Origin of the sequence: Streptomyces sp. NPDC001851 (genome assembly GCF_040297165.1) — a bacterium.
Classification (GTDB): Bacteria; Actinomycetota; Actinomycetes; order Streptomycetales; family Streptomycetaceae; genus Streptomyces.
This window is the reverse complement of record NZ_JBEOYR010000010.1, coordinates 57,018-172,360: the sequence shown is the minus strand read 5'-3', so window position 1 is coordinate 172,360 and position 115,343 is coordinate 57,018. Positions and strand designations below refer to the sequence as shown.

Sequence of the window (115,343 nt, the reverse complement as noted above, 5' to 3'; positions counted from 1 at the left end):
GGCGACCCCGCGGCTCAGGCACGCCAGGTGTTCGAGAACCTGAAGCGCTGTCTCGCCGCCGCCGGGGCCGGCTTCGAACACGTCGTCAAACTGACGTACTTCGTCACCGACACGGCCCACCTCCCCGCCATCCGAGCGGCCCGCGCCGCCCACATACCCGACGACCGCCTCCCGGCATCGTCCGCGGTGCGGGTGGCCGGGCTGGTGGCCCCGGAGTTCCTGATGGAGATCGAGGCGCTTGCGGTGGTGGGCGACTAGCCGGGGACGGGGGCGGCGTGCCCGGTCAGCTCGTCTCCTCCTCCTTCGGGATCCGTGCCAGCGCGTGCACCGCCGCCTCGGCCAGGGCCGGGTGGGCCAGGGCCTCGGTCAGGACCCGGCGGGCGCGGGGGTCGCCCAGCGAGCCGAGGCCCTCCACGCAGGCGAGGGCGACCCGGCGGTAGGGGTCGTGCGGGCGCAGGCGGCGTTGCAGGGTGGTGATCAGGGCAGGCACGGACTCGGGCGCGGCGAGTGCGGCCAGCAGCCGTACCGGGTGCAGGGCGTAGGCCACGCGGAGTTCGTTCGTCGCGAGGGCCGCCGCCGCGCGGGCCGTGCGGGGGTCGCCGAGGCGGGCGAGGGCGTGGGCGGCCGAGGCGCAGCGCGGCGGGTCGCGGTGGTTGAGCAGGAGCACCAGGGACTCGAAGGCACGCCGGTCGCCCGCGAGGCCGAGGCGGAACGCGGCCAGTTCCCTGGCCCACAGCGGCTGTCCGGGCGCGGTGAGCACCTCCGCGAGTTCGTCGTGGTCCTCGGTCGCGAGCAGCCGGTCGTACGCCGCCGAGCCGTGCGACTCCTGCCGTAAGCGCTCCGTGAGTGATCGCAACTCTTCGTCCACGAAGGCCAGCGTAGGGGGGTGGCGAGGTCTGAGGGAGCTACATCACAAAGTCCGGTGCGAACCGAGGGCTGGCGCGCTCGTTACTCGCCGGTTAAGCTCAGACGAGCGGGTTACCCACTCGCGCTTCCGCTGACGACGGTCTGGTGACGCGGCCGTCGTGAGCATTGGTCGGTTCGGTACGACGTGTACCGCAGTACGACCCGGCTCCGGGACAGGGCCGGTCGGATTCCCTGCCGAGTGCCGTTCGCGGGCGTGTGCATCGCCCGTGGCACCGGCGGCACCGGGCGTGTGCGCTCAGCAGCCCGGCAACACCCGCATTCCTTTCCGCCCCGGGTGCGCCCCTCGGCGCACCCGGCGCGTTCCTCGTCGTCACCCTCATTCCTGGAGTCCCGCGATGGCCACTCCCCTTTCCGACTCAGCCCTGTCCCCGCTCAAGACGATCGCCGTCGTCGGCCTCGGCACCATGGGCACCGGCATCACCGAGGTCCTCGCGAAGGCGGGCCGCGAGGTGATCGGCATCGACATCAGCGAGGCCCAGGCCGCGAAGTCGCTCGCCGCCCTGGAGGCCTCCACCGCCCGCTGTGTCGAGCGCGGCCGGCTCACCGAGCAGGAGCGCACCGCGGCCCTGGCCCGGGTCCGCACCGCCACCGGCCTCGCCGCCGCGGCCGACGCCGACCTCGTCATCGAGGTGGCCCCGGAGTCGTACGAGATCAAGCAGCAGATCTTCCGTGAGCTGGACGGCATCGTCCGCCCGGAGACGATCCTGGCGACCGGCACCAACGCGCTGTCCGTCACCCGGCTCGCGGCCGACTCGGCCCGCCCCGAGCGGGTGCTCGGCCTGCACTTCTTCAACCCGGCACCGGCGATGAAGCTGGTCGAGGTCGTCTCCTCGGTGCTGACCGCGCCCGGCGCCGTCGCCGCGGTCACGGACCTCGCGATCGAGCTGGGCAAGGAGCCGGTCGCGGTCGGCGACCGCCCCGGTTTCGTCGCGGACGGCCTGCTGTTCGGCTACCTCAACCAGGCCGCCGCGATGTACGAGGCCCGGTACGCCTCCCGCGAGGACATCGACGCGGCGATGCGGCTCGGCTGCGGCCTGCCGATGGGCCCGCTCGCACTGCTCGACCTGATCGGCGTCGACACCGCGCGTACGGTCCTTGAGGCCATGTACGCCGAGTCCCGCGACCGGCTGCACGCCCCGGCGCCGATCCTGAAGCAGCTCAGCGAGGCGGGCCTGACCGGCCGCAAGTCCGGGCGGGGCTTCTACACCTACGCGGCGCCGGGCAGCGCCACGGTCGTGCCGGACGCGCTGACCCCGGCCGAGGGCGGCTCGGCGGTCCAGGGGCGCGAGGTCCGTTCGGTGGGCGTCGCCGGCTCCGGCACCATGGCGTCCGGCATCGCCGAGGTGTTCGCCAAGGCGGGCTACGACGTCGTCCTGGCCGCCCGCAGCGCGGAGAAGGCCCAGGCCGCCAAGGCCCGGATCGGCACGTCGCTTTCCCGCTCTGTCGACAAGGGCCGGCTGACCGCCGAGGCCGCCGCGCAGATCCTGGACCGGATCGCCCCGGCGGGCTCGTACGACGCCTTCGCCGAGGTCGACCTGGCCGTCGAGGCGATCGCCGAGGACCTGGAGATCAAGCGGCAGCTGTTCGCCACGCTGGACAAGATCTGCAAGCCGGGCGCGGTCCTCGCCACCACCACCTCCTCGCTGCCCGTCGTCGCCTGCGCCCGCGCCACCTCGCGCCCGCAGGACGTCATCGGCATGCACTTCTTCAACCCGGCGCCGGCGATGAAGCTGGTCGAGGTCGTGCGGACCGTGCTGACCGCCGACGACGTGCACGCGACCGTCCGCGAGGTCTGCGCGAAGATCAGGAAGCATGCGGTGGACTGCGGCGACCGGGCCGGCTTCATCGTGAACGCGCTGCTGTTCCCGTACCTCAACAACGCGATCAAGATGGTCCAGGAGCACTACGCGTCCCTGGACGACATCGACGCGGCGATGAAGCTCGGCGGCGGCTACCCGATGGGCCCCTTCGAGCTGCTGGACGTGGTCGGTCTGGACGTCTCGCTGGCCATCGAGAAGGTCCTGCACCGCGAGTTCCGCGACCCCGGCCTGGCCCCGGCCCCGCTGCTGGAGCACCTGGTGGCCGCGGGCTGCCTCGGCCGCAAGACCGGCCGCGGCTTCCGCGAGTATGCCCGCCGCTGACGGCGGCGGCGACTGGTCCCCCGCGGAGACGGACTGGGGCGGACTGCTCGGCCCCGCGGACCTGCCCCCGCCCTCCTGGGGCGGGGGCGGCGTCCGGGGCGGGAGAAACCCCGCACCCGCGCACCGAACTGCGCACATGCAGTACGTTCGGGTCATGTCCCAGCCCGCCAAGTCCTCCCGTACACCAGCTACGCCCGACGCGCCGGAAAGTGCCGCAGGCAGTCGCGCCGCCGCCCAGCGGCTCAAGATGCGCCGAGAACTGGCGGCCGCAGCCATGGAGCTGTTCGCGACCAAGGGGTACGAGGCGACCACCGTCGACGAGATCGCGGCCGCCGCCGGGGTCGCCCGCCGCACCTTCTTCCGCCACTTCCGTTCCAAGGAAGAGGCGATCTTCCCGGACCACGACGACACGCTGATCCGCGCCGAGGCGGTCCTCAACGCCGCCCCCGCGCACGAGCATCCGCTCGACACCGTGTGCCGCGGCATCAAGGAAGTCATGAAGATGTACGCGGCCCGGCCGGAGATCTCGGTCGCCCGCTACAAGCTCACCCGCGAGGTGCCCACCCTGCGCGAGGCCGAGATCGCCTCGGTCGCCCGCTACGAGCGCCTCTTCACCCGCTATCTCCTCGGCCACTTCGACGAGCACGCGCACGCCGACGACGCCAACGACGACCCGCTGCTGGCCGAGGTGGCCGCCTCCGCGGTCGTCACCGCCCACAACCACGTCCTCAGGCGCTGGCTCCGGGCGGGTGGCCAGGGGGACGTGGAGGCGCAGCTCGACCACGCCTTCGCGATCGTGCGCAAGACGTTCGGCACGGGCATCGGCGCCGGCCGCGGCACGGCACCCAGGCCGGCGGCCACGGCCCCCGCGACGGTGTCCGCGCACGGCGAGGTCCTCGTCACGGTCGCCCGCACCGACGCCCCGCTGGACGAGGTCATGCGGACCATCGAGGAGGCGCTCAAGGAGCGCTGACCCCGCTCCCCCGCTGTGACGACGGCCACCCCACCGGGTGGCCGTTTTGCCATGTCAGGGCCTGTTTTCGAGCAGATTTCAGGGCCCGTTCGATCGATCATCGCTCATTTGTTACGTAAAGATTTCATCTGAGGGGAACTTCTGGCACTCAGTGCCTTGTCACCTGACACGCGGTGTCATACGTTGAAGGTGTCCGGGCTGTCCCGGCAGGCCCACCGCCTGTGTGTCCGGACGCCTGCGTCACAGGCAACCTCCCGCGCCACAAAGCGCTGCCGAAGCACCACCGAGCCGAACCGACGGCACCTCCCGAAACCCTCAGCAGCACTCAACGCAGCACCGACGATCCCCCAGCGCCCCTTCCCTCAGGGGCGCTCACCGCCGGAGGCAACACCGTGACCGTGAAGGACATCCTGGACGCGATCCAGTCGAAGGACGCCACGTCCGCCGACTTCGCCGCCCTGCCGCTTCCCGACTCGTACCGCGCGATCACCGTGCACAAGGACGAGACGGAGATGTTCGCGGGCCTCGCGACCCGCGACAAGGACCCGCGCAAGTCGATCCACCTCGACGAGGTGCCCGTGCCCGAACTCGGCCCGGGCGAGGCCCTGGTCGCCGTCATGGCCTCCTCGGTCAACTACAACTCGGTGTGGACCTCGATCTTCGAGCCGGTGCCGACCTTCGCCTTCCTGGAGCGCTACGGCAAGCTCTCGCCGCTGACCAAGCGGCACGACCTGCCGTACCACATCATCGGCTCCGACCTGGCCGGCGTCGTCCTGCGCACCGGCCCCGGCGTCAACGCCTGGCAGCCCGGCGACGAGGTCGTCGCGCACTGCCTGAGCGTCGAGCTGGAGTCCCCCGACGGCCACGACGACACCATGCTCGACCCCGAGCAGCGCATCTGGGGCTTCGAGACCAACTTCGGCGGCCTGGCCGAGATCGCGCTGGTGAAGACCAACCAGCTGATGCCCAAGCCCAAGCACCTGAGCTGGGAGGAGGCCGCCGCCCCGGGCCTGGTCAACTCCACCGCCTACCGGCAGCTGGTCTCCCGCAACGGCGCGGCGATGAAGCAGGGCGACAACGTCCTGATCTGGGGCGCCAGCGGCGGCCTCGGCTCCTACGCCACCCAGTTCGCCCTGGCCGGCGGCGCCAACCCGGTCTGTGTCGTCTCCTCCCCGGAGAAGGCCGAGATCTGCCGGAAGATGGGCGCCGAGTCGATCATCGACCGCAACGCCGAGGGGTACAGGTTCTGGAAGGACGAGCACACCCAGGACCCCAAGGAGTGGAAGCGCTTCGGCAAGCGCATCCGCGAACTGACCGGCGGCGAGGACATCGACATCGTCTTCGAGCACCCCGGCCGCGAGACCTTCGGCGCCTCGGTCTACGTCACCCGCAAGGGCGGCACCATCACCACCTGCGCCTCCACCTCGGGCTACATGCACGAGTACGACAACCGCTACCTGTGGATGTCGCTGAAGCGCATCATCGGCTCGCACTTCGCCAACTACCGCGAGGCCTACGAGGCCAACCGCCTCATCGCCAAGGGCAAGATCCACCCGACCCTGTCGAAGACGTACCGCCTGGAGGAGACCGGCCAGGCCGCCTACGACGTCCACCGCAACCTGCACCAGGGCAAGGTCGGCGTGCTGTGCCTGGCGCCCGAGGAAGGCCTCGGTGTGCGCGACGAGGAGATGCGGGCCCAGCACATCGACGCCATCAACCGCTTCCGGAACGTCTGAGAGCCGCAGATGACAGAGCGTCAGCCTTCGGACTCCCGGAGGGAAAAGGACCGTCCGTGGCTCATGCGGACGTACGCCGGCCACTCGACGGCGGAGGCGTCCAACGAGCTGTACCGGCGCAACCTCGCCAAGGGCCAGACCGGTCTGTCGGTGGCGTTCGACCTGCCGACGCAGACCGGCTACGACCCCGACCACATCCTCGCCCGCGGCGAGGTCGGCCGGGTCGGCGTGCCCGTCGCGCACCTCGGTGACATGCGCCGGCTGTTCCAGGACATCCCCCTGGAGCAGATGAACACCTCGATGACGATCAACGCCACCGCCATGTGGCTGCTGGCGCTCTACCAGGTCGTCGCCGAGGAGCAGGGCGCGGACATCACCAAGCTCCAGGGCACGACCCAGAACGACATCGTCAAGGAGTACCTGTCCCGGGGGACGCACGTCTTCCCGCCGGGGCCGTCGCTCCGCCTGACGACGGACATGATCGCGTACACGGTCTCCCACATCCCGAAGTGGAACCCGATCAACATCTGCAGCTACCACCTGCAGGAGGCCGGGGCCACACCGGTGCAGGAGATCGCGTACGCGATGTCCACCGCGATCGCCGTACTCGACGCCGTGCGCGACTCCGGCCAGGTGCCGCAGGAGCGCATGGGTGACGTGGTCGCCCGCATCTCCTTCTTCGTGAACGCGGGCGTCCGCTTCATCGAGGAGATGTGCAAGATGCGGGCCTTCGGCCGCATCTGGGACAAGGTCACGCGGGAGCGGTACGGCATCGAGGACCCCAAGCAGCGCCGCTTCCGCTACGGCGTCCAGGTCAACTCCCTCGGCCTGACCGAGGCGCAGCCGGAGAACAACGTCCAGCGGATCGTGCTGGAGATGCTGGCGGTCACCCTCTCCAAGGACGCACGCGCGCGTGCCGTGCAGCTGCCCGCCTGGAACGAGGCGCTGGGCCTGCCCCGGCCGTGGGACCAGCAGTGGAGCCTGCGCATCCAGCAGGTGCTGGCGTACGAGAGCGACCTGCTGGAGTACGACGACATCTTCGAGGGCTCGAAGGTCATCGAGGCGAAGGTGGAGCAGCTGGTCGCCGACTCCCTCGCGGAGATCGACCGCATCCAGGAGATGGGCGGCGCGATGGCCGCCGTGGAGTCCGGCTATCTGAAGTCCCAGCTGGTCGCCTCGCACGCCGAGCGCCGGGCGCGGATCGAGTCCGGCGAGGAGAAGATCATCGGTGTCAACGCCTTCGAGGGCACCGAGCCGAACCCGCTGACGGCCGACCTGGACACCGCCATCATGACGGTCGACCCGGCGGTCGAGGCCCGTGTCATCGCCGGGCTGCGGAACTGGCGCGACACGCGCTACCAGCCGCCCTTCAACCACCCGCGCCCCTGCAAGGCGCTGGAGCGGCTGAAGGAGGCCGCCAAGGGCACCGACAACCTGATGGAGGCCACGCTGGAGTGCGCCCGCGCCGGGGTCACCACCGGCGAGTGGGCCGGCGCCCTGCGCGAGGTGTTCGGCGAGTTCCGGGCGCCCACCGGGGTGTCCTCCGCGCCGGTCGCGGTCGCCGCCGAGCCGGGCTCCGCGCTCGCCGAGGTCCGGGCCAAGGTGGACGCCACCGCCCGCGACCTGGGCGTCGGCAAGCTGCGTTTCCTGGTCGGCAAGCCGGGCCTGGACGGGCACTCCAACGGCGCCGAGCAGATCGCCGTCCGCGCGCGTGACGCCGGCTTCGAGGTGGTCTACCAGGGCATCCGGCTCACCCCGGAGCAGATCGTGGACGCGGCCCTCGCCGAGGACGTGCACGCGGTGGGCCTGTCGATCCTGTCCGGCTCGCACGCCCAGCTGGTGCCGGACGTGCTCCAGCGGCTGCGTGTGGCCGGTGCCACAGATATACCCGTGATCGCTGGTGGCATCATCCCGAATGGTGACGCCGAGCAGCTCAGGGCCGCCGGAGTGGCCGCCGTCTTCACCCCGAAGGACTTCGACATCACCGGAATCATCGGCCGCATCGTCGACGAGATCCGGAAAGCGAACAAGCTCGACCCTCTGGAGGTCCCCGCATGACCACGCCTGTCAACCGCCTTCGCCCGCGGCGCTCCTGCCTGGCGGTGCCGGGCAGCAACCCGCGCTTCCTGGAGAAGGCGCAGGGCCTCCCGGCGGACCAGGTCTTCCTGGACCTGGAGGACGCGTGCGCGCCGCTCGCCAAGCCGGAGGCGCGGCACACCATCGTCAAGTTCCTCAACGAGGGTGACTGGACGGGCAAGACGCGGGTCGTGCGCGTCAACGACTGGACGACCGAGTGGACGTACCGCGACGTCGTCACGGTGGTCGAGGGTGCCGGCCAGAACCTGGACTGCATCATGCTGCCGAAGGTGCAGAACGCCGAGCAGGTCGTCGCGCTGGACCTGCTGCTCACGCAGATCGAGAAGACCATGGGCTTCGAGGTCGGCAAGATCGGCATCGAGGCGCAGATCGAGAACGCGCAGGGGCTGAACAACGTCAACGCGATCGCCGAGGCCTCCCCGCGCCTGGAGACGATCATCTTCGGCCCGGCCGACTTCATGGCCTCCATCAACATGAAGTCGCTGGTCGTGGGCGAGCAGCCGCCCGGCTACCCGGCGGACGCCTACCACTACATCCTGATGAAGATCCTGATGGCCGCCCGCGCCAACAACCTCCAGGCGATCGACGGCCCCTACCTGCAGATCCGCAACGTGGACGGCTACCGCGAGGTCGCCCGGCGCGCCGCCGCGCTCGGCTTCGACGGCAAGTGGGTGCTGCACCCGGGCCAGGTCGAGGCGTCCAACGAGATCTTCTCGCCGTCCCAGGAGGACTACGACCACGCCGAGCTGATCCTGGACGCGTACGAGTACTACACCTCCGAGGCGGGCGGCAAGAAGGGCTCCGCGATGCTCGGCGACGAGATGATCGACGAGGCCAGCCGCAAGATGGCCCTGGTCGTCGCGGGCAAGGGCCGGGCCGCCGGCATGCGGCGCACCAGCACGTTCGAGATCCCGGAGGCCTGAGCGCGATGCAGTTCGGACGCACCTACGAGGAGTTCGAGGTCGGGGCGACGTACAAGCACTGGCCGGGCAAGACGGTCACGGAGTACGACGACCACCTGTTCTGTCTCCTCACCATGAACCACCACCCGCTCCACATGGACACGAACTATGCGGAGAAGACGACGGACTTCGGCAAGAACGTCGTCGTCGGCAACTACATCTACTCCCTCCTGCTCGGCATGTCGGTGCCGGACGTCTCCGGCAAGGCGATCGCCAACCTGGAGATCGAGTCGCTCAGGCACGTGGCGCCGACCTTCCACGGCGACACGATCTACGGCGAGACGACCGTGCTGGACAAGTGGCCGTCGAAGTCGAAGAACGACCGCGGGATCGTCCATGTCGAGACCAAGGGCTACAAGCAGGACGGCACGCTGGTGTGCGTCTTCCGCCGCAAGGTCATGGTGCCGACCGAGACGTACATCAAGGAGCGCGGCGGCGAGCAGCCCGGCCGCCCGGAGCTGAAGCAGCAGGAGAAGTAATGGCGCGCCTCGCCCAGACCGCCGGTCTGACCGACGTCCAGCAGGAGATCCTCTCGACGGTCCGTGACTTTGTCGACAAGGAGATCATTCCGGTCGCGACCGGGCTGGAGCACCGCGACGAGTACCCGCAGCAGATCGTCGACGGCCTGAAGGAACTCGGCCTCTTCGGCCTGATGATCCCCGAGGAGTACGGGGGCCTGGGCGAGTCGCTCCTCACCTACGCGCTGTGCGTGGAGGAGATCGCCCGGGGCTGGATGTCGGTGTCCGGCATCATCAACACGCACTTCATCGTCGCGTACATGCTCAAGCAGCACGGCACGCAGGAGCAGAAGGACCACTTCCTGCCGCGCATGGCGGCCGGCGACATCCGGGGTGCCTTCTCGATGTCGGAGCCGGGCCTGGGCTCCGATGTGTCGGCGATCACCTCGAAGGCGGTCAAGGACGGCGACGAGTACGTCCTGAACGGCCAGAAGATGTGGCTGACCAACGGCGGCACGTCGTCGCTCGTGGCCGTGCTCGTCCGGAGTGACGAAGGACACGCCGAGGGCACCGCGCCCCACAAGTCCATGACGACCTTCCTGATCGAGAAGGAGCCGGGCTTCGGCGAGGTCCGCCCGGGCCTGACCATTCCCGGCAAGATCGAGAAGATGGGCTACAAGGGCGTCGACACGACCGAGCTCATCATGGACGGCCTGCGGGTTCCGGCCGACCGGGTGCTCGGCGGGGTCACCGGCCGGGGTTTCTACCAGATGATGGACGGTGTCGAGGTCGGCCGGGTGAACGTGGCGGCGCGCGGCTGCGGCGTCGCGCAGCGGGCCTTCGAGCTGGGCGTGCAGTACGCCCAGCAGCGGCACACCTTCGGCAAGCCGATCGCCCAGCACCAGGCCATCCAGTTCAAGCTGGCGGAGATGGCGACCAAGGTCGAGGCCGCGCATGCGATGATGGTCAACGCGGCGCGCAAGAAGGACTCCGGCGAGCGAAACGATCTCGAAGCCGGAATGGCGAAATACCTCGCCTCCGAGTACTGCAAGGAGGTCGTGGAGGACGCCTTCCGGATCCACGGCGGCTACGGCTTCTCCAAGGAGTACGAGATCGAGCGCCTCTACCGCGAGGCCCCGATGCTGCTCATCGGTGAAGGTACCGCCGAGATCCAGAAAATGATCATCGGCCGCCGCCTGCTCGAAGAGTATCGGTTCCAGGGCTGAATGCCCGGGTACGGGGTGTTTTCTTCGAGAAGAAGATCACACCCCGTCGACGGTCTTCGGCGGCCGACTCGGCTGCCCGGCTTGCCCAGTTGCAGCCCGCGACCGGTACGATCCCCGGAAAGCCGCCGTCCCCCGTCATTGCGCGGCATCATCCGCTACGAAGGTCATCCATGCCCCACAGCCAAATCTCTGCACCTCGCGACAGCCGGGCCGGCGTACGCCTCGCGCGCGGAGCATCGCCGTGGCTTCTCCCGACCGTCGCCACCGCAGCCCTCAGCCTGGCCCGCGCCCGACGCTCCGGCGCGGCCCGGGCCGTGGCCGTGCCCGCCACCGCGCTGGCGGCGGGCATGCTGTGGTTCTTCCGCGACCCTGAGCGCGAGATCGCCCCGGGCCGGGTCATCTCGCCCGCCGACGGTGTGGTGCAGAGCATCATGCCGTGGAAGGACGGGCGTACCCGCGTCGCGATCTTCATGAGCCCGCTGAACGTCCACGTCAACCGCGCGCCCCTGGCGGGCACGGTGACGTCCGTCGAGCACATCCCCGGCGGCTTTGTTCCGGCTTTCAACAAGGAGAGCGAGAACAACGAGCGCGTAGTCTGGCATTTCGACACCGAACTCGGCGACATCGAGATGATCCAGATCGCCGGCGCGGTCGCCCGCCGTATCGTGCCCTACATCCCTCAGGGCACGAAGGTCGAGCAGGGCGACCGTATCGGTCTGATCCGCTTCGGCTCGCGTGTCGACCTCTACCTGCCCGAGGGCGTGGAGGTCGCGGTCGAGGTCGGACAGAAGACCGTGGCTGGGGTGACTCGCATTGACCGTGATTGATCCGGAGACCCAGGCGGGCTGGGTGCCCGAGGCCGACGAGGTGGACGACGAGGAGGAGATGCCCCTCTCGCTCCGCCTGTCGATAGCGGACACCCTCACCCTGGGGAACGCCACGTGCGGCTTCATGGCGGTGTACTTCACCACCACCGGCATCCTGATCCCGCACCTCACCGGTGACGATTCGGGCATGGCCCGCAACAGCGCCGCCACGGCTGTGATCCTGATGCTGTGCGCGGCTGTCTTCGACCTGTTCGACGGCCTCGTCGCCCGCAAGCTGCGCTCGTCGCCGATGGGTGCGGAGCTGGACAACCTCTCCGATCTGATCAGCTTCGGTCTGGCGCCCGCGTACTTCGTGCTCGTGTACGGCATGGTCGCGAGGGACGCGCATGAGCGGGTCGCGGCGGCGGGCGCGATCGTCGTACTGCTGGCGGTGGTGCTGCGGCTTGCCCGCTTCTCGTGCGTCACCGTGAAGGACGGCACCTTCCAGGGCATGCCCTCGCCCTTCGGCGCGCTCACGGTCGTCTCGATCGTGCTGCTGGAGCTGCCGTTCGAGGCAACCCTGCTGGCGGTCCTCGGTACCGCCTGGCTGATGGTGAGCCGGGTCGAGTACCCGAAGCCGCGGGGCATCCTCGCGGTGGCGGTGCTGTGCTGGATCGTGTCGGCCATGGGCATGCTGGCCGCGTGGGCGTTCGACGCGCCGGGCGGACAGGTGCTGCTGCAGACGGGCTGCGCGCTGCAGATCGTGATGGCGGCGACGATCCCGCTGTTCGCCACGGCGCGCCGGGTGAACACCTTCCGGGGCAACCGGCGTGAGAGCCGCGAGGCGCGGGCGGCGCAGATCCCGTAGCTTCGCTTGTACGTCGCCCGAGGGGCCCGGACCGAATCACGATTGGGTCCGGGCCCCTCGGGTTTTCCCGCAGTGGCTGGCCGCCGAGCACGGTGTGTCGCGGCATGCGCTCTGGAAGTCGTGCTTCGGGAGGATCTCGGCGTAGGCGAGGCGGGAGTGGTCGTCGACGGCGGCGGGGATGTAGTCGTAACTCAGGCCCCGCAGCGATCCGGGCCGTTCGCCGCGGCCTTGGGCGCGATGGCCGCCGCCGGCAGGGATCTTGCCGGGCTTCTTGACGTCGACATGGATCATGTCGCCGGGCCGGGAGTGTTCGTAGCGGCTGCTGCTGGCCCTGGTGGCGCGGATGACCTGGCCGGTCAGCGGGTCGCAGGCGGACAGAGGCGGCACCTGGTGGCGGCTGAGGATCCGGCTGACGGTACGGGCGGGAACGCCGGTGCGCTCGGCAGGTTGTCGGGCCCCTTGCGCAGAGTGCGGCGGGCTTTGAGTACGCGCTGTTCGACGGCTGCGGGTGGGCGGCGGTGCGGACTGCTGCTGCGGTCCTGCAGCCCGCTCCAGCCCTCGGCGCGGTAGCGGTGCACCCAGCGACGGGCGCACCGGCGGGAGACGCCGAGCTCCTTTGCCACGTGAGCCACCGGACGCCGGTTCACCCATGTGATGGCCGAGTACAACCAGTGCCCCGGCAGGCAACGCTTGCCCGTCGAGCAGCGGCGTCCGGTGAGTGCTCTGGGGTCCCCCCGGCCGAAGGCTGGGGGGAGTGCCGGCCGGAAGTCCTCGTACTGGACGTACTGGGGCTTTCGGCCGGTGCGGCGAGAGTGCCTGCCGGGCGTCGCGACGGGGCGAACGCTGCCTGTGGGGGCACTAGGCCCGCCAGTCGCGTGCCTGCCGCCCGGCGATCCGAGCGGCCCACAGCCCCATCACGACGGACACGGCGAGCACCATGGTGATGGCGGCCGCCATGAGGCCCCCGGGGACGAAGTAGGCCAGTCCCGGCCTGGCGACCGGTCGTGCGGTCCAGGCGGCGATGGCGCACCCCGCCAGCGCGGCGAGCGCGAGGGGGGCGACGATCGCCCAGGCCGCGCTGCTGCGAAAGACGCGGTATCCGCCGGTCAGCACGGTCAGCGGTGCCAGCGCCCGGCCCTGGCGCAGGAACTCGGCTTTGCCGCTGAGGCCGATGGCGAGCACGAGGATTCCCGTCCCCAGCACACCCAGGAGCCGAATCCAGCGGCCCTGCTCCCGGTCCGGAATGCTGTCCGCCAGCCACTCCTCCCCGGGGTAACGGACCTGGGCCCCGCGGGGGTAGGCCCGGTAGGAGGCTTCCTTGAGGGCCGCGACGGCGGGGGCGCCGCCATCGGCTCGCACCACCGCCAGGGTGTTGGCGCTCGGCACGGCCTGCTCGGCCAGCTCGGCCTGGCCGGCCCGGACCACCTTCAGATAGGTGCCGCCCTCCGTGTCCCAGTGGAGCAGCTGCTGCAAGCGCCGGTCGAGAGCGACATCGACGCGGGCCGGGGTGGGCGAACACGGCAGCCGAAGGCTTTCCAGGGCTACGCATCCTCCGCTGATCGTGATGGGGCCGTCGCCGGGGGTGCGGGGAGGCGCGATGACGACAGCCGCATGGCCCTCTGGGACGGACCTGAGATAGGCGGCGGCCTCCCGGCTGGAGACCGCCCCCCTGGGCCCGATCTCGGCCACGTTCCTGTCGACGGCGCTGAGGAGCTCCTCCATCTTGGCGTGGTAGGTCCCGATCACGGCCTGCCAGGCGAGGGCCTGCATGAAGACGATCAGCGCAACCGTCACAGCGGTCACCAGCCGGGCCGTAGCCGCCGGGTGGTGGCACATGCGGCGGCCGGCGATCAGCGCACCGGCCCACCCGCGCCGGCGCCCGGTCCGTTCCAGGCTTCCCCCGAGCTTTGCCACGACGACTGCCGCTCCGGCCGGCAGGGTGAGGACGACGAGGGCAAGGCCGATCCAGCTGATCCATGTCCGGTACTGCGTATTGTCGCCGGCGAGTTCCGGGCCCCGGCTGGCGAGCAGGATCGCCGGCACGCAGAGAACCGCGAGGTACCGGTGTCGGCGTGACCTGCTCGCGCCAGCGGGCCGGGTCCCCTCGGCCCGGCTGGACATCTGATCGCTGACGACGGCAAGAGCCAGCGCCGTCACCATGACGGCCGCCGGAGTCAGCAGGACCGGCCAGCCGTGCTGGCGCACATCGGCGGATGACATGACGTAGCCGACGAACGGGACCCGGATGTCGACGAACGCGGCCACGGCGAAGAACGGAGCCGCCGCGAAGGCTCCCCACGTCACCGGTCGTATCGCCTCGCCCACGGCGATCAGGGCGCGGTCGCGCCTCAGTCCTCCCAACGCGTCGACCAGGGCGCCTCTGCGGTCACGGCCATGCGCCCCCACACGGAGTGCGGTGAACAGGAGCACGAGACCCGGAACGAGCAGCAGGCCGATGACCAGGCCCTGGAACATCCACTCGGGCTTGTCGTTGTCACGCCCCATTCCCGGCTGCAGGCCTTCGGCCGGGATGCCTGCCTTCGGCCCGAAACCGACCACGGCCTCGATCGGCGCCTCGGCCTTCATGCCCTTGGCGGGACGGACGTAGGCGAGCCACTCTCCAGGGTCGTCCAACCCCTCCTGCCCGATCGTGCCCGCGAGCTTTCCGTAACGGTCGGCGATCCCCTCCGCGGCGCCGGCTTTCAGCAGAGCGGGCGACAGAACGGCCTCGCCCGGCCCCGGCCAGCGATCCACCCCTGGAGGAAGCGGGGCATGCGTGGTCGACGTCTGCGGCGCGATGAAGACGACGCTGAAGAGCCGCTTCCCCTTCAGCGCGTCCGAGCCGGCCAGCCACAGCGTGGCCCGGGTTGCCTGTGACGGCTCGGTCAGCCCGACCGGCGTCCTGGCTTCGCGCCGCAGCTCCTTGCCGGCATAGGTGGCGTGCACCATCGCCAGCAGGCCCAGGCACAGTGCGACCGCGAAGGCCGAGAGCGCCAGCGCCGCGGCCCTGGTTCCGGCCGCCTCCGAGCGTCGGCCCGCGTCACGCCCGATGCGCAGCAGCTGAAGTGACAGGCCGCTGTGTCTGCCCCCGCTCACGCCCGCACCGCCTCCGGCAGCCGGGCGGGAACCAGCTGACCGGCCTCGAGACGCAGCACCCGGTCAGCTCGTGCGGCGACCTCGACGTCGTGCGTCACCACCACCAACCCGCACCTGTGCCGACGAGGGAGATCGAAGAGCAGTTCCGCGATGCGAGCCGTGGCGTCAAGGTCGAGGGAGCCGGTGGGCTCATCGGCCAGGATCAGCTCGGGCGAGTTGATCAGCGCACGAGCCACGGCCGTTCGCTGATGCTCGCCTCCGGAGAGTTCCTCGGTCGTCTCGGCCGCCGGAACACCCAGTTCGTCCAGCAGTTCCTGTGCCTGGTGGTACCCGCCTGCGCGGTCGGAACGCGACAACAGCGCCGCCAGCGCCACATTGTCCAGCGGGCTGAGTTCGGGCAGCAGCTCCCCGAACTGGAAGACCGTGCCGATTGTTTCGCTGCGCAGCTTGGCGATCTGTCTGCCCCGCAGCTTCGTCACGTCCGCTCCGGTTACGCTGATGCTTCCGCCGTGCGGCTTGGTCAGACCGAGGATCGACGAGAGCAGTGTGCTCTTTCCCGAGCCGCTCGGACCCGTGATGGCCACTGACTCGCCGAGACCGACACTGAGCTGCAGGCCCTTGAACAGCGTCCGGTTCCGGACCGAGTAGTCCAGGTCCTGGATGTGGAGTACGGGGTCAAGTCCGGACCCGGTGTCGGAATTGCTCACGCGATGTGCCCTCGGGTAGTTGTTGCGGGCTCTTCCCGTGAGCATGCGACAGCGCCCCCGTGAATCGTCCCCCGTTGCACGAGAGAGGTCAGCCCCTCGCGACAGGTGCCGATATTAGGCCACGGTGCTCACCAGGCAAAGAAGGAGCCGGCACGCCCTCTCGGCTTTCACGCCGCACCGTAGAGACAAATCGGACCTAAAGAGCCCGATGGACTCGTGAGTGGCACATTTCTCTTTGCACTTGCCTTCCTTCGGCTTTGCCATATGATCTTGCACTGGTTCGCGAGGAAGGCCTTCCTCTCACTTCCATGGGGGATTCCACAACACAAGCCGCTGGGCGTGACCTGCCTTGCGTTGCTCCGCCATGGGCGCGTCATATCTGAAGGCCGTCATCGCATTAACCGCCAATCGCAGCCGTTGAGTTGCTGCGTCAAAGGGGAGAATCATGCAGATATCCAGGAACGCCAAGAGGGCGGCCGTGGCAGTTGTCCTGCTCGGTGCCGTCGCGGGGGTGTCGCCGGCCTTCGCCGACGCCGGCGAGGACGTGACGTCCAGGCTCAACAACCAGACGAACCCGAACGACCACATCTCTTACGCCTTCAGCTGGCAGTCGTCCGGCAACAAGAATGTCGGCGTGAAGGACGAGAAGGCGGACGGCAACGACGTCTACTCGGAGTTCGACCGCAAGAACACCAAGGGCCTGCGCCTCTGGAACAAGCAGGGTGCGGGTACGACCACGTGGAGCGACTCCTCCACGAGCAACTACGTTGTGAAGGTCACCGCCTGCGTGCACTTCGACTGGACCTTTGACAAGTGCGGCCCGGACGACCGGCCTGGCGACGGACGCTGATCACTGACGATCGTCCAGATCGTGCCGGGGCCCGGATGCTTCTCGCATCCGGGCCCCGCTCGCTGCGCTCAGGCGACGGTCAGGCCAGGAAGTCCCGGGCGATCCGCTCCGCGACCCGCTCCAGGATCGGCCCGGCATCCGCGATGCACTGGGCGACGTCGGGCTCGACGGACGTCAGCGGGTAAGCACGACCGATCCCGGCCCGCAGCAACGCCTCCTCCGGCAGAGCGAGCCGACCGCACACCGCGACGACGTCCTTCCCGGCGGCCCGAGCCGCCGCAGCGACCCCCGCCGGAGCCTTGCCGTGCAGCGTCTGCTCGTCCAGCGAGCCCTCACCGGTGACCACCAGAGAGGCCCGCTCCAGCGCGGGTGCGAAGCCGAGGACGTCCAGCATGACCTCGATGCCGGGCCGGAACCGGGCCCCCAGCAGCAGCGCGCCGTAGCCGATGCCGCCCGCCGCGCCCGCACCCGGCGCCGCCGCGTGCTCGGCGGCACGCGGACCCACGGCCGCCTCCAGCACCTTGGCGAAGTGGGCCAGCGCCGCGTCCAGGGTCTCCACGTCGTCCGGGGAGGCGCCCTTCTGCGGCCCGTACACCGCCGGCGCGCCCTTCGGCCCGGTCAGCGGATTGTCGACGTCGCTGGCGAGGACCAGCTCCACGGTCGACAGCCGCGCGTCCAGGCCGGACAGGTCCGCCCGCGCCAGACCGGCGAGCCCGCCGCCGCCCGGCGGGACCGGTTCCCCGTCCTCGTCCAGGAACCGCGCGCCCAGCGCCGCCAGCATGCCCGCGCCGCCGTCCGTCGTGGCGCTGCCGCCGACGCCGAACACGATCGTCCGCGCGCCCGCGTCCAGCGCGGCCCGCAGCAGCTCGCCGGAGCCGTACGTCGAGGCCGTCAGGGGCGCGAAGACGCCGACTGGCAGCCGCTGGAGGCCGCTCGCCTCGGCCATCTCCACGACCGCGGTGCCGCCGCGCAGCGCGAACGCGGCCGGCACCTCCTGGCCCAGCGGCCCGGCGACCCGGACCTCCCGCCGCTCGAAACCGGCCGCGACCGCCGCGTCCACGGTCCCGTCACCGCCGTCGGCCACGGGCAGCGCCTCGACCGCGAGGTCCGGCACGACCCGGCGCAGCCCGGCCGTCACCCGCTCGGCGACCTGCACGGCCGTCAGCGAGCCCTTGAACTTGTCCGCGGCGATGAGCACCCGACGGGTCTCGTTCACTGCAGCGTCCGCCACCTTGCTTTCCCCTTGCTCTCCGGGCCCCGCGCACGTCAGGGCCAGTCGCGCCGCTGCGACCTTAACCGGAGGAGACCCCGGTCGTCATGCCCCGACCGAAGGCTGGGAAGCGGCCGGGAGGAGCCCGGGGAAAACGGGTACACCCCAGCCATGACCAGCCGGCCCCCGCCGCCCGCCGCCCTCGCCGACCGCATCCACGGCGGCTGGCTCGGCCGGATCGCGGGCAACATGCTCGGCAAACCGGTCGAGCAGGGCGAGGTGTGGACCCGCGAGCGCATCGACCGCTATCTGCGCACGGCCGGGGCGCTGCCGCTCACCGACTACCTGCCCGAGCCCGCCGACGCGGCCGACGGCGCCGTACTGCGCCCGGAGTGGCGGGACTGCGTGCGCGGCCGGATCCACGGCAGCGTGCGCGACGACGACATCGACTACGCGATCCTCGGCCTGCACCTGCTGGAGACGTACGGCTTCGGCTTCAGCACCGAGCAGGTCGGCGACCTGTGGCTGCTGCGGCTGCCGTACCTGCAGACCTTCACGGCGGAACGGGCGGCGTACCGGAACCTCGCGAACGGTCTGAAGCCGCCGCTGACGGCGACGTACGACAACCCGTACCAGGAGTGGATCGGCGCGCTGATCCGCGCCGACGTCCACGGCTGGACCCGCCCCGGCGACCCCGCGGCCGCCGCCGGGCTCGCCCGGCGGGACGCGGTGCTGTCGCACACCGGGAACGGTGTGTACGGCGCCATGTGGGCGGCCGCGCTGATCGCCGCGGCGTTCACCGCCCCCACCGTGCGGGACGCCCTCGACGCGGCTCTCGGCGTGATCCCGGCGAGCAGCAGGCTCGCCCGTACCGTACGGCGGGTCATGACCCTCCACGAGACGCGGCTGCCCTGGGAGGAGACCCTGGCCACACTGTCCGCGGAGACCGCCGGACTCGGCTGGATCCATGTCGTGCCGAACGCCGCCGTCCTCACCGCCGGGCTGCTCTACGGTGACGGCGACTTCACCCGGACCATCGCGCTGACCGTGCGCGGCGGCCTGGACACGGACTCCAACGGGGCGACGGCCGGCTCGGTGGCCGGGGTCCGCACCGGCGCGGACGCGATCCCCGCCCAGTGGAAGGACCCGCTCCGGGACACGGTGCGGAGCGCGGTGTTCGGCTTCGACGGCGTACGGATCAGTGCGCTGGCGGAACGCACCGTGCGCCTGGCGACGGCCGCCCCGCAGCCGTACGGCGGCTGGTTACCCTTCCCCAATGACCACGACTGGTGACTTCGCCACGTACATCGCGAGCCTGCCCCGTGTCCTCGCCGGGGCCGCCGCGCTCTTCCGGGACGCCGGGGGCCGCGTGCTGCTGGTCGAACCGAACTACCGCGAGGGCTGGGCGCTTCCGGGCGGCACGATCGAGTCGGACGACGGGGAGACCCCACGCGCGGGCGCCCGCCGCGAGACGCTGGAGGAGATCGGGCTCGACCGGCCGCTCGGCCGGCTGCTGGCCGTGGACTGGGTGCACGGCGAGAGCCGGCCGCCCCTGGTGGCGTACCTCTACGACGGCGGTGTCCTCGCCGACACCGACCTCCATGCCATCCGCCTGCAGGAGGCGGAGCTGCTCTCCTGGCGCCTGGTCCCGCGCGAGGACATCCCCGCCCATCTGCCCGGCGCCGTCGGCCGCCGCGTCCTGACCGCCCTGGACGTCCTGGCGTCCGGCTCGGGCACGGCGGAGCTGGAGAACGGCCACCGGGTGGCATGACCGCCCCCTGCCGGGCCGACGACGACCGCGGCTGCCCGCGCCTGGTCCTCGCCGCGCCGCCGGCCCGGCTCACCCTCCTCGCCGGTCTCCTCTGCCGGGCGGCCCTGGCGACCCGCCCGTCGGGCACCTGGGACCACGACGCGGACGCCGCCGCCGCCATCCGCTCGCGGCTCCGCACCCGCCCGGCCTACCCTCGACGGCATGACCAAGCCTCTCGTGGCCGTGCTCAGCGGGGCCGGTATCTCCACGGATTCCGGTATACCGGACTACCGGGGGCCCAACGGGCTGTGGCGGAAGGACCCGGAGGCCGAGAAGCTCGTCACGTACGCGTACTACATGGCGGACCCGGACATCCGGCGCCGCTCCTGGCAGATGCGGCGGCAGAACCGCACCCTGCGGGCCGAGCCGAACGCCGCGCACCGGGCCGTCGCCGAACTGGAGAGGTCCGGCATCCCGGTGCGGGTGATCACACAGAACGTGGACGGACTGCACCAGCTGGCCGGGATGCCCGCCCGCAAGGTCCTCGAACTGCACGGCAGCGCGCGCAGTGTCGTCTGCACCGGGTGCGGGGACCGGGGGCCGATGGAGGACGCGCTCGCCCGTGTCGAGGCGGGCGAGGAGGATCCGGCGTGCCGTGCGTGCGGGGGCATCCTCAAGTCCGCCACCGTGATGTTCGGCGAGCGGCTCGACCCCGCGGTGCTGGGTGAGGCCGTCGCCATCGCCAAGGCCTGCACCGTCTTCGTCGCCGTCGGCAGCAGCCTCCAGGTCCAGCCCGCCGCCGGCCTCGTCGGCGTCGCCGCCGACCACGGCGCCCACCTGATCATCGTCAACGCCGAGCCGACCCCGTACGACGAACTGGCCCACGAGGTCGTACGCGAGCCGATCGGCACGGCGCTGCCCGGACTGCTGCGCCGCATCCGGTCCGAGAACAGCGCCCAGGACTCCCTCAGGAGGCGTCGCGGCTGAGGTGAGCCTCGTAGAAGTACTCGGACTCGGACACGATGACGAGTGCGTCCAGCGTCTGCGACAGGAACATCCACGGCTCCTCGATCGCCTCGCGGACCCGCGCCATCCACCCGCGTGCCGGAAGACGGCATTCCAGCCAGGGCAGGATCCCGAGATGACTGGCCACGAGGACGCGGCCGGTGACCCCCTGGGCGATCAGCAGCTCCTCGATCCACGTGTCGAGCTGCGCCGGCGGCGTGTCGTCGGGAAGCCGGTCGTACGGCTCCGTGCAGATGCTCCGGGACCGGCCGACCGACCTGCCCACCCATGCGGGCACCGCGTCGGCGAGCAGGGCACCTCCGCCGCGCAGCTCACCCAGGCGGTCCTCGGTCTCCGCCAGTGCGGCGGTCTCCCGGCGCTCCCTGAGCATCTGCTGCACCCTGCTTTCCACTGGCACCCTCCTGCGAGGCAAGATCTTCCCGGGGTGGCTGCGCCGGGCCGGGCGGCCGCCCATGACCGTGCTTCGCCAGCGCGATTCTCCGGGAGGAATGACATGCGATTCCGCTGCGCCCTGCTCGACGACTTCCAGAACGTGGCGGTCACCTCCGCCGACTGGTCGGTGCTGGGTGACCGCGTGGAGGTCGTCTCCTTCACCGAGCACCTCGCGGACGAGGACGAACTCGCCGCCGCGCTCGCCGACTTCGACTGCGTGGTGACCCTGCGCGAGCGGGTGCCGTTCCCGGCCGGCCTGCTGAACCGGCTGCCCCGGCTGAGGCTTCTGGTCGCCTCCGGAATGCGCAACTCGGTGATCGACTACGCGGCGGCGAAGGCGGGGGGCGTCACCGTGTGCGGGACGGAGAGCTCCGGCACACCTCCGGTCGAGCTGACCTGGGCCCTGTTGCTCGGGCTCGCCCGCGGCATCGTCGAGGAGAACAACTCCCTGCGCGCGGGCGGCCCCTGGCAGTCCACCGTCGGTGCCGACCTGCACGGCCGTACGCTCGGGCTGCTCGGTCTGGGCCGGATCGGCAGCCGGGTGGCGCGGGTCGGACTCGCCTTCGGGATGGAGGTCGTCGCCTGGAGCCAGAACCTCACCAAGGAGCGCGCCGACGAGGCCGGCGTACGCCTCGCCCCCTCCAAGGAGGACCTGCTCGCGGGCAGCGACTTCGTGTCCGTACACCTCGCGCTGAGCGACCGGACCCGCGGGCTGGTCGGCGCCGCCGAACTCGCCCTGCTCAAGCCGACCGCGTACCTGGTCAACACCTCGCGGGCCGCGATCGTCGACCAGGACGCGCTGCTCGCCGCGCTGCACGAGGGCCGTATCGCCGGCGCCGGCACAGACGTCTTCGACGTCGAACCACTGCCCGCCGGCCACCCGATGCGCAGCGCGCCGCGCCTGCTCGCCACCCCGCACCTGGGCTATGTGTCCCGCGCCAACTACGCGCGCTACTACGGCCAGGCCGTGGAGAACATCCAGGCCTATCTCGACGGCGCCCCGGTCCGGGTCCTCGGCTGACGTGCCGTCACGCCCTCCGGCGGGCCGCACCACCGCACCCCCGCCGGAGCCGTCCCCGCGTCGGCGGTCCGTCAGAAGAGGGCCGTTCCTCGTTCGAAGTCCAGCAGCCGGCGCTTGCGGTCCAGGCCGCCGCCGTAGCCGGTGAGGCTGCCGTCGGAGCCGATGACGCGGTGGCAGGGGACGATGATCCCGACGGGATTGCGCCCGTTGGCCAGGCCGACGGCGCGGGAGGCGCCGGGGCTGCCGAGCGCGTCGGCGAGTTCGCCGTAGGTGCGGGTCTCGCCGTAGGGGATGCGGCTGAGCTGAGCCCAGACGCTGCGCTGGAACGGCGTTCCCCGCAGGGCGAGTTCGACGGTGAACTCCGTCAGCTCCCCCGCGAAGTAGGCCGTCAGCTGCTCCTCGGTCGCGGCGAAGACGGCCGGCGTGTCGTCGCGCGGGCCGAATTCCTCCTCGGCCGGGCGGTGCCGCTGGCCGGCCATGTACAGCCCGCACAGGGCGCCGTCGGAGTCGGCGACCAGGGTGAGCGGGCCGTAGGGACTGTCGGTCACGGTGTGGCAGGCCACGGATGTCGCGGCTGTCATGGCAGCCACGGGTGTCATGGGAGTCACGGGTACAACCTTCTTATACCGGGAGGAAGTTGATCGGGTGGCTGTCGGTCGCCCACAGGTACTGCACCGCGTACGCCCGCCACGGCCGCCATGCCCCGGCGCGGGCGGTGAGCGCGGCCGGGGTGGAGGGCAGGCCCAGCTCCCCCGCCGCACGCCGGATACCGAGGTCGGTGGGGAGGAAGGCGTCGGGGTCACCGAGGGCGCGCATGGCGATGACGTCGACGGTCCAGGGGCCGAGGCCGGGGAGGGCGAGCATCCTGGCACGGGCCTCGGACCAGTCGCTCTCGACGCCCAGGTGCAGGGTGCCGCCGGCGAGTTCGCGGACGAGGGTGGTGAAGGTGGTGCGCCGGGTGCGGGGCATCGCCAGCGTCCCGGGGTCGACGGAGGCCAGGGCCTCGGGGGACGGGAAGAGGTGGGTGAGGCCGCCCTCGGGGTCGTCCAGGGGCTTGCCGTGCGCGGCGACCAGGCGGGCCGCGTGGGTGCGGGCGGCGGCCGTGGAGACCTGCTGTCCGAGTACGGCGCGGACGGCGAACTCGGCCTCGTCGACCGTACGCGGCACGCGGCGGCCCGGGGCCTTGTCGACCAGGGGCGCGAGGAACGGGTCCGTGCGCAGGTGGTCGTCGACGGCGACGGGGTCGGCGTCCAGGTCGAGCAGACGACGGCAGCGGCTGATCGCCACGGTCAGGTCGCGCAGGTCGCTCAGGGTGAGGCGGCAGGCGATGTGGTCGGGGCGGGGGGTGAGGGAGACGATCCCGTGGCCGTACGGCAGGCGCAGCGTGCGCCGGTAGGCGCCGTCGCACCACTCCTCGACACCGGGTACGGCCGTGGCGGCGAGGTGGCCGAAGAGGTTGGAGGGGTTGAGCGGGGTGCGGAACGGCAGCCGCAGGCTGATTCCGCCCGGTGTGCCGGTCCCGTGCTCGGGCGCCCGGGTGCGCAGTTCGCTCGGGGACAGGGCGAAGACCTCGCGAACGGTGTCGTTGAAGGTGCGGATGGAGGAGAATCCGGCCGCGAAGGCGATCTCCGCCATGGGCAGCGGGGTGGTCTCGATGAGCAGCCGCGCGGTCTGGGCGCGCTGGGCGCGGGCGAGCGCGAGCGGTCCCGCGCCCAGTTCGGCGAGCAGCTGCCGCTCCACCTGGCGGGTGCTGTAGCCGAGCCGGGCGGCGAGCCCGGGCACGCCCTCGCGGTCCACGACGCCGTCGGCGATGAGCCGCATGGCGCGGGCGACCAGGTCGGCGCGCTGGTTCCACTCGGGGGAACCCGGGCTGGTGTCCGGACGGCAGCGCTTGCAGGCCCGGAACCCGGCCTGCTGGCAGGCGGCCGCGCTCGGGTAGAACGTCATGTTCTCCGGCTTGGGCGGGACGACGGGGCAGCTGGGCCGGCAGTAGATCCGGGTGGTCAGCACGGCCGTGAAGAACCACCCGTCGAACCGAGCGTCCTTGGACCGCACGGCGCGTACGCAGTGCTCCCGGTCGAGGTGGGTCGCTGTCTGCATGCCTCCAGCATCGGTCAGCCGGCGCACCGTCCGCTGGCGGAAATCCGACACCAGCGTCCGCCGGCCTGGGCCTCCCTAGGCCTGGCCTGCCTGGCCTGCCTGGCCTGCCTGGCCTGCCTGGCCTGCCTGGCCTGCCTGTGGGGCTTACCCGGTCTGCCGGAACCCGGCGACCCACTCGGCGGTGGTGCCCAGTCCCCCGAACGTGTAGAAGTGCACCTTCACCGCGCCGTGCCGCTCGGGGTCGTAGCGGCGGGCGAGCGCGTGCAGGAAGCGGTCCGGGCCGGTCGTGCCCATGAGGTTGGTCAGCGAGAAACCGTACTTGCGGGCGACGGAGGCGCTGGTCGCGACGCCGAAGCGGGTGGCGTAGCCGAGCAGCCGGCGCACGCCCGCCGGCCCGGGCACGCCGATGCGGACGGGCAGGTGCACGCCACGGGCACGGGCGGCCTCCAGCCAGGTGAGGACCGGGTCGGCGTCGAAGCCGAACTGGGTGATGACGTCGCCGCCGAACCGGTGCGCCCCGATGGCCGCCGCCTTGTCGGTGAGCGCCGACCACAGGGTGCGGTCGGCTATCGCGGGGTGGCCCTCCGGGTAGCCGCTGATGCCGACGTGGCGGACGCCGTGGCGCTGGAGCAGACCGGTGCGCAGGACGGCGAGGGCGTCCTCGTAGGGGCCCTCGGGGCGGGCGGGGTCGCCGCCGACGACGAAGACGTTCTCCGCGGTTCCGTCCGCGGACAGCCCGGCCAGGAACTCCTCCAGGGCGGCGCGGGAGGGCAGGCGGCGCGCGGAGATGTGCGGTACGGGGACGAAACCGAGCCGCTTGACCGCGCGGGCGGCCGCCAGCCGCATGCCGAGGTCCTCGCCGGCGAGGAAGGTGATGTTGATCCGGGTGCCCCGCGGGATGCTGCCCTGCGCCTCCTCCAGCCGCGACACGTCCTTGCCGGTCATCTCCAGGGAGAAGTCGTCCAGCAGAGCGGCACCGACGGCCGGGGGTGCGGTGAGAGCGGGTTTCATCGTGCTCCTCGTACGACGGCGTTCCTGACCTCGGCCGATGATGTCACGCGGGGGCGGAGCCGAGGCGGGGGGGAGGCAGCCGGGGCGGGGGGAGGCAGCGGAGCGGGAGGGGGAGGCAGCGGGGCGGGGCGCGGACGAGGGAGGCCGGTCGGCGGGTGCCGGGCCCCGCTCCGGCCCTCGTGGCAGCATCGGCAGGGTGAACGAGGGGACATCCACGCCCGTCACGGGCGAACTCCCGGGCCGCGGCTCGGACTTCCTGCAGCTGGCGGCCGGTGATGTGCCCGCCGGCCGGAAGGCGGAGTGGCTGGCGGGCCGGCTGCGGCAGGCGATAGCGGACGGCCGGCTCGCGGTGGGCAGCAGACTGCCGCCCACCCGGGTACTGGCCGCCGAACTCCGCGTCTCCCGAGGCGTGGTCACCGAGGCGTACCGGCGCCTCGCCGAGGACGGCCACCTGGAGGGCCGCCGCCGCGGGGGCACGGTGGTGGTCGCGGCCCCGATCCCTGCGGCGCCGTTCCCCCGGGCGCGGCGCGTCCCGGCGGGCGGGGCTCCGGAGTCCGGTGAGCCACCGGAGGGCCCAGCGCACCGGGGCGCGCCGCGCAGGCCCCTCCCCGGCACGTCCGCTGCACCGCCCGACCACCCGTCCGGACCGCCGGACACCGACGCACCCGGCACCGCGCCCACCGACCCGGCCGGCACCGCGTCACCCCCTCCTGCCCGGCCCCTCCCCGCCTCCGGGACACCGTCCCCTCACACCCCCGGGACGGCACCCCTCGCCCCGACCGACCCCGCACCCCACCCCACGTCCGGGACACCACTCCCTCACACCCCCGGCACCGCACCCCTCCACCCGGCCGACCCCGCACCCCACCCCACGTCGGGGGCGCCGGCGCCGCCGTCCCCTCGCGGTCCCGGTGCCCCGCCCTCCCGTGCGGCCAGCGTCCCGGCCCCTCGGGCACTCCGCGCCCCGCGCCCCGGCGTGGGCCACCGCTGTCCCGCCCCGCCGGCCCCGTTCGCCGGCGCCCCGGAGGGCGATGTCTTCGACGCGCTGCGGGACGCCCCGGCCCGCGTGGACTTCACCCCGGGGCGGCCCGACCTGGCGGCCTTCCCGCGTACCGCCTGGCTGCGTGCCGAGCGCGCGGTCCTGGCGGACCTGTCCGCAGAGCACCTCGGCTACGGCGACCCCCGCGGCGCCCCCGCGCTGCGGCGGGCCGTCGCCGAATGGCTCGCGCGGATGCGGGGCGTGCGGGTGGAGCCGGACGAGGTCCTGATCGTCGCGGGCACCGCCCAGGCGCTCACGCTGCTGCACCAGGTACTGCGGGCGGACGGCATCGGCACGGTCGCCGTGGAGGACCCCGGCTCGCTCGGGGCCCGCCGGCATCTGCGCAGCGGAGGCCTCGGCACCCCGCCGGTGCCGGTGGACGAGAACGGGGTGCGGGTGGACGCGCTGCGGGCGACCGGCGCCCCGGCGGTGCTGCTCACGCCGGCCCACCAGTTCCCGACCGGCGTGGTGACCAGCGGCGAGCGCCGGCGTGAGCTGCTGGGCTGGGCACGGGACGGCGGGCTGATCCTGGAGGACGACTACGACGCGGAGCACCGCTACGACCGCCCGCCGGTCCCCGCGCTGCGGGCCCTGCTGGCCGACCGGGTGTGCTACATGGGCAGTGTGTCCAAGCTGCTCGCCCCGGCGCTGCGCATCGGCTGGCTGGTCGCCCCGCCCCGCCATCGCGCGGCGCTGGTCGACGCCAAGCGGTTCAACGACCTGGGCAACCCGGTGCTGCCGCAACTGGTGCTCGCCCGGCTGATGGACTCCGGTGACATGGAGCGGCGGCTGCGGCTGGCGCGGCGCCGGCACCGCGAGCGCCGCGACGCGATGATCGCCGCCCTCGCCGAGCACCTGCCCGGCGGGACCGTGCACGGCGCCGCCGCCGGCCTGCATCTGACGGTCACGTACCCGGCGGACGTACCCGACACCGAGGTGGCCGCCGCCGCGCTGGCACGGGGTGTGAAGTGCCAGCCGCTGTCCTGGCACCGGCAGTTGCCCGGCCCGCCGGGGCTCGTGCTGGGCTACGCGGCCACCGCTCCGGGAGCGATCGCCGAGGGCGTGGCCCTGCTCGGCGGAGCCCTGCGTGCACTGTCCTGACCGGACGAAACCCTCTCTGCATTCATCGCATTGACACAAAATGCCGGCGGAGGACGACGGTCGCCGACGGCCTGCCGGCGGGCGTCTCCGCCGTGGCGCTGGACGGGAGGGGCAAGGCGTACGTCGGCCGGAAGGACGGCGGCGGCCGGCCGTACGAGGGCGACCTGGCCGACGGCACCCACCGCGTCGTGACCGGTCTGTCCGGGGCGAGCACCATCCGGGTGGAGTTCGACGGCGCCGGCCGGGCATACACCCTTGACCACGTGGGCGGGCGCCTGTACGAGGTCACCCTGCGGACGGTGCGCAGCGTGTCGTGGCCGGCGGTCTGGGGACGTGCGAGGGCCTCGCGTCGGACCTCCATGCCTGACGTGCATGGATGTGCCGCGAAAGGCATTTCCCGGCGAGTTCCCCGGTCACTACAGTCCGGCTGTGACCACATCCCAGGACGCCGACCAGGAACGAAGCACACACGCCACGCCTGCTTCCCGCGGAACCCCCATGCTGCGGAAGGGCTTCGGGCTGACCCAGGAGCTGCGGCCCGAGGACATGACGTCGTACCTGACCCCGGAGGCCGATGTGTTCTCGGTCTGGCACCTGGGCATCCCCGATGTCCCCACCGACACCTGGTCCCTGACGGTCGGCGGGAGGGTCGGACGGCGGCTGACCCTGTCCCTCGACGATCTGCGCGGCCTGCCGCAGACCGAGATCACGTCGGTGCACGAATGCGCCGGCAGCCCTCTCGCGCCCACCGTCCCGCAGCGGCGGGTGGGCAACGTCCGCTGGGGCGGTGTACCGCTCAGCGAACTTCTGGGCCTGGCCGGGATCGAGGACGGGTCGGCCTATGTCATCTCCACCGGTGCCGACCACGGTGTGTTCGACTCCCGGTACCACGAGCGCTACGAGAAGGATCTGCCCCTGGGCAAGGCGATGGACGGCACCGCCCTGGTCGCCCTGACCGTCAACGGATCCCCGTTGCCGGTACGCCGCGGAGGGCCCGTCCGCCTCGTCGTACCCGGCTATTACGGCACCAACTCGACCAAGTGGCTGACCTCCTTGACGGTTTCGGACCGGCGCAGTGCCGGCGCTTTCACCACGACGTACTACATGGACCCGCCGGGCGAAGGCTCCTCGGTGGCCACACCGGTGTGGGAGCTGGCTCCCAACTCGTGCCTCGTGGCTCCCGTGGACGGGCAGGTGCATCCCGGCCGGCCCGTGGAGATCTGGGGATGGGCCTGGGCCTGCGAGCCGGTCGCCCGGGTGGACGTCTCGGTCGACGGGGGCCACACCTGGGCACCGGCCGAGGTCGCGGCCCGTACCGGACACGCATGGCAGAGATTCGCCCTCACCTGGACGCCGTCCGCGCTCGGTGAACACGTCCTCGCCTGCCGGGCGACGACACACTCAGGGGCCACACAGCCCTCGACCCCGCGCCGCAACCGGGTCCATCAGCGGGTCGTCTTCGTCACGCCGGCGCCGTCCTGAGCACGGCCGTCACGGCCGGCGCCGCGCACGAGCGGGACACGGCGGTGCGCGGACGCCCGCACCAGGCACCGGCGGCCTCGGCCCTTGCCCGGCGGTGACCGGATCGGTCCGTCCCCGGACCCGATGAGGCCTGTCGCCGCTCCGGCCCCGCGGGTCAGGCTTGGGGCATGACCCGAGCACTGATCGTCATCGACGTCCAGGAATCCTTCCGCGCCCGCCCGCTGTGGGAGACCATCTCCAACCCGAAGATCGCCGACCAGGTGGACCGCCTTGTCCGGCTCGCCCGCCAGGCCGGGGACCTGGTGGTGTGGGTGCTGCATTCCGAGCCGGGCAGCGGCGATGTCTTCGACCCCGCCCTCGGCCATGTCCGCCTGATGGAGGAGTTGCGGCGCCGGGACACGGAACCGCTGGTCCACAAGACCTCGCACAACGCCTTCACCACCACCAACCTGCAGCAACTGCTCACCGAGCGCGGCATCCAGGAGCTCACCGTCTGCGGCATCCGGACCGAGCAGTGCGTCGAGACCACCACCCGCGTCGCGAGCGACCTCGGCTACCGGGTCACCTTCGTCATCGACGCCACCGCGACCAACCCCATCCCGCACCGTGACGCTCCCGCCGGCCAGAGCGTCGCCGAACTGCTGTCGGACCCCCGCACCCTGAGCGCCGAGGAGATCATCAGGCGCACCGAGTACGCCCTTGCCGGACGCTTTGCCACCATCACCACCGTCGGGCAGCTGGAGGCCGCGGCCGGGCCTCGGGCATGATGACCGGATCGTGAGCCACATCGCCTTTCTCCTGGTGCCCGGACTCCATCTGCTGGACCTGGCGGGCCCCGCGCAGGTCTTCTCCACGGCCTGCGGCCTCGGGCACCCCTACACACTCGGCTACATCGCCGAGCAGCCGCTGGTTCCCACCGCTCAGGGTGTGCCCCTGGTGGCCCGGCTCGACTGGCCCGAGCTCGGCCCCGAGGACCTGATCGTGGTGCCCGGCTGGCGGGCGCTCACCCTGGCCGGCGGTCCCGCCATCGGCGCGGCGTCCCTGCAGGCCCTCCGGGACCACCACGCCAGGGGCGGGACCGTCGCCAGCGTCTGCGCCGGCGCCGAGGCGCTCGGCCGAGCCGGCCTGCTCGACGGCCGCCGCTGCACCACCCACCACGATCTGCAGGACGAGCTCGCACGCCGCCACCCCAGGGCGACGGTCGTACGCGATGTCCTGTACACCGCCGACGACCGGGTGGTCACCTCGGCCGGCATCGCCAGCGGCATCGACCTGGCCCTGCACCTGATCGCCATCCGGCACGGCCCCGCCGTCGCCGCCCGGGTGGCCCGGGACATGGTCGTCTACGCGCGGCGCAACGGCCATGAACCGCAGGCCAGCGCCATGCTCCGGTACCGGTCCCACCTCGACGACACCGTGCATCACGCCCAGGACCTGCTCGACGCCCGCTTCGACCAGCCGTTGCCCCTGTCCGCCCTGGCCGCGACCGTGGGCGTGAGCGAACGCACCCTCACCCGCCTCTTCACCCGCGCCACCGGTGGCCTCACCCCCCTGCGCTATCAGCAGACCCTCCGTCTCGAACGCGCCGAGCACCTCATCAGCCACGGCGCCACGGTGGGTGCCGCCGCTCGCGCGGTCGGCTTCGAGGACCCCCGCATGCTGCGCCGCCTGCGAGCTCGCGAGCAGGTCTGAGGCGGCGTCCGGGCAGCGGCGGCGCGGATCACCCGGGGCAGCGCCTGCTGGACAATGACCGAGGGGCCGGAGTTCCGCCGGGCCCTGTGCGGAGCCTGCGCCGTACCGACAACCTGGAGGACCACGCCATGACCCCGAACCGGAAAGGCGACCGGCATGGACTCCACCGGCAGAGCGACGACTTCGGCGGCCAGGGCCAGAGCCTGTGAGGTCCTCGTCGCGACAGGTGTCACCCTCTCCTGTGACGACGTCGGCTCCCCCGCGGGAGTGCCGGTCCTGTTGATCCACGGGCACCCGTTCGACCGCAGCATGTGGCGTCCCCAGGTGGACGCGCTCGTCGACGCCGGGTACCGGGTGGTCGTCCCCGATCTGCGCGGGTACGGGCAGAGCACGGTCGTACCCGGTACGACGCTGCTGTCGGACTTCGCCCGGGATCTCACGCACGTGCTCGACCACCTCGGGGCGGAGCGTGCCGTGGTGGCCGGGCTGTCCATGGGCGGGCAGATCGCCATGGAGTTCCACCGCCGCCACCCCGAGCGGGTGGCCGCGCTGGTGCTGGCCGGCACCTCGCCGGTCGCCGAGACCGAACAGGGCAGGGACTTCCGCAACGCCCTCGCCGACCGGCTGCTGGCCGAGGGCATGGAGGGATACGCGGCCGAGGTGATCGACAAGATGATCGCGCCGCACCATGTGACCGGCCTGCCCGAGGTCGCCGGGCACGTCCTGGGCATGATGCGCGCTACCGCCCCGGCCGGGGCCGCTGCGGCCCTGCGCGGGCGGGCCGGACGGCCGGACTACCGCAGCACGCTGCGGGACGTGCGCGTACCGACCCTCGTGATGGTCGGCGCGGACGACACCTGCACGCCGGTGGCACAGGCCGAGCTCGTGCACGGGCTCGTCGCCGACTCGGCCCTCGTCGTCGTCGACGACGCGGCTCACTTGCCGAACCTGGAGCAGCCGGAGCGGTTCAACGCCGCACTGCTGGCGTTCCTCGACGCCCACCGGGCCGCACTCGCGCCCCCGCACCCGCTGCTGGAGTACCTCCTCGACGCCGCCGAGGGACGCTTCCCACCCGCCGACGGGGCCGTCACGGTGCTGCCCGCGCTGCCCGGCGGCCTGGAATGCTCGGTCGCCTTCACCGGCCACGCCGTCGTCGCCACCGCGCTGCCCGCCGCGCAGGTCCACGCCCACGCGCCCGACGGCTTCGGCGGCTCCCTGTCCCCGGACTTCCTGCGCGCCCTCGCCGGACCCGGGGGCTGGATCGGCGGCGTCGACGCCACCCTCGTGCACCTCGGCACCGGCGGCACACCGCGCCTGCGGCCGCTCACGGACGCCGACGGCCACCCGAGGGTCCTGTATGCCCGGGAACTGCGCTCGCACGTCCGGGTGTTCGGCGACGAGCGGGGCCTGGTCACGCTCGCGGCGGGCTTGGCCGGGCGTACGGAGCTCAGCATCGAGCTGCGTCAGCCCGCGGACGGAGGCCGCCGGCACGGCCGGGCGCTGCTCGCCGACGCCCTCACCCTGATCCCGGAGGGCGAGCCCGTCTACGCCGCCGTCGCCCCGGGAAACGCCCGCTCCCTGCGCGCCTTCCTCGCCGCCGGGTTCACGCCGATCGGCGCCGAGGCCCTCGTCCGAACCGACCGGAGCCAGACATGACAGCACCGCACGCGCATGCCGCGGCGTCCGCCGTGACACGCCGCAGCTACGACACGGTGGCCGACCGCTACGCCGCCGAGATCGGCGACGAACTCGACGGCAAGCCCCTCGACCGCGCCCTGCTGGACGCCTTCGCCGAACTGGCCTCCGACGGACCGGTCGTGGACGTGGGCTGCGGCCCGGGCCACGCGACAGCCCACCTGTCCCGCCGTGGAGTCCCCGCCTTCGGCGTCGACCTGTCACCTGCCATGTGCACCCTCGCGCACCGCGCCACCGCCCTGCCGTTCGCCGCCGCGGACATGACCGCGCTGCCGATCCGCTCGCGGACAGTGAGCGGCATACTGTGCTGGTACGCCGTCATCCACCTGTCCCGGACCCAACGAGCCGACGCGTACCGGGAATTCGCCCGGGTGCTGCGCCCCGGCGGCCATGCCCTCCTCGCCTTCCACACCAGCGACAGCGACACCCGCCCCGGACAGGCCACACACCTCACCGAATGGTGGGACCGCCCCGTCGACCTCACCTTCCGCTTCCTCGACCCGGTCTCCGAGACGGCGGCCCTCGCCCGAGCGGGCCTCTCCCTCACCGCACGGCTCGACCGAGCACCCCACCTCGGACATGAGCACCCCAGCCGGCGGACCTACCTCCTGGTACGCCGCCTCCCCGCCTGATCCCGGCCGGCCCGCCACGCGAGGAAGAGCCGACGCCGGCCGTGCCGGTGCTTGGCGAAGAAGATCAGGACAGCGACAGCCCTGAAGAGGGCGCGTCCAGCAGCTCGGTGCGAAACCTCATTCCGCTGGAGCCTGGTCAGCGGCACCGTTCCGGCCCGGTTCCCCTGACGTCGTGGCGTCCGTCGTCGCGCCCGGCGGGAGCCCGGAGGCGACCATGGCCCGTACGAGGCCGGCCAGGATCTCCGCACGCTGCTCAGCGCTCAGACCGGCATCGGCGATGAGCCGTTCCGCTGCAAGGAACCTCGAGAACTCCAGCGGCTGATCGAAGTAGGCACGTAGATGACTGGCGGCGTTTTCCTGCGACCGGACGAAGGTACGGCTGACATACCCGGCCAGCCCTGCCGACGTCACACCCAGCGCACCCGCCACGACACTGGCCGTCGGGGAACGCGCCACGATCGCCAGCACCGTAAAGCCGATCAGCAGCACGAACCCTGACCCCATCGCGATTTGCGCGTTACGGAAGGACTTGGATGCCTGGCCGGTGGCGATCCGGTGATAGAGGTCCAGCCGGGCATGCGTCACGTCCCAGAGATTGGAGAGACCGAGGCGATCCGAAGTCGAGCGCGACGACGCGTGGTCCTGCCGCCCTTGGTCAGGGGGATGCTCGTCGTCGGGGCCGGTTCGCTGGGCGGGTCGAGGTGGGGGTGCCGGCTGGCGGAGAGCCTCCGCCAGCCGGTCTTCGGCCACGCGAAGCCGGACCCGCGGTTCCCAGTCGTACGACCGTTCGCGCCGGGAACGTGACAGGCCGAGCCACACGGAGCGCCAGTCGAACCACAGGTAGCGCAAGAGGAAGACCGCCGCCGGAACCGTCAGCAGTGCGGAAACGCTTGCCAGGACGATGGCCTCGACGCTCACCGGCCCGCCAGAGCGGTCCATGACCCGGTAGGGCAGCACCTGCAGGTCGGTCCGGCAGTCGCCGAGCGTGGTGAGCCCGACGGACAGAACCACCAGATCGGACGGCTCCTTTATCTTCACGATCTGCGTGACGACGTCCGAGGCCCCGGTCTTCAGATGCCACTGGGGGTCGGCGGTGCCGGACACGGCGCGCAGGTCCACCGTTCCCGCTCCCAGGCATTCGGCGGGTCGCTGGTTGCGCAGGCCAAAGCGCAGCACGAGCTGTGAGTACCCCTTGGGGATCTTGAAACTGACCTGCACTGTCCGCCCGTTGGAGAGGGACGGCCCGCCAACGACCGTACTTGCGGACAGCAGCGGGGATTCACGGTTGCGGTAGGCCAACGCCATAGGCACAGCCAACGGGGCCGCCGCGACCAGGAGAGCGAGGCTGATCAACAGCAACTTGGGCCTGCTGTCCCATATCTTCCTGATGAAGCCGCCCGATGGGGCATCACTTCCCTCGGCCGTAGCACCCGTTCCGTCGGTGTCATTCGCCGATTCAGCCGCCATGCCCCCAGCATGCCGATCGCCCCCGGCCGTGTCTCCGGTTTCAGCAGACGCCTCTGTCCGCGACGCGGCCGCTTCACGCACAGCTTCCTACCGCGGGCGGGAGGGCTCCCTCGGCAGCAGCTTCGTCTGCCGGGCGAAGGCGGGTTGCACGCCGGGGGCGGGTGCCGGCGGCACCGGCCGCCAGAGGAGCGTGTCGCCTGCCTCGGCGGAGGCAGACAGCACGGGCGGCGCGAGGTCACTCTTCACCACGCGGATCATCCGCACGGTGTGCGGCCCGAGAACGTCGTTGAGCCTCGGAACGAGGTGCGGCGCGAGGATCCTGGCCCGGGCGAGCCACGCGCTGGAGGAACTGGTCAGCGTCAGACGACTGGTTCGTGAGCCACGGGTGAGCCGGAGCCGCATCGCCCGCCAAAGTCCGCCTGCACCCTGACTCGTGGTGGGCCGGCTGCGGTGCGGGCCCCGGCAGCGGGCGTGGTGAGCGACCCTGGCGGTGCCGTGGTCGCGAGGGTCCGACAGGCAACTCGCCCCCGCCACCGGCTCCGTCAGCGAAGCTGCGCGGCGAAGGCGTCGTACGCCCGGTCGTCGAAGAGGACGAACCGCACCTCTTCCACGGCGGTCGGCGTGTTCCGCACCGTCTCCAGCGCGATGCGGGCCGCGTCGTCCATCGGCCACCGGTACACGCCGGTGGAGATCGCCGGGAAGGCGACCGTCCGGGCGCCCAGCTCGTCGGCCACGCGGAGTGACTCCCGGTAGCAGGAGGCGAGCAGCGCCGGATCGCTGCCGGAATCCCGATACACCGGCCCTACCGTGTGGATGACCCAGCGGGCGTCCAGTTCGCCCGCCGTCGTGGCGACCGCCTGGCCGGTGGGCAGGCCCTTGCCGTACCGGGAGGCGCGCAGGGCGCGGCACTCCCGGAGGATCGCGGGGCCGCCGCGCCGGTGGATCGCGCCGTCGACCCCTCGGCCGCCGAGGAGGGAGGAGTTGGCCGCGTTGACGATCGCGTCGGCGCTCTGCCGGGTGATGTCTCCCTGGACGAGGGTGATGGTGGTCATGTCTGCCTCAGTCTCCGCCAGACGGCCTTGGCCGCGTTGTGCCCCGACATGCCGTGCACACCCGGCCCCGGCGGGGTGGCCGCGGAGCAGATGAAGACCGCCGGATGCGGGGTGTGGTACGGGAACAGGGACAGTTTCGGGCGCAGCAGCAGTTGCAGTCCGGACGCCGCGCCGCAGGCGATGTCGCCGCCGACGTAGTTGGCGTTGTGGGCGGCGAGCTCGGCGGGGCCGGCGACGGCGCGGGCGAGTACGCGGTCGCGGAAGCCGGGGGCGAAGCGCTCCAGTTGGCGTTCCATGGCGTCGGTGAGGTCGCCGGACCAGCCGTTCGGGACATGGCCGTACGCCCAGAAGACCTGTTTGCCCTCGGGGGCGCGGGTCGGGTCGACGATGCTCGGCTGCACGGTGATCATGAACGGTCTGCCGGGGGCGCGGTCCTCGCGGGAGGCGGCGCGCAGGGCGGTGGAGATCTCGTCCTTGCTCGCGCCGATCTGTACGGTCGTGGCGGTGCGGGCCTCGGGTGCGGTCCAGGGCACGGGGCCGTCCAGCGCGTAGTCGATCTTGAAGACGCTCGGGCCGTAGCGGTAGCTGCGGTAGTGGTCGCCGAAGCCGGCGATGCGCGCCAGCGCGGTGGGTGAGGTGTCGAAGACGTACGCCCGCGCGGGCGGCAGGTCGTCCAGCCGCTTGACCTCGTAGTCGGTGTGCACGGCGCCGCCCAGGTCCGTGAGGTAGGAGGCGAGGGCGTCGGAGATCGCCTGGGAGCCGCCGCGCGGCACCGGCCAGCCGCGGGCGTGCGCGGACAGCGCGAAGACCAGGCCGATGGCGCCGGTGGCCAGGCCGTTCAGCGGCGCGATCACATGCGCGACCAGACCGGCGAACAGGGCCTTGGCCCGCTCGTCCTTGAAGCGGCGCAGCAGCCAGGTGGACGGCGGCAGCCCGGCCAGGCCGAAGCGGGCCAGGGTGACGGGGTCGCGCGGGAGCGCGCTGAGCGGCAGGGACATGAAGTCCCGTACGAGGGTGTCCCAGTGGGGGAGGAACGGCTCGACCAGTCTGCGGTACGCGCCCGCGTCGCGCGGTCCGAAGGAGGCGGCCGTCTCGGCGACCGAGCGGGCGAGCACGGCCGCGGTGCCGTCGGGGAAGGGGTGCGCCATCGGCAGCTCGGAGTGCAGCCACCGAAGGCCGTAGCGGTCGAGGGGCAGGGCGCGGAACGCGGGCGAGTTGATGCCGAGGGGGTGGGCGGCCGAGCACGGGTCGTGCCGGAAGCCGGGCAGGGTCAGTTCCTCGGTGCGGGCGCCGCCGCCCACGGTGGACCTCGCCTCGAACAGCGCGACGGAGAAGCCGCGGCGGGCCAGCTCCACGGCAGCGGTCAGTCCGTTCGGTCCCGCACCCACCACGACCGCATCGAGCATCGACGGCACCTTCGGACCCCTTCGTCAGCCGATGGCCACTCGGGGCCAGGATATGCCGGAGGACTGACATGCCCTCGGGCCGGGTGGGCCGACGCCGGTGGGCAGGTGTCCCGGGCGGCCGACGTCCGCGACCCGCGGGCGCCCCCGAGCCGCCGTCGAGTGCCGGGCGGGCCGATTGCGCCGTTGGGGTGCGGACCGATGCCGCAGGGGCCTCGGGCGGGGCTCAGGGCGCCGACCGGAGCAGTGCGGCCACCCGCTCGGCGGTCGTGGCGTCCCGGGCCGCCGTGAACGGCAGTGCGTTGCCGCCGGTCACGCGGAACGGCTCGCCGGCGCGGGTGAGATGCGCGCCGCCCGCCTCCTCGACGAGGAGCAGGCCGGCCGCGTGGTCCCAGGCCGCCTCCCAGGAGAACGCGACGGCGTCCAACTCGCCCCGGGCGACGGCGAGATACTCCAGGCCGGCCGAACCGCAGGGGCGGGGGGCCAGGCCGTCGGTCCACAGGGCGTGCAGGGCGCGCTTCTGCTCGTCGGTGGTGTAGTCCGGGTGGGAGGTGGCGACGACGAGGTCGCGGCCGGGCTCGGGCCGGCCCGCGAGCAGCCGCTCGCCGTCGAGGTGGGCGCCCCGGCCGCGGACCGCGGTGGCGAGCTGGTCGCGCGCCGCGGCGTAGGTCCAGGAGGCGAGGACGACACCCCGGTGGGCGAGCGCGACCAGGGTGCAGAACCCGTCGTCGCCGTGCACGAACTGGCGGGTGCCGTCGACCGGGTCGACGATCCAGACCGGTGCGTCGCCCTGGAGCGCCGCGTAGGTCGCCGGGTCGGCGTGCACCGCTTCCTCGCCGACCACGACCGAGCCGGGCAGCAGGGCGCCGAGGTCCTCGGTGAGCCGCAGTTCGGCGAGCCGGTCGGCGTCCGTCACCAGGTCGTGGGGGCCGCTCTTCTGGTCCACCTCGTGCTCGGCGAGGCGGCGGAAGCGGGGCAGGATCTCGGCCGCGGCCGCCTTGCGGACCGCCTCCTCCACGTCGGCCGAGCAGCGGATGAGAAACTCGTCGATGGTTTCCGTGTCTTCGATCATGCGTCCATGAGAGCACGTCCCACTGACAATCCCCGCCCGCGGGGTGCACACCGGCTGGAATCGGGATGAAGAACGGGTGCCGGACGGCCGCTCAGCGGCCCACCGCGTACCCCTGCATCCCCCGCGGGTTGGCCGCCGCCGCCAGCACGCCGGTCTCCGGGTCCCGGGCCACCGCGCACAGGCGTCCCTCGGACCAGGCGGGGCCGACGGTGACGTCGTGGCCGCGCCGCCGCAGCTCCTCGATGACGCCGGGGTCCATGCGGGACTCCACGGTGACGCTGCCGGGGCGGCGGCCGCGTGGGTGGAAGGAGCTGGGGAAGCTGTCGTTGTGCCAGTTCGGGGCGTCGATCGCGCCCTGGAGGTCGAGTCCGCCGCGGACCGGGGCACGCAGGGCGGCGGCGAGGAAGAAGTGCAGCTGCCACTGGTCCTGCTGGTCGCCGCCGGGCGTGCCGAAGGCCAGCACCGGCACCCCGTCGCGCAGCGCGAGCGACGGGGTGAGGGTGGTGCGCGGGCGGCGGCCCGGGGTGAGGGAGTTCGGCAGGCCCTCCTCCAGCCAGGTCATCTGCAGGCGCGTGCCGAGCGGGAAGCCCAGTTCGGGCACGACCGGGTTGGACTGCAGCCAGCCGCCGCTGGGCGTGGCCGCGACCATGTTGCCCCAGCGGTCGACGACGTCCAGGTGGCAGGTGTCGCCGCGGGTCGTGCCGTCGGCGGTCATCCGCGGCTCGCCGGGGAGCTCCGCGACCGTCGGCTCACCGGCGCCCATCGGGTCGAAGCCGCGGTCGCCGGTCTCCACGCGCGCGCAGGCCTGCGCCGGCAGCCGCGGGGCGCGTCCGCCGGGGCTGCCGGGCCGCAGCTCCCAGGAGGCCCTGGCGCCGACCAGGGCCCGCCGCCCGGCGTTGTAGCCGTCCGAGAGCAGGTCGGCCACCGGCACCTCGGCCGCGTCCCCGTACCAGGCCTCACGGTCGGCCATGGCGAGCTTGCAGCCCTCGATCAGCAGGTGGACGTAGGCGGCGGAGCCGTGGGCGGGCAGCTCGGGCGGGAGCAGGGCGAGCTGCTGGAGGAGGGCGGGGCCCTGGCTCCAGGGGCCGGCCTTGCACACGGTCCAGCCGTTCCAGTCGTAGGTCACCGGGGTCTCGTAGGCGGCCGACCAGCCGGCGAGGTCGGCCCCGGTGAGCGTGCCGGTGTGCCGCCTCCCGCTGGTGTCGAGCGTGGGCCGCCCGCACTGCCGTACCAGGGCCTCGGCGATGAATCCGGAGCGCCACACCTCGCGCGCGGCGTCGATCCGGGCCTCCCGGTCGCCGGCGCCCGCGGTCTCGGCCAGCAGGCGCCTCCAGGTGGCGGCGAGCGCGGGGTTGCGGAAGAGCTCACCGGGCCGGGGCGCCCGGCCGCCGGGCAGGTACACCTCGGCCGACGAGGTCCACTCGGTCTCGAACAGCTCCCGTACCGCCTCCGCGGTGGCGCCGACCTTCTCCACGGGCGCGTGCCCGTGCTCGGCGTATCCGATGGCGTACCGCAGGACGTCGTCCAGGGACTTCGTGCCGTGGTCGCGCAGGAGCAGCAGCCAGGCGTCGAAGGCGCCGGGCACGGCGGCCGCGAGCGGCCCGGTGCCGGGTACGAGGTCCAGTCCGAGCCCCCGGTAGTGGGCGACGGTGGCTCCGGCCGGGGCGACCCCCTGGCCGCACAGCACCTTGACCGCACCGCCCGCCGGGGCGAGCAGGATCGGTACCTCGCCGGCCGGCCCGTTCAGGTGCGGCTCCACCACGTGCAGCACGAACGCCCCGGCCACGGCGGCGTCGAAGGCGTTCCCGCCGGTCTCCAGCACCGCCATCGCCGACTGGGAGGCCAGCCAGTGGGTGGAGGACACCATGCCGAAGGTGCCCTGCAGGGTGGGCCGGGTGGTGAACACGGACGCCTCCTCGGCTCGGGTACGTCTTCCGGGTGATCGTACGAGCGTGATCGCCGTCCGGGGAACACGGCGGCCACCTGCGACGTTGATCTCGTGCGGCAGGAAGGAGGGCCCAGGCGGTGCACGGTGAGTACAAGGTGCCCGGCGGCAAGCTCGTCGTCGTGGACGTGGAGGCCGAGGACGGCGTGCTGCGGCAGGTGCGCGTGGCGGGCGACTTCTTCCTGGAGCCCGACGAGGCGCTGGACGCGGTGAACGGCGCGCTGGAGGGCGCTCCCGCGGACACGGACGCGGCGGGCCTGGCCGCCCGGATCGAGGCGGCGCTGCCCGCGGGGACGGTGATGTACGGCCTGACGTCGGAGGGCGTCGGGATCGCGGTGCGCCGCGCCCTCGCGCGTGCCACGGACTGGACCGACTACGACTGGCAGCTGATCCACGAGCAGCCGCAGCCGCCCGCCCTGCACATGGCCCTGGACGAGGTGCTGACCGCCGAGGTCGCCGCGGGCCGCCGGCCGCCGACGCTGCGGGTGTGGGAGTGGGCCGCCCCGGCGGTGATCATCGGCAGCTTCCAGTCCCTGCGCAACGAGGTGGACCCGGAGGGCGCCGCGCGGCACGGCATCGAGGTGGTGCGGCGGATCTCCGGCGGCGGCGCGATGTTCGTGGAGCCCGGCAACACGATCACGTACTCCCTGTCGCTGCCCGAGTCCCTGGTGCAGGGCCTGTCCTTCCAGGACAGCTATGCCTATCTGGACGACTGGGTGCTGGGCGCCCTCGGCGACATGGGCATCCGGGCCTGGTACCAGCCGCTGAACGACATCGCGACCGACCAGGGCAAGATCGCCGGCGCGGCGCAGAAGCGGATCGTCGGCCCCGGCGGGGGCCCGGGCGCCGTGCTGCACCACGTGACCATGGCGTACGACATCGACGCCGGCAAGATGACCGAGGTGCTGCGCATCGGGCGCGAGAAGCTGTCCGACAAGGGGACGACGAGCGCGAAGAAGCGGGTCGATCCGCTGCGGCGGCAGACCGGGCTGCCGCGTGAGGCCGTCATCGACCGGATGGTCGAGTCGTTCCGCGCGCGGTACGGCCTGGCGCCCGGCAAGATCACGGACGAGGAGCTGGCGCGCGCGGAGGAGCTGGCGCGGAGGAAGTTCGCCTCCGCGGAGTGGACGGCGCGTGTGCCGTAGCTGCCACCTCGGACCCGATCAGCCATGCGACAGACGGCCGGGTCGGTCGTGGCCGCGGTCCGGGGATGGCCGGCAGCGCGCCGGCGACAGGAGAAGGCACGCCAGGACGCCGGTCGCGTCCTCTGGCTGGTCGCGGCACCCGCTCTGGCCGCCCTGGCCGCTCGGGCCGTCGGCTGGTCCCTCGCGTCCTTCACCGTCCGCGAGTACCCCGGCGAAGTCGGCGCCCGCCGCCGGCTGGAGGCACATAAGGGGCAGAGGGGGACGTCGTGAGCGCGCTGTCGTGATCGCGCGGGCACGCTGCGAGTTTTCGCTTCCGCCGCACAGGGACTCATGTGACACTGGCGTCCCCGTCCCCCCTGCAGACCCCTTCCGTACCCGCTCCCCCACGAGAAGTGCGCTGTGCGTTCTCTTCCTCTGCCGCTCGCCCTGACCGCGCGGATCTCGCCGGTCGCGGTCCTCGCCTGTGCCGGCTGGGCGCTGGCGTCCGGACCCGCCGCGCCGGCGGCCGCCGGGCACCAGGCGGCCCAGCAGACGTCCGCCCAGTCGGCCTCGGACTCCTCGAACTCCTCGGGTTCCCCGGGCTCTTCCGGCTCCGCCGACCCGGCGGCCGGCGCCGGGGCGAAGGCGTACTCCGCCGCGCCCTCCCCCTGCGCCAGCGTGCCCGCGGCGACCGTCAAGGCCCTGGTGCCCGGCGCGAGGACCGCGGGCAAGGAGATCCCGTCGACGGACCCCAAGCTGCGCCGCACCTGCTCCTGGAACGCACTGCAGGGCTACGACTACCGCTGGCTCGACGTGTCGTTCGAGATCAGCGCGTCGGAGCAGGAGGCGCAGCAGGAGTACCAGCAGCGGGTGGGCGAGAAGAGCGGCGGCGGGGCCGTACCGGGGCTCGGGAGCAGCGCCTACTCGGTGGTGAATCTGACCACGGAGGACAAGCAGCAGACCCGTGAGGGCGTGGTCATGGTCCGGGTGTCCAACGCCCTGGTGATCGTCACCTACAACGGCAGCGACTTCGAGACGAAGAAGGCGCCCGGGACGGACGAGATCAACAAGGGGGCCATCCAGGCGGCGCGGGCCGCGGTCGGCGCGCTCGGGGGCGGGCAGTCCGGGTGAGCGCCCGCCCCCGGGGATTCCGCTAGGGCGTGCTGTGCCTGCGGGCCGTCAGCAGGGTGAGGGCCAGGTAGAGGACCAGGGACGTGCCGAGGCCCACCGCCCAGCCGTAGTCGGCCAGGGCGGACAGGGCCGGGACGGGGCGGCCGTCGGTCAGGGGCCTGAGGTCGGCGCCGCCGATGGCGAGGACGCCGCCCGCCAGGAAGGCGGCGACCGCCCGCCAGTTCCAGCCGGCCGTGTACCAGTAACGGCCGCCCGTGCGGTAGAGGTCGGCGAGGTCCAGGCGGGTGCGGCGCAGGAGCCAGTAGTCGGCGACGAGGATGCCCGCGACCGTGCCGAGCAGGCCGCCGACCAGGCCCAGCCAGGTGAAGATGTAGCCCTGCGGGTCGGAGTACAGCTTCCAGGGGAAGATGAGGACCGCGAGGACGGCCGTGATGAGCGCTCCGGTGCGGAAACTCACCTTTCTCGGCGCCACGTTGGAGAAGTCGAAGGCCGGCGAGACGAGGTTGGCCGCGATGTTCACCGAGAGCGTGGCCACCAGGACCGTGACCAGGGCGTAGAGCAGGCCCACCACGTTGTCCGTCTTCGCCGCCAGCTGGACCGGGTCCCAGACGGGCTTGCCGTACACCGCCTGGGAGCCGGAGGTGACCAGGACGGACAGGAACGCGAACAGGGTCATCGTGGTCGGCAGACCGAGCGCCTGGCCCCAGGTCTGGGCCTTCTGGCTCCTGCCGTAGCGGGTGAAGTCCGGGATGTTCAGCGACAGGGTCGACCAGAAGCCGATCATGCCCATCAGGGAGGGCCAGAAGAGCTTCCAGAAGCTCCCGCCCCAGCCGAGCCTCGACGGCTGGCCGAAGAGCGGGCCGACGCCGCCGGCCTTGCTGCTCATCCACCACAGCATCACGAACGCGCCGGCCAGGACGAAGGGGGCGGCCCAGTTCTCGAAGCGGCGGATCGTCTCCATGCCCCGGTGGATGATCGCCACCTGGACCGCCCAGAACAGCGCGAACGACAGCCACATGGTCCAGGCGTGGCCGCCGATGTGCGCCGCGTTCGACCAGCTGTCGCCGATCAGCTTCCCGGCGAGGAAGTAGATGGCCTCGCCGCCGATCCAGGTCTGGATGCCGAACCAGCCGCACGCCACCAACGCCCGTACCACGGCGGGCAGATTGGCGCCGCGCACACCGAAGGAGGCGCGGGCGAAGACCGGGAAGGGGATGCCGTACTTGGGGCCGGCGTGTCCGGTCAGCAGCATCGGCACCAGCACGATCAGGTTGGCGAGGGCGATGGTGAACACCGCCTGCCTCCAGTCCATGCCGACGGCGATCAGACCGGAGGCCAGCGTCCAGGAGGCCGTGTTGTGGGCCATGCCGACCCAGAGCGCGCAGAAGTTGTACGTGGTCCAGGTGCGCTTCTCGACCGGGACCGGCAGCAGATCCGCGTTGGCGTAGGGGCCGCTGGGCCGCGGCGCGCCGGGGGCGATCGTCACGCGGCCGTCGGGGAGGGTGACTTGGGCGGAGGGCGGTATGGCCGTGGGGGCGGTGTCGGTCATGGGCAGGCCAATCGAACGAGACCAGTGGGTGGATCAGGCGCTGAGGGCCGGGATGATCTTGGTGCCGTAGGCGTCGATGGTGGCCTCCTGCGCGTCGTGCATGTCGTACACCGCGAACTGGTCGACGCCCAGCGCGCGGAGCGCGGTCAGCTTCTCGATGTGCCGCTCGGCCGGTCCGATGACGCAGAACCGGTCGACGATCTCGTCCGGCACGAACCGGGTGTCCGGGTTGCCGCTGCGCCCGTGGTGGGAGTAGTCGTACCCTTCGCGGGCCTTGATGTAGTCGGTGAGCTCCTCGGGGACCTGGGAGGAGTGCTCGCCGTACTTGGCGACCAGGTCGGCGACGTGGTTGCCGACCATGCCGCCGAACCAGCGGCACTGGTCGCGGGCGTGGGCGAGGGCCTCGGGCGAGTCGTCGGCGGTGACGTAGGCGGGGGCGGCCACGCAGATGGTGACCTCGGACGGGTCGCGGCCGGCGGCGACGGCCGCGTCCTTGACGGCCTTCACCATGTACTCGGTCAGGTAGAGGTCGGCCAGCTGCAGGATGAATCCGTCGGCCTCCTCGCCGGTCATCTTCAGCGCCTTCGGGCCGTACGCGGCCATCCAGACGGGGAGTTCGGCGCCCGGTTTGATCCAGGGGAACCTGATCACCGTGCCGCCGAGGTCGGCCTCCTCGCCCCGGCCGAGGGCCCGGATGACCTTCATGGCCTCGCTGATCCGGGCGAGCGTGTTGGGCTTGCGGCCCGCGACGCGCATCGCGGAGTCGCCGCGGCCGATGCCGCAGACGGTGCGGTTGCCGAACATGTCGTTGAGGGTGGCGAAGGTGGAGGCGGTGACCTCCCAGGTGCGGGTGCCCGGGTTGGTGACCATCGGGCCGACCTTCAGCTTCGTCGTGTTCGCGAGGATCTGGCTGTAGATGACGAACGGCTCCTGCCAGAGCACGGCGGAGTCGAAGGTCCAGCCGTACGTGAACCCGTTGCGCTCGGCCCGTTTCATCAGGCTGACGACGCGGGAGGCCGGCGGGTCGGTCTGCAGGACGAGTCCGAAGTCCATGTGCGCCACTCCTAGGTGAGGTACTGACAGGTGGAGCGCGGGGTGAAGACGCCGTGGCCGGCGTGTCCGGTGTACTCCCGCTCGGTGATGACCGGCTCGCCGCGCGAGAGCACGGTCTCGACCCGGCCGGTGACACGCTTGCCCTCGTAGGCCGAGTAGTCGACGTTCATGTGGTGCGTCCTCGCCGACATGACCTGCTCGGCGTGCGGGTCGTAGATGACGATGTCGGCGTCGGCGCCCGGCGCGATGGTGCCCTTCTTCGGGTACAGGCCGAACATGCGGGCCGGGGTGGCGCAGGCGATCTCGATCCAGCGGCGGCGGGAGATGTGCCCGTCGACGACGGCCTGGTGGAGCAGGTCCATGCGGTTCTCCACGCCCGGCAGTCCGTTGGGGATCCTGGAGAAGTCCCCGCGGCCCAGCTCCTTCTGGCCCACGAAGCAGAACGGGCAGTGGTCGGTGGAGACCACCTGGAGGTCGTTGGTGCGCAGTCCCCGCCAGAGCCTGGCCTGGTGCTCGCGCGGCCTCAGCGGGGTGCTGCACACGTACTTCGCGCCCTCGAAGTCCGGCTCGGCGAGGTTGTCGGTGGACAGGAACAGGTACTGCGGGCAGGTCTCGCCGAAGACGTTCAGGCCCTCGTCGCGGGCCCGCGCCAGCTCGGCCACCGCCTCCATGGCGGAGACGTGCACGACGTACAGCGGGGCGCCGGCGACCTGCGCGAGCCGGATGGCGCGGTGGGTGGCCTCGGCCTCCAGCAGCGCCTTGCGGACCTCGCCGTGGTAGCGCGGGTCGGTCTCGCCCCGGGCGAGCGCCTGCTCGACCAGCACGTCGATGGCGATGCCGTTCTCGGCGTGCATCATGATCAGGCCGCCGTTCTCGGCGGAGCGCTGCATGGCGCGCAGGATCTGCCCGTCGTCGGAGTAGAAGACCCCCGGGTAGGCCATGAACTGCTTGAAGCTGGTCACGCCCTCCTCGATCAGCAGGTCCATCTCCTTGAGCGTCTCCTGGTTCACATCGGAGACGATCATGTGGAAGGCGTAGTCGATCGCGCAGTTGCCCTCGGCTTTCGCGTGCCAGGTGTCCAGGCCCTCGCGCAGGGTGTGGCCGACGCTCTGCACCGCGAAGTCGACGATCGTCGTCGTACCGCCCCAGGCCGCCGCGCGGGTGCCGGTCTCGAAGGTGTCGGAGGCGAAGGTCCCGCCGAACGGCAGCTCCATGTGGGTGTGGGCGTCGACGCCGCCCGGGATGACGTACTTCCCGGTGGCGTCGATGACCTTCTCGGCGGAGAACGCCCCGGCCGCGGGGGTGCCGGAGGCGGCGAGGGCGGCGACGCGGCCGTCCTCGACCAGGACGTCGGCGTGGATCTCGTCCGACGCGGTGATGACGAGACCGCCGCGGATGACGGTACGGCTGCTCATGGTGCTCCCTCGGTCACTCGGTTCCGGTCAGGGTGCCGTCAGCGGCTCGTAGGCCCCCGGCGCCCGGTCCCGGTAGAACTGCCAGCGGTCGCGGACCTCCCGGAGCTTGGCCAGGTCCAGGTCGCGGACGACGAGTTCGGTCTCCTTGTCGCTCGCGACCTCGCCGACGAACCGGGCCTCGGGGTCCACGAAGTAGGTCGTGCCGTAGAAGTCGTTGTCGCCCAGGTCCTCCACCCCGACCCGGTTGATGGCGCCGACGAAGTACTCGTTGGCGACGGCCGCCGCCGGCTGTTCCAGCTGCCAGAGGTAGCGGGACAGGCCGCGCGAGGTGGCCGAGGGGTTGAAGACGATCTCCGCGCCGGCCAGGCCCAGCGCCCGCCAGCCCTCGGGGAAGTGGCGGTCGTAGCAGATGTACACGCCGATCCTCCCGACGGCCGTGTCGAAGACGGGCCAGCCGCTGTTGCCCGGGCGGAAGTAGAACTTCTCCCAGAATCCCCTTACTTGGGGAATGTGGGTCTTGCGGTACTTGCCGAGGTAGGACCCGTCCGCGTCGATCACGGCCGCGGTGTTGTACAGCACGCCCGGCTGCTCCTCCTCGTACATCGGCAGCACGAGGACGATGCCCAGCTCGCGGGCGAGGGCCTGGAAGCGCCGGACGGTCGGGCCGTCCGGGATCCGCTCGGCGTACTCGTAGAAGGCCGTGTCCTGCACCTGGCAGAAGTAGGGGCCGTAGAACAGCTCCTGGAAGCACAGGACCTGGGCGCCCTGGGCGGCCGCGTCGCGGGCCGCCTGCTCGTGGACCTGGATCATGGATTCCTTGTCGCCGGTCCACGCGGTCTGGAACAGGGCGGCACGGATCACTCGGCTCATCGGGACCTCCGGTAGCTCGGTGTGCCGTGAGCGTAGAAAGCCCGCGCGGGCCGTTCGACGGGCAGCGTGTCACGTCCGCGGGCTGTCGGCGTGCCACCGTGTCACGTCTGCCAAGTCCCATGTTTCACCGCCGTTTTCGCAGGTCGTCGCATGTTTCACCCCTGTTGCGCGTCATGCGCGAGGAGCGCGATGTGGACGGAGGCCGCCTGTTCGAAGTCGTCCAGGTCGACACCGAGGCGGGCCTGTATGGCCTCCAGCCGGCGGTAGAGGGCGGGCCGGGAGACATGGTGGAGCTGGGCGGTGCGGGACTTGTTGCGGCCGGTCGCGAGATAGGTCCGCAGGACGTTCAGCAGCTCGGGCTCGTTCTCGCCCAGCAGCCCGTCCAGTTCCCGCTCGGCGAAGGACTGCACCTGCGGGTCGTCGCGCAGCAGCCGGATCAGTCCGCGCAGGTGGACGTCCTTGAGGCGGACGACGGGCGGGAGGTCGAGGGCGGCACGGGAGCCGGCGACGGCGTCGGCGACATGCCGGGCCTCGCGCAGACCGGCGGGCACCTCGTCCCAGGCGGTACGGGGGCCGGCGGCGGCGACCACGGCCGGCGCCGGTGTACGCAGCCGGGCCGCGAAGTGGGCGGTGAGGAGGTCCGCGTCCTGGTCGCGGGCGAGGCTGAGCAGCACCGCGGCGACGCCGTCGGCGAGTGCGGCGACCAGTCCGGACAGGCCCAACAGGCGCAGCACACGGTCGAGTTCGGCCGCCGTGCGGTCCAGGACGACGAGCGGGACGAAGGTGCGCCGGTTGACCGGCAGCCCGGCCGCGCGGGCCCGGGGCAGCAGCCGGCCGGCGGGTACGGCACCGGAGACCAGGTCGGTCAGCAGGCTCTGCGCCGACTCCTCCTCCCAGGAGGGCGCGGAGCCGCCGCCGAGCATGCGGTGCAGGACCAGCGCCTCGGCCGCCCGGTCGGCGAGCAGCCGCCCGGTGGCCGCCTCGCCCCGGTAGCCGCACAGCAGCAGCCGGCCCCAGCGCTCCCCGCGCCCGCCGACTCCGGCGCTGATCCAGCCGCCGTCCGCGCCGGTGCCCGCCTGCCGGGCGATCCGCTCCCAGTCGCGCAGCACGTCGTCCACCGCGGACCGCTCCCCCGCCGTGGCGAGGACCCGGTGGGCGAGGTTGGTGACCACGACGGGGCAGCCGCTGTGCCGGGCGACCTCGTCCAGCAGACGCTGCAGGGGGGCGCCGGCCGTGATCAGGGCGGTGAGTTCGGTCCGTACGGCCTCCGAGAGGCTCACGGCGGCGAACTTGCGCCGCACCAGACGGGACTGGACCTCCTCGGTCAGCTCGGCGAACGGGAAGGGACGGTGCAGGACGACCATCGGCAGTCCGCACCGCTCGGCGGCCCGGCGCATCACCTCCGGCGGCGCCGGGAAGGCCCGCCCCAGGCCGAGCACGACGGCGGCGGCCTCCGCCCGGTGCAGCGACCGGATGTACTCGGCCTGTCCGGGCTCGTCGCCGGCCAGGAGCACGCCGGTGGTGAGCACCATCTCGCCGCCGCTGAGCATCACGCCGACGTCGGCGGCCTCGGCGACATGCACCCAGCGCACCGGCCGGTCGAGCTGCCCCGCCCCGGCCACCACCTCGGGCTCCCCGGCGAGCACCCGCTCCAGGGTGAGCACCTGGCGGACGGAGAGGGCGGGTTCCCAGGCGTACCGGGCCTGCGGGGTGGTGGTCATGGCCGTACCGCCGTTCTCTAGTACGTACTCCTGAGCGCCCGTTCCAGGATCGCCGCGCCCTCCTCGGCCTCCGCGACGGTGAGCGACAGCGGTGGGGCGATGCGCAGGGCGCTGGTGCTGTGGCCGCCGCCCTTGCCGATGAGCAGCCCGCCCTCGCGCGCCGCCTCCAGTACGGCGGCGGCCGCCCGCGGGTCGGCCTCGTCGGTGCCGGGCTTCACCAGCTCGACGCCGATCATCAGCCCGCGTCCCCGCACCTCCCGGACTCCCGGCAGCTGGGCGGCGACGGCCCGCAGCCGCTCGATGAGCAGGCCGCCGACCCGGCGGGCGTTGCCCTGGAGGTCGTGTTCGAGGAGGTAGGCGAGGTTGGCGAGACCGGCGGCCATGGTGAGCTGGGTGCCGCCGAAGGTGGAGATGCTGTTGGCGTCCAGGCAGTTCATGATCTCGGCGCGGGCGATCACCCCGCCGATCGACGTGCCGTTGCCGATGCCCTTGGCGAAGGTGACGATGTCCGGCGGGCCGCTGCGGGCATGCGCCTGCCAGCCCCAGAAGTGCTCGCCGGTGCGGCCCCAGCCGGTCTGCACCTCGTCGGCGATCCACAGGATGCCGTGCTCCTTGAGGACCTCGCGGAACGCGGCGTAGAGCCCGTCGGGCGGGGAGGTGAAGCCGCCGACGCCCTGGATCGGCTCGGCGATCAGCGCGGCGGGCGGCCGGGTGTGCCCGAGGATGTCCTTCAGGTCGGCGACACAGGCGTCGATGAACGCCCGGTCGTCCAGCTCGGCGAACGGACCCCGGGTGCGCACCCCGCCGTGCACGTACAGGGTCTGCAGCGGGGACAGCGAGGTCGGCGACCAGCTGCGGTTGCCGGTGATGCCGACGGTGCTGAAGGAGCGGCCGTGGTAGCTGTTGCGCATCGCCAGGACCGTGTTGCTGCGCCGGTGGGTGGTGGCGAGCAGCAGGGCGGTGTCGTTGGCCTCGGTGCCGGAGGTGGTGAAGAAGACCCGGGCGTCCGGGATGCCGCTCAGCTGGGCGATGCGCTCGGCCAGCTCGACCATCGGCCGGTTGAGGTACAGCGTCGAGGAGTGGATGATCCGCCCGGCCTGCTCTCCGACGGCCTTGGTCACCTCGGGCAGCGCGTGCGCGGTCATGGTCGTCAGGATGCCGCCGAAGAAGTCCAGGTACTTGTTGCCGGCGGAGTCCCAGACGTGGCGGCCCTCGCCGTGGGTGATCTCGATCGGCTCGTCGTAGTAGAGGGCGAGCCAGTCGGGCAGGACCTGGCGGTGGCGGGAGTAGAGGTCGTTCACGGCTGCACCAGTCCTTCGTAGGCGTCGGGGCGGCGGTCGCGGTAGAAGGCCCACTGCTGCCGCACATCCTCGATGAGGTCGAAGTCGAGGTCCCGGACGAGGAGTTCCTCGGACGTGTCGCTCGCGACCTCGCCGACGAACTGCCCGCGGGGATCGACGAAGTAGCTGGTCCCGTAGAAGTCGTTGTCGCCGTACTCCTCCTGCCCCACCCGGTTGATGGCGGCGACGAAGTACTCGTTGGCGACGGCGGCGGCGGGCTGCTCCAGCTGCCACAGGTGGGCGGACAGCCCGCGGTGCGTGGCCGACGGGTTGTAGACCAACTGGGCGCCGTTGAGGCCGAGTTGCCGCCAGCCCTCCGGGAAGTGCCGGTCGTAGCAGATGTAGACGCCGACCTTGCCGACGGCGGTGTCGAAGACGGGCCAGCCGAGGTTGCCGGGCCTGAAGTAGTACTTCTCCCAGAATCCCTCGACCTGCGGGATGTGGTGCTTGCGGTACTTGCCGAGGTAGGTGCCGTCGGCGTCGATCACGGCGGCGGTGTTGTAGTAGAACCCGGACTGCTCGACCTCGAAGACGGGAACCACGACGACCATGCCGGTTTCCCTGGCGAGGTCCTGCATCCGCCGTACCGTCGGCCCGTCGGGCACCGGCTCGGCCCAGCGGTAGTGCTCCGGCTCCTGGACCTGGCAGAAGTAGGGCGAGTTGAAGACTTCCTGGAACCCGATGACCTTGGCACCCCGACGGGCCGCCTCGCGGGCGTGCTCCTCGTGTTTCGCCACCATGGACTCGGTGTCGCCGGTCCAGGTGGCCTGGACCAGTGCGGCTCGTACGACGTGGGCCATGAGCTGCTCCTTCGACGGGACCGTCAAAGTCTCTACGCCCGTAGAGCAGGCGGTAGAGGGACGAACGTAAGCCTGGCCGGAGGCCCTTGCCAAGACCATCGTCGTCAACCCGCGGAGTCGATCACGTTTCACACCCCTGTGGGTGAGCGAGGAGACCGGCCGGAGGGAGGAGGCGGAGGGGCGGAGCGGGACAGACCGGGACGATGACACCCGCCGCCGGTCACACGGCGTGCCCGGCCACCCGCAGCGCGTGTAAGAGATCCCAGTGCCGCTCGTCGGAGACGGCCTGCGCGGCACGGAGCAGCAGCGGCACGAGCCGGCGCGGATCGGGTGCGGCGCCGCGGGCGGCGTCCTCGGCGGTGCGGACCCGCACACACGCGTCCAGCAAGGCTCCCGCCTCCCGCTCGCGGCCGTCCTCCGCCAGCCGCAGCACGGCCGCGCCGATCTGCTCCGGCGGGCGGGCGACGCCCTGCCGCAGCAGCTGCCGCCCGTCGGCGTCCCGTCCGGCGGCGGTCAGCGCGCCGGCGACGGCGACCAGCCGCTCCGCGGGCAGCGAGGCGGCCTCCCACAGCAGCGTCGCCCAGTCGGCACCGAGTCCGGCCCGGCCCAGCGCGTCCGCGAGCGCCGGGAACCGGCCGGCGGGCCACTGCGCGGCCTCGGCCAACAGCACATGCGCCTCCCCGCTGCGCCCCTCGGCCCGCAACAGAGCCAGCCGCTCCACGACCCCGGCGACGGCCGTCTGGGCCTCGACGTCCACCACCTCCCCGCCGACGCCTTCGCCTTCGCCCTCGACGCCCTCGGCGCCTTCCGCACCCCCGGCGAAGCGGGCCCCTCGCGGCACCGCCCGGGGCATGACCGGCACCTGCTGCACCGCCCCGGGAGCGTCCCCGTCCTCCACCCCGGCGAACCGGGCACTGCCGCGACGACGCTTGCGGGGCTTCGCGGGGGCGGGCGAAGGGGCTGCCTCCGGGGTGGACACTCCGGGGACCCCCGGAGGCGGCGCGGGCACGGCGCTGTACGGCATCGAAACGGATCCGCCGGGGGGCGGGGAGGGCCGGCCCGGGAGGGAAGGGTTCCCGGCGGGGCCGACGGGGCGGGAGTGCTCGCCGATGGCCGAGGGCGGGCGCTGGGGCGGTGGTGTCCCCTGGTGGGTGTCGTGGGGCCGCGGCGGGCCGGAGCCGGATGTGCGCCGCGGCCCGGGTGCGTGTCGCACCGACCGCCGGTCCACCTCCGCCAGGCGGCCCCGGAGTTCCGCGCACCTCGCGGTGGCGCGGGCGTGGTCGTCCTGGGCCCAGGCGAGGTCGAGGCGGAGGGAGTCGGCCTGGCCGGCGGCGGCCGGGGCGGACAGCAGACGGGTGAGTTCGGTCTGGCGCTCGGCGGCGCGGCGCTGTTCGCGGAGCATGACGTCGAGCCGGTCGAGCAGGGTGTCGCGCGCGCCCGGACGGGCGTCGTACGCCGTCAGAGCGGCCCCGTGCAGGGCGCGGGCGCGCTCCCGCTCGGCCGCCGCGGCGGCGGGGCCGTACGCGGCGGCGAAGTCCTCCAGCAGCGCCTCCACCACGTCCCACGGCGGCACTTCCGCGCCCTCCAGGCAGGCCCGCATGCCGTCGGGGTCGCGCTGCCAGAAGACCCCGCTCCAGCCCCCGCCCCGGTCCAGGCGGCCCAGCAGGCCGTCCAGGTAGCCCGCGAACTCCCGCACCCCGTCAGTGAGTCGATCCACCGCCATCGCTGCTCCCGCCCGGCCTCCGGCATGTCCACCGGGCAGGCAACACCAGTCGTGTTACGGCGCTGCTACGCAGAGTTTTCCGGCAGCGCGCGGACACCTCATCGCGGCCCCGGGGCCGTTGCGCGGACCGGGTGCCTCACGCGGCCACGGGCGCGCACCGCGCCACCAGCTCGTCCATCGACAGCCCGAGGACCTGGGCGAGCGCGGCGACGGTGAAGAACGCGGGGGTCGGCGCCCGGCCCGTCTCGATCTTGCGGAGCGTCTCGGGGGACACGCCCGCCTGCACGGCGACCTCGGTCATGCTCCGGCCGCCGCGCGACTCGCGCAGCAACTGCCCGAGCCGCTCGCCGCGTTCACGCTCTTCTGGGGTCAGGGGGGTGCGCACCATGGCACCCATTCTAATACCGGCCCCCGCATCACCCCATTAAAATACCGGTATAGTAATTGGCATGGTGGAACTGAAGACGGACACGTCGATCGACGCGATGCACGCGGCGGGCCAGGTCGTCGCACGGGCCCTGACGGCCGTACGGCGGGCCGCGGCCGTCGGCGTCTCCCTGCTGGAGCTGGACGAGGTGGCGCGGGAGGTGCTGCGCGAGGCCGGGGCGTCCTCCCCGTTCCTCGGCTACCGCCCCTCCTTCGCCCCGACCCCCTTCCCGGCCGTGATCTGCGCCTCGGTGAACGACGCGATCGTGCACGGCATCCCCACCCGGTACCGGCTCCGCGACGGCGACCTGCTCTCCGTGGACTGCGGCGCGGAGCTGAACGGCTGGGCCGGCGACTCCGCGCTCAGCCTCACCGTGGGCCGCCCGCGCGCGGCGGACCTCCGCCTGATCGAGACGGCCGAGCGCGCCCTGGCGGCGGGCATCGGGGCGGCCGTCGTCGGCAACCGCATCGGCGACATCGCGCACGCCGTCGGCCGGGTCTGCCGTACGGCCGGCTACGGCGTACCGCAGGGCTTCGGCGGGCACGGCGTGGGACGCCGTATGCACGAGGACCCCGAGGTCCCCAACGAGGGCCGCCCCGGACGCGGCCTCCCGCTCCGCCCCGGCATGGTCCTCGCCATCGAGCCCATGCTCATCGCGGGCGGCGGGGACGGCTACTACGAGGCATCCGACGGCTGGACCCTGCGCACGGCCGACGGCTCCCGCGCGGCCCATGTGGAGCACACCGTGGCCGTCACGGACGCCGGTCCCAGGATACTGACGGCAAGGGACACGCCCTGAAGGGACGCGGGACCGTGCCGGTGTGCGGCTTCGCCGCGGGGCGCGGGCAGCCGAGGCGCTCCCGCGGCCGCCGGACGGACACGAGCCCCTCCCCCCGCAGGCGAACATGCCCGCCCCCCTGGATCGTGTCATCGTGGGCATGAACGGCCCCCACCCGGTTACCCGGCGGAGCCAGTCGTCAGCGAAGGAAGCGCAACGCCATGACCAACGGCTACCCTCCTGACCCCTTCGGCGAATTCCTGGCCCGCTTCTTCGGCGGCGCCCCCAGCGGAGCGAAGCGTCATATCGACATCGGCCGCCTGCTCAGCCAGCCGGCCCGTGAGCTGGTCAGAGGAGCCGCCCTGTACGCCGCCGAGCACGGCAGCCGGGATCTGGACACCCAGCACCTGCTGCGCGCGGCGGTGGCGTCCGAGCCCACCCGGAGCCTGCTGAGCCGGGCGGGCGCCGACCCGGACTCGCTCGCCGCGGAGATCGACGACCGGGCCGGACCGGCGCAGCCGCCCGGCGAGGTGCCGCCGCCGACCTCGATGTCGCTCACCCCGGCCGTCAAGCGCGCCCTGCTGGACGCGCACGACATGGCGCGGGCGAGCGGCGCCGGGTACATCGGCCCGGAGCACGTGCTGAGCGCGCTGGCCGCCAACCCGGACTCGGCGGCCGGCCACATCCTGCACGCGGCCCGCTTCTCGGCCGGCTCGCTGCCGCCCGAGGTGCCGGAGAGCACGCCGGTCCGCACGGAGCGGCCGCGCGCCACCGGCACGCCGACACTGGACAAGTACGGGCGCGATCTGACCGACCTGGCCCGGCAGGAGCGGATCGACCCGGTCATCGGCCGGGACACCGAGATCGAGCAGACCATCGAGGTGCTGTCGCGGCGCGGCAAGAACAACCCCGTCCTCATCGGGGACGCGGGGGTCGGCAAGACGGCCATCGTGGAGGGGCTGGCCCAGCGCATCGCCGACGGGGACGTGCCGGACGTCCTGGCCGGCCGCCGGGTCGTCGCGCTCGACCTCACCGGCGTCGTGGCCGGCACCCGCTACCGGGGCGACTTCGAGGAACGCATGAACACCATCGTGGAGGAGATCCGCGCCCACTCCGACCGGCTGATCGTGTTCATCGACGAGCTGCACACCGTCGTCGGCGCGGGCTCCGGCGGCGAGGGCGGCTCCATGGACGCCGGAAACATCCTCAAGCCCGCCCTCGCCCGCGGCGAGCTGCACATCGTGGGCGCGACCACGCTGGAGGAGTTCCGCCGGATCGAGAAGGACGCGGCGCTGGCCCGCCGGTTCCAGCCGGTCCTGGTGCCCGAACCGACGGTCGAGGACACCGTCGAGATCCTGCGCGGGCTGCGCGACCGGTACGAGGCCCACCACCAGGTCCGCTACAGCGACGAGGCGCTGGTCGCCGCCGTGGAGCTGTCCGACCGGTATCTCACCGACCGGCGGCTGCCGGACAAGGCCATCGACCTGATCGACCAGGCGGGCGCCCGGGTACGGCTCGGCGCGCGGACCAAGGGCACGGACGTACGGGCGATGGAGCGCGAGGTCGAACAGCTGGTCCGGGACAAGGACCAGGCGGTCGCCGACGAGGACTACGACGAGGCCAAGCGGCTGCGCGACCGCATCGGCGAGCTGAAGCAGCGGATCGCGGAGGCGAGCGGCGACGAGAAGGTCGACGAGGGGCTGGACCTGGAGGTGACGGCGGAGGCCATCGCCGAGGTCGTGTCCCGGCAGACCGGCATCCCGGTCAGCCGGCTCACCCAGGAGGAGAAGGAACGGCTGCTCGGCCTGGAGGAGCACCTGCACCAGCGGGTGGTCGGCCAGGAGGAGGCCGTCGCCGTGGTCGCGGAGGCGGTGCAACGCTCCCGCGCGGGGCTGGCGAGCCCCCACCGGCCGATCGGCAGCTTCCTCTTCCTCGGCCCGACCGGCGTCGGCAAGACCGAGCTGGCCCGGGCGCTCGCCGAGGCGCTGTTCGGCAGCGAGGACCGGATGGTCCGCCTCGACATGAGCGAGTACCAGGAGCGGCACACCGTCTCCCGGCTGGTCGGCGCCCCGCCCGGGTACGTCGGCCACGAGGAGGCCGGCCAGCTCACCGAGGTGGTGCGCCGGCACCCGTACTCGCTGCTCCTGCTCGACGAGGTGGAGAAGGCGCACCCGGACGTCTTCAACATCCTGCTGCAGGTCCTGGACGACGGCCGGCTGACCGACTCGCAGGGCCGCACGGTGGACTTCACCAACACGGTCATCGTGATGACCAGCAACCTCGGCTCCGAGGCGATCACCCGGCGCGGTGCCGGGGTCGGGTTCGGGCCGGGCGGTGCGGAGGCCGACGAGGAAGCGCGGCGCGAGCAGGTCCTGCGCCCGCTGCGCGAGCACTTCCGGCCGGAGTTCCTCAACCGCATCGACGAGATCGTGATCTTCAGGCAGCTGACCGGTGAGCAACTGCGGCAGATCACCGGCCTGTTGCTGGAGGGCACCCGGCGGCTGCTGGACGGGCAGGGCATCGGGGTGGAGTTCACACCCGCCGCCGTCGACTGGCTCGCCGAGCGCGGCTACCAGCCGGAGTACGGCGCCCGCCCGCTGCGCCGCACCATCCAGCGGGAGGTGGACAACCAGCTGTCCAGGCTGCTGCTGAACGGCACGATCTCCGAGGGCAGCCGGGTGACGGTGGACGCGCGGGACGGCCGGCTGGACTTCCGCGCGCAGGAAGCCCGGCCGCCCGCACCGGAGTTGTGAGTCCCGCGGTGGGTCCTACGGCACCGGGTCCACCACCATCGCCGAGCCGCCGCCGCGTCGTACCTTCTCGGCGGCTGCCAGCCACCTGCCGTCCGGCAGCCGTTGCACGCCGGTGGCCGCGCCGATCTCGGGGTTGAGCTTGAAGCTGTGCCCGATGGCCTCCAGCTGCTTCCGCACGTCGCTGTTGTACAGGGCCGGTTCGAGTTCGGTCTGGGCGGCGTTGCGCTGGCTGGCGCGGGGTGCGGCGATCGCGTCGACCAGCGGCAGGCGCCGGTCCAGGAATCCGGTGAGCGTCTGCAGCACGGTGGTGATGATGGTCGCGCCACCGGGTGAACCGAGCGCCACCACAGGCCTGCCCAGCCCGTCCAGGACGATCGTCGGGGAGATCGACGAGCGGGGCCGCTTGCCCGGACCGGGCAGGTTCGGGTCGGGCACGGCCGGGTTGGCCGGGGTGAAGGAGAAGTCGGTCAGCTCGTTGTTGAGCAGGAATCCCCGGCCGGGCACGGTGATGCCGCTGCCGCCGGTCTGCTCGATGGTGAGCGTGTAGGAGACGACGTTGCCCCATCTGTCGGCCACGGTCAGATGCGTGGTGTTCTGGCCCTCGTACGTCGTCGGGGCGGCCGTACCGCCCTGTGCGCAGGCCGCCGGGTGGCGCGGGTCGCCGGGGGCCAGCGGGCTGGTGAGGACCGCGTCGTCCCTGATCAGGCAGGCGCGCGAGTCGGCGTACCGCTGCGACAGCAGCTGCCGCGTCGGTACGTCCTCGAAGGCCGGGTCGCCGACCCAGCGCCCGCGGTCGGCGAACGCGATCCGGCTCGCCTCGATGAAGTGGTGCAGGTACTGCGTCTCGCTCGCCTTCGACAGGTCGGTGTTCTCCAGGATGTTGAGGGCTTCACCGACCGTGGTGCCGCCCGAGGAGGAGGGCGCGATGGAGTACACGTCCAGGCCGCGGTACGACGTCCTGGTGGGCGCCTGGAGCTTGGCGCGGTAGACGGCGAGGTCCTTCTCCTCCAGCTTGCCGGGGCGGGCGTTCCAGCCGGAAGCCGGGTCCACGGGCGGGTGTTCGACCGTCTTGACGATGTCGTCGCCGATGTCCCCGCGGTAGATCGCGCCGATGCCCTTGCGGCCCAGTTCCTCGTAGGTGCGGGCGAGTTCGGGGTTCTTCAGGGTGGAGCCGACGACCGGCAGCTGTCCGTTCGGCAGGAACAGCTTCGCGGTGTCCGGGAAGTAGCGGAACCGGGTCTCGTTGGACGCCGTCTGCGCGCGGAAGGTGTCGTCCACCGTGAAGCCGTTCCGGGCGATCCGCTCGGCCGGCCGCAGGACGGTGCCGAGCCGTTCGCTGCCCCACTCGTCCAGCGCCTTCTGCCAGGTGGCGGGCGTGCCCGGGGTACCGACGCTCAGCCCGCTGCTGACGGCGTCGCCGAACGCGAGCGGCTTGCCGTTCTCCGTGAACAGGTCGGAGCCGGCGCTGAGCGGCGCCGTCTCACGGCCGTCGATGGTGTGCACGGTGCGGGTCTTGGCGTCGTAGTAGACGAAGTAGCCGCCTCCGCCGACGCCCGCCGAGTAGGGCTCGGTGACGCCGAGCGCGGCGGCGGTGGCCACGGCGGCGTCGACCGCGTTGCCCCCGTGTCTGAGCACCTCGATGCCGGCGGCGGACGCGTCCGCGTCGACGCTGGCGACCGCTCCGCCGTAGCCCACCGCCACGGGAACCTTGGCGGGCGTGCCGGTCGTTGTCGCGGCGGGCGGCGCCGCCGCCCCCACCGACACCAGTGCGGCCGAGACCGCCAGGACCGCCGTTCTCCGCGTGCCAGGACGACCCATCCGTACCTCCCGTCGGGACAGTCCGCGCAGCGTAACCAGATTGCCGCAGTACCGACAGTACGCCTGGGCGTCCTGCCACACGACCGTCACGTATCGAACACCCGGACGTGGCAGTGGCCCGCGCCCGCTACCATGCGCGGCCATGAACGACGACGTGCGCAACATCGTCCTGGGCCTGGTGGCGACCGGGATATCGGCCTCGCTGGGCTGGCTCGCCAGGACCTATCTGTGGCGCCGCAAACTCCGCCGCCAGCAGGCGTTCTTCGGGCTGCCGGACAACTCCGAGTCGCTCCTGGTGGTCAACCGTGACGCGGGCGGCCCGGAACTGACGGTGACGCGCCACGACGTGTTCGCGCTGCTGGAGCTCTCCGCGCTGATCAAGGACTGCCGCGCGCACGCCCGGGTCGTCGCGCACGACGCCGCGCAGCAGGGCTTCGGCGAACGCACCGAGTTCTGCCTGGGCGGTCCGGCCTCCAACCGCCGGATGGCCGCCCATCTCGCCTCGCTGGTGCCGGGCGTGCGGGTGAACACGGACGGCGAGCCCGGCCCGGACCGCGGCGCCTTCCGCATCGGCGGCGACAACTACCCGATGGAGAAGGGCCAGAGCGAGTACGTGCTGCTCGCCCGGCTCACCATGGGCCGGGACGCCCGCCCGGTCTTCCTCTTCTGCGGCCAGCGCGCCATCACCAACCAGGCCGCCACCCGCTATCTCGCCCGCCACCACGAGCGGCTGCGCCGCAGGTACGGCACCGGATCCTTCGTCCTGCTGCTGAAGGTGGTCAACTCCGAGGCGTACGGCCCGGATGTGGTGGAGCTGGTGGCGGACGTGACGCGGGCGGCGCGGGCGTCCCTCCCGGAACCGGCCGGCGCCGGCGGCGAGTAACCTCCCAACAATCTTTACTGGCACGTAACTTACCGACGGGTTACTTGCGGTAAGGAACAAAGGTTACCGTCGGGTCACTTTGCACTGTTGACGAGTGAAGGAGTGACCCATGGGACATGGTCGCACCGCGCTGCGCTCCACCGCCGCCACAGCGGTCTCGGCGGCGCTGGTCGCCGGCACCGTCGTCGGCCTGGCGCCCGCCGCCCGGGCCACCGCCCCGTCCGTCCGCTTCGTGGACATCACGGGCGACGGCGGCACCGTACTGAAGGGAAACGTCGTCACGCCCGCCGGCGCCGACGGCTCGCGCCGCTACCCGCTTCTCGTGCTGCCCACGAGCTGGTCCTTCCCGCAGATCGAGTACCTCGCCCAGGCGCAGAAGCTCGCCGACGCCGGCTATGTGGTGCTCACCTACAACGTGCGCGGATTCTGGCAGTCCGGCGGTCGGATAGAAGTCGCCGGTCCGCCGGACGTGGCGGACGCCTCCAAGGTCATCGACTGGGGCCTCGCCAACACACCGGCCGATCCGCAGCGCGTGGGCATGGCCGGGGTGTCGTACGGCGCCGGGATCAGCCTGCTCGCCGCCGCGCACGACAAGCGCGTCAGGGCCGTGGCCGCGCTCAGCGGCTGGGCGGACCTGATCGACTCCATCTACTCGGGCCGCACCCAGCATGTCCAGGCGGCGGCCGTGCTGGACGGCACGGCCACCCTCACCGGCCGGGAGAGCCCGGAAGTGCGGGAGATCTTCGACAACCTGTACTCCTCGAACCTCGCCAAGGAACAGGAGATGATCGACTGGGGGCGGAAGCGGTCCGCCGCGACCTATGTCGACCAGCTGAACAGCAACGGCGCGGCGGTGATGCTCGCCAACGCCTGGGGCGACACGGTCTTCCCGGTGAACCAGTACGCCGGCTTCTACGAGAAGCTGACCGGGCCCAAGCGGCTGGAGCTGCGGCCCGGCGACCACGCGACCGCCGAGCTGCCCGGCCTGTTCGGACTGCCCAACGACGTGTGGACGGACACCGGGCGCTGGTTCGACCACTACCTCAAGGGAGCCGACAACGGCATCGACCGTGAGCAGCCGGTCCAGCTGAAGTCCCGTAGCGCGGGGGGATACGAGGGCTACCCGGACTGGAAGTCGGTCGAGGCGACCCGGCGGAAGTTCGCGCTCGCCGGCTCCAGCACCATCCACGCGAACGTCGACTCCGGCGCGGACGGCGGGATCGTCTTCCTCTCCAGCCTCCTGGACCAGATCGCCCAACTGCCGCCGATGGCCTCGATCCCGCTGCTGCCGCGCCGCTGGGCGGCCGTGTGGCAGTCGGAGCGGTACGGCAGCGCCCAGCGGGTGCGGGGCACGGCCAAGCTGCACACCACGCTGACCCCGACGGCGGAGAGCGGCACGTTCATCGCCTACCTGTACGACGTGGGGCCGCTCGGTATCGGCAAACTGGTCACCAACGCGCCGTACACCTGGCACGGGCGGACGCCCGGCGAGCCGTTCGGCGTCGACCTGGACCTGTTCTCCACGGCCTACGACGTGCCCGCCGGACACCGCCTGGCGCTGGTGGTCGACACGGTCGACCCGCTCTATGCCGAGCACAACCCGTCCGGCGCGCAGCTGACCTTCTCCTCGCCCCCGGACGACCCGTCGTACGTGTCCGTCCCCGTGCGCGAGCAGTGATCTCCGGCTGCCGCCGGACGAGCCTGGCCCGTGAACTGCCGTCCCCCCAGGGTCTCGGGGTCATGGGGGGCTCCCCACCCGGCAGCAGCGCATCCCCGTGCGGATCGGCAAGATCACCATCGCCACAGGGATGAACCGCACATCGTAGTCGAGTTGGAGGCGCCGGGTCTCCCGGCGGGCAGTACCTGACCGAGGGTCATGCCGCGGCGGGAGGCCCCGGGGGGGGCTCAGGTCTCGGCGATCTCCGCGTACAGCTGGGAGAGTTCGGGGACACCGCTCGCCGCCCAGTCCTGCCCGGCGCCCACCACCTCGACCTCGCGGCCGGAGGCCAGCCGTACGACCGCCTCGCCGCCGGGGCGGATCCGCCAGGCGGCGCCGGGCACGGTGCGCACCACGACCGTGCCCAGGTACAGCCCCGCGTCGTGGCCCAGCCGGGGCAGGACCTCTGCGTCGTCGCGCCAGCGCGGGACGAGCTGGTCCAGGGCCTCAAGGGAGGCCGGGGTGTCGTCCAGGCGGACGCCCGCCCGGCCGGCCTGCGCGCGCAGCAGTTCGCACTCGGAGAGCAGCTCGGCGACCGCCTCCGGGTCGGCAGGCGGTGCCGCGTCACCGTTCTTCTTGTGCCGGTGGCCCAGGAACGGAAGGTCCATGGACCCAGCGTGGCATCAGACGTCGAGGTCGACCACCACCGGAGCGTGATCGGAGGCACCCTTGCCCTTGCGCTCCTCGCGGTCGACGTAGGCGTCCTTGACGGCCTTGGCGAACGGTTCGTTGCCGTACACCAGGTCGATGCGCATGCCGCGGTTCTTCGGGAAGCAGAGCTGGCGGTAGTCCCAGTACGTGAACGGGTGGTCGTACTTCAGCGGGCGGGGCACCACGTCGTCCAGGCCCGCCTCGCGCAGGGAGGCCAGGGCGGCGCGCTCGGCGGGGGTGACGTGCGTGGCGCCCTCGAAGGCGGCCACGTCGTAGACGTCGTCGTCGGTCGGCGCCACGTTGTAGTCGCCCATGACCGCGAAGGGGCGGCTGCCCTGTGCGTCGCCGTACACGGCCGCTTTGAGGGCCTCGAACCACTGCAGCTTGTACGCGTAGTGCGGGTGCTCCACCTCGCGGCCGTTGGGGACGTACACCGACCAGACGCGGACCGGGCCGCAGGTCGCCGAGATGGCGCGCGGCTCGGTGACACCGTCGAAGCCGGGGTCGCCGGGCAGGCCCTTGACCACGTCCTGGATGCCGACGCGGGAGAGCACCGCCACGCCGTTCCACCGGCCGGTGGCGTGGACCGCCGACTCGTAGCCCAGCTCGCGCAGCTGGTCGGACGGGAACTGGTCCTCGGCGACCTTGGCCTCCTGCAGGCAGAGCACGTCGGTGCCGCTGCTCTCCAGCCAGGCCAGCAGCCTCGGAAGGCGGGCGGTGATCGAGTTCACGTTCCAGGTGGCGATGCGCATGTCCCCCAACCTACCCGGCCCCTCTGACAACGGACTCAGATCTCGGTGGAGGCCCCCGGCGTCAGCCGCTGGTGGTCCGTGCCGCCGAGGGCGCCGATCTGGCGGTCGTAGATCGGGCGGGCGAGATCGGTGAGCAGGGCGTCGTGGACGTCGTAGGCGCGCTGCGGCCGCACCTCGCGGACGTAGTCGATGACCTCGGAGATCTTGTTCCACGGGGCCATCACCGGGAGCATCAGCGTCTCCACCGGCCGGCCGGGGACGGTGAGGGCGTCGCCGGGGTGGAAGACCCTGCCGCCGTCGATCAGGTAGCCGACGTTGGTGATGCGCGGGATGTCCGGGTGGATCACCGCGTGCAGCTCGCCGTGGACCTGCACGTCGAAGCCGGCCGCGGTGAAGGTGTCGCCGTGGCCGACGGTGTGCACCCGGCCGGGGAAGGCCGCCGAGATCCGGTCGGCGACCGACCTCAGCGTCCAGATCCCGGCGGCCGGGTTGTTCTCCATGGCGGCGCGCAGCCGGAACTCGTCGAAGTGGTCCGGGTGTTCGTGCGTGATCAGGATGGCGTCCGCGCCGAGCGCCGCGTCCTGTTCGCTGAAGCCGCCCGGATCGATGACGAGCGTCCGCCCGTCCTTCTCCAGGCGGACGCAGGCGTGGGACTTCTTCGTGAGCTTCATGGCTCACCATCCTGCCGGACCCGGCCCGCCGGCCGGGTCCGGCGGCGCGCGGCTCACTCGGCGGGCGTGGTCTCCTCCTGGATGACCTGCCGGGCCACCCGGAACGCGCCGGCCGCGGCCGGCACCCCGCAGTACACGGCCGTCTGCAGCAGCACTTCCCGTATCTCGTCCGGGGTGAGCCCGTTGCGCAGGGCCGCCCGGGTGTGGGCGGCCAGCTCCTCCAGATGGCCGCCGGCGACCAGCGCGGACAGCGTGACGCAGCTGCGGGTACGGCGGTCCAGGCCGGGCCGGTCCCAGATCTCGCCCCAGGCGTAGCGGGTGACGAAGTCCTCGAAGTCCCCGCAGAACGCGTCGGCCCCGGCCAGCGCCCGGTCCACGTGCGCGTCGCCCAGCACCTCCCTGCGGATCTTGAGCCCGGTCTCGTACCGGTCGGGCGGCGCGGCCGGCTGGGCCGGTACGGCGGCCGGCGCGATCTCGGCGACCGGCGCGGCCGCGGGAGTCACCGCCGGGACGGGGGCGGCCGACGGCGCCGGCAGGATCGTCTGGCCGGTCTCGTAGGGCTGCTGCCAGGCGGTGGAGAAGTGGTGCGTCAGCAGGTCGGTGACGGCCGCCGGCTGCTCGACCGGGACCAGGTGGGAGGCGCCGGGGACGACCGCGAGCCGCGCGTCCGGGATGCCGGCGACCAGGGTGCGGGCCTCGGCGGGGCCGGTGACCTGGTCGTCGGCGCCGACGAGCACGAGCGTCGGCACGCCCACCCGGCCGAGTTCCGCCCGTACGTCGAACACGGCGAGCGCCTCGCAGGCGGCGATGTAGCAGCCCGGGTCGGTGGTGCGGACCATCTGCACCGCCCACTCGGTGATCGCGGGCTGTGCCGCGGCGAACCCGCCGGTGAACCAGCGGTCGGGCGCGCTCCTGGCGACCGGGTCCAGCCCGTTCGTCCGTACGACCACCCCGCGCTGCCGGAACTCGTCGGGGGTCCCGAACCGGGGCGAGGCCGCGACCAGCGCCAGCGAGGCGAGCCGCTCGGGGTGGCGCAGGGCCAGCTCGATGCCGATCGCACCGCCCAGCGCGCAGCCCCCGTAGCCGAACCGCTGCACACCGAGCGAGTCCAGCGTGGCCAGCAGCCGGGCGGTCAGCTCGGCGACGGAACCGGCCGGGTGGGCGGGCGCCCCGCCGTGTCCGGGCAGGTCGAACCGCAGGACCCGCCACTGCTTGGTCAGCTCCGGCACCTGGCGGTCCCACATGTGACGGGTCGTGCCGAGGGACGGTCCGAGGACCAGGACCGGGGCGCCTTCCGGTCCGTCGAAGCCGTGTTCCAAAAGTTCAGTCGTCGTGCTCACCCGTTCACGCTCGCACATCTCACGGGCGGCACGGACGGCGGGGGCGCGGGGACGTCCGCGTCCTCGTCCCGCCGGGCTCGGTGATCAGAAGGCCAGGTCGGCCATCGTGGACTCCTGGAGTGAGGTCCGGTGGACACGGACGGTTCGGGGAAACCGCCCCGCCGACCGGATCCGGTCGGCGTTGCCGGCTCTCTTACGGCCGCCCGTGCGGCTTCGACGGGGCTCTTGCGGCTCACGGCAGCCGGAACCGCAGCCGGCAGATCACCGCGTCCGTCTCCCGGCGCACGGCATGCGCGATGACGGCACCCCGCTGGTTCTGCAGCAGCCGCTGCCACACCCGTTCGGGCTCGGTCTCCGGGATCAGCACGGTGACCCGGGTGCCCGGCTCGGTGGCGGCCACCTCACGCACATAGGCGGCGATCGGGCGGCCGAGGCTGCGCCGCTCGGAGGCCAGCCGCACCAGCTCGACGCCCGGGTCCCACTGGGCCCAGGCCCGCTCCAGGGCGCCCAGGTGGGCCCGGTCCTCGGAATCCGGATAGCACACGGTCACGGCCCGCACCTCGTCACCGAGCGAGCCGGCCGCGGTCAGCGCCTCCGACGTCAGCCGGGACAGGGACGACACCGGGACGACCACCAGCGAGCGCTCCCGGTGCGGGGCCTGCGGTATCCGGCCGAGGCCGAGCCGCTCGCCGATCCGGCCGTAGGCGCGGTGCACGGTCTCGAAGGCGGCCACCAGCAGGGGCAGCGCGATGAGGATCAGCCAGGCGCCCTCCTCGAACCTGCTCGCCGTGACGACCACGGCCGCGACACCGGTGAGCAGCGCGCCCAAGCCGTTGAGCAGCGCCTTCCCGCGCCAGTTCGCACCCCGCTCGCGACGCCAGTGCCGGACCATCCCGACCTGGGCGATCGTGAAGCCGACGAAGACGCCGACGGCGAACATCGGCACCAGGGTGTTGGTGTCACCGCCGGAGAAGACCAGCAGCGCGGCCGAGACCACCGCGAGTGCGAGGACGCCGTGCCGGTGCACCTGGCGGTCGGCCTTCAGGGCGAAGACATGCGGCGCGTAGTGGTCGCGGGCGAGCAGCTTCAGCAGGACCGGCAGCCCGCCGAAGGAGGTGTTCGCCGACAGCGCCAGCAGGACCATGGTCGCGAACTGGATGACGTAGAACGCCCCGTTGTGGCCGAGCGAGGCGTCCGCGAGCTGCGCGAGGACCGTGACGCCCTCGACCGGCTGCAGATGGAAGCGGCCGATCAGCACCGACAGCCCGATGAGCATCAGACCGAGTACGGCCCCGAGGGCGACCTCCGCGCGCTGGGCCCGGCGGATCCGCGGCACCCGGAAGGACGGGACGGCGTTCGCGATGGCCTCCACGCCGGTCAGTGCGGCACACCCGGCGGCGAAGGCCTTCAGCAGGAGCAGCGCGCCCACGGCGGAGGCGTTGTCCGCGACGGCCGAGGCGTGCCCGGCCGCCGTCGCCGTACTCACCGGGTGCGAGCGGCACAGGCCGACGGCGATGAGGACGAGGATCGAGCCGACGAACACGACCGTCGGCACGATGAACGCCTTCGCCGACTCCACGATCCCGCGCAGATTGACGCCCGTGACCAGTGCGAGCACCGCCAGGCACAGCCACAGCCGGTCGTCGTACAGGGCGGGGAAGGCGGAGGTCAGGGCCGCCACGCCCGCGGTGACGGCGACCGCCACGTTGAGGACGTAGTCCAGCACCAGCGAGGCGGCGGCCACCAGACTCGTGCGCGCGCCCAGATGCGTCCTCGCCACGGCGTAGGAGCCGCCGCCGTCCGGGAAGGCCGCGATCACCTGCCGGTACGACGCCACCAGCACGGCCAGCAGCGCGGCGATGGCCAGCGTCACCGGCATCGTGAAGCCGAGGCCGCGGGCGCCCGCGCCGGCCAGCACGAGGACGATGGCCTCCGGGCCGTAGGCCACCGACGCCATCGCGTCCAGCGACAGCGCCGCGAGGCCCGTGACGGCGGTCAGGCGGTGGTGTTCGCCGGTATCAGGGGGCTCCTCGTCGGCGGGGACGGCATCCGGCTCGGTGGTCAGGACGGACATGGGCGCGTGCTCCTTCTTTCTCGGACCTGCCCCCAGGTTCTGACCGTGTGCGACCGCTTCCGGCCCTTCTTTGCGTGATCTTCGCGTCCGACCTGCGGATCTTGACGGGGCCTTGACAGAGAGCGGCCTTGAGCCGTCCCGCCGCCGGTGCGCTCCACTCGGGGCCGTGCCGGCCAGCACCGACCCGGTGGCGGTCACCGCGCTCTGGCCGGCGACCACCTTCACATCAGTCGCTGCGGGCTGGACGTCGCGGCTCGGTCGGCGCCCCAGCCAGGGGGGTTCGTCCGGGCGGACCCGGGCTGATCCGAACGAGACCACCTAGCCCTGGGCGGTGGCCGCGGCGGTGCGCTCCTCGCCCCTGCGCCGTGCCCGCTTGCCGTACAGGGTCGTCCACAGGATGAGGCTGCCGAGGACGCCGTAGATCAGAACCGGGCTGAGCGTCACCATGGTGCCGGTGCTCAGCACGGAGGCCAGCGCGACGCGGACCACCGCCTCGGCGCAGTAGGCCACGCCCCAGACCGTCGTCATCGTCCGCACGGTCGCCCGGAAGCCTTCGTACTGCCACAGGCCGTTCCACCACGAGGTGCTCGCGGCGGTGCCGTCGGTGGCGAACTTGCGGCCGAAGTAGAACATGAGCGGTCGCGGCGCCAGCAGCGTCGCCAGGCACAGCAGGCCGAACAGCCCGGTGACGGCCGAGTCCTTGAGCAGCAGGGCCCGGGTCGAGTGGGCGCCGAGGAGGGAGACGACAGCCGTGATGACCAGGAACACCAGGGTCACGACGGCGAACTCGTCGAGGCGGCGCCGCCACACCAGGTGCACGACGCTGTCGAGCACCGGCCAGACACCGCTCGCCAGCAGCGCGGCGAACTCGCTCCACCCGTGATCGCTCAGGGCGTTGTACGTGAGGATCGGCGCCGCCACGTTCAGCGCGATGGTGAGGAACCAGCCGCCCATGGCACTGCCCCGGGACCGTGCGGGCGGCAGCGGGCGTTCCTCCCCCTGCGCCGCACGCGCGTCCGACGTTCTTGATGTGCTCATGGCATCCTGAGCAGACATGGTTCCCCCCTGAAATTCCTGCTGATGAAAGCGGTCGCCTCACGATGCGGCGGATGTGCGGCGGTGAGACGGGCCAGAGGCAACCGTCGGCCGGCCCGCCCGCCGGCCGTGATCATTCACGAACAAGATCCGTTTTGGCAAGCACGGGGCGGGCGCCGGTCCGCTCGGCGAGGTGCCGAGGACCGGCTTGGGCGCTCCCTCCGCACCCTCGTACAGCGGCCGCATCTGCCGGGCCGGGGCCGCCCGTGCGGTCATCGCTCCTCGGTCAGGTGGCGTCCGGGGTGCCGAGCCCCGTCAGCGCGCCCACGGGGTCGAGGTCCGGGGTACCCCGGGGCCACCAGTCGTCGTGGCCGGGCTCCGACTCATAGGCGTACCACAGGCCGTCGCGGCCCAGGCGGAGCTGGACATGGCCGCGCGGGTGCGTGAGGCGGTTGCGCCACGGGCGGAACACCGGCAGGTCGGCGGCGAGGAGCAACGGGCGGGCCCGGTCGAAGCGGCCGGCCGGCGGATCCCACGGCTCCTCCAGCACGGCCAGCCCGGCGAGCCCGCCCTGGCGCCAGGCCGCGACGGCACGCGCGAGGTCGGCCGGGGTGCGGCCCGCTGCCGTGGCGAGTGCGGCGTACAGGGTGCGGGTGGTGGCGGTGAGACCGGAACCGGGGCGGGCGGCGGCCAGGCGCACCGCGTCCTGCCACAGCGTCAGTTCGCCCACCGGATCGCGTCCGGTGCCGAGCAGCGCATGCGCGCGGGCGGCGGCGTCGGTCGCCAGCTGGTCCAGCGCGAAGGGGTCCGGACCGCCGGGCGCCGCCGGATACACCGGGGGCTGCTCGGGGTGCGGGGGTGCCGGCAGCGGCGGCGGCAGCGGCGGGAGTGCGCGCGGGGCCAGGGCATCGGTGGCCCGTACGCCGGGCAGGGACTGCGGCTGCCGTTCATGGGCTGCGCGGGCCGCGCGGGCGGCGCTGCGCCGGGACAGCGCGTCGAGCAGGTCCTTCTCGCCCCGGCCGCGCAGCAGGAGCAGCACGAACGGGTCGGCGTCGATCAGCCGTGCCGTCTGGTAGCAGAGCGCCGCCGCGTGCTTGCAGGGGTGCCCGGAGTCGGGGCAGCTGCAGCGCGGGACGAGGTCGCCGGGGCCGGGCAGCAGGGGGACCCCGCAGTCGGCGAGCGAGTGCGGCAGCTCCTTGTCGAGCAGTGCGGCGATGTGCCCCGGCAGGTCGGCGGCCGCGTCCAGGAACCGCTCCCAGTCCTCGTCCTCCAGCGTGCGGACCCGCACCTGGACCCGGTACGGCCGGGGGCGGCTCCCGCGCACGTACGCCAGCACGAGCCCCGGGGTGACAGTGATCGCGTCCACGTGGCCCTGGTCGGCGTACCCGCGTCCGCGGGCCAGCCGCTTGGGATCCAGCGCACCCTGCTCCAGCGCCTCCGCCCAGGCGTTCCCCCACCAGGTCGCCGCGAACGGCCCCTCCTCGGCCCCGGCCTCACGGGACGCGAACGCCGCGAAGGTGCGCCGCAGTTCGGTGTCCCGGTGGGGGGTGGCCATGGTGGGCGGCACATGCGGGGACGCGGGGGCGGAGCGACCGCGGGTGGTGGGGGTGGCTGTCGCGGGGGGCGTGTGGGGGGCAGCCGGCCCGGTGGGCATGGGACACCCGGCGGGGTCGGCGGGCGCGGGACGCGGCTCGGCGGAGCCGGCGGTGGTCCCGGCGGTGTCGCCGGTTCCGATGGTGCCGGTGTCGTCCTCCGGGGTGTCCGACCACGTCGGCATCCGGAAGGCGTTCGCCAGGTAGTGCCGCATCTCCTGGGCAGCGTTGAGCCGGGCGGCCCGCGAGGCGGCATCCGGACCGGACACGGACCCGGTACGCGGCGCCGGCGAGCCGGGGGCTCCCGTGACCCGCGCGTGGCGTCGCACACGCGGCTCCCCCGCCGGCGTCCCGCGTCCGGCGCTCTCGTCCGCCTCTGCACGCAGCGCCTCCCGCCGGGCCGCACGCAGCGCTTCCCGGGCGATGTCGGCGGGGCGCCCGCCTGCCGGGTCTGCGGAGCGGGCCTGCGGCACGGTCCCGACGTGGTCCGGGGCGCCGTCCTGACCCGGGCTCCTCGCGCCGGCCGGTGCCGGAGCGGCGACGGGGGGCGCGGAGGCCGGCTGTACCCCGTCGTCGCGCCGGTCTCGGGGCACGGCAGCCGTCGTCGGAGCTTCGCGCTCGCTCCGCCGCGCGGACACCGCGGCCCGGAGCGCCGCGCGTGCCACGTCGCCGGGCCTCGGGCCGGTGCGCGCGGGGTGTCCCGGCGCCGCTTCGGCCGGCGCATCCGTCGTCCCCGCCGCGCCGGAGACGGTCGCCCCGGACACACCGGCCGCTCGCCCCACGGCCCCCTCCAGCGCCTCCCCACCGCGCGGAACCGGCCCGCCGGACAGGGGCGACGCGCGCTTCACCGGCTTCTCGGGCGCCCCGTCCCCCGGCTCGGCGGTGCCGCCGAGCCCTCTCTCCCCTGACTCCGCCCACTCCTCCGCCGCCCCCGGCCCACGCCGAACCGACCTCTCGACCCCCCTCCCCACCAGCTCAACCAACTCCTCCAGCCCCCTCACCCCGCGCTCCGCCGACCCCTCCGCCGCACCCGGCCCACGCCGAACCGTCCTCTCGGCCCCGCTCCCCACCGGCACCACCGACTCCTCGGCCGCCCTCCCCACCAGCTCAACCAGTTCTTCGGAGCCACTTACCGATCGCTCCGCCCACTCCTCTGCCGCAGCCGGCGCGCCCGGTGCGTCCGCGGCCCGCTCCGGGTGCTCGGCCCCGGTCCGTTCCCGTGCTGCCCGCAGGGCGCGGCGGGCGGCGTCGCCGGGGCGGGGGGTGGGGGCTGTCATGCGGTCCTCCGCAGGGAGACGAGGTCGGACAGCTCGCGGTCGGTCAGTTCGGTGAGGGCCGCCTCGCCGGAGCCGAGGACGGCGTCGGCCAGGGCCCGCTTGGCGGCGAGCATCTCGGCGATGCGGTCCTCGACCGTGCCCTCGGTGACCAGGCGGTGGACCTGGACGGGCTGGGTCTGGCCGATGCGGTACGCGCGGTCGGTGGCCTGTTCCTCCACGGCCGGGTTCCACCAGCGGTCGAAGTGGACGACATGGCCCGCGCGGGTGAGGTTCAGACCGGTGCCCGCCGCCTTCAGGGACAGGACGAGGACCGGGGTCTCGCCGTTCTGGAAGCGGTCGACCATGCGCTCGCGCTCCGGGACCGGTGTGCCGCCGTGCAGGAGGTCGACCGGGACCGCCCGGGCGGACAGGTGGGCGGTGATGAGGCGGGCCATGCCGACGTACTGGGTGAAGACGAGCACCGAGCCGTCCTCGGCGAGGACGGTGTCCAGCAGCTCGTCCAGCAGGGCGAGTTTGCCGGAGCGGGCCACGAGCCGGCCGGGGTGTGTCTCCTCCTTCAGGTACAGCGCCGGGTGGTCGCAGATCTGCTTCAGCGCGCCCAGCAGCTTCAGGACCAGGCCCCGGCGGGCGATGCCCTCGGCCGTCTCGATCGCCAGCATCGACTCGCGCACCACCGCCTCGTACAGCGCGGCCTGTTCGCGGGTGAGCGGCACGGGGTGGTCCGTCTCGGTCTTGGGCGGCAGTTCGGGGACGATGCCGGGGTCCGACTTCCTGCGGCGCAGCAGGAACGGCCGTACCAGGCGGGCCAGGCGCTCCACGGCCTCCTCGTCCTCGCCGTTCTCCACGGCCCGTGCGTGCCGGGCGCGGAAGGACTTGAGGGGGCCGAGGAGTCCGGGGGTGGTCCAGTCGAGCAGGGCCCACAGTTCGGAGAGGTTGTTCTCGACCGGGGTGCCGGTCAGCGCCACGCGCGCGGGCGCCGGGATGGTGCGCAGCGCCCTGGCGGTCGCGGAGTAGGGGTTCTTCACGTGCTGGGCCTCGTCGGCGACGACCATGCTCCACGGCTGTTCGGCCAGGCGGGCCGCGGTGGAGCGCATGGTGCCGTACGTGGTGAGGACGAATCCGCCGGCCAGCCCGTCCAGGGTGCGATCGGGGCCGTGGAAGCGGCGGACGGGCACGCCGGGCGCGAACCGGGTGATCTCCCGCTGCCAGTTGCCGAGCAGGGAGGCCGGGCAGACGACGAGCGTCGGCTCGGTGCGGGCGCGCTTGAGGTGCAGGGCGATGAGGGTGACGGTCTTGCCGAGGCCCATGTCGTCGGCGAGGCAGCCGCCGAGGCCCAGGGAGGTCATGAGGTCCAGCCAGGCCAGGCCGCGCAGTTGGTAGTCGCGGAGGGTGGCGGCGAGGCCGGCGGGCGGGTCGGCGGGGCGCAGGCCCGCGGTGAGCCGGTCACGGAGGGCGGCCAGCGCGCCGACCGGGACGGCCTCGACGGTCTCGCCGTCGACGTCGGCGGTGCCGGTGAGCGCGACGGCCAGCGCGTCGACCGGGTCGAGCAGGCCCAGTTCGCGCTTGCGGGCCTTGCGGACGAGGGCCGGGTCCACCAGCACCCAGCGGTCCCGCAGCCGTACGACCGGGCGGTGCGCCTCGGCGAGGGTGTCCATCTCGGCCTCGCTGAGCGGGTCCCCGCCGAGCGCCAGCTGCCAGCGGAACCGGAGCAGCTCCTCGCCCTCGAAGAAGCCGGTGCCGTCGGTCGCCGAGCCGGGTGCCGGGCGGACCACGGCGGCGGCCGTGAGGTCGCGGGCGAGGTCCCGCGGCCAGTGCACGGCGACTCCGGCGGCGGCCAGCCGGGTGGCCGCGACGCCGAGCAGTTCGCCCAGCTCGTCCTCCGAGAGCGGCAGGACGTCGGGCACGTCCTGCTCGGCGAGCCGGTCCAGGGGCGGCCACACCCGTGCCGCGCGCCGCACGGCGAGGGCGGCGTCCACCCGCGCGCGGGGCCCGAACGCCAGGTCGGCCTCCCCCGCCCACAGGGCGCCCGCGTCAGCCACCAGGGTGGGGTCGGCGAGGCTGTGCACCTGCACGACGGCCGCTCCCGCGGAACGCGTGCCGTCGCTCTCACCGGCGTCGAAGACGTCGGACGCCGACAGGTCCAGGCGGAGCGAGATCCGCACGCCCGCGTCCATGCCGGCGGCGACCTCGGCCGCCCACTCATGGGCCTGCGGCAGCGCCACCGGCTCCCGGGCGGCGAAGGGACGGCCGCAGGTGAACGGGGCGGCCGGGGTGCGGGGCAGGGTGTCGGCGACCGCGTCCAGGAAGTGGCGGACCAGGGCCTCCGGCTCGGGCAGCCGCAGCGGCCCCGGGTCCGGGAGGGGCACCGCGTGGCCCTCGGGGGGAAGGGCGGCGGCGATCGCGCGGGCGTGGGCGATGTCGTCGGGCTCCAGCGGGCCGGCCCGCCAGGCGTCGTGCCCGTCCGGGGTCAGGCCCGGCAGCAGGCGGCCGCGCGCGGCCAGCCGCAGCGCGTGCAGCGCGGCGGCGCCCCAGCAGGCCGTGGCCGGATGGGCGGCCGGGTCGCGGCGGGCCCGGACCAGCAGCGGCAGGGCCGCGGTGAGCGGCAGGGTCAGCGCGGGCACCCGCCGGCGGCGCACACCGGCGCCATGGCGTCGTACCACCGTGAGCTCGGCGGTGCCGCCCTCGACGGGGCCGCCGTCGGGGTCCCAGAAGGCAACGCGGCTCTCGCGCGGGAGGGGCGCGGGCAGGTAGACGGAGGCGAGGCGCAGCGGGACCGGTTGCCCGGCCGGGACGGAGCCCGCCGTGTGCCCGGCCACCGCGGCCGAGCCGCCGTTCATCCGTTCTGCCATACGTCCTGCCACCTCCCGCCCGTGTGTCGGATCAGACGTCTTCGACTCTACGGGCGGGGTCTGACAATCGGCCCCGGCCACCGGCCGGGGCCGGTGGTCACGGCACCGTGCGCGAGACGACGTAGACCATCGGGTTCTTCGGGTCGGCCAGGTTCACGATCACGTCCTGGGTCGGCGCCGGGTTCTTCTGCGTGTGGGTCAGTCCCCACCAGGGGCCGGGTCCGGTGAACTGCCAGCCGCTGACCTTCTGGTCGCGGGTGCCGATGGCGATGTCGCCCTTCCTCAGCTGGTCCCGGCGTACGCCCATGGTCTGCAGGAAGCTGTCCAGGCCGGCGTCGTTGGTGCGGAACTGCACGTAGAGCCGGCTGGTCTTCCAGTTGTTCGTCTCGTAGGAGGCGATGTCGTCGGCCGGGCGCGGGACGGGCACCTGGTAGAGGCGGGCCTGCACCTTCGACGGCCAGCCCGGGGTCAGGCCGGTCGCCGAGTACTTCGCCTCCTTGTCCTTGCCGCTGTCGCGGCTCAGGTTGGCGGCGATGACCAGGTAGCGCGCGGGCATGCCGATCAGCAGCCCGATGATCAGCAGGGTGAGCACGCGGCGCCGGACCTTGTGCCGGGGCCTGTCGGCGGTGCGGTACGGCCGGTTGGGCGGGGCGGCCTGGCGCGGCAGCGACGCGGTCATGCGGTGTCCCGGGCGCGGCGGGCCTGGGCGTACCGCTCGTAGCGCTCGTAGCGCTCCACCCGGCGGCGCTTGGCCCGGCGGAACCGGCGGGCGACCAGCCGGGCCAGGTCGGCGGCGCCCACCATGCCGGCCTCGGGGCCGAGCTGGGCCCGGGTGATGCGGGCCTCGGGGCGGTAGCCGCGGCCGGTGAGGTGGCGCTTGAAGGCGTCCCGGGCCGGGCCGATGAGCAGGTCGTCGGCGGCCGAGACGCCACCTCCGACGACGAAGCAGGACGGGTCGAGGGCGGCGGCGAGGTTGGCGATGCCGACGCCGAGCCACTGGCCGATGTCCTGGAGCAGCTCGATGCACATGGCGTCGCCGTCGCGGGCCAGCTCGGTGATCATCGGGCCGGTGATGTCGTCGACGTTGCCCTTGACGTGCTCGATGATGCCGTAGGCCACCGGGGAGTCGGCCGCCGCCAGCTCCTTGGCCTCGCGGACCAGCGCGTTGCCCGAGCTGTACTGCTCCCAGCAGCCGCGGTTGCCGCACGGGCAGCGGTGCCCGCCGGGCACGACCTGCATATGGCCGAACTCGCCGGCGACACCGAACTTGCCGCGCTTGACCTGGCCGTCCTCCAGGATGGCGCCGCCGATGCCGGTGCCGAGCGTGATCATGACGAGGTGGTCCTCGCCGCGTCCCGCGCCGAAGCGCCACTCCGCCCAGGCGGCGGTGTTGGCGTCGTTGTCCACGAGGACCGGCACGGACAGGCGGCCGCTCAGGCGGTCGCGCAGCGGTTCGTTGCGCCAGGACAGGTGGGGGGCGAACAGCACGCGGTTGCGGTCGGCGTCGACCCAGCCAGCCGCGCCGATGCCGACCGCGTGCACGTCGTGCCGGTCGGACAGGTCCAGGACCAGTTCGACGATGGTGTCCTCGACGACCTTGGGGCTCTTGGACTTGTCCGGGGTCTCCGTGCGGAGCTTCTCCAGGATGTTCCCGTCGGCGTCCACGACGCCCGCCATGACCTTGGTGCCGCCGATGTCGATGCCGACCGTGGGGACTCGGGGGGCGGTCAGGTGTGACCGGCGTTCCCTGGTACCCACGGTTCGCAGGACGGGGGCTCGGCGGGAGCCGATGGGGGCGGTGAGGTCGCGGTAGGTGCTCATCGGGCTCGATTGTGCCGCACCCTCATGGTGAGTGCTGCGCGGGGCAGGGGCAGGGGATGCGCGTGCGTCGCCGGGTGCGGCATGCGTGGTGGCTGCTCGCGCCGTTGCCCGCGCCCCTCAACCGCGCTGCAGTTCATGGCGTAGAGCGTCCAGGTCGGACCCTCCCGCCATCTGCTGGGTCAGCTCGTCCAGGGTGATCTCGTCCCGTGTGTGATTGCCCACCATCGTGCCCCGGCGAAGCAGCACGAACCTGTCCCCCACCAGGTATGCGTGGTGCGGGTTGTGGGTGATCAGGACAACGCCCAGGCCCTCGTCACGTGCCGCCGCCACATACTTCAGCACCACGCCGGACTGCTTCACGCCCAGTGCCGCCGTCGGCTCGTCCAGGACCAGGACCTTCGCGCCGAAGTGGACGGCGCGGGCGATCGCCACGCACTGGCGTTCGCCGCCGGAGAGGGTGCCGATGGGCTGGTCGACGTCGCGGAGGTCGATGCCCATGCGGAGCAGTGCCTCGCGGGTGGTGCGGCGCATGAGGGCGGTGTCCAGGCGCTTGAAGGGGCCGACGCCCTTGCGGGGTTCGGAGCCCAGGAAGAAGTTGCGCCAGACCGGCATCAGCGGGACGACGGCCAGGTCCTGGTAGACCGTGGCGATGCCCCGGTCCAGGGCCTCGCGCGGGGAGGCGAGGTGGGTCTCCTCGCCCTCGACGCGCAGGGTGCCGCCGTCGTGGCGGTGCAGGCCCGCGATCACCTTGATCAGGGTCGACTTGCCCGCGCCGTTGTCGCCCAGGACGCAGGTGATCTCGCCCGCGTGCACCTCAAGGGAGACGCCTTCCAGGGCGCGGACGGTGCCGTAGTGCTTGCTGACGTCGGTCAGCTCCACGAGTGTCACTTGCTCGCCTCCGCGCGCTTGCGGACCCAGGCGTTGAGCAGGGTCGCGAGGAGCAGCATCGCTCCGAGGAAGAACTTGAACCAGTCGGGGTTCCACTCGGCGAAGACGATGCCCTTGCTGGTCATGCCGAACAGGAGGGCGCCCACGGCGGAGCCGATGGCGCTGCCGTAGCCGCCGGTGATCAGACAGCCGCCGATGACGGCCGCGATGATGTAGATCAGCTCGTTGCCGACGCCCTCGCCGGACTGGACGGCGTCGAAGGAGAAGAGCAGGTGCTGGCCGGAGATCCAGGCGCCGAAGGCCACGCCCATGTAGAGGGCGATCTTGGTCTTGGCGACCGGGACGCCGACGGCGCGGGCCGCGTCCTCGTTGCCGCCGACGGCGAAGATCCAGTTGCCGGCGCGGGTGCGCAGCAGGATCCAGGAGGCGAGGGCGACCAGGCCCAGCCACCACAGGATGGTGACCTTGAAGTCGACGCCGCCGAGCGTCAGGGTCGAGGCGAAGACGGCGTGGGCGCTCGGGAAGCCCTCCATGTCGGCGATGGTCTTGGTGGAGACCGTGCCGTCGATCAGCTTGGTGAAGCCGAGGTTCATGCCGGTCAGCATCAGGAAGGTGCCCAGCGTGACGATGAAGCTGGGCAGTTTCGTGCGGGTGAGCACGAAGCCGTTGAAGGCGCCGACGGCCAGCGTCACGAGGAGGGACACGCCGACCCCGACCCAGGTGTTGGCCGTCATCTGGTAGCTGGACATCGACGAGATCAGCGCCGACGACGTCACCAGGACACCGGCCGACAGGTCGAACTCGCCGCCGATCATCAGCAGGGCCACGGGTACGGCCATGATGCCGATGGTCGAGGAGGCGTACAGGACCGTGCTGAGGCTGGCGGCGCGCAGGAAGCCGTCGGCGGCGAGGGCGAAGAAGACGAAGACGGCGAGTGCGCCGACCACCGAGCCCAGTTCGGGCCGGGCGAGCAGCCTTCTCGGCGGCGAGGCCTGCAGAATCCTTTCATCAACGGATGTGCTCATCGGGTGCCCCGCTCGGTGTACGCGGCCAGCGCGGAGGCCTGGTCCTTGGTGATGATCTGCGGGCCGGTCAGCACGGGCTTGCCGCCGCCGAGCACGTCGCCGTTGTACTTGTAGGCCCACAGCAGGTCGACCGCCTCATACCCCTGGAGGTACGGCTGCTGGTCCACGGCGAAGCCGAGGGTGCCGCTCTTCAGTGAGGCCGCGACCTTGGCGTTGAGGTCGAAGGTGTCGATCTCGGCCTTGCTGCCGGCGTCGGACCTGGCCTTCACGGCGGTGTCCGCGTAGGGCGCGCCGAGGGTGACGACGGAGTCGATGGAGCCGTCGGCCTGGAGCTTGGCCCCGATGGCGGACTGGACGTCGGGCATGTTGGTGCCGTTGACGTAGAGCTTCTGCAGCGTGCCGCGGAAGGTCCTGGCGATGCCGTCGCAGCGCTGTTCGTGGCCTACGTTGCCCTGCTCGTGCAGCACGCACAGGGCCTTCTTCTTCCCGCGCTTGTTCAGTTCGTCACCGACGGCCTCGCCGGCGATCGTCTCGTCCTGGCCGATGTGGGTCAGGGCGCCGAAGGCCTTGGACTCGGCGGAGCCGGAGTTCACGGTGATGACCGGGATGCCGGCCTTCTCCGCGCGGGCCACGGCGGCCTTCATGGCGTCCGGCTTGGCGAGGGTGACGATGATGCCGTCGACCTTCTTGTCGACCGCCGCGTCCACCAGCTGCGCCTGCTGCTGGGCCTCGTCGTCGTGCGAGTAGAGGAAGTTGATGTTGTCCTTGACGGCGGCCTGCTTGGCGCCGCTCTGCACGATGTCCCAGAACGTGTCACCGTCTCCCGAGTGGGTGATCATCGCGAAGGTCCAGCGCGGGGTGTTCACCGCCGCCCTCCCCTGGGCCGCGGCGGCCTTGCGGGCGTCCTCGGCCCGCTTTCCTCCGGTGCTGCTGCACGCCCCCAGGGACAGCGAAAGTGCCCCTGTCAGCGCGATGACTGCCCAGGTCCGAAACCGTGCCACGAGGCAGTGCCCCTTCTGTGTTCTTGCTCCGACGGACGAGAGGGACCGCCGGTCGCCCCGGCAGCCCCAAACGCTCCAGTATCAAACACAGCGAACACCCGTGACGCGGCAGGGAGCACCCACCCCGTCCGCTTGTCCGGACATTGCGACGAAGCGCCGGGGGTCGTCAGGGCCGGACGAGCAGCTGGAACTCGAAGGAGTAGCGCGTCGGACGGTAGGTGTGGTCGCCGAACTCGACCGCGCGGCCGGTGTCGTCGAAGGTGGTGCGCTGCATGGTGAGCAGCGGGGCGCCCTCGGTCTCGCCGAGCCGCTCGGCCTCGGCGGCCGTGGCCGCGCGGGCGCCGATGGACTGGCGGGCGCTGTGCAGGGTGATCCCGGCGGAGCGCATCAGCCGGTACAGGCCGGTGGCCTCCAGCTGGCCGGTGTCCAGGTCGAGCAGGCCCGGCGGGAGGTGGTTGACCAGGTACGCCATCGGCTCACCGTGCGCGAGGCGCAGCCGCTCGATGCGGTGCACGTCCCCGCCCTCGGGGACGCCGAGCGCCGCGGCGACGGCGGCGGAGGCCGGCAGGACGGTGTTGACCAGGACCTTGGTCGCGGGGCGCTGGCCGGCCGCCTCCAGGTCGTCGTAGAGGCTGCTCAGCTCCAGCGGGCGCTTGACCTGGCTGTGCACCACCTGCGTGCCGACGCCCCTGCGGCGGACGAGGAGGCCCTTGTCGACGAGGGACTGGATGGCCTGGCGGACGGTCGGCCGGGACAGGCCGAGCCGTGCGGCCAGCTCGATCTCGTTGCCCAGCAGGCTGCCCGGGGTCAGGCTGCCGTGCTCGATGGCGGCCTCCAGCTGCTGGGAGAGCTGGAAGTACAGCGGCACCGGAGAGCTACGGTCCACGCGGAGGTCGAGCGACACGGTCGGGTCCACATCTGGTTTCGGCACGAGCCCGAGCGTAGCCCCGTGATCGGTTGACGGGAAGTTGTGTAGTCCGATTGTCCGGACATACGCATTGACAGGGTACGGGCTCCGCCCTCACTTTGTTTCCATGCGCATCGGGGTCATCGGTACGGGCCGCATCGGCACCCTTCACGCGAGAACGCTCAGCCGCCACCGTGAGGTCGGATCGCTCATCCTGACGGACGCGGATCCGGCGCGGGCGCAGGCGCTGGCGCACCGGCTGGGTGAGACGGCGGCGCCGGGTGTGGACGAGATCTTCACGTGGGGCGTGGACGCGGTGGTGATCACCACGGCGACACCGGCCCATGCCGAACTGATCGGCCGGGCGGCCCGCTCCGGCCTGCCGGTCTTCTGCGAGAAGCCGATCGCGCTCGACCTGCCGGGCACGCTGCAGGCGCTCGCCGAGGTGGCGGCAGCCGGAACGGTTCTGCAGATGGGGTTCCAGCGGCGCTTCGACGCGGGGTACGGCGGAGCCCGGGAGGCCGTGCGCTCGGGACGGCTCGGCCGGCTGCACACCGTGCGCGCGATGACCTGCGACCAGTCCCCGCCCCCGGCCGAGTGGCTGCCGCTGTCCGGCGGACTGTTCCGGGACACGCTGATCCACGACTTCGACGTGCTGCGCTGGGTGACGGGCCGCGAGGTGGCCGAGGTGTACGCCACCGGCTCGGACGGGGGCCTCCCGCTGTTCCGCGAGGCCGGGGACGTCGGTACGGGCGCGGTACTGCTCACCCTGGACGACGGCACGCTCGCCACGGCGACGGCGACCCGGCTGAACGGCGCGGGCTACGACGTGCGCATGGAGCTGGCCGGGGAACGGGACACGGTGGTGGTGGGCCTGGACGACCGTACGCCGCTCGCGTCCACCGAGCCGACCGGGCCACCGCCCGCGGACAAGCCGTGGACCGGCTTCCTGGAACGCTTCGGGCCCGCGTACGAGGCCGAACTGAACGCCTTCGTGGACGTGATCCGCGGCGAGCGCCCCAATCCGTGCGACGGCCACGAGGCCCTGCAGGCCCTGCGGATCGCCGAGGCCTGCGAGGTCTCCCGGCGGGAGCGGCGCCCGGTGCCCCTCACTGACATCCCGGACCATCCACACCCGTCCGACGACTGACCACGACAGGACCACCGGGCGGGCGTGGGCACGGTGACGACCGCCACCCGCGGGCGACCCACCGTCCACCCTGCCCACCGCCCTCCGGCACGACGCGGACGACCAGACCGCCCACCCCCCAACGCACAACAGCAGCACTGCCACCGGCGGCCGGCAGCCGCCCCTGCTGGGCCTCCTCCGCGGCGGGTTGCCCGAGTGGCCCCGCATGACCCCGCCGGCCCCGGGGTCATGCGGGGCGTGGGTCACCAGCGCACCGGCAGGTTGCGTACGCCTCTCATCAGAAGGCCCGGGAGCCATTCGCCCGGGTCGCCGTCCAGGGCGAGGCCGGGGGCGCGGCGCAGCAGGGTGCCGATGGCCGTGCGGCCCTCCAGGCGGGCCAGGGGTGCGCCGAGGCAGTGGTGGATGCCGTGTCCGAAGGCGAGGTGGCCCCGGGTGTCGCGGCGGATGTCGAACCGGTGCGGGTCGTCGTAGTGATCGCCGTCGCGCTGGGCGGCGGTGAGGCTGATCATCACATGGGCGCCCTGCGCGATGGCCGCACCGGCGATCTCCAGGGGCTCGGCGGCGAACCGGTAGGTGGCGGTGTGCACCGGGCCCTCGTAGCGCAGCATCTCCTCGACGGCGCCGTCCAGGAGGCTCATGTCGGCACGCAGGTCGGCGAGTTGGGCCGGGTGGGTCAGGAGGGCCAGGACGCCGTTGCCGATGAGGTTGACGGTGGTCTCGTGGCCGGCGATCAGCAGCAGGAAGGCCATGCCGCGCAGTTCCTGCGCGGAGAGCCGGTCGCCGTCCTCGGCGGTGGTGCGGATCAGGTCGCTGAGCAGGTCGTCGGTGGCGCCGGAGCGGCGCTTGTCCTCGATCAGTTCGGTGAGGTACGCGCCGAGGGCGACGACCGCGTCGTATGCCGTCTGCTCGTTGGTCGGCGCGACCACCTCCGTGGACGTCTTGCGGAACTCCTCGCGGTCCATGTCGGGGACGCCGAGGAGTTCGCAGATGACGGTGATGGGCAGCGGGTAGGCGAGGGAGGCGATGAGGTCGGCGCGGCCGGCCGGGAGCATCTCGTCCAGCAGTTCGTCGGTGATCTGCTGGATGCGCGGGCGCAGTTGCTCCACCCGGCGCATCGTGAACGCCCGGGTGACGAGCGCGCGCAGTCGGGTGTGCTGGGGCGGATCGGTGGCGAGCAGGTGCTGGCCGATCATCTCCTGGTCCATGACGGTCACGCCGAGCTTGCTGGCGTCCTTGGCCAGCCGGGTGTCGGCGAGGGCCGCACGCGCCTCCTCGTACCCGACGACCAGCCAGGCCGGGTCCTCCCAGTCCGGCAGCCGGACGCGGTGGACGGGGCCCTGCTCGCGCAGCCGGGCGTACACCGGATGAGGATCCACGCGCAGGGCGTCCCCGAACTCCCCCAGATCGATCAGCTGTTGCCTGTCCATCGCTCCCCTTCCGGACTCCCCCGAGGCTCTCCGGGCACCTCCCGGTACAGGGACAACGCGCGGTGCACCGGCTTAGTGCCCGTCCTCCTCAAGGAGTCCGGCGTCGTAGGCGAGCAGGGCGATCTGCACGCGGTTGTCGAGGCCGAGTTTGGCGAGGATGCGGGAGACGTGGGTCTTGACAGTGGCCACGCTCATGAACAGTTCGGTGGCGATCCGGGCGTTGGCGAGGCCGCGGCCGACGGCGACGGCGACCTCGCGTTCGCGGTCGTTGAGGGCGGCGAGCCGCTCACGCGCGCGTGCCTGGCGTGCGTCGGCGGCACCGCCGGCCGCGTGCCGCATCAACTGCCGGGTGACCGCGGGCGACAGGACAGGGTCACCGGCGGCGACCCGGCGCACGGCGTCGACGATCTCGGCGGGCGGGGTGTCCTTCAGGACGAATCCGGCGGCGCCCGCGCGCAGGGCGTGCAGCACCTGCTCGTCGGCGTGGAAGGTGGTGAGCACCACGACCTGCGGCGCGTCGGTCCGGGCGCGCAGCCGCCCGGTCGCGGTGAGCCCGTCCACCGCGGGCATCCGGAGGTCCATGAGGACGACGTCCGGCCGGGTGCGCGCGACGAGTTCCTCGGCCTGCGCGCCGTCCGCGGCCTCCCCGACGATCTCGATGTCCTCGGCCCCGCCGATCATCAGGGCCAGTCCGGCGCGCACGAGCGGGTCGTCGTCGACGAGGAGGAGTCTGATCGGTGTCATGGGCCCTACGTAATCACGGTGCGGGCGGCGGGCGAGGGCCCTGCCGGCGGACGACGGCATCGTCAGGCCGCCGGTCCGGTCCGGGCCCACGGCAGCCAGGCCCGTACCGCGAACCCCCCGTCGGCCGTGCTGCCGTGCTCCAGCCGGCCGCCGGTCAGGCTCGCGCGTTCGGTGAGGCCGATCAGGCCCTGGCCGGAGCCGGGGACGGGGGCGGGCTCGGTGGTGGGCGGCGGGTTGGTGACCGCGAGAGTGAGGCCGTCGCCGGGTGTGCCGGTGAGGCTCAGGGTGACCTCGGCGCCGGGGGCGTGTTTGCGGGCGTTGGTCAGGGCCTCCTGGGCGATGCGGTAGGCGGTGCGGCCGACGGAGGCGGGGACGGCGGCCGGGTCGGCGACGCGGTGGTCCAGGGTGACCTTCATGCCCGCCTCGCGGCACTCGGCGACGAGGGCGTCCAGCGCGGCCAGCGTCGGGCGCCGCTCGCCGGCCGTCTCCTCGGACTCGCCGGCCCGCAGCACGCCGATGATCTCGCGCAGATCCTGCAGCGCCTCGTGCGCGCTCTCCCGGATCACGCCGGCGGCCCGGGTGATCTCCTCGCGCGGTGCGTCCGGGCGGAACTCCAGGGCGCCCGCGTGCACGCTGAGCAGTGTGAGCCGGTGGGCGAGGACGTCGTGCATCTCGCGGGCGATGGCCTCGCGGGCCAGGCGCTGGGCCTGCTCGGCGCGCAGCTGTGCCTCGGTCTCCGCGCGGTGGGCCCGGTCCCTGAGGCTCAGCATCAGCATGCGTTTGGAGCGGACGAACATGCCCCAGCCGATGACCGACACGGTGAGCAGCGTGGTGAACGCGACGGTCCCGGCGTAGGGCAGGTCGGGGTCGGGCCGCAGCCAGTAGAAGAGCGGGACCAGCGCGAGGTCGACGCCGCCGATCCAGGCCACGTAGCGGAAGGGGCGGTGCACGGCGAGCGTGAACAGGGCGACCATGGCGGCGCCGCCCGAGGTGTCCGACAGCAGGCCGACCGGGATCATCGCGGCGGCGAACCCGACCGGCCACCGGCGCCGCAGCCAGACCGCCGCGCAGGCGACGGCGCCGAGCACCTGGTCCAGGACGGCGAGGGAGTCCGGCAGACCGGGTTCGTCGGACACGGACGACGCCGCCGCCAGACCGATGACCGAGGCCAGCAGGAAGCAGGAGATGTCGACGACCCAGTCGCGCGCGGTGCGCCGCGGCCGCCGGCCGGAAGCGCGGGCGTCCGGGTCCAGTTCGTACACCAGGGCCGAGGGGAACAGCCAGCGGCGGCCCGCGAACCCCTGTGCCACCCGTATCGGTTCGTCCTTGCTCACGGTCGGCAAATCTACGCAGGATCGGCCGCCGGGGCCGAGCCGTGCCCCCGATCGGCGACCAAAGTCGCACGCCGGTGGACTTTCGGCGGCGGGGCACCGGGGGGCGCAGTCGTGCGGCGCGACGAGGCCCGCCCCGCGGCCGATGCGTGGGGCAGGGCCGCGGGGCGGGGACCGGAGCGGTGGATTCGGCTCAGCAGCCGAAGTCGATCAGGTTGAACGTGGCGTAGTGGTCGGAGGTGTAGTAGTCCTCCCGGGACTCCTCACCGGTGACGATCCGCCGGGCACCGCGCGTGGGCGAGCCGGGGGTGACCACGGTGTACTCGTGGTAGTAGCCGTAGGACTGGCTCGGCAGGACGCCTTCCTTGTTCGAGAAGACGGTGCCGTCCTGCGAGTACGGGAAGGGCCCGCCCTGGTCGATCAGGTTCAGGGTGTCGTGGGCCTGCGAGGGCAGGTCGCCGTAGCAGATGCTGCCGGCCGACGCGGCTGCGACGGCGGTCGTGGGGGCGGCGTCCGCCGTGGTGGCGGAGACGGTGCCGCCCACGAGGAGGGCGGACAGGAGCGCTGCTGCGGCGCCGATACGAGTGGCGCGTGGGGGGAATCTCATGCCCTCATGATGACGCGCGTAGACGTTGGCATGTCAACGACAAAGTTGAAGATTCTCCCGTCAAGTCCGAGGAGTTTTCCCGAAGTTAACCTGCCGCCCGGCGCCCCCACGCGGTCCCCACCAGCACCAGCACGCCCCCCGCGAGCCCCGGTGCGCCGAGCCGTTCCCCGCCGAGCGCGATACCGGCGGCGGCTGCCCACAGCGGCTCGGTGCCGAGCAGCAGACCGACCCGGGACGGGGAGGTGCGGCGGACCGCCCACATCTGCACGAAGAAGGCGAACACCGTGCACAGCACCGACAGGAACACCAGCCCGGCCCAGTCCCGCGGGCCGAAGTCCGCCGCGGCCGTCCAGGGCGCGGGGCCGCCGCAGACAGGGGACAGGAGGGCGAACACGGCGACGGACGCGCCGAGCTGGACCGTGGTGAGCGGCAGCGCGTCGGCGCCCTGTACGGCCCTGGTCCGGGACATCGCGAGCACGTGCAGCGTGCGGGCCAGCGCGGCGAGCAGCATCAGCAGGTCGCCCGTGCTCGGCCGGGTGAAGCCGCCGCCCTGGATGAGCAGCACGACGCCGAGCACGGACAGCAGCGCCGCGCCGAGGAAGCCGGGGGCGGGCCGGGTACGGGTGGCGGCGGCCTCGGCGAGCGGGGTGAAGACCATGGTGAGGCTGATGATGAGCCCCGCGTTGGTCGCCGAGGTGTGCACCACCCCGTAGGTCTCCAGCAGGAAGATCCCGCTGAGGATCAGGCCCAGGAGGGCGGCGCCGCGCCACTGGGCGGCGGTCAGTGCGCGCAGGGCGCGGCGTGCGGCGACGGCCAGGACGGGCAGCGCGAGCGCGAACCGCAGGACCAGGACGGCGAGCACCGTACGGGCGGTGGTGATGTCCTTGGCCGCGAGATAGCTGGCGCCCCAGCAGACCGCGACGAGCAGCACGGGCAGATCGGTGTGCCAGGCGCGGCGGGGCGCGAGGGCGGCTCCCGGTGCGGCGATCGACGTCATGGGTGCGGGACTCCCGGTCTCCGGAGGGGTGCGGAGACGTCGGCGGCTCGCAGGTGGCGCGATCACCGTACCGGCGGCGACGATCTTCGGCTAGGCGTTTTCCGGGAGCTCGTAGGAGCCGTACCGCGGCCTTCCGGCCAGGTCGTAGGAGTGGATGGAGACACCGGCGGCGGTGACGCGTCCGGCGGTGTGGGTGAAGGCGGTCGGTACGGCGCCCTCGGCGAACAGGCGCAGGCCGGAGCCGAGCACCACCGGGAAGGTGACCAGGTGGAGGGTGTCGACGAGGCCGAGGTCGAGCAGGGAACGGAGCAGGGCGCCGCTGCCGTGCACCTGGAGTTCGCCGTCGGTGCGCTCCTTGAGGGCCGTGACCTCCTTGGCGAGGTCGCCGCCGATCACGGTGGTGCCGGACCAGGCGGGGTCGGTGAGGGTGGACGAGGGGACGTACTTCGGCAGGGCGTTCAGCCGGGACGCGATCGGGTTGCCGGGGTCGGTCACCTTGGGCCAGTACCCGGCGAAGATCTCGTACGTACGGCGGCCGAGCAGGAACGCGCCCGCGCGGCCGAACACCTCGGTGACGAACCGGCCGAAGTCGTCGTCGCCGTAGGTGAAGCTCCAGCCGCCGTGCTCGAAGCCGCCCCGGGTGTCCTCCTGGGGGCCGCCGGGCGCCTGGTAGACGCCGTCGAGGGTGACGAAGATGGTGGAGACGAGCCTGCCCATGGCGGGTGCCTTCCTTCCGGGTGCGGGGTCTGTGTCATCAGCTCAGACCCCGCGGGCACCCGCAACTCATCGGTTCAGCCGGCGTGAGTGGAGAACAGGCCGCCCGTCGGGCCCTGCTTGTCGCCGCCCTGGGCCTTCTTCAGGGCGTTGGCGAGGGACTCGATGGTGAGGGACTGCAGGATGACCCGGCCGTTGCCCTCCAGGGTGGCCAGGGACAGGCCCTCACCGCCGAACACGGCGTTCATGATCCCCTGGCGGTTGAGGCCGCCGACGCGCTGGACGCCGTACTGGATGCCCTCCTCGAAGGCGACCACGCAGCCGGTGTCCACCTCGATGCGGCCGCCGAAGTCCGCCGGGTTGAGGTCGATGAAGTTGCCCGCGCCGGCGATGATCACCGTGCCGTAGCCGGTGAACTTCTCCAGGACGAAGCCCTCGCCGCCGCTCATGCCGGTGCGGGCGCCGGCGAAGGCGATGCCGAAGTCGACGGTGGACTCGGCGGCCACGAAGGCGTCCTTCTCGGCGAACCACGCGCGCGTGCCGTCGAGTTCCAGGGCCCGCATCTCGCCCGGGAGCACGCCGGCGAAGCCGACCGTGCCCTCGCCGCCCTGGGAGGTGAAGTACTGGAACGCCAGCGACTCGCCCGCGAGCATGCGCTGGCCCACCTGCATGGCGGTGCCCATGGCCTGGCGCAGCAGCCCGCCCATGCCGCCCCCGCCGCCCTGGCCCTGCTGCCCGCCGTTTCCGGACGGGCCGGACAGGCGCGTCTCCATGGTCACGTTCGTGGTCTTGAACAGGAACTTTCCGGCCTCGCAGTACACGGTCTGGCCGGGCTGCAGGTTGACGACCGCCATCTGCATGGCGTTGCCGACGATCTCTTGCTGAAGGGTCACGCGGGAAGAACGCGGGAGACGGACCCGTAAGTTCCGGCCCCCCGGAAACGGGTCCTTGCGGGTGACACGCGGGGCGCCCCGGTGCTGTCCGGGCCGGGGCGCCCCACGCGGCTGCGGGGTGGGTCAGCCGCCCAGTTCCTGGTGGCGGGCGGCGAGGCCGGCCGCGCCCTGCTCGGTCAGCGAGCCGAACAGGCGCAGGCGGGAGATGCCGCCGTCGGGGAAGATGTCCACGCGCGCGTGCGTGCCGACAGCCGGCTCCGGGAGCACGAAGCGGTGGTTGGTGTCGGGCTGGAGGCGGGTGCGCGGCAGGATCTCCGTCCAGTCGCCGTTCCCGCCGTCCTTCACGGACACCGACGCCCAGCCGGCGCTGTTGCCCTTCAGGTAGGCGGTGTCGATCTCGATCGCGCGGATCTGCGCCTGGGCGGCCAGCTGGTAGCGGATCCAGTCGTTGCCCCGGTCACGGCGGCGGCGGGTCTCCCAGCCGTCGTCCATCTTGCGGGAGCGGCCCGGCTGGATGGTGTTGGTGGCCGGGGAGTAGAAGAGGTTGGAGGCGTCCTCGACCCGGCCGCCGTTCTCCAGCGCCACCACGTCGAAGGTGCCCAGCACCGACAGCCACTCGGGGTCGGGTACGACCTCGCCGTACACGCGCAGGCGGGCGATGCCGCCGTCGGGGTGCTGGTTGACGCGCAGGTGCGTGAAGCGCTGCTCCACCGACACGGGGAAGCCGTTCGCCGCGTGACCGCCGACCGCCGTGCGCGGGACGATCGCCGTCCACTTCACGTCGTCGCCCAGCAGCTCGTCCGGGGACGGCGCGCCGGGTACGGACGCGGCCTCGATGGACACCGCCTGCGGGTAGTTGCCGCGGAAGTGGGCGGTGTCGACGACGATCCCGCGGATCACCCCGGGCGCGCCGAGCCGGACCAGCGCCCAGTCGTGGTCCTCGGCGGTCGGCCAGGGGTGCTCGGCGGAGACTCCGCGCCGGCGGCGGGTCTCCCAGCCGTCCATGAGCTTGCCCTTGTGCCCGAAGTGCTCGGGGTCGAACTCGGCGCGCTCGGGCACCAGCAGGTTCTCCCGCTGGGCGAAGAACTCGTCGTTGGCGGCGATGACCCCGGCGCCGAGCTGCCGGTCGGCGAGGTTGGCGTACTGGGTGAAGGGGAAGTCGGCGGTGCGGTAGTCCGCGTACGGGTCGCCGCCTCCGTAGGGGTTCGCGTCGCCGGTGAAGGTGGGTATCGCCGTCACGGTGATCAGGGGGTCCTTTCTGGAGCCGGCCGGGTGCGGGTGCGGGGGTGCTTACTGGGGGCGGGCGAGCAGCGTGCCCTTAGGGGCGGTGAACTCGCCGTCCGCGACGATGCGTTCGCCGCGCAGCCAGGTGGACTTCACGACGCCGTACAGGGTCTTGCCGGCGTACGCGGTGACCCGGTTGCGGTGCTGGAGGCCGGCCGGGTCGACGGTGAAGGTCTCGTCGGGGGCGAGGACGGCGAAGTCGGCGTCGCGGCCGGGTGCGATCGCGCCCTTGGAAGAGTCCAGGCCGACGAGGGCCGCCGTCCGCGTGGACATCCAGCGCACGACGTCCTCCAGGCCGTGGCCGCGCCGGCGGGCCTCGGTCCATACGGCGGACAGGCTGAGCTGGAGGCCGGATATGCCGCCCCAGGCGGTGGCGAAGTCGGCGGTCTTCAGGTCGGCGGTGGAGGGCGAGTGGTCGGTGACGACGCAGTCGATGGTGCCGTCGGCCAGCGCCGCCCAGAGCAGGTCCTGGTTGGCGGACTCGCGGATCGGCGGGCAGCACTTGAACTCGCTCGCGCCGTCCGGGACTTCCTCGGCGGTCAGGGTGAGGTAGTGCGGGCACGTCTCCACGGTGACCTGCACGCCTTCGGCGCGTGCGGCGCGGATCAGCGGCAGCGCGTCGCTGGAGGACAGGTGCAGCACGTGCACGCGCGCGTTCAGGCGGCGGGCCTGCGCGATGAGGTTCGCGATGGCCGTGTCCTCGGCGTCGCGCGGGCGGGAGGCGAGGAAGTCGGCGTACCGGGGGCCGCCGTGCTGCGGGGCGGCGGCGAGGTGGTGCGGGTCCTCGGCGTGCACGATCAGCAGGCCGCCGAAGCCGGCGATCTCCGCCAGGGACTGGGCCAGCTGGTCCTGGCCGAGGTGCGGGAACTCGTCCACGCCGGACGGGGACAGGAACGCCTTGAAGCCGAAGACACCGGCGTCGTGCAGCGGGCGCAGGTCCTTGGTGTTGTCCGGCAGGGCGCCGCCCCAGAAGCCGACGTCGATGTGCGCCTTGTCGGCGGCCACCCGCTGCTTGGTCCGCAGGTTCTCGACGGTCGTGGTCGGCGGGAGCGAGTTGAGCGGCATGTCGATCAGCGTGGTGATGCCGCCGGCCGCCGCCGCGCGCGTGGCGGTCCAGAAGCCCTCCCACTCGGTGCGGCCGGGGTCGTTGACGTGCACGTGGGTGTCGACCAGGCCCGGCAGCAGCACGTGGTCGCCGACGTCCTCCAGCCGCGCACCGGCCGGGACCCGGGCGTCGTACGGCAGGACGGCCGTGATCCTCCCGGCGGACACGGTGACCGTGGCGGCCCGCGTCCCCTCCGGAGTGATGACGCGCGTCGAGCGCAGGACCAGTTCAGCGTCGGACACCCGGACCCCTCTCTGTATCGCCGTTTTACGCCCGGAAAACGGGATTTACACCCACGTAACGGATTTCAACGTTCTGTTGAAGGAGTCTTCACTCCCGCTCCCCCGCCGTCAAGGGGCACACTTCCGGGCGGCGCGCGGCGGCGCACACTCTGGACGTTTCCACAAAGCGGAATTAGAATTCCAGCAAGCAGAACGTAGTTACGTACGAGCAAGGAGTCAACCGGCCGCCGGGTAGGCTTCTGCCCTCCCGTCAGCCCCGAAAGGAACGCGCCGTGCCGACGTCCAGCGCCAGCACCACCGACTCCGCCAAGCCCTCCGCCGGCGGCGTCCAGTCCCTTGAGCGCGCCTTCGACCTGCTGGAGCGGATGGCGGACGCCGGCGGCGAGGTCGGCCTGAGCGAGCTGTCCGCGACCAGCGGGCTGCCGCTGCCGACCATCCACCGGCTGATGCGCACGCTGGTGGCCTGCGGATACGTCCGCCAGCAGCCGAACCGGCGGTATGCGCTCGGACCGCGCCTGATCCGGCTCGGCGAGTCGGCGTCCCGGCTGCTCGGCACATGGGCGCGGCCGTACCTCGCGCGGCTGGTCGAGGAGACCGGTGAGACCGCGAACATGGCGCTGCTGGACGGCGACGAGATCGTGTACGTGGCCCAGGTGCCGTCGAAGCACTCGATGCGCATGTTCACGGAAGTGGGCCGACGGGTGCTGCCGCACTCGACCGGCGTCGGCAAGGCACTGCTGGCGAGCGCTCCCGACGAGGAGGTTCGCGCACTGCTGTCCCGTACGGGCATGCCGGCCGCGACCGAGAAGACGATCACGACACCCGAGGGCTTTCTGGCGGCCCTGGAGGACGTGCGGCGGCTGGGATACGCCGTCGACGACAACGAGCAGGAGATAGGGGTTCGGTGCCTCGCGGTGTCCGTGCCCGACGCCCCGACGGCTGCGGCGATCTCCATCTCCGGGCCCGCCGGGCGGGTGACGGAGGCGGCCACTGACAAGATCGTGCCGGTGCTGCAGCAGATCGCCCTTGAGCTGTCTCAGGCTTTGGCCAGTTCGGGCGCCTGATCGGGGGGGGGTGCCCCCGGTGCGTGGGCGAGTGCGGGTGCGCGGGGGTTGTTCGCGCCCACGCGGCGGAGCCGCATATCGGTACAGCCCCGCGCCCCTGGGCAGGTCGGGCCACCCCCGGCCTTCAGGATCGCGGCGCTTCCCCGAACAAGTCCACCGCCTGCCGGACCTCCCCCAGCCCCCTCGCCAGGGCACTCACCGAGCCGATGGCGCCCGCGATCAGTAACAGGGAGCTGCGCAGGCGCGGGATCTCCGGCGCGCCGCCCACGGCCATCGCCGCCAGTGCCGCCAGCTCGTCCTCGGCTATGGCGCGGTCCGGGAAGTCGGTCGGGAGCGCGGCGAGTTCACGGCGCAGCCGGGACACCGCGGTCCGCAGTTCCGCCACCCTCGGGTCCTCGCCGCTGCCGGTCACTGGCCTCTGCCCCAAGCTCCGCAACACAGCCCTCCCCCTCACACTCCGTCGTGCGCGGGCCAGTAAACGCCACCGCGTCCGGGAGCGCCACCGCCCGGACCGAAATTCAGCCCAAGGAAACGGGCCGCCGCGCCTCGCATCAGGTATGCAGGACGCATGACGGACAAGCATCACGAGGAGGTCGCCGGGCTGCTGCTCGCCGCCGGCGGGGGCAGACGGCTCGGCGGGCACCCCAAGGCGCTGCTCCAGCACCGGGGGCGCCCGCTGGTCGAGCACGCGGCCGGGGTGCTGCGCGCGGCCGGCTGCGCCCGCGTGCACGTCGTCCTGGGCGCCCGCGCCGACGACGTACGGGCGCGTGCCGACCTGACCGGCTGCGTGCTCGTGGACAACCCCGGCTGGGCCGAGGGCATGGGCTCCTCCCTGCGCGCCGGACTGGCCTCGCTCGCCGGTACGGGGGCGCACGCGGCCCTGGTGAGCCTCGTCGACCAGCCGGGCATCTCAGCGGCGGCCGTGGCGCGGGTGCTCGGTGCGTACGAGGACGAGAAATCGCTGGTCTCGGCCGCCTACGACGGCACGCGCGGGCATCCGGTGCTGTTCGGCGCGGCCCACTGGCCGGGCATCGCGGCGACGGCCACCGGGGACCGGGGGGCCCGCGCCTACCTGAAGGAGCACGCCGGGCGGATCCGGCTCGTGGAGTGCGCGGACGTGGCCGAGCCGTACGACATCGACACGGAGGCCGACCTGCGCCACCTTGAGTGAGGGGGGTGGCACTGGGCGCCACCTTGCCTCGACTCAGAGAATCTCGACATCAACAAACCATTGAAGTTCCACAATGAGGAAACTACTATCCACTGTTCAGAAGCGCCTGCCCGCACAGTCGGCGCTGTTTGCCCTATTCGTGCCACTAGGCACCCGGTGCCACCGCTGAAGGAAGTGACAGCTCATGTCCGCACCAGCGCCGTCCCCGCTGGCCATCGTCGACGCCGAGCCCCTGCCCCGGCAGGAGGAGGTCCTCACGGACGCGGCGCTCGCCTTCGTGGCGGAGCTGCACCGGCGGTTCACCCCGCGCCGTGACGAACTCCTCGCCCGCCGGGCCGAGCGCCGCGCCGAGATCGCCCGCACCTGCACGCTCGACTTCCTGCCCGAGACGGCCGCGATCCGCGCGGACGACTCCTGGCAGGTCGCCCCGGCCCCGGCCGCGCTGAACGACCGGCGCGTCGAGATCACCGGCCCCACCGACCGCAAGATGACCATCAACGCGCTCAACTCGGGTGCGCGGGTCTGGCTCGCCGACTTCGAGGACGCCTCCGCGCCCACCTGGGAGAACGTCGTCCTCGGCCAGGTGAACCTGATCGACGCCTACACCCGCCGCATCGACTTCACCGACCCCGGGTCCGGCAAGTCGTACGCCCTCCGCCCCGACGAGGAGCTGGCGACCGTCGTCATGCGCCCGCGCGGCTGGCACCTGGACGAACGCCACCTGACCGACGCCGACGGCCGTGCCGTCCCGGGTGCGTTCGTCGACTTCGGCCTGTACTTCTTCCACAACGCCCAGCGGCTGCTGGACCTCGGCAAGGGCCCCTACTTCTATCTCCCGAAGACGGAGTCGCACCTGGAGGCCCGCCTCTGGAACGACGTGTTCGTCTTCGCGCAGGACTACGTCGGCATCCCGCAGGGCACCGTCCGCGCCACCGTGCTGATCGAGACCATCACGGCCGCGTACGAGATGGAGGAGATCCTCTACGAACTCCGCGACCACGCCTCCGGACTGAACGCGGGCCGCTGGGACTACCTGTTCTCCATCGTCAAGAACTTCCGTGACGGCGGGCCCAGGTTCGTCCTCCCGGACCGCAACACGGTCACCATGACCGCCCCGTTCATGCGGGCGTACACCGAACTCCTCGTCCGCACCTGCCACAAGCGCGGCGCGCACGCCATCGGCGGCATGGCGGCGTTCATCCCGTCCCGCAAGGACGCCGAGGTCAACAAGGTGGCCTTCGAGAAGGTGCGCGCCGACAAGGACCGCGAGGCGAACGACGGCTTCGACGGCTCCTGGGTCGCCCACCCCGACCTCGTCCCGATCGCCATGGAGTCCTTCGACAGGGTCCTCGGCGACAAGCCGAACCAGAAGGACCGGCTGCGCGAGGACGTGCACGTCGAGGCGGCCGACCTGATCGCGATCGACTCGCTGGACGCGAAGGCGACGTACGCCGGTCTCGTCAACGCCGTCCAGGTCGGCATCCGTTACATCGAGGCCTGGCTGCGCGGGCTCGGCGCGGTCGCCATCTTCAACCTCATGGAGGACGCGGCCACCGCCGAGATCTCCCGCTCCCAGATCTGGCAGTGGATCAACGCGGGCGTCGAGTTCGAGAACGGCGACAAGGCCACGCCCGAACTGGCCCGCAAGGTCGCCGCCGAGGAGCTGTCCGCCATCCGCCAGGAGATCGGCGAGGAGGCCTTCGCGGCCGGCCACTGGCAGGAGGCACACGACCTGCTGCTGACGGTCTCCCTGGACGAGGACTACGCCGACTTCCTGACCCTGCCGGCATACCAGCAGCTCAAGGGCTGACGTTCGCACGGTGGTGACTGGCCCCGGGGACTCCCCCGGGGCCGCTCGGCGTTCAGCCCAGGTGCACCGACCAGTCCTGTTCCGCCGCCGGCTCGCCGTGCAGGTCGGGGACGCGCTTGAGCCAGTCCGGGCGGCCCGCCTGCGTCTTCTCGGCGCGGGCGGCCTCCTCTGCCGCGAGCTGGGCACGGCTCGGGAAGTCGGTGGGCAGCCACTCGTGCGACAGGCGCACGCGGGCCAGGAGGTAGTCGACGTAGGCGGCGCGGACGTCGTCGGGCGCGGCGAAGCCGGCGTCCTCGGCCAGCCAGGCGTCCGGGACCTCGGCGACGATGCCGCGCAGCAGCTCCTCGGTCACCCGGGGGGCGAGTGCGGCGTCCGCGGCGCGGACGTCGGGGCCGTAGTGGCCGAGGGCGTGGTGGCGGAAGTCGTACCTCTTGCCCGGCGTCGTGGTGTCCCAGCGGTGGTGGAAGACGAGGGCGGCGCCGTGGTCGATGAGCCACAGGCGCGGCGGCGCGGTGCCGAGCGTCGGCCAGACCATGAGGTTGGAGCTGTGGACCGTGCGGTCCACGTTGGCGGTCAGCGCGTCCAGCCAGACGATCCGGCCGGCCTCCAGCGGGTCCACGGGGAAGGTCTTCGCGATCTCGGGGGTGAAGTCCCGGGCGCCCGGCAGATAGTCCATGCCGAGGTTCACGCCCGCGCTCGCGCCGTGCAGCTCCCGCACCTCCTGGTGCGGTTCGCCGGCGGCGATGGCGGGGTCGAAGTGGACGAGGACCAGCTCGGGGAAGCGCAGACCGAGGGCGCGGGCGAGTTCACCGACGATCACCTCGGCGACCAGGGCCTTGTGTCCCTGTGCCGAGCCGGTGAACTTGACGACGTAGGTGCCGAGGTCGTCGGCCTCGACGACTCCGGGCACGGAGCCGCCCGACCGCAGCGGGGTCACGTATCGAACAGCAGTCACGTCGCGCAGCACACCAGCCACCCTAAAGCAGGCCGGCCCGGTGACATCCCTCACACCCCGGACGGCGACTAAGCAGGCCGGGTAGTAGGTGCCACCCAAGGGACATAGAGGACTTGTCCGTCTTGCCATGGATTCGAGCCGCCCGGCGGGCGAGCGCGCGCCCACCGCACGGCGACGTCCCCTATCCCTCGCGCACCGCGCGTTTCTGACAGCACGACAGCATCGAGCAAACATCGCGGATGCGAAGTCGGCATCTCCTGGCCCGCCTGGCAAGACCCTCCGCGGTCTACGAGGCGCGGTAGTAGAACGGGGCGGAAGAGACCTTTGCGCTCTCTGTGACGCCGTCCTGAAAATGACCACTCGGCGATCACCGAGTGAGGTTCACGCATGGGCAAGCACCGCAGGACGCAGCACTACCGGCGGATAGTCATCGCCGCCGTCGCCATCGGCGCCGTCGGCGTACCATCCGTCGCCCTGGCCTGTTCCGACTGGCCGTACGGCCCGGACGACCCGTCCCAGGCCGCCGTGACACCCGCGGCCCCGTTGCAGTGGCAGCAACCCCACCGGCACCACCACCATCACCACCGCAACGGCCACCCCACCGGCACCGCGCCGTCCAGCGCGCCGTCCACGCCCCGGGCCACCGCTCACCCGAGCGCCCCGACGAAGGCCGCGGCCCCCCGGCCCGCGACGACCCGTGCTCCCCGGCCGACCGCCGCCGCCCCCTCGGCCCCTGCCGCACCGAGCACCCCGAAGGCCGCGCCGAGCACGCCGAAGGCCACCGCCACGGCGTCCGCGGTCGTCGCGCGCATCGTGCAGCTCGTCAACGCCGAGCGCGCCAAGGCCGGTTGCCAGGACCTGACCCTGAACCCGGCGCTGACCAAGGCCGCGCAGGCGCACAGCGCGGACATGGCGGCCCACCAGAACATGTCGCACACCGGGTCGGACGGCTCCGCGCCGGGCGACCGGATCACGGCCGCCGGCTACGCCTGGAGCGCCTACGGCGAGAACGTCGCCTACGGCTACGCCACGGCGGACGAGGTCATGGCGGGCTGGATGTCCAGCCCCGGGCACCGCGCCAACATCCTCAACTGCTCGTTCCAGCAGATCGGCGTCGGTCTCGCACAGCCGGGCAGCTACTGGACCCAGGACTTCGGCACGGCCCGGTGAGCCGCACCGGGGGTCAGCGGGCCGCCAGCGGGTTGGGCACGGGCAGGTAGCGGGCGTCCGCGCCGTCCGCGCCGGTCCAGCGCAGCAGCAGGTTGGTCTTGCCGGGCAGGGTGGGCGCGGTGAGCAGGGCGGGGATCTCGGGCAGGTCGTGCCGGGCCAGTTCACGGCGGGCCGCGGGCCAGGGGTCGAAGCCGGGGTGGTGTTCGGCGAGGGCCGCGGCGATCTCGGTGAGCTGGTTCACCACCAGGCAGTACACCAGCCGCTCCCAGCCCGCGGCCCGGCTCACCTCCGGCAGCAGCTTGACGCCCTCGGCGTCCCGGAACAGCGCGGCCACGGGGGTGCCGGCCGCGTCCACGGCGACGAGGGTGTTCTGGAGGTGGGCCTCGGCGACGACGCCGTGGTCGCCGAAGGCGGTGAGGGCGGGAGGTACGACCTGGCGCAGATACGCCTCCCACCAGCCGGCCGGGTCGGCCGCGGTGGCCAGCGGACTGCCGTCGAAGCCCTCCGCGAGTCCGGCCGCGAGCAGGGGGGTGGCGCCGGGCGGGAGATGGCCCCGCAGGCCGTCGCGGACGAGGACGGCCAGCTCCTCGTAGGCGAAGGCGGCGGTGCGGTGACCGCGGTCGCTCAGCCAGGCCGCGGGCGGACCGACGGCCGCGAAGGCGTGCCGGGCGGGCGGGTCGGTACGGCGCACGGTGCGCAGGTCGTGGCGCCACAGCCGGCGGACGTCATTGGTGATGCGGACGTCCAGGCTGAACTTCAGGAACAGGTCGCGCTCAGGCTCGTACACCGTGCGGACGGCCGCCGTCGGCCAGGTGTCGAAGCCGGTCGTGCCGAGACGGAGCAGACGGCCGTCCGCGAAGGCCTCCGCCAGCTCCCGGCCCACCAGCTCCAGCTGCCAGGGGTGAGCAGGCAGCAGCCGGTAGCCGGGCGGGGCCGAGCCGAGCGCGTCCAGGGCGCCGGTGTCGCCCTCCTCGGCCACCTGGTCCTCGCGGACCCCGAGCAGCACCAGCGGGAAACGGGCGTGCGCCTCCGGGGCGTACGGCAGCCAGGACGCGACCGGGCCGCCGCCGCGCGCCTTGGGGGCGGGGTGGCAGGGATGACCGGTGATCAGGGACTGCTCGGAGAGCAGATAGGGGTCCGCGGGCGGTGTCGCCCGGGCGCGGGCGGTGAGCAGCGCGGCGACCGCGTCCCGGCTGTCGGCCATCTCGGCGGGCACGTCGCCGCCCGCCAGCCCGGTGTGCCGGCGCAGTTCCTCGGTCACGAGTTTGACCAGTTCGGTGTGGCCGACGCGGTGCCAGGCCCCGGCGGCGCGCACCTCGGGGTCGGCGGGACGGCGGCCGGGACGCACCCGCAGCAGCCGCCCGCTCGGCAGCCGGTGCACCCGCGGGTCACCGGGATCCGGCTCGGCCACCTCGCGCAGCAGGCAGTTCAGCACGGGCGCGGCCGCGTAGGCGTCGGCGCGGCGGCCGACGGCGTCGGCGTCGGCGGGGGCGGGGGCGGGGGATGTCAGCTCCACGCGATCCCTTCGTTTCGTCGGGGGCCGTCGCGCCCAGTATGTCTGTGGTCCCCGACCATCGTCCTGCGTGCAGTGTGCAACCGAGGAGCCGACCATGCACCGTCCCCCCACCACCGAGGCCCGGGTCGCCGAGGAGCTGGCGGCCGTCCGGCCGGCGCTGCTGCCCCGGTACACGGCGGAGCTGCCGGGCGCCCGCGCCGCGGTGCTGACCCGGCTGTGGCGTGCGCTGGCCCACGAGCCGCTGCCGTGGATCACCGGCCGGGTGCGCGGCGCGCACAGCCTGGCGCTGCGGCTCGCCGACGGCCGGACGCTGCACGGGCCGCACGCGGACCCGTACGCCACGAGCGCGTACGTCACCGGCGTCCGCCTGGACCGCGAGCGCCAGGTGGACCCGGCCGCGCTGATGACCGCCCTCGCCGTGCCGCACGGCGCGTCCTTCGCCGCCGAACTGGCGGACAGCGTCGCCTCGTTGGCGCTGTCACGGGCCGGCGCGGACCACCCGAAGGAGTGGCCCGGGCAGGACTGGGAGTGGGAGCAGCGGGTGACCGACGGGCATCCGTACCACCCGGGCTGCCGTGCCCGTCCCGGTTTCTCGGTGGCCGAGCAGCTGGCGTACGGCCCGGAGCACCGGCCGGTGGTGCGGCTGGGGACGGTGCCGGTGCCGGCGGCGGACTGCCTGGTGAGCGGTGACTGGCCGGAGGAACTGCGCGACGGCGCACGGCTGCTGGTGCCCGTGCACCCCTGGCAGGCCGACCACGTCCTGAAGCGGTCGTACGGCCCCTGGCACCCCGCCCGTCCCCTGCTGTCGCTGCGCACCCTCGCACTGCCGGGCGGCGCGCACGTGAAGACCGCGCTGAGCGTCCGGCTGACGTCCTCCGTGCGGGACATCTCCGCGTACTCGGTCCAGGCCGCCGCGCCGCTGACGGCCCTCGGCGAGGAGCTGACGGCCCGCACCGACGGCCTGCTGCACTTCACCCGCACGCTGGGCGCGGTCTCGGCCCACTCCCCCGACCTGGCCGCGCTGCTGCGCGAGTCGCCCGAGGTGTACACGGGCCCGGGCGAACGGGTCCTCCCGGTGGCCGCGCTCGCCACCACCGGCCTGCCGGACGCGCCCGCCTGGATGGCCGCGTTCACCCGCCTGGCCCTGACCGTGGGGCTGCGCCTGCTCGACCTCGGCGTGGCCCTGGAGGCGCACGGCCAGAACCTGCTGGTGGTCCTGGCGGCGGACGGCACCCCCCGACGGCTGGTCTACCGCGACCTGGCCGACATCCGGATCAGCCCGGCCCGCCTGACCCGGCACGGCATCGTCCCGCCCGCGCTCACCGGCCGCCTGGTCAACGACGACGAGACGGTCCTGCGCCGCAAGCTGTTCGGCTCCCTGGTGGCGGGCGCGCTGGCCGGTACGGCGGGGTCCGCCGCGGCGCTGGGGGCGGCCCTGTCCGCCGCCGTACCGGACCTCGCGGACGGCCCCGGCCTGCGCGCCCTGCGTGAGGGCCCGCTGCCGGCGAAGGCGTTGACCCTGATGCGGCTGTCTCCGGGGACCCCGGGCGACCAGTGGACGGCCCTGCCCAACCCGATGAGCTGAGCACGGGGAACCCGTCGGCGGACCGGCGCGTCCGGCGCGGGGCGGTGATCCGGGCGCCGCTCGTTTTGGAGCCCGGACGGTCCGCTCCATAAGATCCGGCGATGATCACAAGACAACGGCTGGCGGCGGGAGTCTGCGCCCTGCTCGCCGCCCTGGCGGCCGGGATCGCGTGCCCCGGCGGAGCCGTCGCCGACGAGACACAGGCGGCCGCCCCGAAGGTCGAACTCGTGCTGGACGTCAGCGGTTCGATGCGGACGCGGGACATCGACGGCGGCTCCCGGATGGCCGCGGCGAAGCAGGCGTTCAACGAGGTGCTGGACGCGACGCCGCAGGAGGTCGAGCTCGGCATCCGCACCCTGGGCGCCAACTACCGCGGCAACGACCGCAAGGAGGGCTGCAAGGACACCGCGCGGCTCTACCCGGTCGGCCCGCTGAACCGGACCGAAGCGAAGACGGCGGTGGCCACGCTGCAGCCGACCGGCTGGACGCCGATCGGGCCCGCGCTGCTGAAGGCGGCGGACGACCTCAACGGCGGCGCGGGCAGCCGCCGTATCGTCCTGATCAGCGACGGCGAGGACACCTGCCAGCCGCTCGACCCGTGCGAGGTGGCCCGCGAGATAGCGGCCAAGGGCATCGGGCTGACCATCGACACCCTCGGCCTGGTGCCGGACGCCAAGACCCGCGACCAGCTCAGCTGCATCGCGGACGCGACCGGCGGCACCTACACCGACGTCCGGCACAAGGAGGAACTGTCCGACCGGGTCGGGCAGTTGGTGGACCGGGCGGCCGATCCGGTGGTGACGCCGGTGGCCACCGAGGGCGCCGCGCAGTGCGAGAAGGCGCCGACGCTGAAGTCCGGGCTGTACACGGACCGTGCGGAGTTCGGGCAGCAGCGCTGGTACAAGGTCGAGGTGGCTCCCGGCAAGGAGCTGCGCGCCTCGGTGAGCGTGGCCGACGACCGCGCCGTGAACCCGGACTACGGGGTGCTGCTGCGGGCGGTGACCGAGCGGGGACGGGAGATCGTGCGCGGCGAGGCCGCCGGCACGGGCCGTACGGACGTGATCTCGACGGGTCTGCGCTATCCGAAGCCCGGGAGCGATGACGACAACGCGCCCGCGGAGACGGTGTGCCTGCAGGTCACCGACTCCTTCTCGGCCGCGGCGGGCGTCAAGACCACGCCGGGTCTGCCGCTGGAGCTGACGGTCGACGTCGTGGACGGGCCGTCCGGGCATCACGACGTGGCCTCCTTCGGTCTCGGCCGCGGCTGGTGGCTGCTGGGTGCGCTGGTGCTGACCGGCTTCCTGGCGGGTCTGCTGTGGGGCTGGCTGTCGCGCTGGCGGGTCGCGGTCTGGAGGACGAACTGATGCGGATCACACGTGTGATGGGTGCGGCGCTGCTGGCACTCGGGCTCGCGGCCGGACCGGCCGCGGCCGACTCCTCCCCGTCTCCCGGCGCCTCCGCCGACGGCAAGGCCCCCACCCGGGCGGGCACCTCGTTCCGTACGGCGACGGAGATCCGGCAGGGGCAGCGGGCCACGGCGTCCGGTTCGACGGGTGACTACCTGTACTGGTCGTTCCCCGCGGACACCGGGCAGCAGCCCACCGTCGAGGCGAGCGTGAAGCTGCCCGCCACGCACGGGGCGCAGACCTGGCAGATCGATGTGTACGACGGGCTGCGGCGCCGCCAGGCCTGCCAGTACGGGGCGGCGACCCGTACGGCCGGGCAGGGCGCGCCCTCCGTCGAACTGGCCTGTGTGCTGCGGACGGTGCGCTCCTGGTCCGAGCCGTGGGCGGGCGATCCGCTGCCGGGCACGTACTACATCCGGCTGACGGTCGTGGACCTCGGCTCCGCCGACCTGGGCAAGCCGGTGAGCGCCGAGGTGCGCGCCGGCTCCCAGGACATCGGCGGCGCGGCGGCGGTGGACGGCTCGCTGGGCAAGCCGCTGGTCCCCGGGATCGCCGTCAGGTCCGCGGCGGACGGGGACGGTTCCAGGACGGCGGTCCTGTCCAGCTTCGGCTCCGACGACGGCTGGTCCTCCGGCTGGTGGTCCGACCGGTGGGTGTGGACCGCGATCGGCGGTGTGCTCGCGGCGCTCGCCGGTATCGGCGGGTACGCGCTGACCCGGGGGTCGGGACGGCCGTCCCGGGTGCCGCCGGACGTGTGATCGGACGTCGTCGAAGGCCCGCCCGCCGGGCGGGCCTTCGCGCCGTGCCGGACGGCCGCGGCGGACCCGCCGGGGTCACGCCTCCCGCAAGGCCTTGGCGAGGGTGCCGTCCCCCGTCACCGTCACCCGGCCGGCCCGTACCGCGTCCGGCAGGCCCGCTTCGCCCCGCGCCACGGCCTCGCAGGTCGCCGCGTCCAGCTCCAGCCGGGCGTCGGCCCCGCCGGGCGCGGGCCCGTGACCGTACACCGGACCCTCCTCCGCGCCGGCACGCAGATGGAACTCCCCTTCCGCCAGGCGCACTTCCACGGTCCCCTCCCCCTCCAGGGCCCGCAGCAGGGGCAGCGCGAACCAGTGGGCGCGGACCGCGTCGGTCGGCCGGCGCTCGCCCAGCTCGGCCTCGCCCCAGCTGCCCAGCGCCTGCAGCACGGGAAGCAACTCGCGCCCCCGCGCGGTGAGTTCGTAGACGTAGGCCGCTCCCGGCGGGGGCAGCCGGCGGCGGGTGGTGAGGCCGTCGCGCTCCATGTCCTTCAGCCGGGAGGCGAGTACGTCCGTGCTCACGCCGGGCAGGTCCGCGTGCAGGTCCGTGTAGCGACGGGGGCCGGCCAGCAGCTCCCGGACGATCAGCAGGGTCCAGCGGTCGCCGACGAGATCGAGGGCGCGGGCTGCGGAGCAGTACTGGTCGTAGCTTCGGCGAGGTGACATGACCCGCAGTCTAGACATGTCATTGGACTTTCCAAGCTCCCACTTGGTAAAACCAAGCAACACGAGTTTCCGGAGGGGCGCATGGAGTTCCGGCAGTCGAACAAGCTCAGCGAGGTCTGCTACGAGATCCGCGGCCCGGTGATCGAGCACGCCAACGCGCTGGAGGAGGCCGGGCACAGCGTGCTGCGCCTGAACACCGGCAACCCCGCCGCCTTCGGGTTCGAGGCGCCCGAGGAGATCGTCCAGGACATGATCCGGATGCTGCCCAAGGCGCACGGCTACAGCGACTCCCGCGGCATCCTCTCCGCCCGCCGGGCGGTCGCCCAGCGCTATCAGCACCTCGGCCTCGATGTCGGCGTGGACGACGTCTTCCTGGGCAACGGCGTCTCGGAGCTGGTCTCCATGGCCGTACAGGCACTGATCGAGGACGGCGACGAAATCCTCGTCCCCGCACCGGACTACCCGCTGTGGACCGCCGTGACCACCCTCGCCGGCGGCAAGGCGGTGCACTACCTGTGCGACGAACAGGCCGACTGGAACCCGGACCTGGCCGACATGGCGGCGAAGATCACGGACCGGACGAAGGCCGTGGTCATCATCAACCCGAACAACCCCACGGGCGCGGTGTATCCCAAGGAGGTCGTCGAGGGCATCCTGGACCTCGCCCGCCGGCACGGCCTGATGGTGTTCGCCGACGAGATCTACGACCAGATCCTCTACGACGACGCGGTCCACCACTCGGCCGCCGCCCTCGCCCCCGACCTGGTCGTCCTCACCTTCTGCGGCCTGTCGAAGACGTACCGGGTGGCGGGCTTCCGCTCCGGCTGGCTGGTCGTGACCGGCCCCCGGCAGCACGCGAAGGACTACCTGGAGGGCCTGACCATGCTGGCCTCCATGCGCCTGTGCCCCAATGCGCCCGCCCAGTACGCCATCCAGGCCGCGCTCGGCGGCCGTCAGTCCATCCGCGAACTCACGCTGCCCGGCGGCCGGTTGTACGAGCAGCGCAACGTGGCCTGGGAGAAGCTCAACGAGATCCCCGGCGTGTCCTGCGTGAAGCCCAAGGGCGCCCTGTACGCCTTCCCGCGCATCGACCCGGAGGTGCACCGGATCCACGACGACGAGAAGTTCGTGCTGGACCTCCTCCTCCGCGAGAAGATCCAGGTCGTCCAGGGCACCGGCTTCAACTGGCCCTCCCCCGACCACTTCCGCATCCTCACCCTGCCGCACGCGGAGGACCTGGAGGCGGCGATCGGCAGGATCGGACGGTTCCTCGGCGGATACCGCCAGTAGCCCGTTTCGTGTATTCGCGCGCCTGTGCGAAGATCGCCCCGCACGAACCGGGGGGAATCTTCGCGCCCTGCCAGCGCCGCGCCGCCGTTTCCCCGGGCCGGTTCCGACAGACCCGCAGCAGACCAGGGGGAGCACCGTTGTCCACGTCCAGAAGACCGTCCTCGTCGCGCATACGCCGGACGACCGTCGCCGTGGTGTGCGGCGCGGCCCTCGGCAGCGTGGTCGCGCCCGCGCAGGCCCGGGCCGCCGCGTCGCCGGCGCCCCCCGCCGGGCAGGAGGCGCAGCAGGCCGCCCGCTTCTGGACCGCGCAGCGGATGGCGGACGCGGCGCCGCTGGACGGGGACCGGACACAGCCGGACCGGCCCGGCCCGGGGGTCGCGACGGCGGGCCGGCCGCAGGGCACGCCCTTCCAGGGGACCCGTGTCGTCGGGACGTTCTTCGGGTCCGACGGGCCGGGCGGCACCACCTGGCACTGCACGGGCAGTGTGATCGACACCACGGCACGGAACATCGTGCTCACCGCCGCCCACTGCGCGCTGAGCATGAAGGGCGACTACATCTTCGTCCCCAGGTTCGTGAAGGGTGCCAGCCCCGACCGGCAGCCGTACGGCATCTTCCACATCCAGCGGGTCTTCACCGACCCCCGCTACGTGCCCGACAAGGGGTCGACGACCACCAAGGGGCCCGCGTCGGACCTGGACACCGCGTTCGCCAGGGTCTCGGCCAACCAGCGCGGCCAGAGCCTCCAGGACGCGGTCGGCGGCGGACTGACCTTCACCCCCGCGAACGGCTACACCCACCAGAACGTGACCGTCGTCGGCTATCCCTCCTACGGGCACAACAGCGCCGGAAGCGCCGTCAAGTGCACCGTGCCGACGCGGCAACTACCCGGCTACCGGCAGATGTCGATGACCTGCGGCGGCTACTACGGCGGCGTGTCCGGCAGCCCGTGGATCACCGACTACCAGGACGACGCGGGCACCGGCCACGTCATCGGCAACCTCGGCGGCTACAACGGCGGCGGCAACGACGCGAACGTCGACTACATCAGCTACGCCCCGGCGTTCGGAGCCGACGCCCAGAACCTGCTCGCCAACGCGGTCGCGAACCAGGGCCCGTCCGCCGGTCTGCCCGCGTACCAGGGGCTCCAGCTGCCGGGCGGCGCGGCCCGCTGGCAGAAGGCCGCGCTGATGGCCTCCGCGGACTACACCGGCGACCACCTCGGCGACCTGCTCGTCGTCTGGTCCAACGGCGGGGTCACCCTGTACCCCGGGGACGGCAACGGCGCGTTCGGTGCCGAGAAGCAGCTGCTGAAGGCGAACACCACCTGGACGCACGCCCGCAACATCACCGGCGGGACCTTCACCGGCGGCCGGCCGGGCCTGCTGGTGCGCTGGTCGGACGGCGAGGCCACCCTGTACCCGGACCTCAGCCCTTCGGGAGTGGGCCGCGAGATACAGATGGCGAAGCCCAACTCGGTCTGGAAGAACGTCGTACAGCTCACCGCCGGGCAGTTCCACGGGGCCACGGGCGCGACCGATGTGCTGGCGCGCCGCTCCGACGGCAGCCTGGTCCTCTACACCGCGGTCCGCGCCGGGTCCTTCGGCACCGGCAAGCAGATCCTCGCGGCGAACGGCACCTGGACCAAGGCCACGCTGCTGAGCGGCGGCGCCCTGCGCGGCACGGCCGGCGCGGACCTGCTCGCGGTCTCGTCCGACGGCACGCTCGACAGCTACGCCGGTGTCTCGGCCGGCGGACCGGGCACCCGGTCCCGGCTGCGCGGCCCGAACGGCACCTGGACGCACGCCCAGGTCATGACCACCGGCGACCTCACCCCGGACCACACGGGCAACGACCTGCTCGTGCGCTGGTCCGACGGCGAGACCTCGCTGTACGCCGACTCCGGTGCCCAGAAGCTCGGCCCCGAGAGCACACTGGTCCCGCCGGGCACCTGAGCCACCGGGAATGCCCGGCCGCCACCGGGTGTTTACGGTCCCTGCCGGTGATCAACGGACAGGGGGAACGACACATGCGGATCGATGTGCACGGCACGGTGGCGGAGGGATTCGAGGGCGTACGCGAGGAGTTCGCGGCGGTGCTCGCCGGGGAACGGGACGATCCGGGCGCACAGTTCGTGGTGTACCGGCACGGGCGGCGCGTGGTGGACCTGTGGGGCGGCGACGGCATCGACGGGGACTCCCTGACGACCCTGTACTCCCTCGCCAAGGGAGCCGCCCACCTCGTCGTCGCCCTGCTGGTGCAGGACGGGGTGCTCGACCTGGACCGTGAAGTGGCCGCCTACTGGCCCGAGTTCGGCGCCCACGGCAAGGACCGGCTGACGCTGGGCGAGCTGCTGGAGCACCGTGCCGGACTCGTCAACGACGCAGAACAGGCCTTCACCGTCGAGGAGTTGGCCGACGACCGGATCACCGCGGCCCGGCTGGCGCAGCGCCGGCCGCTGTGGGAGCCGGGCACCGCCTGGGGCTACCACGCCTTCGTCATCGGCGCCCTCACCGGCGAGGTGGTGCGCCGGGCGACCGGCCGGTCCGTCCAGGAGCTGTACGAGGAGCGGATCCGGTCGCCGTACGGGCTCGACTACTACCTGGGGCTGCCCGCGGCGGCGGAGCCGCGCTGGGTGGACGTGCAGCCGCTGGTGCCGACCCCGGAGGAGGCCGTACTGCTGAAGGAGCGGGCGGCGGCCCCGGACAGCATCCGGGGCATCGCGTTCGGCGCGCACGGGCCGGCGCCGATCGACCTCGTGGCCTTCGGCAACCACCCCCGGGTGAAGGCGCTCGGGCCGGCGTCCTCGGGCGGCGTGGGCAACGCCCGCGGGTCGCCGGGATGTTCGCGGCCGCCATCAGCTCCGTGGACGGCAGGCCGCCGCTGCTCACGCCCGCGACCGCGGCCCTCTTCGGCGAGCTGCGCACCCCGGGCGGCCCGGACCTGGTCACCGGCAGCGAGGACCACTTCGCGCGCGGCTTCGAGCACACCCCGGCGCTCTACCCGTTCCTCGGCGCCGGCACCTTCGGGCACAGCGGCGCGACCGGTTCGCTGGGCTTCGCCGACCCGGCGAACGGCATCGCGTACGCCTACACCCGGCGCCGGTTCTCCTTCCCTTCCGGGGTGGGCGCGGCCCCGGAGAACGGCCGACTGGCCGAGTCCGTCCTGCGGGCGGCCGCCGCCCTGTGACACGGTGCTGACAGGCGAGCGGGAAGGGCGCTGACGTGGCTGACCTCTTTCTCGTCCGGCACGGTGAGACCGAGTGGTCGCGGTCCGGACGGCACACCGGCTGGACCGACGTTCCCCTCACCGAGCACGGGCGGGAGGAGGCGCGCCGGCTGGTGCCGCTGATCCGCTCGCACCGGATCGGGGCCGCGTTCGTCAGCCCCCTGCGGCGGGCCCGGGAGACCGCCGGGCTCATCGGGATCCCGGACGCCCGGGTCGACGCCGACCTGCGCGAATGGGACTACGGCGGCTACGAGGGCGTGACCACCGTGGAGATCCAGCGGAGCCGCCCCGGCTGGTTCCTGTTCACGGACGGGGTCGCACCCGGGCCGCCGGAGCATCCGGGCGAGACCCCGGAGCAGGTCGGCGAGCGCGCCGACCGGGTGCTGGCCAAGGCCGATGCCGCCCTCGCCGGCACCGAGGGCGGCGTCGTCCTGATCGCCCACGGCCACTTCCTGCGCGTCCTGACCGCCCGCCGCCTCGGTCTCCCGCCCCGGCAGGGGGCCCTGTTCCAGCTCGCGACGGGGGCACTGTGCCGCCTGGGCACGGAGCACGGGCGGCCGGTGGTGGCGGGGTGGAACATCCGGCCGCCGCAGTAGCGGAACCCCGTTGTCGGACCCGGACCGTACTCTGCACAGGAGGCCGTCCGGCAGACGGCCCGGACGGGGAACGGTACCGGAAGGAGCGCGCTGTGACGCGACCGCCGACCGCCGCGCAGCGGCGTCTGATCGAGGCCGCCGATCCGGTGACCGGACGGCTGCGCGGTACCGGGGCGCAGCTCGCGGCGCTGGTCGCGCGGGGGCTGGCGTTCCGGCATCCGCGGCCGCCGCACGAGCACTTCCTGACCCCGGCCGGGCATCGGATACGGGAGGCGCAGCCCCCGGCGCCCGAGGAGCCCACGCCGGCCACGGGCGTGTTCGCGGCGCGGGCCGGTGGCGAGGAGTCGCCGCCCGCGGACGGTCCGGCGCGGCTGCGTGAGGTGCACAGCGCCTGGCAGGGGCTGCTGGAGCTGCGCCGCATGACCAACCCCGACGGCGCGGCGGACCGGCCGTGCGGCTGGGAGCGCACGCATCTGGTGCGGGCGGCGGCACTCGCCCTGGAGGCGGCCGGGCACCGTCCCGCGGGCGGGGACACGGACGGCTACCGGGTCCGCGCGACCCCGCAGCCGGAGGCGGTCGCCGTGTACGCGCAGGACGCGCGGGCCCTCGCGTCCTGCGCGGCCACGCTGGCACGCGCGGGCTGGCAGGCCGGCGAGTACACCGAACCGCGGACGAGGGTGCGGTACCTGCTCGCCTCGCCGCGCCGGATGTGAGCGGCGTGCGAGGATCGGCGGGTCAGTGTGCCGTACACGAGAAGGGGAACCCGTGAGCGAACCGTTTTCCGTACGCGTGACCGTCCGCGGCTACGAGACGGATGTGCAGGGCCATCTGAACCAGGCGGTGTACGTCAACTACGCGGAGCACGCCCGCTGGTCCCTCCTGAAGGCGGCCGGAGTGACCCAGGCCGAGCTCATGGGCCGGGGGGTGGGACCGGTGTCGCTGGAGACGACGATCCGCTACCGGCACGAGCTGCTCGCCGGTGACGAGGTCGACGTGACCTGCGCGTTCGAGTGGGGTGGGGGCAAGACCTTCCGGGTCCGGCAGGAGATCCGCAAGCCGGACGGCACGGTCGCGGCCGAACTCACCGCGGTCACCGGCCTGCTGGACCTCAAGGAGCGCAGACTGGTGGCGGACCCGGGCAAGGTCTTCGAGGAACTGGCCGTCGACCCGGGCCTGTTCGGCCTGTAGCCCCGCACGGAGCCTGCGCGTCGAGCGGCCCGGGTGTGAGCGCCCCCGCCGTGCGCCCGGGTCCGGGACGTGCGCGGCCGGCCCGCTCGGCCTCGCCGCGCCGAGCGCTCGCGATGGCCGGTCTCATGGCATGGCCCGGTCGCGGCGGATCGGCACCGGGACCTGGTTGAAGCCGTAGTAGAGCGCGAGCAGGCCGTGGGCGGCCAGGGTCAGGGGTGCGGAGACGAAGGCGAGGCCCACCGTCAGGGGGTAGCCGAGGGACCCGAGGGCGAAGCGGGCGCGGGTTCCTCGGGCCGCCGCGGTGTCCACGCGCGCGTCGAAGAGGTGGCCGGTGCGGGTGAGGTGCCACCACAGAGCCTGGAAGGCGAGGGCCATGGCCACCATCACCAGGCTGTAGACGGCCGCCGCCGCGTGCGAGGCGGTGCCCTCGCGCAGGTACTCGGCGAGCATGGCCGTCGGCCAGGGCACGACGGCCACGACCATCAGCACCATCAGGTTCAGGAACATCAGCGGCCGGTCGACCCGGGCGACATAGCTGAACAGCTGGTGGTGGTTGACCCACATGATCCCGATGACCAGGAAGCTGACCACATAGGCGGCGTACGACGGCCACTGCGCGCCGATGGCGGCCCACAGCCCGCCGTGGTCACCCGTCCTGGGCACCTTGATGTCCAGGACGAGCAGGGTGATGGCGATGGCGAACACGCCGTCGCTGAAGGCCTCGACACGGCCGGACTCGTTCATGGCGTACTCCCCCGTCGGCGCTCGGTGCCTCCCTATCGTGCAGTACGCGCCGCACCGCCCTCACCGCACGCCACGCCGCGCCGCCCAGCCGGATCGCCACGACGATCGCGTCCTGGTGCTGGTGGACCAACTCGATGATGTGCACGGTCCGTTCCCTTCGTCCGCCGGCGGGTCCATGCCGCCGGCCGGTGTTCCAGCCGGTGCGCTCCCGGTGTACGCGGCGGTTGCGGGTGGCCGGCAGCGGCTGCGGACAGGAGCCGGACACCACGACCGTGAGCTGCGGTGACGTCGGCTGTCCGGGTGTCCGCGGGTGTCCGGGTCCGGACACTTCCGGAACCCGCGCGGACGGGGACGCCCACCCCGTAGGCTCGTTCGACGGCACCATGGGGGTGGAGGAGCACATGAGGACGGGCAGGGAGCAGCGGCCGTGCGCGGGACTGGCGTTGACGCCCGTCGATCCGGAGGCCCCGGAGCCGGTACGCGCGTTGGCCCTCCGGCTGCGGCGGGTCCTCTCCACGGCCGGGTTCGGCAGTCTCCGGGAGATCGCCGCCGCCTGCGGGGTGGGGCGTACGACCGTTTCGGACGCCCTCTCCGGCACCCGCGCGCCGACCTGGGCCACTGTCGCGGCCCTGCTCAAGGGCAGCAGGGTGGTCCCGGACGTGGAGTGGCGGCGGGCGGTGGACGCGGCGAAGGACGCGGAGCGGGCGCACAAGGGCCGCCGACGCGGTGGGACACCGGTCGCGGCCGACGCCCCCGTGCCGGCGGGTCCCGGCAGCGCCGCCGCGCCCGGCACCTTCTCCGTCCGCGCGCCCTACGGTGAGCTTCCGGGGCGGGTCCGGGGCCGGGACGAGCTGCTGGCCGCGCTGGAGCGGGAGTTGCTGGAGGGCGCTGACCAGGTGCAGGTGCTGCACGGGCTGGGCGGCGGCGGGAAGACGACCGTGGCGCTGCGGCTGGCGCAGTACGCCCACCGGCAGGGCCGCCGGGTGTTCTGGCTCTCCGCCACCACCCGCGAGCGGCTGACGACGGGAATGCGCCAGGTCGCACGGGAACTGGGTGTCTCGGAGCAGCAGGTCGAGGCCGCCTGGTCCGGGCGGTCCAGCGCGACGGACCTGGTGTGGCGGGCCCTCGACACGGCCGACGAGCCCTGGCTGCTCGTGGTGGACAACGCCGACGAACCGGCCGTGACCGCCGCCGTGGACGGCGCGGCCGGTGACGGCACCGGGTGGATCCGGACCAGCCCGGCCGGCCTCACCGTCGTCACCAGCCGGGTCGGCAATCCGATGGTGTGGGGCGGGCAGGGGCGGTGCCGGTCCGTGGACGTCCTCTCGCCCGAGGACGGGGCCGCCGTCCTGATGGACTTCGCGGGTGACTCGGGCCCGGCGGCCGACGCCCTGCTGCTGGCCGAGCGGCTCGGCGGACTGCCGCTGGCCCTGCGGCTGGCCGGGGCGTATCTCGCCCGCACCCGGCGCGGGTTCGGGCTGCTGCGCGACAGCGGCGACCACGGGCTGGTACGGGACTTCGCCGGTTATGCCCGCGAACTCGACCGGCTCGGCGCGGAGTTGCTGGACCGCGGAGAGCCCGACGGCCAGTCCGCCGGGGAACGGCGGCTGCGGCGGCTGGTCGGCCGCACCTGGGAGATGAGCCTGGACCTGCTGGCCGCCCAGGGACTTCCCGAGGCGAGGGACCTGATGCGGCTGCTGTCCTGCTTCGGCCGGGCGCCGTTTCCCGTGATGGTGCTGCAGCGCGCCGTGCAGACGAGGCAGGAGCTCTTCCCGTCGGGGGCCGAGCGGGTCGAGCTGGCTCTTGAGGCGTTGGGGGACGTGAGTCTGCTGACGGTGGAGGACGTGACGCTGGCGGCCGACCAGGAGGACCGGTGGGTGATGCCGTGTCTGACGGCGCACCCCTTGGTCCTGGAGACGAACGCGCTGCAGATGCGCACGGCGCCCGAACCCACGCGCGCCGGGCTGTGGCGGGGCGCGGGGAGCGTCGCCGGGGTACTGGCCGAGTTGTCGACGGCGCCCGAGATGTGGAAGGTCTGGCAGCTCCACATTCCGCACATCACGGCGGGAATCCGCTGTGTCCCGCCGGAGTACGCCCAGTCGCTCGGCGCATTCCTGGAACTCGGCATGGCGGCCCAGCGGTATGCCGTCGCGTCCAGCCGATATGACCTCGTGGACGAACTCGTCACCCTGCTGATGGAGCGCTCCGGCACCCTGGCCCCCGACGACCCGCTGAGGTCGGCCGTTCACCGGGCCCACCATGCCCGGCTCAGGGGCCCGGAGCGGGTCCGAGCGACACATGACCTGTTCCAGGGGCTCGTGCGGAGCCTGGGCCCGGACCACCTGGAGACCGTCTTCGCACGCCTGGGATGGGCGAGGGCACTGCTGAAGGAGGGCAGGCTGGGCGAAGCGGAAGCGGAACTGCGTGCCTCCATCCGGAAACTGCGTCACCTGGGGACGGTCCCGAGAAGACTGATCATGGCTCAGGGCAACCTGGTGGCCACCCTGGCCGAACAGGGCCGCGACGACGAAGCGACGGCCGAGGCCCGCACCCTGATGACGGAGCTCGGGGCGTACGGGGACGGCCTCGACGTGCACCTCGCCCATCTGGCCGCCCACGCCCTCGACTCCGGGCGACTGCTGCCGGAGGCCGAGCAGCTGTACCGCCGCATTCTCGTGCAACTGGAGACGTCCGTGGAGACGCGGTCCCGGCTCTACCTGGACATGTCCCGGCGACTGGCCCAGAACCTGGTGCGGCAGGACCGCCGCCGAGAGGCCCTGGACGTCCTCGGGAATCTCCTCGCCCGGTACCGGTCGGACCCCCACGCCATGGCCGTCCACACCAAGGCGCTCGTACACCCGCACCACATCCGTGCCGCCCTCCAGCTCGACTTCGGCGAGGCGGCACAGGCGGAGGCGGAGCTGCGGTCCTTCCTCCGGGACCTCGCGGCGCTCGAATCCGGGGGTCCCGGCGTCATCACCACACGGTTGGTTCTGGTGCAGGTGCTGCTCCACAGCGGGCAGCCGGACGCCGCCTCACGCGAACTGGACGCCGTGGAGGCCGATTCGAGGTCGGTGGGCGAGACCACGTACCGCGGCGCCGTACGGCTGTGGCGCGCCCGCTGCCACCGTGCCCAGGGCCGTCACAAGGCGGCGACCGTCCTCTACGACGAGGCCCTCGCCCTGACGGACGACCCGGAGACGGCCCGTCTCATCGCCGCGGAGTCCGCCGCGTGCAGAGCCGCGGCCGGGGCGGGGACCGAGGGGTGACCCCGGCCCCCGCCCCGCCGCCGGTTCAGCGCGCCGGTGCCAGTTCCTCCCCCGCCTCCATCGGATGGGTGACGTCCTCGGCCTCGCGGCCCTTGCCGATGTGGTTGAAGACGAGGTTGAGGAGGACGGCGGTGACGCAGCCGGTGGAGATGCCGGAGTCCAGGACGATCTTCGCGGTCCCCGGGAAGGCGTGGTAGAAGCCGGGCGCGGTGATCGGGATGATGCCGACCGCGAGGGAGACGGCGACGATCAGGATGTTGTTGTCCTTCTCCAGTCCGGCCCGGACCAGGGTCTGGATGCCGCTCGCGGCGACCGAGCCGAACAGGACGACGCCGGCGCCGCCGAGGACCGGGCGGGGTACGACCGCGATGAGCGAGGCGGCCGCCGGGCACAGGCCCATCAGGACCAGGAAGCCGCCGCCGACGGCGACGACGTAGCGGCTGCGGATCCTCGTCATGGCGACGAGGCCGATGTTCTGGGCGAAGGCGCTGCACATGAAGCCGTTGAACAGCGGGCTGAGGGCCGAACCGAGGGTGTCGGCGCGCAGTCCCGCGGCGATGGTCCTCTCGTCGGCGGGGCGTTCGACGACCTCGCCGAGCGCCAGCATGTCGGCCGTGGACTCCGTCATGGAGACGACCATGACCACGCACATCGACAGGATCGCCGCGATCTGGAACCGCGGGGCGCCGAAGTGGAACGGGGCCGGGAAGCCGACGACGTCCGCGTGGGCGACGGGGCCGAAGTCCGTGACGCCGAAGGGTATCGCGATGAGCGTGCCGGTGATCAGGCCGAGCAGGACCGCGATCTGCTTGACGAAGCCGCGGGTGAAGCGGCGCAGGACGAGGACGATGGCCAGGGTGATGCCGGCGAGGGTGAGGTAGGTCGTCGAACCGTAGTCGCTCGCCCTGGGGTCGGGGCCCTGGGCCCAGCCGAAGGCGACGGGGAGCAGCGAGACGCCGATCAGGGTGATGACCGAGCCGGTGACGACGGGCGGGAAGAAGCGGATCGCCTTGCTGAAGAAGGGGGCGGCGAGGAAGCCGAGGAGCCCGGCGACGATGACCGCGCCGAAGATGACCGGCAGCGCGTCGGACTTGTCCTTGGCGGAGGCGGCGATCGCCGTCATGGGGGCGACACCGGCGAAGGTGACGCCGTTGACGAACGGCAGCCGGGCGCCGATCTTCCAGAACCCCAGGGTCTGCAGGAAGGTGGCGAGCCCGGCGGTGAACAGACAGGCGCCGGTGAGGAAGGTGAGGTCGGTGCCGGACAGGCCTACGGCCGCGCCGACGATCAGGGGCGGGGCGACGACTCCCGCGTACATGGCGGCCACGTGCTGCAGGCCGCTGGTCGCCATTTTCAGGGCGGGGAGTTTCTCGTCAACAGGATGGGCGGCCACGGCGGCTCCTCCGAGCGGCTAACACGTCTTGGTCGACATGGGTTTCATGGAGGTGGTGCGGGTGGTCAGGGGGCGCCCGGGCTCAAGCGGGTCGGGAGCCCTGGGACGGACCGGGACGGGGGTGGCGCTGTGAGCGGTTCGAGTGGTGCCGTTCCGAGGCTCCGTGCGTGCGCACGAGCCCCGGAACGGCTGCCGTGGACCCCGCTCGGGTCCACGGACCCCGGCCGGGAGCCGTCCCTCCCGACCGGAGCCTTCCGACGGTCCGGCCGCACAAGCCGACCCGCCGATTCCTCCCGGCCGGCCGCCCGTACAAGGCGACCGCCGAGCCTTCCGGCGAACCGCCCACCAGGGACGACCGCCGAGCCTTGCGGCGGACCCGCCCGCGCGGGGCGGACGCCGAGGCCTCCGGCAGGGCGGCCGTATGGGCCGTCCTGCCGAGATCTTCGGTGGACCGCCCGTACGGGGTGACCGCCAAGTTTGTCCGTGGGCCGGCTGTGCGAGGTGGCCGACGAGTGGGTCCGGGGTCCGGCCGCGGGGACGGCCGGTTGCCGGGGTGGGCGGGGATCAGGCCTGGGCGGCGATCCGGGCGAGGCGCTGGGCCTCCTCGCGGGTGCTGCGGGCGACGGCGTCCTCGTCGACCGTCAGCAGGCGGCCGTTCTCCACGATCTGCCTGCCGTTGACGAAGGAGGCCGACACCGGGGCCGCGGCGCCGAAGACCAGCGCGGTCACCGGGTCCGCGATGGAGGCGTGGGCGAGGGTGTCCATCTTCCACAGGACCACGTCGGCCAGCTTGCCCGGCTCCAGCGAACCGATCTGCTCGGCCCGGCCGAGTACCTGGGCGCCGCCGTAGGTACCGAGCCGCAGCGCCTGACGGGCGTTCAGTGCCGCCTCGCGGTGCGCGCCGAGCCGGTTGATCAGCAGGGCGTTGCGCAGCTCGGTGTGGAGTTCGCCGGACTCGTTGGAGGCGGTGCCGTCGACGCCGAGGCCGACGGGGACGCCGGACCTCAGCATGTCGGGGACGCGGGCGATACCGGCGGCGAGGCGGGCGTTGGACGACGGACAGTGGGCCACGCCCGTCTTCGTGCGGGCGAACGCGGCGATGTCGGAGTCGGTCATGTGGACGCAGTGCGCCATCCACACGTCCTCACCGAGCCAGCCCGTGGACTCGAAGTAGTCGGTCGGGCCCATGCCGAACAGTTCGTGGCAGAACTTCTCCTCCTCCACGGTCTCCGAGCCGTGGGTGTGCAGCCGTACGCCGAGCCGGCGGGCCAACTGGGCGCCCTCACGCATGAGTTCGGTGGAGACGGAGAACGGGGAGCAGGGGGCGACGGCCACCTGGGTCATGGCGTCGAAGGAGGCGTCGTGGTGCTCCCTGACGGTCGCCTCGGTCGCCGCGAGCGCGCCCTCCAGCGTCTCGACGGCGAAGTCCGGCGGCAGTCCGCCGTCCTTCTCGCTGCGGTCCATCGAGCCGCGGGCCAGTGTGAAGCGGACGCCCGTCTCGGCGGCGGCCCGGATGATCGAGCCGGACAGGTCGCCGGAGCCGTGCGGGAAGACGTAGTGGTGGTCCATGGCGGTGGTGACACCGCCGCGCGCCATCATCGCGAGCGACCCCTGCGCGGCCGCGTACGTCATCCGCTCGTCGATCCGGGCCCAGGTGGGGTAGAGCGCGACGAGCCAGTTGAACAGGTTGTGGTCGGTGGCCAGACCCCGGGTGATCCACTGGTAGAAGTGGTGGTGGGTGTTGACCAGGCCGGGCGTGGCCAGGTGGCCGCTCGCGTCGATCCGGCGCACCACGTTGTCCAGGCCTTGGGGGGCCTGGCCTGCGCCGACCGACTCGATGCGGTTGCCGGCGAGGACGAGGTACCCGGAGGCGTATGCGGTGTCGCCCGCGTCCACGGTCGCGATCGCGCAGTTCTCGATGACGGTGCGCCGGGCTGCCGATGGTGCCATCGTGCTTCCTTGTCTTTCAGTGGCGGGCCCGTGCACAGGGGGAGGTGTCCACGGGGAGGGCACGGCAGGACCCTAGGGGGATTTGAGTGCCG

General features: G+C 72.8%; 96 protein-coding genes and 2 pseudogenes (2 of these 98 cut by a window edge). 43 read left to right on the top strand and 55 right to left on the bottom strand.

Going from position 1 to position 115,343, the window contains the following annotated elements; all coding sequences use genetic code 11:
• Positions 1 to 258, top strand: the 3' portion of a protein-coding gene (locus tag ABT171_RS17105) for a RidA family protein (protein ID WP_351244425.1). 141 nt of this gene lie to the left of the window's left edge; 258 of the gene's 399 nt are visible here — the last part of the coding sequence; its start codon lies off the left edge, out of view; the stop codon is at positions 256 to 258.
• Between the two features lie 25 nt (positions 259 to 283).
• Here ABT171_RS17105 and ABT171_RS17100 read toward each other — a convergent pair whose 3' ends face one another.
• The gene (locus ABT171_RS17100; RefSeq protein WP_351244423.1) at positions 284 to 868 is read right to left on the bottom strand and encodes an adenylosuccinate lyase; all 585 of its coding nucleotides are present in this window, start codon (positions 866 to 868) and stop codon (positions 284 to 286) included.
• A gap of 394 nt (positions 869 to 1,262) precedes the next feature.
• Between ABT171_RS17100 and ABT171_RS17095 the strand changes: the two genes are divergently transcribed.
• The 9 genes from ABT171_RS17095 (at position 1,263) to pssA (ending at position 12,194) form a co-directional block, all read left to right on the top strand.
• Positions 1,263 to 3,068 carry a 3-hydroxyacyl-CoA dehydrogenase family protein gene (locus tag ABT171_RS17095; RefSeq protein WP_351244421.1) on the top strand — a complete coding sequence of 602 codons (1,806 nt, stop codon included), beginning with the start codon at positions 1,263 to 1,265 and terminating at the stop codon, positions 3,066 to 3,068.
• 154 nt (positions 3,069 to 3,222) lie between these two features.
• Positions 3,223 to 4,041 carry a TetR family transcriptional regulator gene (locus ABT171_RS17090; RefSeq protein WP_351244419.1) on the top strand — a complete coding sequence of 273 codons (819 nt, stop codon included), beginning with the start codon at positions 3,223 to 3,225 and terminating at the stop codon, positions 4,039 to 4,041.
• A 398-nt stretch (positions 4,042 to 4,439) separates the two neighbouring features.
• Entirely contained in the window at positions 4,440 to 5,777 is a 1,338-nt protein-coding gene (gene ccrA / locus ABT171_RS17085; RefSeq protein WP_351244627.1) for a crotonyl-CoA carboxylase/reductase, read from the top strand.
• Positions 5,778 to 5,786: 9 nt separating this feature from the next.
• Entirely contained in the window at positions 5,787 to 7,835 is a 2,049-nt protein-coding gene (locus ABT171_RS17080) for an ethylmalonyl-CoA mutase (RefSeq protein ID WP_351244417.1), read from the top strand.
• On the top strand, positions 7,832 to 8,797 hold the full coding sequence (locus ABT171_RS17075) for an HpcH/HpaI aldolase/citrate lyase family protein (RefSeq protein WP_351244415.1): 966 nt from the start codon (positions 7,832 to 7,834) through the stop codon (positions 8,795 to 8,797). The genes ABT171_RS17080 and ABT171_RS17075 overlap by 4 nt, the downstream gene beginning before the upstream one ends.
• 5 nt (positions 8,798 to 8,802) lie before the next feature.
• Positions 8,803 to 9,315, top strand: a complete 513-nt coding sequence (locus tag ABT171_RS17070; protein WP_270080707.1) for a MaoC family dehydratase — start codon at positions 8,803 to 8,805, stop codon at positions 9,313 to 9,315.
• On the top strand, positions 9,315 to 10,520 hold the full coding sequence (locus tag ABT171_RS17065; RefSeq protein WP_351244413.1) for an acyl-CoA dehydrogenase family protein: 1,206 nt from the start codon (positions 9,315 to 9,317) through the stop codon (positions 10,518 to 10,520). The genes ABT171_RS17070 and ABT171_RS17065 overlap by 1 nt, the downstream gene beginning before the upstream one ends.
• A 170-nt stretch (positions 10,521 to 10,690) precedes the next feature.
• Positions 10,691 to 11,347, top strand: coding sequence for a phosphatidylserine decarboxylase (locus ABT171_RS17060; RefSeq protein WP_351244625.1), 657 nt, complete (start codon positions 10,691 to 10,693; stop codon positions 11,345 to 11,347).
• Complete coding sequence (pssA, locus tag ABT171_RS17055; RefSeq protein WP_351244411.1) at positions 11,334 to 12,194, top strand: CDP-diacylglycerol--serine O-phosphatidyltransferase; 861 nt, start codon at positions 11,334 to 11,336, stop codon at positions 12,192 to 12,194. Before ABT171_RS17060 ends, pssA begins: the two co-directional genes overlap by 14 nt.
• Before the next feature lie 126 nt (positions 12,195 to 12,320).
• On the opposite strand, the pseudogene ABT171_RS17050 reads toward pssA, so the two are convergent.
• From ABT171_RS17050 to ABT171_RS17040, 3 genes and pseudogenes are all read right to left on the bottom strand, one after another.
• Positions 12,321 to 12,838: pseudogene (locus tag ABT171_RS17050) on the bottom strand (helix-turn-helix domain-containing protein); the annotation flags it as partial.
• A gap of 214 nt (positions 12,839 to 13,052) precedes the next feature.
• Positions 13,053 to 15,290 carry an ABC transporter permease gene (locus ABT171_RS17045; protein WP_351244409.1) on the bottom strand — a complete coding sequence of 746 codons (2,238 nt, stop codon included), beginning with the start codon at positions 15,288 to 15,290 and terminating at the stop codon, positions 13,053 to 13,055.
• Positions 15,287 to 15,997, bottom strand: coding sequence for an ABC transporter ATP-binding protein (locus ABT171_RS17040; protein WP_351244407.1), 711 nt, complete (start codon positions 15,995 to 15,997; stop codon positions 15,287 to 15,289). Before ABT171_RS17040 ends, ABT171_RS17045 begins: the two co-directional genes overlap by 4 nt.
• Before the next feature lie 445 nt (positions 15,998 to 16,442).
• On the opposite strand from ABT171_RS17040, the gene ABT171_RS17035 reads away from it, so the two are divergent.
• A complete protein-coding gene (locus ABT171_RS17035) occupies positions 16,443 to 16,847 on the top strand; it encodes a hypothetical protein (protein ID WP_351244405.1) in 405 nt (134 codons plus the stop codon).
• Between the two features lie 79 nt (positions 16,848 to 16,926).
• Here the strand turns inward: ABT171_RS17035 and ABT171_RS17030 are convergent, their stop codons facing one another.
• A complete protein-coding gene (locus tag ABT171_RS17030; protein WP_351244403.1) occupies positions 16,927 to 18,063 on the bottom strand; it encodes a glycerate kinase in 1,137 nt (378 codons plus the stop codon).
• Between the two features lie 165 nt (positions 18,064 to 18,228).
• Here ABT171_RS17030 and ABT171_RS17025 point away from each other — a divergent pair, with 165 nt between their 5' ends.
• The 3 genes from ABT171_RS17025 to ABT171_RS17015 all read left to right on the top strand — a co-directional run bounded on the left by ABT171_RS17025 (position 18,229) and on the right by ABT171_RS17015 (position 20,794).
• On the top strand, positions 18,229 to 19,350 hold the full coding sequence (locus ABT171_RS17025; protein ID WP_351244401.1) for an ADP-ribosylglycohydrolase family protein: 1,122 nt from the start codon (positions 18,229 to 18,231) through the stop codon (positions 19,348 to 19,350).
• Positions 19,334 to 19,828, top strand: coding sequence for an NUDIX domain-containing protein (locus ABT171_RS17020; RefSeq protein WP_351244399.1), 495 nt, complete (start codon positions 19,334 to 19,336; stop codon positions 19,826 to 19,828). Before ABT171_RS17025 ends, ABT171_RS17020 begins: the two co-directional genes overlap by 17 nt.
• A 201-nt stretch (positions 19,829 to 20,029) precedes the next feature.
• Positions 20,030 to 20,794 carry an SIR2 family NAD-dependent protein deacylase gene (locus tag ABT171_RS17015; RefSeq protein ID WP_351244397.1) on the top strand — a complete coding sequence of 255 codons (765 nt, stop codon included), beginning with the start codon at positions 20,030 to 20,032 and terminating at the stop codon, positions 20,792 to 20,794.
• On the opposite strand, the gene ABT171_RS17010 is transcribed toward ABT171_RS17015, so the two are convergent.
• Positions 20,775 to 21,224 carry a hypothetical protein gene (locus ABT171_RS17010; RefSeq protein WP_351244395.1) on the bottom strand — a complete coding sequence of 150 codons (450 nt, stop codon included), beginning with the start codon at positions 21,222 to 21,224 and terminating at the stop codon, positions 20,775 to 20,777. The two genes, ABT171_RS17015 and ABT171_RS17010, sit on opposite strands and share 20 nt — an antisense overlap.
• Positions 21,225 to 21,326: 102 nt before the next feature.
• Here ABT171_RS17010 and ABT171_RS17005 point away from each other — a divergent pair, with 102 nt between their 5' ends.
• Positions 21,327 to 22,286: a D-2-hydroxyacid dehydrogenase family protein gene (locus ABT171_RS17005; RefSeq protein WP_351244393.1), complete on the top strand. Its 960-nt coding sequence runs from the start codon at positions 21,327 to 21,329 to the stop codon at positions 22,284 to 22,286.
• A gap of 71 nt (positions 22,287 to 22,357) precedes the next feature.
• Here the strand turns inward: ABT171_RS17005 and ABT171_RS17000 are convergent, their stop codons facing one another.
• From ABT171_RS17000 to ABT171_RS16990, 3 genes are all read right to left on the bottom strand, one after another.
• Positions 22,358 to 22,867, bottom strand: coding sequence for a methylated-DNA--[protein]-cysteine S-methyltransferase (locus ABT171_RS17000; RefSeq protein ID WP_503075525.1), 510 nt, complete (start codon positions 22,865 to 22,867; stop codon positions 22,358 to 22,360).
• 40 nt (positions 22,868 to 22,907) lie between these two features.
• Positions 22,908 to 24,386, bottom strand: coding sequence for an AlkA N-terminal domain-containing protein (locus ABT171_RS16995; RefSeq protein WP_351244391.1), 1,479 nt, complete (start codon positions 24,384 to 24,386; stop codon positions 22,908 to 22,910).
• Between the two features lie 144 nt (positions 24,387 to 24,530).
• A complete protein-coding gene (locus ABT171_RS16990) occupies positions 24,531 to 25,397 on the bottom strand; it encodes a methylenetetrahydrofolate reductase (RefSeq protein ID WP_351244389.1) in 867 nt (288 codons plus the stop codon).
• A 196-nt stretch (positions 25,398 to 25,593) separates the two neighbouring features.
• Here ABT171_RS16990 and ABT171_RS16985 point away from each other — a divergent pair, with 196 nt between their 5' ends.
• The 6 genes from ABT171_RS16985 (at position 25,594) to ABT171_RS16960 (ending at position 33,038) form a co-directional block, all read left to right on the top strand.
• A complete protein-coding gene (locus tag ABT171_RS16985) occupies positions 25,594 to 27,537 on the top strand; it encodes an aminotransferase-like domain-containing protein (RefSeq protein ID WP_351244387.1) in 1,944 nt (647 codons plus the stop codon).
• Positions 27,538 to 27,966: 429 nt separating this feature from the next.
• The gene (locus ABT171_RS16980; protein WP_351244385.1) at positions 27,967 to 29,019 is read left to right on the top strand and encodes a molybdopterin-dependent oxidoreductase; all 1,053 of its coding nucleotides are present in this window, start codon (positions 27,967 to 27,969) and stop codon (positions 29,017 to 29,019) included.
• 167 nt (positions 29,020 to 29,186) lie between these two features.
• Positions 29,187 to 29,786, top strand: coding sequence for an isochorismatase family protein (locus tag ABT171_RS16975; protein WP_351244383.1), 600 nt, complete (start codon positions 29,187 to 29,189; stop codon positions 29,784 to 29,786).
• Positions 29,787 to 29,796: 10 nt separating this feature from the next.
• Positions 29,797 to 30,711: a GlxA family transcriptional regulator gene (locus ABT171_RS16970; RefSeq protein WP_351244381.1), complete on the top strand. Its 915-nt coding sequence runs from the start codon at positions 29,797 to 29,799 to the stop codon at positions 30,709 to 30,711.
• Between the two features lie 156 nt (positions 30,712 to 30,867).
• Positions 30,868 to 32,367, top strand: coding sequence for an alpha/beta fold hydrolase (locus tag ABT171_RS16965; protein WP_351244380.1), 1,500 nt, complete (start codon positions 30,868 to 30,870; stop codon positions 32,365 to 32,367).
• Positions 32,364 to 33,038 carry a class I SAM-dependent methyltransferase gene (locus ABT171_RS16960; protein ID WP_351244379.1) on the top strand — a complete coding sequence of 225 codons (675 nt, stop codon included), beginning with the start codon at positions 32,364 to 32,366 and terminating at the stop codon, positions 33,036 to 33,038. The genes ABT171_RS16965 and ABT171_RS16960 overlap by 4 nt, the downstream gene beginning before the upstream one ends.
• Positions 33,039 to 33,155: 117 nt before the next feature.
• Here ABT171_RS16960 and ABT171_RS16955 read toward each other — a convergent pair whose 3' ends face one another.
• From ABT171_RS16955 to ABT171_RS16935, 5 genes are all read right to left on the bottom strand, one after another.
• Positions 33,156 to 34,505, bottom strand: a complete 1,350-nt coding sequence (locus ABT171_RS16955; protein ID WP_351244377.1) for a hypothetical protein — start codon at positions 34,503 to 34,505, stop codon at positions 33,156 to 33,158.
• A gap of 542 nt (positions 34,506 to 35,047) precedes the next feature.
• Positions 35,048 to 35,557 (bottom strand): O-acetyl-ADP-ribose deacetylase, encoded by a 510-nt coding sequence (locus ABT171_RS16950; RefSeq protein WP_351244375.1) that lies wholly within the window; start codon positions 35,555 to 35,557, stop codon positions 35,048 to 35,050.
• Positions 35,554 to 36,972 carry a phytoene desaturase family protein gene (locus ABT171_RS16945; protein ID WP_351244373.1) on the bottom strand — a complete coding sequence of 473 codons (1,419 nt, stop codon included), beginning with the start codon at positions 36,970 to 36,972 and terminating at the stop codon, positions 35,554 to 35,556. Before ABT171_RS16945 ends, ABT171_RS16950 begins: the two co-directional genes overlap by 4 nt.
• Positions 36,973 to 37,186: 214 nt before the next feature.
• Positions 37,187 to 38,032 carry an inositol monophosphatase family protein gene (locus ABT171_RS16940; protein WP_351244371.1) on the bottom strand — a complete coding sequence of 282 codons (846 nt, stop codon included), beginning with the start codon at positions 38,030 to 38,032 and terminating at the stop codon, positions 37,187 to 37,189.
• Positions 38,033 to 38,123: 91 nt separating this feature from the next.
• Entirely contained in the window at positions 38,124 to 39,938 is a 1,815-nt protein-coding gene (locus ABT171_RS16935) for a gamma-glutamyltransferase family protein (protein WP_351244369.1), read from the bottom strand.
• 119 nt (positions 39,939 to 40,057) lie between these two features.
• Here ABT171_RS16935 and lplAB point away from each other — a divergent pair, with 119 nt between their 5' ends.
• From lplAB to ABT171_RS16920, 3 genes are all read left to right on the top strand, one after another.
• Positions 40,058 to 41,122 carry a lipoate-protein ligase LplAB gene (gene lplAB, locus ABT171_RS16930; RefSeq protein ID WP_351244367.1) on the top strand — a complete coding sequence of 355 codons (1,065 nt, stop codon included), beginning with the start codon at positions 40,058 to 40,060 and terminating at the stop codon, positions 41,120 to 41,122.
• A 24-nt stretch (positions 41,123 to 41,146) separates the two neighbouring features.
• Positions 41,147 to 41,392 (top strand): hypothetical protein, encoded by a 246-nt coding sequence (locus ABT171_RS16925; protein WP_351244365.1) that lies wholly within the window; start codon positions 41,147 to 41,149, stop codon positions 41,390 to 41,392.
• A 129-nt stretch (positions 41,393 to 41,521) separates the two neighbouring features.
• Entirely contained in the window at positions 41,522 to 42,232 is a 711-nt protein-coding gene (locus ABT171_RS16920; RefSeq protein WP_351244363.1) for a hypothetical protein, read from the top strand.
• A 22-nt stretch (positions 42,233 to 42,254) separates the two neighbouring features.
• Here the strand turns inward: ABT171_RS16920 and ABT171_RS16915 are convergent, their stop codons facing one another.
• The 9 genes from ABT171_RS16915 to ABT171_RS16875 all read right to left on the bottom strand — a co-directional run bounded on the left by ABT171_RS16915 (position 42,255) and on the right by ABT171_RS16875 (position 53,091).
• Complete coding sequence (locus ABT171_RS16915) at positions 42,255 to 43,781, bottom strand: NCS1 family nucleobase:cation symporter-1 (RefSeq protein WP_351244361.1); 1,527 nt, start codon at positions 43,779 to 43,781, stop codon at positions 42,255 to 42,257.
• 33 nt (positions 43,782 to 43,814) lie between these two features.
• Positions 43,815 to 44,834 carry a TIGR03842 family LLM class F420-dependent oxidoreductase gene (locus ABT171_RS16910; protein ID WP_351244359.1) on the bottom strand — a complete coding sequence of 340 codons (1,020 nt, stop codon included), beginning with the start codon at positions 44,832 to 44,834 and terminating at the stop codon, positions 43,815 to 43,817.
• 11 nt (positions 44,835 to 44,845) lie between these two features.
• Positions 44,846 to 46,249, bottom strand: coding sequence for a dihydropyrimidinase (gene hydA / locus ABT171_RS16905; RefSeq protein ID WP_351244357.1), 1,404 nt, complete (start codon positions 46,247 to 46,249; stop codon positions 44,846 to 44,848).
• Positions 46,250 to 46,276: 27 nt separating this feature from the next.
• A complete protein-coding gene (locus ABT171_RS16900) occupies positions 46,277 to 47,119 on the bottom strand; it encodes a nitrilase-related carbon-nitrogen hydrolase (RefSeq protein WP_351244355.1) in 843 nt (280 codons plus the stop codon).
• Positions 47,120 to 47,274: 155 nt separating this feature from the next.
• Positions 47,275 to 48,840, bottom strand: a complete 1,566-nt coding sequence (locus ABT171_RS16895) for a PucR family transcriptional regulator (RefSeq protein WP_351244353.1) — start codon at positions 48,838 to 48,840, stop codon at positions 47,275 to 47,277.
• A 17-nt stretch (positions 48,841 to 48,857) separates the two neighbouring features.
• Positions 48,858 to 50,141, bottom strand: coding sequence for an aspartate aminotransferase family protein (locus ABT171_RS16890; RefSeq protein WP_351244352.1), 1,284 nt, complete (start codon positions 50,139 to 50,141; stop codon positions 48,858 to 48,860).
• Positions 50,138 to 50,980 carry a nitrilase-related carbon-nitrogen hydrolase gene (locus ABT171_RS16885; protein WP_351244350.1) on the bottom strand — a complete coding sequence of 281 codons (843 nt, stop codon included), beginning with the start codon at positions 50,978 to 50,980 and terminating at the stop codon, positions 50,138 to 50,140. Before ABT171_RS16885 ends, ABT171_RS16890 begins: the two co-directional genes overlap by 4 nt.
• A 220-nt stretch (positions 50,981 to 51,200) precedes the next feature.
• The gene (locus ABT171_RS16880) at positions 51,201 to 52,703 is read right to left on the bottom strand and encodes a hypothetical protein (protein WP_351244348.1); all 1,503 of its coding nucleotides are present in this window, start codon (positions 52,701 to 52,703) and stop codon (positions 51,201 to 51,203) included.
• A gap of 136 nt (positions 52,704 to 52,839) precedes the next feature.
• Complete coding sequence (locus tag ABT171_RS16875; protein ID WP_351244346.1) at positions 52,840 to 53,091, bottom strand: helix-turn-helix domain-containing protein; 252 nt, start codon at positions 53,089 to 53,091, stop codon at positions 52,840 to 52,842.
• A gap of 61 nt (positions 53,092 to 53,152) precedes the next feature.
• Here ABT171_RS16875 and map point away from each other — a divergent pair, with 61 nt between their 5' ends.
• Positions 53,153 to 53,929 carry a type I methionyl aminopeptidase gene (gene map / locus ABT171_RS16870; protein WP_351244344.1) on the top strand — a complete coding sequence of 259 codons (777 nt, stop codon included), beginning with the start codon at positions 53,153 to 53,155 and terminating at the stop codon, positions 53,927 to 53,929.
• Between the two features lie 200 nt (positions 53,930 to 54,129).
• Positions 54,130 to 56,661, top strand: a complete 2,532-nt coding sequence (locus tag ABT171_RS16865) for an ATP-dependent Clp protease ATP-binding subunit (RefSeq protein WP_351244342.1) — start codon at positions 54,130 to 54,132, stop codon at positions 56,659 to 56,661.
• A 15-nt stretch (positions 56,662 to 56,676) separates the two neighbouring features.
• Here the strand turns inward: ABT171_RS16865 and ggt are convergent, their stop codons facing one another.
• A complete protein-coding gene (gene ggt, locus ABT171_RS16860) occupies positions 56,677 to 58,479 on the bottom strand; it encodes a gamma-glutamyltransferase (RefSeq protein ID WP_351244340.1) in 1,803 nt (600 codons plus the stop codon).
• 142 nt (positions 58,480 to 58,621) lie between these two features.
• Between ggt and ABT171_RS16855 the strand changes: the two genes are divergently transcribed.
• On the top strand, positions 58,622 to 59,362 hold the full coding sequence (locus tag ABT171_RS16855) for a hypothetical protein (protein WP_351244338.1): 741 nt from the start codon (positions 58,622 to 58,624) through the stop codon (positions 59,360 to 59,362).
• A gap of 109 nt (positions 59,363 to 59,471) precedes the next feature.
• Complete coding sequence (locus tag ABT171_RS16850; protein ID WP_351244336.1) at positions 59,472 to 61,040, top strand: CocE/NonD family hydrolase; 1,569 nt, start codon at positions 59,472 to 59,474, stop codon at positions 61,038 to 61,040.
• A gap of 227 nt (positions 61,041 to 61,267) precedes the next feature.
• On the opposite strand, the gene ABT171_RS16845 is transcribed toward ABT171_RS16850, so the two are convergent.
• The 14 genes from ABT171_RS16845 to ABT171_RS16780 form a co-directional block, all read right to left on the bottom strand.
• Positions 61,268 to 61,687: a DUF6278 family protein gene (locus ABT171_RS16845; protein ID WP_351244334.1), complete on the bottom strand. Its 420-nt coding sequence runs from the start codon at positions 61,685 to 61,687 to the stop codon at positions 61,268 to 61,270.
• A gap of 15 nt (positions 61,688 to 61,702) precedes the next feature.
• Complete coding sequence (locus ABT171_RS16840) at positions 61,703 to 62,482, bottom strand: exodeoxyribonuclease III (protein ID WP_351244332.1); 780 nt, start codon at positions 62,480 to 62,482, stop codon at positions 61,703 to 61,705.
• Between the two features lie 35 nt (positions 62,483 to 62,517).
• Positions 62,518 to 63,153, bottom strand: a complete 636-nt coding sequence (locus ABT171_RS16835) for an MBL fold metallo-hydrolase (protein WP_351244330.1) — start codon at positions 63,151 to 63,153, stop codon at positions 62,518 to 62,520.
• Between the two features lie 53 nt (positions 63,154 to 63,206).
• The gene (gene pcaDC, locus ABT171_RS16830) at positions 63,207 to 64,493 is read right to left on the bottom strand and encodes a bifunctional 3-oxoadipate enol-lactonase/4-carboxymuconolactone decarboxylase PcaDC (protein WP_351244328.1); all 1,287 of its coding nucleotides are present in this window, start codon (positions 64,491 to 64,493) and stop codon (positions 63,207 to 63,209) included.
• A 232-nt stretch (positions 64,494 to 64,725) separates the two neighbouring features.
• The gene (locus ABT171_RS16825; RefSeq protein ID WP_351244326.1) at positions 64,726 to 66,567 is read right to left on the bottom strand and encodes an APC family permease; all 1,842 of its coding nucleotides are present in this window, start codon (positions 66,565 to 66,567) and stop codon (positions 64,726 to 64,728) included.
• A gap of 318 nt (positions 66,568 to 66,885) precedes the next feature.
• The gene (locus ABT171_RS16820) at positions 66,886 to 67,605 is read right to left on the bottom strand and encodes a VC0807 family protein (RefSeq protein ID WP_351244324.1); all 720 of its coding nucleotides are present in this window, start codon (positions 67,603 to 67,605) and stop codon (positions 66,886 to 66,888) included.
• Positions 67,606 to 67,888: 283 nt separating this feature from the next.
• Positions 67,889 to 69,976: an SWIM zinc finger family protein gene (locus tag ABT171_RS16815; RefSeq protein WP_503075523.1), complete on the bottom strand. Its 2,088-nt coding sequence runs from the start codon at positions 69,974 to 69,976 to the stop codon at positions 67,889 to 67,891.
• A gap of 491 nt (positions 69,977 to 70,467) precedes the next feature.
• The gene (locus ABT171_RS16810) at positions 70,468 to 73,308 is read right to left on the bottom strand and encodes an SCO1167/SCO6262 family helicase (RefSeq protein WP_351244619.1); all 2,841 of its coding nucleotides are present in this window, start codon (positions 73,306 to 73,308) and stop codon (positions 70,468 to 70,470) included.
• Between the two features lie 109 nt (positions 73,309 to 73,417).
• On the bottom strand, positions 73,418 to 73,999 hold the full coding sequence (locus tag ABT171_RS16805) for a sugar kinase (protein WP_351244322.1): 582 nt from the start codon (positions 73,997 to 73,999) through the stop codon (positions 73,418 to 73,420).
• Positions 73,996 to 75,141 (bottom strand): ROK family glucokinase, encoded by a 1,146-nt coding sequence (locus tag ABT171_RS16800; protein ID WP_351244320.1) that lies wholly within the window; start codon positions 75,139 to 75,141, stop codon positions 73,996 to 73,998. Before ABT171_RS16800 ends, ABT171_RS16805 begins: the two co-directional genes overlap by 4 nt.
• 117 nt (positions 75,142 to 75,258) lie before the next feature.
• On the bottom strand, positions 75,259 to 76,029 hold the full coding sequence (locus tag ABT171_RS16795) for an ATP-binding cassette domain-containing protein (RefSeq protein WP_351244318.1): 771 nt from the start codon (positions 76,027 to 76,029) through the stop codon (positions 75,259 to 75,261).
• Positions 76,026 to 77,054, bottom strand: a complete 1,029-nt coding sequence (locus ABT171_RS16790; protein ID WP_351244316.1) for an ABC transporter permease — start codon at positions 77,052 to 77,054, stop codon at positions 76,026 to 76,028. Before ABT171_RS16790 ends, ABT171_RS16795 begins: the two co-directional genes overlap by 4 nt.
• Positions 77,051 to 78,055 carry a sugar ABC transporter substrate-binding protein gene (locus tag ABT171_RS16785; protein ID WP_351244314.1) on the bottom strand — a complete coding sequence of 335 codons (1,005 nt, stop codon included), beginning with the start codon at positions 78,053 to 78,055 and terminating at the stop codon, positions 77,051 to 77,053. The genes ABT171_RS16790 and ABT171_RS16785 overlap by 4 nt, the downstream gene beginning before the upstream one ends.
• 166 nt (positions 78,056 to 78,221) lie before the next feature.
• Positions 78,222 to 78,959, bottom strand: a complete 738-nt coding sequence (locus tag ABT171_RS16780) for a GntR family transcriptional regulator (protein ID WP_351244617.1) — start codon at positions 78,957 to 78,959, stop codon at positions 78,222 to 78,224.
• Positions 78,960 to 79,089: 130 nt separating this feature from the next.
• Here ABT171_RS16780 and ABT171_RS16775 point away from each other — a divergent pair, with 130 nt between their 5' ends.
• A complete protein-coding gene (locus ABT171_RS16775) occupies positions 79,090 to 80,112 on the top strand; it encodes a Gfo/Idh/MocA family protein (protein ID WP_351244312.1) in 1,023 nt (340 codons plus the stop codon).
• A gap of 242 nt (positions 80,113 to 80,354) precedes the next feature.
• Here ABT171_RS16775 and ABT171_RS16770 read toward each other — a convergent pair whose 3' ends face one another.
• The 9 genes from ABT171_RS16770 to allB all read right to left on the bottom strand — a co-directional run bounded on the left by ABT171_RS16770 (position 80,355) and on the right by allB (position 89,456).
• Positions 80,355 to 81,539: a cytochrome P450 family protein gene (locus ABT171_RS16770; protein WP_351244310.1), complete on the bottom strand. Its 1,185-nt coding sequence runs from the start codon at positions 81,537 to 81,539 to the stop codon at positions 80,355 to 80,357.
• A gap of 72 nt (positions 81,540 to 81,611) precedes the next feature.
• Positions 81,612 to 82,283, bottom strand: a complete 672-nt coding sequence (locus tag ABT171_RS16765) for a response regulator (RefSeq protein WP_351244308.1) — start codon at positions 82,281 to 82,283, stop codon at positions 81,612 to 81,614.
• Between the two features lie 62 nt (positions 82,284 to 82,345).
• Positions 82,346 to 83,626: a sensor histidine kinase gene (locus ABT171_RS16760; protein WP_503075408.1), complete on the bottom strand. Its 1,281-nt coding sequence runs from the start codon at positions 83,624 to 83,626 to the stop codon at positions 82,346 to 82,348.
• Positions 83,627 to 83,807: 181 nt separating this feature from the next.
• Positions 83,808 to 84,221 carry a ribonuclease domain-containing protein gene (locus tag ABT171_RS16755; protein WP_351244304.1) on the bottom strand — a complete coding sequence of 138 codons (414 nt, stop codon included), beginning with the start codon at positions 84,219 to 84,221 and terminating at the stop codon, positions 83,808 to 83,810.
• 85 nt (positions 84,222 to 84,306) lie between these two features.
• Positions 84,307 to 85,218, bottom strand: a complete 912-nt coding sequence (locus ABT171_RS16750; protein WP_351244302.1) for a DMT family transporter — start codon at positions 85,216 to 85,218, stop codon at positions 84,307 to 84,309.
• Positions 85,219 to 85,308: 90 nt separating this feature from the next.
• The gene (locus ABT171_RS16745) at positions 85,309 to 85,935 is read right to left on the bottom strand and encodes a dihydrofolate reductase family protein (RefSeq protein WP_351244300.1); all 627 of its coding nucleotides are present in this window, start codon (positions 85,933 to 85,935) and stop codon (positions 85,309 to 85,311) included.
• 74 nt (positions 85,936 to 86,009) lie between these two features.
• Positions 86,010 to 86,825: an AIM24 family protein gene (locus ABT171_RS16740; protein ID WP_351244298.1), complete on the bottom strand. Its 816-nt coding sequence runs from the start codon at positions 86,823 to 86,825 to the stop codon at positions 86,010 to 86,012.
• Positions 86,826 to 86,948: 123 nt separating this feature from the next.
• Positions 86,949 to 88,064 (bottom strand): allantoicase, encoded by a 1,116-nt coding sequence (gene alc / locus ABT171_RS16735; RefSeq protein WP_351244296.1) that lies wholly within the window; start codon positions 88,062 to 88,064, stop codon positions 86,949 to 86,951.
• A gap of 51 nt (positions 88,065 to 88,115) precedes the next feature.
• Positions 88,116 to 89,456, bottom strand: a complete 1,341-nt coding sequence (gene allB / locus ABT171_RS16730) for an allantoinase AllB (protein WP_351244294.1) — start codon at positions 89,454 to 89,456, stop codon at positions 88,116 to 88,118.
• A 272-nt stretch (positions 89,457 to 89,728) separates the two neighbouring features.
• Here allB and ABT171_RS16725 point away from each other — a divergent pair, with 272 nt between their 5' ends.
• Positions 89,729 to 90,520: an IclR family transcriptional regulator gene (locus ABT171_RS16725; protein ID WP_351244292.1), complete on the top strand. Its 792-nt coding sequence runs from the start codon at positions 89,729 to 89,731 to the stop codon at positions 90,518 to 90,520.
• A gap of 124 nt (positions 90,521 to 90,644) precedes the next feature.
• Here ABT171_RS16725 and ABT171_RS16720 read toward each other — a convergent pair whose 3' ends face one another.
• Positions 90,645 to 90,959 carry a DUF5955 family protein gene (locus ABT171_RS16720; protein ID WP_351244290.1) on the bottom strand — a complete coding sequence of 105 codons (315 nt, stop codon included), beginning with the start codon at positions 90,957 to 90,959 and terminating at the stop codon, positions 90,645 to 90,647.
• Positions 90,960 to 91,088: 129 nt separating this feature from the next.
• Between ABT171_RS16720 and ABT171_RS16715 the strand changes: the two genes are divergently transcribed.
• Positions 91,089 to 91,691: a nucleotidyltransferase family protein gene (locus ABT171_RS16715; protein WP_351244288.1), complete on the top strand. Its 603-nt coding sequence runs from the start codon at positions 91,089 to 91,091 to the stop codon at positions 91,689 to 91,691.
• A gap of 184 nt (positions 91,692 to 91,875) precedes the next feature.
• The gene (gene aceB / locus ABT171_RS16710; RefSeq protein WP_351244286.1) at positions 91,876 to 93,501 is read left to right on the top strand and encodes a malate synthase A; all 1,626 of its coding nucleotides are present in this window, start codon (positions 91,876 to 91,878) and stop codon (positions 93,499 to 93,501) included.
• A gap of 52 nt (positions 93,502 to 93,553) precedes the next feature.
• On the opposite strand, the gene ABT171_RS16705 is transcribed toward aceB, so the two are convergent.
• Complete coding sequence (locus ABT171_RS16705; protein WP_351244284.1) at positions 93,554 to 94,468, bottom strand: HipA family kinase; 915 nt, start codon at positions 94,466 to 94,468, stop codon at positions 93,554 to 93,556.
• Between the two features lie 375 nt (positions 94,469 to 94,843).
• Between ABT171_RS16705 and ABT171_RS16700 the strand changes: the two genes are divergently transcribed.
• Complete coding sequence (locus ABT171_RS16700) at positions 94,844 to 95,626, top strand: CAP domain-containing protein (RefSeq protein WP_351244282.1); 783 nt, start codon at positions 94,844 to 94,846, stop codon at positions 95,624 to 95,626.
• 13 nt (positions 95,627 to 95,639) lie between these two features.
• Here ABT171_RS16700 and ABT171_RS16695 read toward each other — a convergent pair whose 3' ends face one another.
• A complete protein-coding gene (locus ABT171_RS16695) occupies positions 95,640 to 97,142 on the bottom strand; it encodes an IucA/IucC family protein (RefSeq protein ID WP_351244280.1) in 1,503 nt (500 codons plus the stop codon).
• A gap of 94 nt (positions 97,143 to 97,236) precedes the next feature.
• Here ABT171_RS16695 and ABT171_RS16690 point away from each other — a divergent pair, with 94 nt between their 5' ends.
• The 3 genes from ABT171_RS16690 (at position 97,237) to ABT171_RS16680 (ending at position 100,891) form a co-directional block, all read left to right on the top strand.
• A complete protein-coding gene (locus tag ABT171_RS16690; RefSeq protein ID WP_351244278.1) occupies positions 97,237 to 98,727 on the top strand; it encodes an IucA/IucC family protein in 1,491 nt (496 codons plus the stop codon).
• Between the two features lie 101 nt (positions 98,728 to 98,828).
• Complete coding sequence (locus ABT171_RS16685) at positions 98,829 to 100,091, top strand: VWA domain-containing protein (protein ID WP_351244276.1); 1,263 nt, start codon at positions 98,829 to 98,831, stop codon at positions 100,089 to 100,091.
• Positions 100,091 to 100,891: a hypothetical protein gene (locus ABT171_RS16680; protein ID WP_351244274.1), complete on the top strand. Its 801-nt coding sequence runs from the start codon at positions 100,091 to 100,093 to the stop codon at positions 100,889 to 100,891. The genes ABT171_RS16685 and ABT171_RS16680 overlap by 1 nt, the downstream gene beginning before the upstream one ends.
• A gap of 75 nt (positions 100,892 to 100,966) precedes the next feature.
• Here ABT171_RS16680 and ABT171_RS16675 read toward each other — a convergent pair whose 3' ends face one another.
• Positions 100,967 to 101,593, bottom strand: coding sequence for a winged helix-turn-helix transcriptional regulator (locus ABT171_RS16675; protein ID WP_351244272.1), 627 nt, complete (start codon positions 101,591 to 101,593; stop codon positions 100,967 to 100,969).
• 81 nt (positions 101,594 to 101,674) lie between these two features.
• Between ABT171_RS16675 and ABT171_RS16670 the strand changes: the two genes are divergently transcribed.
• The 6 genes and pseudogenes from ABT171_RS16670 to ABT171_RS16645 all read left to right on the top strand — a co-directional run bounded on the left by ABT171_RS16670 (position 101,675) and on the right by ABT171_RS16645 (position 107,895).
• Positions 101,675 to 102,883, top strand: a complete 1,209-nt coding sequence (locus ABT171_RS16670; protein ID WP_351244270.1) for a pyridoxal phosphate-dependent aminotransferase — start codon at positions 101,675 to 101,677, stop codon at positions 102,881 to 102,883.
• A gap of 137 nt (positions 102,884 to 103,020) precedes the next feature.
• Positions 103,021 to 104,838, top strand: a complete 1,818-nt coding sequence (locus ABT171_RS16665) for a trypsin-like serine peptidase (protein WP_351244268.1) — start codon at positions 103,021 to 103,023, stop codon at positions 104,836 to 104,838.
• Positions 104,839 to 104,912: 74 nt separating this feature from the next.
• Positions 104,913 to 106,072 (top strand): annotated as a pseudogene (locus ABT171_RS16660) (serine hydrolase domain-containing protein).
• A 35-nt stretch (positions 106,073 to 106,107) separates the two neighbouring features.
• A complete protein-coding gene (locus ABT171_RS16655) occupies positions 106,108 to 106,707 on the top strand; it encodes a histidine phosphatase family protein (protein ID WP_351244266.1) in 600 nt (199 codons plus the stop codon).
• Positions 106,708 to 106,799: 92 nt separating this feature from the next.
• Entirely contained in the window at positions 106,800 to 107,420 is a 621-nt protein-coding gene (locus ABT171_RS16650; protein ID WP_351244264.1) for a hypothetical protein, read from the top strand.
• 52 nt (positions 107,421 to 107,472) lie between these two features.
• Positions 107,473 to 107,895, top strand: a complete 423-nt coding sequence (locus ABT171_RS16645; protein WP_351244262.1) for an acyl-CoA thioesterase — start codon at positions 107,473 to 107,475, stop codon at positions 107,893 to 107,895.
• Positions 107,896 to 108,018: 123 nt separating this feature from the next.
• On the opposite strand, the gene ABT171_RS16640 is transcribed toward ABT171_RS16645, so the two are convergent.
• Positions 108,019 to 108,639 (bottom strand): TMEM175 family protein, encoded by a 621-nt coding sequence (locus ABT171_RS16640; protein WP_351244260.1) that lies wholly within the window; start codon positions 108,637 to 108,639, stop codon positions 108,019 to 108,021.
• A gap of 401 nt (positions 108,640 to 109,040) precedes the next feature.
• Here ABT171_RS16640 and ABT171_RS16635 point away from each other — a divergent pair, with 401 nt between their 5' ends.
• A complete protein-coding gene (locus tag ABT171_RS16635) occupies positions 109,041 to 111,908 on the top strand; it encodes a hypothetical protein (protein WP_351244258.1) in 2,868 nt (955 codons plus the stop codon).
• Between the two features lie 25 nt (positions 111,909 to 111,933).
• Here ABT171_RS16635 and ABT171_RS16630 read toward each other — a convergent pair whose 3' ends face one another.
• The 3 genes from ABT171_RS16630 to ABT171_RS16620 all read right to left on the bottom strand — a co-directional run.
• On the bottom strand, positions 111,934 to 113,301 hold the full coding sequence (locus ABT171_RS16630; RefSeq protein WP_351244256.1) for a nucleobase:cation symporter-2 family protein: 1,368 nt from the start codon (positions 113,299 to 113,301) through the stop codon (positions 111,934 to 111,936).
• A 564-nt stretch (positions 113,302 to 113,865) separates the two neighbouring features.
• On the bottom strand, positions 113,866 to 115,251 hold the full coding sequence (locus tag ABT171_RS16625; RefSeq protein WP_351244254.1) for an 8-oxoguanine deaminase: 1,386 nt from the start codon (positions 115,249 to 115,251) through the stop codon (positions 113,866 to 113,868).
• A 72-nt stretch (positions 115,252 to 115,323) separates the two neighbouring features.
• Positions 115,324 to 115,343: the final stretch of a hypothetical protein gene (locus tag ABT171_RS16620; RefSeq protein WP_351244252.1), read on the bottom strand. The gene runs 202 nt beyond the window's last position; only the last 20 of its 222 coding nucleotides appear in the window; the start codon falls outside the window, past its right edge; the stop codon is at positions 115,324 to 115,326.

Bases quoted from the DNA above. Each gene is read 5' to 3' on its own strand.
- ABT171_RS16895 (WP_351244353.1), bottom strand. From the start codon at position 48,840: ATGACCACCACCCCGCAGGCCCGGTACGCCTGGGAACCCGCCCTCTCC.
- ABT171_RS16960 (WP_351244379.1), top strand. From the start codon at position 32,364: ATGACAGCACCGCACGCGCATGCCGCGGCGTCCGCCGTGACACGCCGC.
- ABT171_RS16835 (WP_351244330.1), bottom strand. From the start codon at position 63,153: ATGAAGCTCACGAAGAAGTCCCACGCCTGCGTCCGCCTGGAGAAGGAC.
- ABT171_RS16880 (WP_351244348.1), bottom strand. From the start codon at position 52,703: ATGGCGGTGGATCGACTCACTGACGGGGTGCGGGAGTTCGCGGGCTAC.
- ABT171_RS16840 (WP_351244332.1), bottom strand. From the start codon at position 62,482: ATGCGCATCGCCACCTGGAACGTGAACTCGATCACCGCCCGCCTTCCG.
- ABT171_RS16810 (WP_351244619.1), bottom strand. From the start codon at position 73,308: ATGAACGGCGGCTCGGCCGCGGTGGCCGGGCACACGGCGGGCTCCGTC.
- hydA (WP_351244357.1), bottom strand. From the start codon at position 46,249: ATGAGCAGCCGTACCGTCATCCGCGGCGGTCTCGTCATCACCGCGTCG.
- ABT171_RS16775 (WP_351244312.1), top strand. From the start codon at position 79,090: ATGCGCATCGGGGTCATCGGTACGGGCCGCATCGGCACCCTTCACGCG.
- ABT171_RS17015 (WP_351244397.1), top strand. From the start codon at position 20,030: ATGACCAAGCCTCTCGTGGCCGTGCTCAGCGGGGCCGGTATCTCCACG.
- ABT171_RS16670 (WP_351244270.1), top strand. From the start codon at position 101,675: ATGGAGTTCCGGCAGTCGAACAAGCTCAGCGAGGTCTGCTACGAGATC.
- ABT171_RS16675 (WP_351244272.1), bottom strand. From the start codon at position 101,593: ATGTCACCTCGCCGAAGCTACGACCAGTACTGCTCCGCAGCCCGCGCC.
- ABT171_RS16770 (WP_351244310.1), bottom strand. From the start codon at position 81,539: ATGGACAGGCAACAGCTGATCGATCTGGGGGAGTTCGGGGACGCCCTG.
- ABT171_RS17065 (WP_351244413.1), top strand. From the start codon at position 9,315: ATGGCGCGCCTCGCCCAGACCGCCGGTCTGACCGACGTCCAGCAGGAG.
- ABT171_RS16875 (WP_351244346.1), bottom strand. From the start codon at position 53,091: ATGGTGCGCACCCCCCTGACCCCAGAAGAGCGTGAACGCGGCGAGCGG.
- ABT171_RS16800 (WP_351244320.1), bottom strand. From the start codon at position 75,141: ATGAGCACCTACCGCGACCTCACCGCCCCCATCGGCTCCCGCCGAGCC.
- ABT171_RS16750 (WP_351244302.1), bottom strand. From the start codon at position 85,218: ATGACGTCGATCGCCGCACCGGGAGCCGCCCTCGCGCCCCGCCGCGCC.
- ABT171_RS16845 (WP_351244334.1), bottom strand. From the start codon at position 61,687: ATGGACCTTCCGTTCCTGGGCCACCGGCACAAGAAGAACGGTGACGCG.
- ABT171_RS16910 (WP_351244359.1), bottom strand. From the start codon at position 44,834: ATGGACTTCGGACTCGTCCTGCAGACCGACCCGCCGGCCTCCCGCGTC.
- aceB (WP_351244286.1), top strand. From the start codon at position 91,876: ATGTCCGCACCAGCGCCGTCCCCGCTGGCCATCGTCGACGCCGAGCCC.
- ABT171_RS16635 (WP_351244258.1), top strand. From the start codon at position 109,041: ATGAGGACGGGCAGGGAGCAGCGGCCGTGCGCGGGACTGGCGTTGACG.
- ABT171_RS17000 (WP_503075525.1), bottom strand. From the start codon at position 22,867: ATGACAGCCGCGACATCCGTGGCCTGCCACACCGTGACCGACAGTCCC.
- ABT171_RS16955 (WP_351244377.1), bottom strand. From the start codon at position 34,505: ATGGCGGCTGAATCGGCGAATGACACCGACGGAACGGGTGCTACGGCC.
- ABT171_RS16685 (WP_351244276.1), top strand. From the start codon at position 98,829: ATGATCACAAGACAACGGCTGGCGGCGGGAGTCTGCGCCCTGCTCGCC.
- ABT171_RS16790 (WP_351244316.1), bottom strand. From the start codon at position 77,054: ATGAGCACATCCGTTGATGAAAGGATTCTGCAGGCCTCGCCGCCGAGA.
- ABT171_RS16855 (WP_351244338.1), top strand. From the start codon at position 58,622: ATGAACGACGACGTGCGCAACATCGTCCTGGGCCTGGTGGCGACCGGG.
- ABT171_RS17070 (WP_270080707.1), top strand. From the start codon at position 8,803: ATGCAGTTCGGACGCACCTACGAGGAGTTCGAGGTCGGGGCGACGTAC.
- ABT171_RS16715 (WP_351244288.1), top strand. From the start codon at position 91,089: ATGACGGACAAGCATCACGAGGAGGTCGCCGGGCTGCTGCTCGCCGCC.
- ABT171_RS16765 (WP_351244308.1), bottom strand. From the start codon at position 82,283: ATGACACCGATCAGACTCCTCCTCGTCGACGACGACCCGCTCGTGCGC.
- ABT171_RS16965 (WP_351244380.1), top strand. From the start codon at position 30,868: ATGGACTCCACCGGCAGAGCGACGACTTCGGCGGCCAGGGCCAGAGCC.
- ABT171_RS16885 (WP_351244350.1), bottom strand. From the start codon at position 50,980: ATGGCCCACGTCGTACGAGCCGCACTGGTCCAGGCCACCTGGACCGGC.
- ABT171_RS16640 (WP_351244260.1), bottom strand. From the start codon at position 108,639: ATGAACGAGTCCGGCCGTGTCGAGGCCTTCAGCGACGGCGTGTTCGCC.
- ABT171_RS16850 (WP_351244336.1), top strand. From the start codon at position 59,472: ATGGGACATGGTCGCACCGCGCTGCGCTCCACCGCCGCCACAGCGGTC.
- ABT171_RS16865 (WP_351244342.1), top strand. From the start codon at position 54,130: ATGACCAACGGCTACCCTCCTGACCCCTTCGGCGAATTCCTGGCCCGC.
- ABT171_RS16805 (WP_351244322.1), bottom strand. From the start codon at position 73,999: ATGACCGCGTCGCTGCCGCGCCAGGCCGCCCCGCCCAACCGGCCGTAC.
- ABT171_RS16915 (WP_351244361.1), bottom strand. From the start codon at position 43,781: ATGACCGACACCGCCCCCACGGCCATACCGCCCTCCGCCCAAGTCACC.
- ABT171_RS17075 (WP_351244415.1), top strand. From the start codon at position 7,832: ATGACCACGCCTGTCAACCGCCTTCGCCCGCGGCGCTCCTGCCTGGCG.
- ABT171_RS16900 (WP_351244355.1), bottom strand. From the start codon at position 47,119: ATGAGCCGAGTGATCCGTGCCGCCCTGTTCCAGACCGCGTGGACCGGC.
- ABT171_RS17060 (WP_351244625.1), top strand. From the start codon at position 10,691: ATGCCCCACAGCCAAATCTCTGCACCTCGCGACAGCCGGGCCGGCGTA.
- ABT171_RS16700 (WP_351244282.1), top strand. From the start codon at position 94,844: ATGGGCAAGCACCGCAGGACGCAGCACTACCGGCGGATAGTCATCGCC.
- ABT171_RS16975 (WP_351244383.1), top strand. From the start codon at position 29,187: ATGACCCGAGCACTGATCGTCATCGACGTCCAGGAATCCTTCCGCGCC.
- ABT171_RS16690 (WP_351244278.1), top strand. From the start codon at position 97,237: ATGCACCGTCCCCCCACCACCGAGGCCCGGGTCGCCGAGGAGCTGGCG.
- ABT171_RS16755 (WP_351244304.1), bottom strand. From the start codon at position 84,221: ATGAGATTCCCCCCACGCGCCACTCGTATCGGCGCCGCAGCAGCGCTC.
- ABT171_RS17080 (WP_351244417.1), top strand. From the start codon at position 5,787: ATGACAGAGCGTCAGCCTTCGGACTCCCGGAGGGAAAAGGACCGTCCG.
- ABT171_RS17020 (WP_351244399.1), top strand. From the start codon at position 19,334: ATGACCACGACTGGTGACTTCGCCACGTACATCGCGAGCCTGCCCCGT.
- ABT171_RS17035 (WP_351244405.1), top strand. From the start codon at position 16,443: ATGCAGATATCCAGGAACGCCAAGAGGGCGGCCGTGGCAGTTGTCCTG.
- ggt (WP_351244340.1), bottom strand. From the start codon at position 58,479: ATGGGTCGTCCTGGCACGCGGAGAACGGCGGTCCTGGCGGTCTCGGCC.
- ABT171_RS16925 (WP_351244365.1), top strand. From the start codon at position 41,147: ATGCGACAGACGGCCGGGTCGGTCGTGGCCGCGGTCCGGGGATGGCCG.
- ABT171_RS16625 (WP_351244254.1), bottom strand. From the start codon at position 115,251: ATGGCACCATCGGCAGCCCGGCGCACCGTCATCGAGAACTGCGCGATC.
- ABT171_RS16680 (WP_351244274.1), top strand. From the start codon at position 100,091: ATGCGGATCACACGTGTGATGGGTGCGGCGCTGCTGGCACTCGGGCTC.
- map (WP_351244344.1), top strand. From the start codon at position 53,153: ATGGTGGAACTGAAGACGGACACGTCGATCGACGCGATGCACGCGGCG.
- ABT171_RS16995 (WP_351244391.1), bottom strand. From the start codon at position 24,386: ATGCAGACAGCGACCCACCTCGACCGGGAGCACTGCGTACGCGCCGTG.
- ABT171_RS16940 (WP_351244371.1), bottom strand. From the start codon at position 38,032: ATGATCGAAGACACGGAAACCATCGACGAGTTTCTCATCCGCTGCTCG.
- ABT171_RS17090 (WP_351244419.1), top strand. From the start codon at position 3,223: ATGTCCCAGCCCGCCAAGTCCTCCCGTACACCAGCTACGCCCGACGCG.
- ABT171_RS16825 (WP_351244326.1), bottom strand. From the start codon at position 66,567: ATGTCCGTCCTGACCACCGAGCCGGATGCCGTCCCCGCCGACGAGGAG.
- ABT171_RS16820 (WP_351244324.1), bottom strand. From the start codon at position 67,605: ATGAGCACATCAAGAACGTCGGACGCGCGTGCGGCGCAGGGGGAGGAA.
- ABT171_RS16950 (WP_351244375.1), bottom strand. From the start codon at position 35,557: ATGACCACCATCACCCTCGTCCAGGGAGACATCACCCGGCAGAGCGCC.
- ABT171_RS16745 (WP_351244300.1), bottom strand. From the start codon at position 85,935: ATGGGCAGGCTCGTCTCCACCATCTTCGTCACCCTCGACGGCGTCTAC.
- ABT171_RS17005 (WP_351244393.1), top strand. From the start codon at position 21,327: ATGCGATTCCGCTGCGCCCTGCTCGACGACTTCCAGAACGTGGCGGTC.
- ABT171_RS17095 (WP_351244421.1), top strand. From the start codon at position 1,263: ATGGCCACTCCCCTTTCCGACTCAGCCCTGTCCCCGCTCAAGACGATC.
- ABT171_RS17025 (WP_351244401.1), top strand. From the start codon at position 18,229: ATGACCAGCCGGCCCCCGCCGCCCGCCGCCCTCGCCGACCGCATCCAC.
- ABT171_RS16990 (WP_351244389.1), bottom strand. From the start codon at position 25,397: ATGAAACCCGCTCTCACCGCACCCCCGGCCGTCGGTGCCGCTCTGCTG.